At 62.0% G+C, this 115,343-nt stretch carries 85 protein-coding genes (1 of these 85 running past the window's edge); 63 read left to right on the top strand and 22 right to left on the bottom strand.

Features of this window, described 5'->3' with window-relative positions:
- The 3 genes in view from IDH44_RS14320 to IDH44_RS14310 are tightly spaced (at most 51 nt apart) and all read right to left on the bottom strand, a layout consistent with a single transcriptional unit that may run on beyond the window.
- A protein-coding gene (locus IDH44_RS14320) for a DEAD/DEAH box helicase (RefSeq protein ID WP_190918734.1) crosses the window boundary here: on the bottom strand, positions 1-2,084 show its 5' portion. The gene continues 916 nt to the left of window position 1, outside the view; 2,084 of the gene's 3,000 nt are visible here — the first part of the coding sequence; the start codon lies at positions 2,082-2,084; the stop codon falls past the left edge of the window.
- Positions 2,081-3,865, bottom strand: a complete 1,785-nt coding sequence (locus tag IDH44_RS14315; protein ID WP_190918732.1) for an SWIM zinc finger family protein — start codon at positions 3,863-3,865, stop codon at positions 2,081-2,083. The genes IDH44_RS14320 and IDH44_RS14315 overlap by 4 nt, the downstream gene beginning before the upstream one ends.
- Before the next feature lie 51 nt (positions 3,866-3,916).
- Positions 3,917-4,240, bottom strand: coding sequence for an NAD(P)H-binding protein (locus tag IDH44_RS14310; RefSeq protein WP_190918759.1), 324 nt, complete (start codon positions 4,238-4,240; stop codon positions 3,917-3,919).
- Between the two features lie 219 nt (positions 4,241-4,459).
- Here IDH44_RS14310 and IDH44_RS14305 point away from each other — a divergent pair, with 219 nt between their 5' ends.
- A complete protein-coding gene (locus IDH44_RS14305) occupies positions 4,460-5,341 on the top strand; it encodes a deoxyribonuclease IV (RefSeq protein ID WP_190918730.1) in 882 nt (293 codons plus the stop codon).
- A gap of 33 nt (positions 5,342-5,374) precedes the next feature.
- Here IDH44_RS14305 and IDH44_RS14300 read toward each other — a convergent pair whose 3' ends face one another.
- Positions 5,375-5,854: a carboxymuconolactone decarboxylase family protein gene (locus IDH44_RS14300; protein WP_190918728.1), complete on the bottom strand. Its 480-nt coding sequence runs from the start codon at positions 5,852-5,854 to the stop codon at positions 5,375-5,377.
- 180 nt (positions 5,855-6,034) lie between these two features.
- On the opposite strand from IDH44_RS14300, the gene sigJ reads away from it, so the two are divergent.
- Complete coding sequence (sigJ, locus tag IDH44_RS14295; RefSeq protein ID WP_190918726.1) at positions 6,035-6,913, top strand: RNA polymerase sigma factor SigJ; 879 nt, start codon at positions 6,035-6,037, stop codon at positions 6,911-6,913.
- A 125-nt stretch (positions 6,914-7,038) separates the two neighbouring features.
- A complete protein-coding gene (locus tag IDH44_RS14290) occupies positions 7,039-7,368 on the top strand; it encodes a hypothetical protein (RefSeq protein ID WP_317890186.1) in 330 nt (109 codons plus the stop codon).
- A 25-nt stretch (positions 7,369-7,393) separates the two neighbouring features.
- On the opposite strand, the gene IDH44_RS14285 is transcribed toward IDH44_RS14290, so the two are convergent.
- Positions 7,394-7,915 carry a hypothetical protein gene (locus IDH44_RS14285; RefSeq protein ID WP_190918724.1) on the bottom strand — a complete coding sequence of 174 codons (522 nt, stop codon included), beginning with the start codon at positions 7,913-7,915 and terminating at the stop codon, positions 7,394-7,396.
- 202 nt (positions 7,916-8,117) lie between these two features.
- On the opposite strand from IDH44_RS14285, the gene IDH44_RS14280 reads away from it, so the two are divergent.
- Genes IDH44_RS14280 through IDH44_RS14270 form a run of 3 tightly spaced genes read left to right on the top strand, consistent with a single transcriptional unit; the run spans position 8,118 to position 10,505 of the window.
- Positions 8,118-8,711, top strand: coding sequence for a YdeI/OmpD-associated family protein (locus tag IDH44_RS14280; protein WP_190918723.1), 594 nt, complete (start codon positions 8,118-8,120; stop codon positions 8,709-8,711).
- Between the two features lie 41 nt (positions 8,712-8,752).
- Complete coding sequence (locus IDH44_RS14275; protein WP_190918721.1) at positions 8,753-9,571, top strand: hypothetical protein; 819 nt, start codon at positions 8,753-8,755, stop codon at positions 9,569-9,571.
- A complete protein-coding gene (locus IDH44_RS14270; RefSeq protein ID WP_190918718.1) occupies positions 9,477-10,505 on the top strand; it encodes an S-layer homology domain-containing protein in 1,029 nt (342 codons plus the stop codon). The genes IDH44_RS14275 and IDH44_RS14270 overlap by 95 nt, the downstream gene beginning before the upstream one ends.
- A 153-nt stretch (positions 10,506-10,658) precedes the next feature.
- Here IDH44_RS14270 and IDH44_RS14265 read toward each other — a convergent pair whose 3' ends face one another.
- The 10 genes from IDH44_RS14265 to IDH44_RS14220 all read right to left on the bottom strand — a co-directional run bounded on the left by IDH44_RS14265 (position 10,659) and on the right by IDH44_RS14220 (position 24,786).
- On the bottom strand, positions 10,659-11,474 hold the full coding sequence (locus IDH44_RS14265) for an ABC transporter ATP-binding protein (protein ID WP_190918716.1): 816 nt from the start codon (positions 11,472-11,474) through the stop codon (positions 10,659-10,661).
- Entirely contained in the window at positions 11,475-12,536 is a 1,062-nt protein-coding gene (locus tag IDH44_RS14260) for a FecCD family ABC transporter permease (RefSeq protein WP_190918714.1), read from the bottom strand.
- Entirely contained in the window at positions 12,533-13,576 is a 1,044-nt protein-coding gene (locus tag IDH44_RS14255) for a FecCD family ABC transporter permease (protein WP_190918757.1), read from the bottom strand. Before IDH44_RS14255 ends, IDH44_RS14260 begins: the two co-directional genes overlap by 4 nt.
- Positions 13,569-14,708, bottom strand: coding sequence for an iron-siderophore ABC transporter substrate-binding protein (locus IDH44_RS14250; RefSeq protein WP_190918712.1), 1,140 nt, complete (start codon positions 14,706-14,708; stop codon positions 13,569-13,571). The genes IDH44_RS14255 and IDH44_RS14250 overlap by 8 nt, the downstream gene beginning before the upstream one ends.
- Positions 14,709-14,961: 253 nt before the next feature.
- A complete protein-coding gene (locus tag IDH44_RS14245; RefSeq protein ID WP_190918710.1) occupies positions 14,962-17,349 on the bottom strand; it encodes a glycoside hydrolase family 16 protein in 2,388 nt (795 codons plus the stop codon).
- Between the two features lie 158 nt (positions 17,350-17,507).
- Complete coding sequence (locus tag IDH44_RS14240) at positions 17,508-19,091, bottom strand: response regulator (RefSeq protein WP_190918708.1); 1,584 nt, start codon at positions 19,089-19,091, stop codon at positions 17,508-17,510.
- 1 nt (position 19,092) lies between these two features.
- Positions 19,093-20,928, bottom strand: coding sequence for a sensor histidine kinase (locus IDH44_RS14235; protein WP_190918706.1), 1,836 nt, complete (start codon positions 20,926-20,928; stop codon positions 19,093-19,095).
- 229 nt (positions 20,929-21,157) lie between these two features.
- Entirely contained in the window at positions 21,158-22,855 is a 1,698-nt protein-coding gene (locus IDH44_RS14230) for an extracellular solute-binding protein (RefSeq protein WP_190918704.1), read from the bottom strand.
- A 105-nt stretch (positions 22,856-22,960) separates the two neighbouring features.
- A complete protein-coding gene (locus IDH44_RS14225; RefSeq protein ID WP_190918702.1) occupies positions 22,961-23,845 on the bottom strand; it encodes a carbohydrate ABC transporter permease in 885 nt (294 codons plus the stop codon).
- Positions 23,846-23,865: 20 nt separating this feature from the next.
- The gene (locus IDH44_RS14220) at positions 23,866-24,786 is read right to left on the bottom strand and encodes an ABC transporter permease (RefSeq protein WP_190918700.1); all 921 of its coding nucleotides are present in this window, start codon (positions 24,784-24,786) and stop codon (positions 23,866-23,868) included.
- 156 nt (positions 24,787-24,942) lie between these two features.
- Here IDH44_RS14220 and IDH44_RS14215 point away from each other — a divergent pair, with 156 nt between their 5' ends.
- On the top strand, positions 24,943-25,698 hold the full coding sequence (locus IDH44_RS14215; protein WP_190918698.1) for a glycoside hydrolase family 16 protein: 756 nt from the start codon (positions 24,943-24,945) through the stop codon (positions 25,696-25,698).
- A 73-nt stretch (positions 25,699-25,771) separates the two neighbouring features.
- On the opposite strand, the gene IDH44_RS14210 is transcribed toward IDH44_RS14215, so the two are convergent.
- The 4 genes from IDH44_RS14210 to IDH44_RS14195 form a co-directional block, all read right to left on the bottom strand.
- Positions 25,772-26,674, bottom strand: a complete 903-nt coding sequence (locus IDH44_RS14210; RefSeq protein WP_190918696.1) for an Rpn family recombination-promoting nuclease/putative transposase — start codon at positions 26,672-26,674, stop codon at positions 25,772-25,774.
- 99 nt (positions 26,675-26,773) lie between these two features.
- Entirely contained in the window at positions 26,774-27,595 is an 822-nt protein-coding gene (locus IDH44_RS14205) for a DUF817 domain-containing protein (RefSeq protein ID WP_190918695.1), read from the bottom strand.
- On the bottom strand, positions 27,588-27,803 hold the full coding sequence (locus IDH44_RS14200) for a helix-turn-helix domain-containing protein (RefSeq protein ID WP_190918692.1): 216 nt from the start codon (positions 27,801-27,803) through the stop codon (positions 27,588-27,590). The genes IDH44_RS14205 and IDH44_RS14200 overlap by 8 nt, the downstream gene beginning before the upstream one ends.
- A 9-nt stretch (positions 27,804-27,812) precedes the next feature.
- Complete coding sequence (locus tag IDH44_RS14195) at positions 27,813-28,295, bottom strand: DUF2975 domain-containing protein (RefSeq protein ID WP_190918690.1); 483 nt, start codon at positions 28,293-28,295, stop codon at positions 27,813-27,815.
- A 262-nt stretch (positions 28,296-28,557) separates the two neighbouring features.
- Between IDH44_RS14195 and trpB the strand changes: the two genes are divergently transcribed.
- From trpB to IDH44_RS14050, 29 genes are all read left to right on the top strand, one after another.
- Positions 28,558-29,721, top strand: a complete 1,164-nt coding sequence (trpB, locus tag IDH44_RS14190) for a tryptophan synthase subunit beta (protein ID WP_190918688.1) — start codon at positions 28,558-28,560, stop codon at positions 29,719-29,721.
- A gap of 757 nt (positions 29,722-30,478) precedes the next feature.
- Entirely contained in the window at positions 30,479-31,327 is an 849-nt protein-coding gene (locus tag IDH44_RS14185) for a MurR/RpiR family transcriptional regulator (protein WP_190918686.1), read from the top strand.
- A 30-nt stretch (positions 31,328-31,357) separates the two neighbouring features.
- Positions 31,358-32,689 (top strand): ABC transporter substrate-binding protein, encoded by a 1,332-nt coding sequence (locus IDH44_RS14180; protein ID WP_190918685.1) that lies wholly within the window; start codon positions 31,358-31,360, stop codon positions 32,687-32,689.
- A 162-nt stretch (positions 32,690-32,851) separates the two neighbouring features.
- On the top strand, positions 32,852-33,886 hold the full coding sequence (locus IDH44_RS14175) for a serine hydrolase domain-containing protein (RefSeq protein WP_190918683.1): 1,035 nt from the start codon (positions 32,852-32,854) through the stop codon (positions 33,884-33,886).
- A 43-nt stretch (positions 33,887-33,929) separates the two neighbouring features.
- Positions 33,930-34,841, top strand: coding sequence for a carbohydrate ABC transporter permease (locus IDH44_RS14170; RefSeq protein WP_317890185.1), 912 nt, complete (start codon positions 33,930-33,932; stop codon positions 34,839-34,841).
- Positions 34,842-34,867: 26 nt separating this feature from the next.
- On the top strand, positions 34,868-35,689 hold the full coding sequence (locus IDH44_RS14165; protein ID WP_190918681.1) for a carbohydrate ABC transporter permease: 822 nt from the start codon (positions 34,868-34,870) through the stop codon (positions 35,687-35,689).
- Complete coding sequence (locus IDH44_RS14160) at positions 35,689-36,522, top strand: HAD family hydrolase (RefSeq protein ID WP_190918679.1); 834 nt, start codon at positions 35,689-35,691, stop codon at positions 36,520-36,522. The genes IDH44_RS14165 and IDH44_RS14160 overlap by 1 nt, the downstream gene beginning before the upstream one ends.
- The gene (locus tag IDH44_RS14155) at positions 36,519-37,526 is read left to right on the top strand and encodes a BadF/BadG/BcrA/BcrD ATPase family protein (RefSeq protein ID WP_190918678.1); all 1,008 of its coding nucleotides are present in this window, start codon (positions 36,519-36,521) and stop codon (positions 37,524-37,526) included. The genes IDH44_RS14160 and IDH44_RS14155 overlap by 4 nt, the downstream gene beginning before the upstream one ends.
- Before the next feature lies 1 nt (position 37,527).
- Positions 37,528-38,460, top strand: coding sequence for an N-acetylmuramic acid 6-phosphate etherase (gene murQ / locus IDH44_RS14150; RefSeq protein ID WP_190918753.1), 933 nt, complete (start codon positions 37,528-37,530; stop codon positions 38,458-38,460).
- 40 nt (positions 38,461-38,500) lie between these two features.
- Entirely contained in the window at positions 38,501-39,289 is a 789-nt protein-coding gene (locus IDH44_RS14145; RefSeq protein WP_397326777.1) for an MgtC/SapB family protein, read from the top strand.
- Between the two features lie 128 nt (positions 39,290-39,417).
- Positions 39,418-40,983, top strand: a complete 1,566-nt coding sequence (locus IDH44_RS14140) for an S-layer homology domain-containing protein (protein ID WP_190918675.1) — start codon at positions 39,418-39,420, stop codon at positions 40,981-40,983.
- Between the two features lie 284 nt (positions 40,984-41,267).
- Positions 41,268-43,532: an AraC family transcriptional regulator gene (locus IDH44_RS14135; RefSeq protein ID WP_190918673.1), complete on the top strand. Its 2,265-nt coding sequence runs from the start codon at positions 41,268-41,270 to the stop codon at positions 43,530-43,532.
- A 499-nt stretch (positions 43,533-44,031) separates the two neighbouring features.
- The gene (locus tag IDH44_RS14130) at positions 44,032-44,949 is read left to right on the top strand and encodes an ABC transporter permease (RefSeq protein ID WP_190918749.1); all 918 of its coding nucleotides are present in this window, start codon (positions 44,032-44,034) and stop codon (positions 44,947-44,949) included.
- Between the two features lie 27 nt (positions 44,950-44,976).
- A complete protein-coding gene (locus IDH44_RS14125) occupies positions 44,977-45,876 on the top strand; it encodes a carbohydrate ABC transporter permease (protein WP_190918671.1) in 900 nt (299 codons plus the stop codon).
- A 37-nt stretch (positions 45,877-45,913) separates the two neighbouring features.
- Entirely contained in the window at positions 45,914-47,575 is a 1,662-nt protein-coding gene (locus IDH44_RS14120) for a type 2 periplasmic-binding domain-containing protein (RefSeq protein ID WP_190918669.1), read from the top strand.
- A 277-nt stretch (positions 47,576-47,852) separates the two neighbouring features.
- On the top strand, positions 47,853-48,272 hold the full coding sequence (locus IDH44_RS14115; RefSeq protein ID WP_190918667.1) for an AbrB/MazE/SpoVT family DNA-binding domain-containing protein: 420 nt from the start codon (positions 47,853-47,855) through the stop codon (positions 48,270-48,272).
- Positions 48,217-48,516: a type II toxin-antitoxin system RelE/ParE family toxin gene (locus tag IDH44_RS27395; RefSeq protein WP_190918665.1), complete on the top strand. Its 300-nt coding sequence runs from the start codon at positions 48,217-48,219 to the stop codon at positions 48,514-48,516. The genes IDH44_RS14115 and IDH44_RS27395 overlap by 56 nt, the downstream gene beginning before the upstream one ends.
- 177 nt (positions 48,517-48,693) lie before the next feature.
- The gene (locus IDH44_RS14105; protein ID WP_190918663.1) at positions 48,694-52,776 is read left to right on the top strand and encodes a hypothetical protein; all 4,083 of its coding nucleotides are present in this window, start codon (positions 48,694-48,696) and stop codon (positions 52,774-52,776) included.
- Positions 52,777-52,793: 17 nt separating this feature from the next.
- Positions 52,794-53,873, top strand: coding sequence for a dienelactone hydrolase family protein (locus IDH44_RS14100; RefSeq protein ID WP_190918661.1), 1,080 nt, complete (start codon positions 52,794-52,796; stop codon positions 53,871-53,873).
- A 432-nt stretch (positions 53,874-54,305) separates the two neighbouring features.
- Entirely contained in the window at positions 54,306-55,838 is a 1,533-nt protein-coding gene (locus tag IDH44_RS14095) for an ABC transporter substrate-binding protein (RefSeq protein ID WP_190918659.1), read from the top strand.
- A 77-nt stretch (positions 55,839-55,915) separates the two neighbouring features.
- Positions 55,916-58,186: a cache domain-containing protein gene (locus IDH44_RS14090; RefSeq protein WP_190918658.1), complete on the top strand. Its 2,271-nt coding sequence runs from the start codon at positions 55,916-55,918 to the stop codon at positions 58,184-58,186.
- Positions 58,187-58,353: 167 nt separating this feature from the next.
- Positions 58,354-59,247, top strand: coding sequence for an ABC transporter permease (locus IDH44_RS14085; protein WP_223869676.1), 894 nt, complete (start codon positions 58,354-58,356; stop codon positions 59,245-59,247).
- Positions 59,248-59,263: 16 nt separating this feature from the next.
- A complete protein-coding gene (locus IDH44_RS14080; RefSeq protein WP_190918655.1) occupies positions 59,264-60,148 on the top strand; it encodes a carbohydrate ABC transporter permease in 885 nt (294 codons plus the stop codon).
- A gap of 43 nt (positions 60,149-60,191) precedes the next feature.
- Positions 60,192-61,259: a Gfo/Idh/MocA family protein gene (locus IDH44_RS14075; protein WP_190918653.1), complete on the top strand. Its 1,068-nt coding sequence runs from the start codon at positions 60,192-60,194 to the stop codon at positions 61,257-61,259.
- The gene (locus tag IDH44_RS14070; RefSeq protein WP_190918651.1) at positions 61,256-62,017 is read left to right on the top strand and encodes a ThuA domain-containing protein; all 762 of its coding nucleotides are present in this window, start codon (positions 61,256-61,258) and stop codon (positions 62,015-62,017) included. The genes IDH44_RS14075 and IDH44_RS14070 overlap by 4 nt, the downstream gene beginning before the upstream one ends.
- A gap of 321 nt (positions 62,018-62,338) precedes the next feature.
- Positions 62,339-63,238 carry an ABC transporter permease gene (locus tag IDH44_RS14065; protein WP_190918747.1) on the top strand — a complete coding sequence of 300 codons (900 nt, stop codon included), beginning with the start codon at positions 62,339-62,341 and terminating at the stop codon, positions 63,236-63,238.
- A 10-nt stretch (positions 63,239-63,248) separates the two neighbouring features.
- Positions 63,249-64,118, top strand: a complete 870-nt coding sequence (locus IDH44_RS14060; RefSeq protein WP_190918649.1) for a carbohydrate ABC transporter permease — start codon at positions 63,249-63,251, stop codon at positions 64,116-64,118.
- Positions 64,119-64,185: 67 nt separating this feature from the next.
- Positions 64,186-65,808 carry an extracellular solute-binding protein gene (locus IDH44_RS14055; RefSeq protein WP_190918647.1) on the top strand — a complete coding sequence of 541 codons (1,623 nt, stop codon included), beginning with the start codon at positions 64,186-64,188 and terminating at the stop codon, positions 65,806-65,808.
- Between the two features lie 131 nt (positions 65,809-65,939).
- Complete coding sequence (locus IDH44_RS14050) at positions 65,940-75,311, top strand: CBM96 family carbohydrate-binding protein (protein WP_190918645.1); 9,372 nt, start codon at positions 65,940-65,942, stop codon at positions 75,309-75,311.
- Positions 75,312-75,466: 155 nt separating this feature from the next.
- Here IDH44_RS14050 and IDH44_RS14045 read toward each other — a convergent pair whose 3' ends face one another.
- Positions 75,467-77,692, bottom strand: a complete 2,226-nt coding sequence (locus tag IDH44_RS14045) for a helix-turn-helix domain-containing protein (RefSeq protein WP_223869674.1) — start codon at positions 77,690-77,692, stop codon at positions 75,467-75,469.
- A gap of 227 nt (positions 77,693-77,919) precedes the next feature.
- Positions 77,920-78,810 carry a LysR family transcriptional regulator gene (locus IDH44_RS14040; protein ID WP_190918643.1) on the bottom strand — a complete coding sequence of 297 codons (891 nt, stop codon included), beginning with the start codon at positions 78,808-78,810 and terminating at the stop codon, positions 77,920-77,922.
- A gap of 130 nt (positions 78,811-78,940) precedes the next feature.
- Here IDH44_RS14040 and IDH44_RS14035 point away from each other — a divergent pair, with 130 nt between their 5' ends.
- The 27 genes from IDH44_RS14035 to IDH44_RS13905 all read left to right on the top strand — a co-directional run bounded on the left by IDH44_RS14035 (position 78,941) and on the right by IDH44_RS13905 (position 114,630).
- A complete protein-coding gene (locus tag IDH44_RS14035; protein ID WP_190918641.1) occupies positions 78,941-79,873 on the top strand; it encodes an ABC transporter permease in 933 nt (310 codons plus the stop codon).
- Between the two features lie 13 nt (positions 79,874-79,886).
- Positions 79,887-80,762, top strand: a complete 876-nt coding sequence (locus tag IDH44_RS14030) for a carbohydrate ABC transporter permease (protein WP_190918639.1) — start codon at positions 79,887-79,889, stop codon at positions 80,760-80,762.
- Positions 80,763-80,821: 59 nt separating this feature from the next.
- Complete coding sequence (locus IDH44_RS14025) at positions 80,822-82,360, top strand: extracellular solute-binding protein (protein ID WP_190918637.1); 1,539 nt, start codon at positions 80,822-80,824, stop codon at positions 82,358-82,360.
- On the top strand, positions 82,323-83,423 hold the full coding sequence (locus IDH44_RS14020; RefSeq protein WP_190918635.1) for an amidohydrolase family protein: 1,101 nt from the start codon (positions 82,323-82,325) through the stop codon (positions 83,421-83,423). Before IDH44_RS14025 ends, IDH44_RS14020 begins: the two co-directional genes overlap by 38 nt.
- 16 nt (positions 83,424-83,439) lie before the next feature.
- Entirely contained in the window at positions 83,440-83,796 is a 357-nt protein-coding gene (locus IDH44_RS14015) for a Rieske (2Fe-2S) protein (protein WP_190918633.1), read from the top strand.
- A 26-nt stretch (positions 83,797-83,822) separates the two neighbouring features.
- Positions 83,823-84,611: a fumarylacetoacetate hydrolase family protein gene (locus IDH44_RS14010; RefSeq protein ID WP_190918631.1), complete on the top strand. Its 789-nt coding sequence runs from the start codon at positions 83,823-83,825 to the stop codon at positions 84,609-84,611.
- Positions 84,608-85,660, top strand: coding sequence for an Ldh family oxidoreductase (locus IDH44_RS14005; protein ID WP_190918629.1), 1,053 nt, complete (start codon positions 84,608-84,610; stop codon positions 85,658-85,660). The genes IDH44_RS14010 and IDH44_RS14005 overlap by 4 nt, the downstream gene beginning before the upstream one ends.
- 57 nt (positions 85,661-85,717) lie before the next feature.
- A complete protein-coding gene (locus IDH44_RS14000) occupies positions 85,718-86,788 on the top strand; it encodes a Gfo/Idh/MocA family protein (RefSeq protein ID WP_223869673.1) in 1,071 nt (356 codons plus the stop codon).
- On the top strand, positions 86,785-87,537 hold the full coding sequence (locus IDH44_RS13995; RefSeq protein WP_190918625.1) for an SDR family NAD(P)-dependent oxidoreductase: 753 nt from the start codon (positions 86,785-86,787) through the stop codon (positions 87,535-87,537). The genes IDH44_RS14000 and IDH44_RS13995 overlap by 4 nt, the downstream gene beginning before the upstream one ends.
- A 42-nt stretch (positions 87,538-87,579) precedes the next feature.
- On the top strand, positions 87,580-88,563 hold the full coding sequence (locus tag IDH44_RS13990) for an NAD(P)H-quinone oxidoreductase (protein ID WP_190918623.1): 984 nt from the start codon (positions 87,580-87,582) through the stop codon (positions 88,561-88,563).
- Between the two features lie 313 nt (positions 88,564-88,876).
- On the top strand, positions 88,877-90,379 hold the full coding sequence (locus tag IDH44_RS13985) for a malate:quinone oxidoreductase (protein WP_190918621.1): 1,503 nt from the start codon (positions 88,877-88,879) through the stop codon (positions 90,377-90,379).
- A 474-nt stretch (positions 90,380-90,853) separates the two neighbouring features.
- Positions 90,854-95,470 carry a heparinase II/III family protein gene (locus tag IDH44_RS13980; RefSeq protein ID WP_190918619.1) on the top strand — a complete coding sequence of 1,539 codons (4,617 nt, stop codon included), beginning with the start codon at positions 90,854-90,856 and terminating at the stop codon, positions 95,468-95,470.
- 126 nt (positions 95,471-95,596) lie between these two features.
- A complete protein-coding gene (locus tag IDH44_RS13975; protein ID WP_190918617.1) occupies positions 95,597-96,502 on the top strand; it encodes a carbohydrate ABC transporter permease in 906 nt (301 codons plus the stop codon).
- Positions 96,503-96,541: 39 nt separating this feature from the next.
- A complete protein-coding gene (locus IDH44_RS13970) occupies positions 96,542-97,402 on the top strand; it encodes a carbohydrate ABC transporter permease (protein WP_190918615.1) in 861 nt (286 codons plus the stop codon).
- 77 nt (positions 97,403-97,479) lie between these two features.
- A complete protein-coding gene (locus IDH44_RS13965) occupies positions 97,480-98,886 on the top strand; it encodes an ABC transporter substrate-binding protein (protein WP_190918613.1) in 1,407 nt (468 codons plus the stop codon).
- Positions 98,887-99,013: 127 nt separating this feature from the next.
- Positions 99,014-100,795: a cache domain-containing sensor histidine kinase gene (locus tag IDH44_RS13960; protein ID WP_190918611.1), complete on the top strand. Its 1,782-nt coding sequence runs from the start codon at positions 99,014-99,016 to the stop codon at positions 100,793-100,795.
- Positions 100,796-100,799: 4 nt separating this feature from the next.
- The gene (locus IDH44_RS13955; RefSeq protein ID WP_190918609.1) at positions 100,800-102,461 is read left to right on the top strand and encodes a response regulator; all 1,662 of its coding nucleotides are present in this window, start codon (positions 100,800-100,802) and stop codon (positions 102,459-102,461) included.
- A gap of 89 nt (positions 102,462-102,550) precedes the next feature.
- Positions 102,551-104,203 carry a response regulator gene (locus tag IDH44_RS13950; RefSeq protein WP_190918607.1) on the top strand — a complete coding sequence of 551 codons (1,653 nt, stop codon included), beginning with the start codon at positions 102,551-102,553 and terminating at the stop codon, positions 104,201-104,203.
- Positions 104,203-105,993 carry a cache domain-containing sensor histidine kinase gene (locus IDH44_RS13945; RefSeq protein WP_190918605.1) on the top strand — a complete coding sequence of 597 codons (1,791 nt, stop codon included), beginning with the start codon at positions 104,203-104,205 and terminating at the stop codon, positions 105,991-105,993. The genes IDH44_RS13950 and IDH44_RS13945 overlap by 1 nt, the downstream gene beginning before the upstream one ends.
- 107 nt (positions 105,994-106,100) lie before the next feature.
- Positions 106,101-107,081, top strand: coding sequence for an ABC transporter permease (locus IDH44_RS13940; RefSeq protein ID WP_190918603.1), 981 nt, complete (start codon positions 106,101-106,103; stop codon positions 107,079-107,081).
- Positions 107,082-107,096: 15 nt separating this feature from the next.
- The gene (locus IDH44_RS13935; protein WP_190918601.1) at positions 107,097-107,972 is read left to right on the top strand and encodes a carbohydrate ABC transporter permease; all 876 of its coding nucleotides are present in this window, start codon (positions 107,097-107,099) and stop codon (positions 107,970-107,972) included.
- A gap of 58 nt (positions 107,973-108,030) precedes the next feature.
- Positions 108,031-109,578, top strand: coding sequence for an extracellular solute-binding protein (locus tag IDH44_RS13930; RefSeq protein WP_190918599.1), 1,548 nt, complete (start codon positions 108,031-108,033; stop codon positions 109,576-109,578).
- 171 nt (positions 109,579-109,749) lie between these two features.
- On the top strand, positions 109,750-110,601 hold the full coding sequence (locus tag IDH44_RS13925) for an ion transporter (protein WP_317890184.1): 852 nt from the start codon (positions 109,750-109,752) through the stop codon (positions 110,599-110,601).
- A gap of 147 nt (positions 110,602-110,748) precedes the next feature.
- Positions 110,749-112,233 carry a protein adenylyltransferase SelO gene (locus tag IDH44_RS13920; protein WP_190918597.1) on the top strand — a complete coding sequence of 495 codons (1,485 nt, stop codon included), beginning with the start codon at positions 110,749-110,751 and terminating at the stop codon, positions 112,231-112,233.
- Positions 112,234-112,341: 108 nt separating this feature from the next.
- Complete coding sequence (locus IDH44_RS13915) at positions 112,342-112,854, top strand: SRPBCC domain-containing protein (RefSeq protein WP_190918595.1); 513 nt, start codon at positions 112,342-112,344, stop codon at positions 112,852-112,854.
- A 156-nt stretch (positions 112,855-113,010) separates the two neighbouring features.
- Positions 113,011-114,261 (top strand): MFS transporter, encoded by a 1,251-nt coding sequence (locus tag IDH44_RS13910; RefSeq protein ID WP_190918593.1) that lies wholly within the window; start codon positions 113,011-113,013, stop codon positions 114,259-114,261.
- 60 nt (positions 114,262-114,321) lie between these two features.
- Positions 114,322-114,630: a hypothetical protein gene (locus IDH44_RS13905; protein ID WP_190918591.1), complete on the top strand. Its 309-nt coding sequence runs from the start codon at positions 114,322-114,324 to the stop codon at positions 114,628-114,630.
- Between the two features lie 343 nt (positions 114,631-114,973).
- On the opposite strand, the gene IDH44_RS13900 is transcribed toward IDH44_RS13905, so the two are convergent.
- Entirely contained in the window at positions 114,974-115,207 is a 234-nt protein-coding gene (locus IDH44_RS13900) for a hypothetical protein (protein WP_190918589.1), read from the bottom strand.
- Positions 115,208-115,343: the final 136 nt, after the last annotated feature.

Genomic DNA, 115,343 nt, shown 5'->3' with positions numbered 1-115,343 from the left:
AACGCCTTGGCGGTGCCGAGGTAGGTCGGGACGATGAAGTCGTAGATCGACCATAGCTCCGCCAGCCGGTTCTCGATCGGCGTGCCGGTGAGCGCGATGCGATGGAGCGCGGGGAAGCTTTTGACCGCCGCCGCCTGCTTCGTCTGGGCGTTCTTGATGTTCTGCGCCTCGTCCAGGCAGACCGCGCCCCACTGGAACCCGGCCAGCGTCTCCTGATCGAGCGAAGCGGTAGCGTACGACGTCAGCACGACGTCGGCGCCGAGGGCCTTCTCGCGGAACGCCGCGCCGCTCACGCGGCCGGAGCCGTAATGCATCGCCACCCGCAGCGAAGGGGCGAAGCGGGCGAGCTCCTTTTGCCAATTGCCGAGCACGGACGTCGGGCAGATGATCAGCGCCGGCAACTGCGCCGGCTCGTCCGCGCCTTCCTTGGCATGCAGCAGATACGCGATGAGCTGGACTGTCTTGCCCAGGCCCATATCGTCGGCGAGACAGGCCCCGAGCCCGAAGCGGCGGAGAAAGGCGAGCCAGGCGAAGCCGTCCCGCTGGTAGCTGCGCAGCTCGGCGCGCAGGCCCTCCGGGGGATCGAGCCGCGGCCATTCGCGCTGCTGATTGATGCGGGCGACGACCCCGCTCAGCTGCGCGCTCAGCTCGACCTCGAGCTGCACGCGGGCCGCTTCGGCAGCGGCGTCCTCTGTGCTCGCCTCCGTGATCCCGTCGGCGGCGTCCTCCGCCTCGCCGAGCGCGAGCAGGTGCAATTGCAGCACATCCTGGAAGCGCAGGCCCTCGCGCCGGTCCATGCCCTCCATCATGCGCTGAATCTGGGCGATCAGCGCCGGATCGAGCGCGATCCAGCGGTCGCGGAACTTGACGAGCCGCTCGCCGCGCGCGAGCAGCTCGGCGAATTCCTGCTCGCTCAGATCGGCGTCGCCGATGGAGATGCGCCAATTGAAGCTGAGGATCGCGTCCATGCCGAACAGCGAGCGGCCGCCGCCGCGCTTTTTGGACTCGTCCTCGCTCTGCACCGCCGCGCGCAAGCGCGGCTTTTTGCGGCTGGCGGCCTCCCACCACGCCGGCAGCAGCACCTGCCAGCCCGCCTCGAGCAGCCGGCGGCTGTCCGCGTGCAGGAACTGCCAGGCGGCTGCGTCGTCCAGCGGCGCGCCGAGCACATCCTCCCCGCGCGCCAGCCGCTCGGGCGGGAGGCAGGCGCGCAGCCGCTCCAGCCAGCCGGCCGAGCGGCTGCGGATCGCCTCGCTCCACGCTTGCGGCCACTTGCCGCGGGCCTCGCCGTCGTTGCCCAGCTTCACCCGCTTGAGCGCCGCCGGATCGGCCTTGTCCTGCAGCACGAGGCGCAGATGCCAGCGCGCCTGCGGATCGCCCTCCCACGGCTCGATCAGCTGCAGCATGGGGCGGAACGGCGCGACGTCCGCCTTCCAGCCGATGTGCACGAGCCAGGCCTCGGCATCGAGCCCCGCCGTCGCCGCTGCCGCCTGCTCGCGGGCGAACAGCGCCGGGAATTCCCGGCGCAGCTCCGCCTCGTCTTCCTCCGAGCCGTAGTAGCGGCTCGTCACCGCGGCGGAGAAGGCCGCCCGGAGCCCGGCGGCCGCCTCGTCGCGCCAGCCGCGGCGCGCCAGGTCGAGCTCGCCCCGCCGCGTCCGGCCGAGCGCGGCTGCAATCGCGGCCCCATCCCAGCGCCAGCGCAGCTCGCCGTCGCGATAGGCGGCCAGGTCGGGCGCGTATAGCCGCCCCTCCAGACATTCACCCAGCAGCGGCGCCACAGCGTCCAGCAGGGCGGCGTCGCCCTCCCACGTCCAGGCGATATGCGCCAGGCGCTGCCCGTCGGCGAAGAAGGCGATCACGTCCTCGGCGGGCAGTACGACGGCCTCCAGCTCCCCGACCTTGCGCAGCTCGAGCGAGGTGCCGTAGTAGGACGGCTCGTGCCAGGCGAACAGGCGCTGCTTCAGGAAGAGTCCGGGCGACTCCCGGAGCTGTACCGCGTCCAAAAAGAACAGCGCATCGCCGTGCGTCGTCAGCGCCATGCGCACCGCGATCGTTTCCACGTCGTAACTTGCCGATGTCGTCGTCATGGGATCAGCTTCCCTTTCCGCATTTCTTCCTGGAGCGCCCGCAGCCGGCTGTGCCGGGCGGCGAAGGCGTCCAGGTAGCCCGTCCAGCGCGGCTCGCGCTTCAGTTTCTTGTATAGTCTGGCGAGCCGCTTGAGCAGCTTGACCGCCCGCTTGTAGCCGTGGCGGTTCTTCAGCAGTACGTAGTTCTCCACACCCTGATGGTAGAAGGGCAGTAGCGCCTCCGGCTCCGCCTTCTCGATCGGCTGCAGATCACTGGCCCGGAAGTCGAGCGGATTGCTGCCAAGGCTGAGCTGGTAGTCGATCCATTGCCGATACCGGCCGTAGCGCATCAGCTTGTCCGCATACAGACTGCTCGCATACGGCAGCAGGCTCGCGATTGCCGACCACATGCGGGATTCGGCCTCCGGCCTGTGCGCGAGGACGGCGTCCCAGTAGCGGCCGTATTCGTCCAGGCTGCCATAGCGGTGGCCGATCCGCTCGGTCGCGCATTCGCTGAGCCAGGCCTCTAGCCGCTCCCAAGCGCTGGCCTCCTCCAGCATGCGCAGGAAGCGGAGCACGTGCTCGGGCTTCAGCCGGTGGCGCTCCGCCGCTTCGAGCAATCCCCAGGCCGCGCGGTCTTCCGCCAGCCAGACGTGCATCCAGGCGCGGGCGACAAGCGGGAAGAGCGGGTCCGTCTGACGTGGCCCGCTGCTGCCGTCCGCGCCGGGAGGCGCTATGGGCCGTGGATGTGCGTATGCTACCGGGTCCGCGGCGTCCGGGTCGGCAGGCGCCTGCTGCCCGGCTTGCTCTGCCAGGGGCGCCGCTGACTGCCCCTCCACGGGCGTCGCTGCGCTCGTAGCCTTCGTCGCCTCCTCCAGACGGGCCAGCTCCTCCTCGAATAGCTCGGGCCCGTCCGCCGCCGGTGCGAGGACGCGTATCCACAGCTCGACATACACGTCCAGATAGGCGGCCGGAGACGGTGCGTCGGCCATTGCCGCCTCGCGGAGGTAGGCCGCCGTCTCCAGCAGCCGCCCGCGCGGCTTGGCGGCGTCTTGCGGCGGCAGCTCGTGCTCGAGATGCCGCGCGATCGCTTCCATCGTCTCGGAGGTCGCCAGATGCGCGAAGTAGCCCGCATGGCTGCCGGGCGCTTGCTTGCCGAGCACGTACAGGCCGACGTTCAGCTCGAGCAGCCATGCCTCCGCGTCCGTCAATGCGGGCGCCATGTCGCGCACGCGCGCGCGCACCTCCTGACCGTAGTGCGCCTGGTACGGGCTGCTCGTCGCGCGGGCGGCGCAGCCGGCGATCCATGCCTGCCACTGGGCGATGCTCAGCTCGGCCAGCCGGCCGGCCTGGTCTCGCAGCTCGTCCTCGCGGCCGGAGCCCGTCGCAGCCGACGCGACGCCGAGAGGCCGATCTCCGCGGTTGTCAGCGGCAGCATCGCCGGAAGCGGCAGCAATATGCTGCGCCGAATGCGCGTTGGCCAGCATGTGGACCGATCGGCCTCGCGACTGGGCGTACGCCATCAGCGCGGCTGCCAGGTGCTTGCACGGTCGCTCGGCCGGGCATGCGCAGGCGCTCTCATCCGGCGCGTCCAGATCGATCCGCACGCGGTAGTCCGCGTCCTCCTGTGCGATGGCCTCCACGAGACCGGGCGCGGCATCGGCGTCGAGCGCGCCAATCCGCCCCTGCATATAGAGCTGATAGCCGCGCTTGAGCGTCAAGTCGTCGAACCGGGCCGCGGTATCCAGCAGGAGCGCGCGCCACTGGGCTTCGTGCAAGGGAATATTGCCGAGTATCGTCATGAGGATGGACCTTCCTTTCGCCAGCTTGGCCGCTCGTCGTTTCTTTCTCCATTATACCAAGCGGGAGGTGGCACGTACACGGTGTCCTGAACGCCCTTGCGCGCTACAAAGCGTCGGCGTCCCGCGCGCAATACGCGCTTCCTCGACCTCCATCCCCGACCACGCGGCTGCATAGGAATCCGGCTGCACGAGATCGCCTTCTACGATTTCCGCGCCCTGCAGGTCGGGCACGTCCGCCTTGGCAGCATCTCGAACCAACAGCTTCACGTGATGGCCTCGCTCCAACAGAGGCGGCGCGAATCGGCTCCCGACTTTACCTGTGGCACCTGTAACGAAAAATTTATGTGCTAGTCCTCCTTCGTTTGAATCGGTTATACTGACAGTATAATTTAGCGGGCAGGTCTGTTCCTTCCCGTGATGATCGTACGATGGAGAGTGTCAGGATAGGAGGCAGGAATGATCGGGGCGCTCGATCCGAACACGGCCTCGCCGGATACGGCCGCCCGTATACGAAGCGAGCTTTTGTAATACCATCATGCATTTCGCGCATACTGAACGTAGCATTCCACAACACGCGTCTGCGAGGGAGAGGCCATGCTAATCGGAAGTCACGTATCGATGGGCGGCCGCGACATGCTGCTGCGCGCCAGTCGGGAGGCGGCGTCGTACGGGGCCAATACCTTCTTGGTCTACACCGGCGCGCCGCAGAACAGCAAGCGCAAGCCGATCTCGGCGTACAAGATTGCCGAGGGCCATGCGCATATGCGCGAGCACGGCATCCACAGTTTTGTCGTGCACGCGCCTTTTTTGGTCAATCTGGCCAATTCGGTCAATCCGCATGTGTTTGACTACAGCGTCGCTTTTTTGCGCGACGAGCTGGATCGGACCGAGGCATTGGGCGCGGAGCAGCTCGTGATGCACCCCGGGTCTCACGTGGGAGCGGGGGTCGAGCAGGGGCTGCGCCAGATTGTGAAGGGACTCAATGAAGTATTGCGCGCCGAGGACAAGGTCCAGATTGCACTCGAGACGATGGCGGGCAAGGGCACGGAATGCGGCGTCCGATTCGAAGAGCTGGCGCGCATCATCGAGGGCGTGACGCACCATGAGCGTCTCTCCGTCTGTCTGGATACCTGCCACGTGCACGACGCCGGATACGATATCGTCGCGGATATGGACGGCGTGCTGGAGCAATTCGACCGCCTCATCGGCCTGGAGCGGCTCAAGGTGCTCCACATCAACGATTCCAAAAACGAACGCGGCTCGCGCAAGGACCGGCATGCGAACATCGGGCATGGCTACATCGGGCTGCGCGCGCTGGATGCGATCGTGCACCACCCCCGGCTGACCGCGCTCCCCAAGCTGCTCGAGACCCCGTCGATCGGGCGGATCAAATACAAAAACCCGCCGTACAAGCATGAAATTGCCTTGCTGCGGCGGGAAATTACGGAACCGATTGAATGGCCAGATGGACGATAACGCCCGAGAAACGCTACATCGGATAGGTCGCAGTCAGCGCAGCTCCGCCTTCGCCAGACCAAATGCGGCATCGGCCGAGCCCGGCGCTGTCCGGAAGGCGATGTTAAGCCGGTTCCAGGCGTTGATCGTCATGACCGAGAAGGTCAGGTCGGAGAGCTCTTGCTCGGACAGCTGCTCGCGCACGCGATGGTACACCACGTCGGGCACGCCGTGCTCGGGCAGTCGGGTCAGGATCTCCGTCCATTCCAGGGCCGCCCGCTCGCGCGGACTGTAGAGCTCCGATTCCCGCCAGATCGGCAGGTGGTAGAGCCGCAGCTCGCGCTCGCCGTTGATCTTGGCCTGCTTGATGTGCATATCCAGGCAGAATCCGCAGCCGTTGAGCTGCGAAGCCCGGATATGCACCAGGTCGAGTATCGCCTCCTCGATGCTTCCTTCCTGCTCGGCATTGCTGAGCGCCATCATGTGCTTGAACAACACCGGCGATTGCTGCATGTAGTTGATACGTTGTGCCATTCTTGATCCTCTCCTCGCATGAGATGGTGGTCGCGGGCCCGCCGCATGCGGCCCATCGCTTATACAACGACACTGGCGGGCGCGTTGTGACCATGTCACAGGATCGGGGGGCAGCTCGTTATAACAGAGGGCGACAATTGTCCGAAGCACCCACAGACCGAACCAGGGAAGGGATCCGCGATGCAGGAATTATACGACCAATACAAGGGCCTGCTGTTCAAGCTGGCCTACCAATTGACCGGCTCGGTATCCGATGCGGAGGATGTCGTGCAGGACGTCTTCGTGAAGCTGTGCGACGTGCCGCCGGAGCGGCTGGCCCAGCCGAAGGCGTACCTGTGCCGGATGGTGACCAACCGCTGCAGGGATCTGCACAAGTCAGCGCGCAAAAAGCGGGAGGTCTACTTCGGCGAATGGCTGCCCGAGCCGCTCCTGGACGCGGGCGAGGATATGGCGGAGGGGATCGCGCGCGACGATCAGCTGTCCTACGGCATACTGGTGCTGCTGGAGCGGCTGACGACGACGGAGCGCACGGTCTTCGTCCTCCGCGAGGCGCTCGGCTTCGGGTACGGCGAGATCGCCGAGCTGCTGGACAAGCGCGAGGCCAATTGCCGCAAGCTGTTCAGCCGCGCGTGCGCCAAGATGGGGCTGGATGGCGAGCCGGGCGACCGGTCCGAGCCGGCCGGCGAAGCGTGGGCGAGCGGCCTGCTCGCGGCGCTCAAGCAGGGCAATCTGGAGCGGATCATGGCGCTGCTCGATCAGGAGGTCGTGCTGATCTCCGACGGCGGCGGCAAAGCGCAGGCGGCCGTCAATCCGATTGTCGCGCGCGAGCGCGTCGCCCGGTTCTTGCTCGGCGTGTATCGCAAGACCTCCGCTGCCGCTGCTGGAACCGGCGCCGAAGACGACTGGTGGGAGATCGTCCGCCTCAACGGGCAGCCGGCTCTTCGCATGCGAGCGGGCCCTACGGTCCACACGGCTGCGCTGCTGCAGATTGAGCGCGGCTTGATCCATAGGCTCTACTTTGTCCGCAATCCCGACAAGCTGCGGCATGTCGGGCGGTGAGCCGGAGCGGTTGGCCGTATGAACGGAGCAGGTCATGGAGCAGATCGTACAGTCGATTACGCAAGGGCGGCCCCGCGAAGGGGACAAGCTGCCCAACGAGCGGGAGCTGGCCGCCAGGGAGCTATGTGACGAAGCGGGGCGAGCCGATCCCGGCCGATACGATCGTGTGGATGTTCCATCGGGAGCTGCACAATCTGCAGGAGGTCTACGCCGCGCGCAAGCTGATCGAATCGGAGGTGTACCTGTCAGCCTGCGGCAAGCTGGCGCCAGGCGACCTCGACCGGCTCGCCTCGTATCTGGACGCCGTCCGCGATCGGGCGCGGATGACGCCGGAGGCGGCGCTCCTGCAGGTGCCGGGGGCGCTGCGCTCCGGCTCCAGAGCGCGGACGGAGGAGGCCGCAGCGCGCTTTTTTGCCGCCTCGCAGTCGTTTTATGCCTCGCTGGCCAGGGACTGACGCGAATCCCGATCAACGGCCTGGCCTAATCCAGCGCCAGCAGCACGAGCAAGAGCCCCGCATACAGCAGCACCGGCGTCAGCCAGATGCACTTGATGCCGCGCCCGCGTGCCAGCCGGCGCCGGGTCCAGCGCTCCGCCAGGCCGTAGAGTACCGCCGCGAGCATGCCATACAGCGCGAACCACTGCGAGCCGAACGTCCATCCCGGCAGCGCGCCAAGCACGCCGTGCAGCGCGATATACAGCGCATCTCGACCATAGCGGTCCGCGGCGCCATCGGGCATGGCCGGGCGGCGTCGCTTCAGACGCCAGGTGGCCGCGTCGAGCGCCAGCGAGACGGGCGTGCCGTAGAGGAAGAGGATCGCTCCGGCATACATGCCATAGACGGTCGCGGCGCTGAGCAGAGTGGAGGCAGATTCGGACGCAGACGCGGCGTACAAGGATCCGCCCTCCGAGGTGGCCGTCAGTACGAGCGCGATCGTCGCGGTGGCGAAGTAGATCGCGGTTAGCTTGCGGAGCATCAGGGCGGTCCCCAGATCGCTTACCATATGCAGCACCTCCGGACGCGCGGCGATTTCGTCGCGCATTTTTGTTTGTGGTTGTAGTGTACCGCTTCTGCCGTGCGCTGTGCAGTACTCACTTTTGTAGTACCTTTCTTCGGCATACCGACCGTGCATGCATCCCTGACAGCTACTCTGTCAGGGAGATGGGGTATAATAGAGACACTAGACAAAAAAGGAGCGTGCAGCAATGACGGCAGGGCAAAAAAATCCGAAGGTGGACGGGTTTTTGCGAAAGGCGAAGGCATGGAAGGCGGAATTCGAAGCGCTCCGGGCGATTGCGCTGGATTGCGAGCTGACGGAGGACGTCAAATGGATGCATCCGTGCTATACGCATGAGGGCAAAAATATTGTGCTGATCCACGGTTTCAAGCACTACTGCGCGTTATTGTTCCCCAAGGGCGTGCTGCTGAAGGACCCGCACGGCATACTCGTGCAGCAGACGGAGAACGTGCAGGCGGCGCGCCAGATCCGGTTCGCCGGTCTGCGGGAGATCGAGGAGCAGCAGTTGATCGTTCGGGCTTATATCGACGAAGCCGTCGAAGTGGAAAAAGCCGGTTTGCAGGTCGAATTCAAGAAAGAGACGGATTTTCCTGTTCCGGAGGAGCTGGACGACAAGTTTGCCGAAATGCCGCAGCTCAAATCGGCCTTCGAGGCGTTGACGCCGGGACGGCAGCGCGCGTACCTGCTGCATTTCTCGCAGCCCAAGCAGGCCAAGACCCGGGTGTCGCGGGTGGAGAAGCATATCCCGAATATTCTGGACGGCAAAGGGTTAAACGACTAGCCCGGCTGCTCCCCGCTCAAAAAGCGAAGGCGGCCACCTATATGGTCAATGTGGAGCAGGATCCGATGAGCTTTGCCAATTATACGCGTATCAGCGGGAGCGATCGGCTAGTCGGTGCCACGTACAGGTATACCAATGTCATTACGAAGAATGGCATTCAAGTAGATGCCATTGTGACCATTGAGGAAATGAACAGCGCAACTCTGGGGGCGTTTGACCAGAGCGATCCTAATGCCACCTTGCATAAGCGGCTAAATCCGCAGCTATCCACGTCGGGGGAGGGGACCGTACGCCTGAAGTTTGCGTTTATTAATGCAGACACATGGGACGAGGGCACGCTCGCGGGAGAACCGGTGTTTTTGAAAAATTTCTATCTGACCGCGATTGATTTGGACGGCAGCGGAGGAACTTCCGAGTTTGTAGAAGCCTCAGGCTTCGCCTCCTATACCACAGATAGTGCGACCCAGTTAACCATTGTGCCGCCTGGCTCCGGGGAGACGCATGAACGGACGCGATTCAGAGGCATAAGCGGTAATCTCGATGGCAGGGATTTTGAGAATACTGCTGCGGTCATTATGTATTATGAATACAATGTCAGCAGTATGGAAGTGGTAATCGGGAATACAGGGACGCTATCCGGACGATTATTTTCCATCAATTTCGGCGCACCGGGAGGGACGTTCAGCAATCGCTCCGGGCGAGGACAGCTACATCACGGACGGCATCATTCATGTCGGCACGGCGATCGTCGAGTACGACTTCACGATGACGCCTCGCCCGGGCGGGGGTTCGCCGGGTATCTATGTCCCGATCCCGACAGAGCCGGAGCCGGAGGACGCGGAAGTCGATCTGGCGGTTGAGCTGTCGGCTACGCAGCGCGGATACATGGAGCAGTCGCAGATTACGCTGGAGCTGCCGCCTTTCGTTACGGTCGTGGAGGTCGACGGCGGCGTGCGCTTGCAGGACAGCGTCGTGTGGGAGCTGGGGGCGTTCGAGCCGGGCGCGGCGGGGACGCGTACGATCGTCCTGCAGCTCGGCGAGCTCGAGCAGGCAGAGCTGGAAGCCTTGCTGACGGCTACGATCACAGCCTCCAATCCGTTGATCGAGCTGCAGGACGATACGTCCGCCTTGCAGCTGATGTTCTACTCCAATCGCTATGGCGAGCTGGTGCATCATCGTTACATCATGGGTTACCCGGATGGCGAGTTCAAGCCGGTTCGCGCGGTCACCCGTGCGGAGATCGCGGCGATCTTTGCCCGCATTCTTGACCTGGATTACGATCCGTCCCAGCCATCGCCGTATGCGGATGTGGCGGAGGGACGCTGGTACACCCCGGGCATCGTGCTCGCCTCCGAGGCCGGTCTGTTCGACGGGTACGGGGACGGCCGCTTCCGTCCGGATCAGCCGATCACCCGCGCCGAGCTGGCGGCTGTAATCGCCCGCTATATGGGCTTGACGGACCGTGCGCCGGTCGTGACCGATTTTGCGGATCTGCAGGGCCACTGGGCAGCCAATCTGATCGAAGAGATTCATCGCACGGGCATCGCCCAGGGCTACCTGGACGGCAGCTTCAAGCCGAACGCGCAGCTGACGCGCGAAGAAGCGGTGACGATGATCAATCGTTTGCTGTACAGAGGACCGCTGACGGCCACGGACGCTTCCTTCCCGGATGTGTCCAGCGATCGCTGGTCGTTCGGCCAGGTGGAAGAAAGCACGAAGTCGCACGCAGCGATCCGCCTGCCGGACGGCAGCGAGGAGCAGGTTCGCGTGATCGAAGAAGAGCTGGACTATTAATCGCATGCGAAGATCCAGTGAAGGCACAGTTATGTAGTAAGCGAAATAAAAGAGAAGCCGTTCCCGGGAGGGAGCGGCTCTTTTTTCGTTTTTTACCATCCCGCCGGGCGCGTATCGGAAGCAGGCGGTGCTGGCGCAATGGCAGACTGGAGGTCAGCGGGCTACGCCAGCCAGCACGTGATGCCGCCCCTTGGGCACGATCATCGGCGAGCCGGACACCGGGTCGGGGATCACGCTGCAATCCAGACCGAAGATATCCCGGATGACCTCGCTGGTGATGACTTCGGCTGGCGGACCCTCGGCCCGCAGCCGGCCTTCGCGCATCGCGAAGATGTGGTCAGCGTATCGGGCCGACAGGTTGATGTCGTGCAGCACCATGACGATGGTGGTGCCATGCTTGCGGTTCAAGTCGGTGAGCAGATCGAGAATCTCGACCTGGTAGGTGATGTCCAGGAACGTCGTCGGCTCGTCCAGGAACAGAATGTCGGTCTGCTGCGCCAGCGCCATCGCGATCCAGACGCGCTGGCGCTGGCCGCCGGACAGCTCGTCGATGCTGCGATTGGCCAGCTCCGTGATGTTCATGATCGACATCGCCTCGGCGACCGCCTCATAGTCCCGCTTCGACCAGGTGCTGAGCAAGGACTGATGCGGGAAGCGGCCGCGCCCGACCAGATCCGCGACCGAGATGCCCTCCGGCACGATCGGCGATTGCGGCAGCAGACCGAGGATACGCGCCAGCTGCTTGGGCGGATACTTCTCCAGCGGCTTGCCGTCCAGCGTGATCGATCCCGACTGCGGCTTGATCAGCCGGGCCATCGTCTTCAGCAGGGTCGACTTGCCGCAGGCATTGGCGCCGATGATGACGCTGATTCGGTGGCTCGGGATTTCCAGGCTGACCCCGTGCACGACCGTTTTTTGCTCATAGCCCGCGACGAGATGTTCGGCTTTGAATGCATGCGTCGGTTTCATTTAGACATGTCCCTTTCGATTCATTCGAATAAGCAAGTAGAGCAGGTACGGCGCGCCGAGTATACCCGTGATGATCCCGACCGGGAAGCGCGTCTGGAAGGCGAATTGCCCGATCAGATCGGCAGCCAGTACCAGATTGACGCCAACCAGTCCGGCGGGCAGCGCGCTGGAGAAGCCGATGCCGACCAGTCGCTTCGCAATCGGCCCCGACAAGAAAGCGACGAAGGCGATCGGTCCGGTAGCCGCAGTCGCCATGGCGATCATGCAGACCGCACTTACGATGAGTAAGATGCGGATCTTGTCCGTGGATACGCCAAGCGACGAAGCGGCCTGCTCGCCGAGCTCCAGCATGCCCAGATGCTTGCCGAGCAGGAGCACGATCGGCCCCGCGACCGCGACCGTAACGGCCAGCGCCGGCAGATCGTCGAGCTGGGCGCCGTTGAGGCTGCCGCTGAGCCAGCGGAAGGCGGTCGGGATATCCTGCTCCTTGCCCACCAGCAGCATGTAGGAGACGGCCGCGTTCAACATCGCCTGGATGCCGATCCCGACGAGGATGAGCCGCCCAATCGAGAAAGCCTTGCCTCTGGATAACGCATAGAGCACGAGCACGGTCGCCAGCCCGGCGAACACGGAGACCATGGACACGACGGTACCGCTCGTATGCAGGATGACGATGCAAAACACGGCCGCGGCGCTTGAGCCCGCAGTAACGCCGATCACATTGGGGCTCGCGAGCGGGTTGCGCAGCATCGTCTGGAAGGTGTTGCCGCCCAGCCCGAACGCCAGCCCGGCAAGCAGACCGGCCAGCATGCGCGGCAATCGAATCGTATTCACGGCAAAGGACACGCCGGGCAATCGCTCGCCCAGCAGCGTCTGCAGCACGTCGCGCGCCGGGTAGATGGTGTTGCCGAGCATCAGCATGGCACAGCATAGGAGACAAGCCGAAACAGCCAGTAGACCGGTCACCAGCAGCCAGCGTCGGCTGCGTTGGCGTCGGCCTGCCCGAATAGCAGCGACGGCGGCGGCATCTTGGATCGTGCCTGTCGTAGGGATGCTAGTCATAGTGCGCGCACCTTCGATCGTATGGCGACCAGGATGAGAATCGGCGCGCCGACGAATGCCGTCACGACGCCGACCTCCAGCTCTCCGGGGCTGCCGACCAGTCGGCCGACCACATCGGAGAAGAGCAGCACGATGGCCCCGAATAATGCGGACATCGGGATGATATACCGCAGGTCGGGGCCGAGCAGGAGCCGTACGAGATGCGTGGCCAGCAACCCGACGAAGCCGATTGGCCCCGCGAGCGCAGTCGCGGCTCCGCAGAGCAGCACGCCCGCCAGTGCGGCGAATAGCCGCAAGGTACCGACTCGTACGCCCTGGCTCTGAGCCACTTCCTCGCCAAGGGCCAGCGCGTTCAGCGCCGGCGCGGCGACGATGCCGATCAAGGCGCCCGCGAACAGGAAGGGGAGGAACGCCGAGACGGTGTCCCAATTCCCCGAGCCGATGCTCCCGACCTGCCAAAAGCGGAACTGATCCATGACATACGAACGCGGGATCATAATCGCATTGACCAAAGAGGAAAGCGCCGCGCTCGTAGCTGCTCCAGCCAAGACGAGCTTAAGGGGCGTGGCTCCTCCACGCCCCATCGAGCCGATGCCGAACACGAAGACGGCGGTCAGCATCGCTCCGGCCAATGCCAGCCAGATGTACTGACCCATCGTGCTGATGTTTAGAAAGGCGATGCCGCAGACCACGAACAAGGCCGCACCTGTATTGACGCCCAGAATGCTCGGATCGGCAATCGGGTTGCGCGTGACGGCCTGCATCAAGGCGCCGGATATGCCCAGCGCCGCGCCGCAGCATAGTCCGAACATCGTTCGAATGATTCGCTTCTGGATAACGCTGGCTCCGTATGAGTCCGCGTCGGACGCGAACAAGCCGTTCATCAGCTCGTGCCAGCTCACCAAGCGGGAGCCCAGCACGAGCGAGGCAATGACACAGACGACCAACAGCACGAGGCTCAGCAGCAGCACTTTCGTAAAGTGCCGGGGAACATGGACGGCGCGCAGCTTTTTGGTGGAGACAACCGCCACGCTATCCATCGATTTTGCTAATCGCATCTCCGATCAGAGCCAGATAATCGTCAATCGTGTACGCGATCGATAGCGGATTTGGATTGCCGGCGGCGGCCAGCGGCGTGCCGTTGCCGATGAAGACGACCGAGCCTCTTTCGATGGCCGGAATTTTGCCCAGCACCGGATCGGCTTTCACGGCCTCGTAGGTGCTTTCGTCGCCGTAGCTGATCAGCAGATCGGCATCGTTGAGCACGTCGGCATTCTCGGTGCTCACTTGCAGGGAGAAGCTATTTGGATCTTCGATCAAATCGGTGACACTGGCCGGGTATTCCATGCCGAGCTCGACGAGGAATTCACCGCGCGGGTCTCCCGGCGTATAGACATGGAATTTGGATAGATCGTTCGCCGAGAAGTTGGCCCAGACGATTGTTTTGCCCGCCATCTCGGGGTACTCGGCAGCCTTGTCCTGAATGAGCTGCTCGGTGTCGGCAATCAACTGCTTGCCTTCTTCCTCCATGCCCATGCCCATCGCATTATAGAGCACTTGCTCGCGCCACGTAATGACCCAGGGCTTGGACTGATAGGCGACGACCGGCGCAATCTCGGAGAGGATGTCGTAGTCCTCCTGCGTGATGCCCGAGTACGCGGCAAGGATGACGTCCGGATTGCTGTCGGCAATCGCCTCGAAGTCCAGGCCGTCCGTGTCCTGATAGATGTTCGGATCGGTGACGCCCATCTCTTCGAGCTTGGCGGCGGTCCAGGGCAGCAGGCCGCTGTCGTCCTGTACGCCGTAGTTGGCCGCGGAGAACCCGACAGGGACGACGCCGAGCGCGAGCGCGACATCGTGGTTCGCCCATTGAATCGTGGCGATCCGTTCCGGCTTGCTCTCAATGACTGCTTCACCGAGCGCATGCTTGATTGTAATCGGATATTCGGAGGCTTCGTCTGCCGATGCATTCGTTTCATTGTCGGTATTTTCGCCTGCGTCAGCGTTTTCTGTATCGTCAGGCTTTTCCGTATTGCTATTGCTAGAGCCTGTGCCGCCTTTATCCGCGTTTGCAGCCGTATCGGAGTTTTGGCCTCCGCAAGCGGCGAGCGCGAGCACGAGAGTCGTTAGTAGAAGAAGCGTGGAGAACGTGCGTTTGCGAGTAACAGTCATTTTTAATACCCTTCCTTTTTCAATGGAGTGCGATCCCATGCGTACGTGCCGGAAGGCATGGGATCGTTATGTACCCGATAATGATTATCAGTGTCATGAAAATAGTAAAGGGTATGCGCTAAAATGTCAATGAAAATTATTATCAATTACGGAAAGTGGAAAGCTGCGAAAAAAGGGGAAGAGCCTGAGCCCTTCCCCTTTTTTGCATGGATATGATGGACCTGGCTCCACGCTGGCCCGGATAAGCGCTTCGCTACTCGGGCACGCCCTGCGTCACGCCGTGCACATACGTCGTCCAGGACGTGTCGAGCGCGCCCGTGCCCGGGTTGTAAGTGAAGAAGTACTCGACCGTGTCGCCCGGCTGCAGGCCATTGACCGGATAGGTGTAGTTGCCGCCGCCCGCCGCGCTCATCGCGACATTGAGCTGAGGGCCGTTGTTGATCTTGTAATGCAGATCTGCGAAGGTGGCGCCGTTGACGTAGAAGAGCAGATCGTCGCCGGTCTTCTTGATCCCCTTCGCTTCATCGCCGATCACGACGGTGCCTGGCTGCTCCGGCTCCTCGCCGGGATTCTCGCCGCCAGGATTGCCGCCTTCGCCGTCCTTGTATACCCGCACGTAATCGACCTGCATCGTCGCCGGGATATCGGACGCATCCGGCGTCCGGCCGCCGTCGAAGTGGCCGCCGACCGCGAGGTTCATGATCAGGTAGAATGGCTGGTCGAACGGCGCGTCCGGATTGTTCGGCGCGGCGACGGAGTACCATTGCTCGCGCGACACCTTGAAGAAGAATTCGCCGTTCACGTACCATTTGATGTCGTCTTCTTCCCAGATCATCGTGTAGACGTGGTAGTCGCTGGCGAATGTCTCCCCCTGCGGGAAGTAATATTCGCCGGCCAGGTACTGATTCACCGGCCACTGGCCGCCGAAGTGCACGGCCCCGCTCGTCGTGCCGGGCAGGCGCCCCTTGGCCTCCATGATGTCGAGCTCGCCGGAGGCGGCCCATGCGCCATAGACGGCGTCCTCGGGCAGCATCCACATTGCCGGCCAGAGGCCGTCGCCCGTGGGCAGCTTGGCGCGGATGTCGACGCGGCCATACTGCAGCGACAGGTTATCCTTGGTGTTAATCTTGCCGGAGGAGTAGGTGGCGTACCGGCTCGGGTCCTGCGGGAACGACTGGTAGTCGTGCAGCGCCCGGATATTCAGCTTGCCGTCCTGGACGAATACATTCTGCGCGCTGTCGGTGTAATGCTGCATCTCGGCATTGCCCCAGCCCCAGCTGTTGGGATCGTTGCCGATGTAGTAGCCGAGCTCATAGTTCCACTTGCTCGTGTCGAGGGCAGTGCCGCTGAATTCGTCCTGCCAGATCAGGTTCATGCCCGCGATCGCCGGATCGCTGGGCGTGCCGATCGCGACGTCGCCTTGATCGGAGACGTCCGGGCGCGGCGCGTTCGGATTGCCGATGAAGGTATAGGTGACGTAGTTCGAGCCGACGCTGCCGCCTGGCTGGCCGTTGGCGGGATAGCCGATCCGCAGCTGCATGTCCTCCTGGATCGGCTGGAACCAGAGGCCGTAGATGTAGTCGGCCCAGTAGCCCCACTGGTTGGCGTCGGACATGTTGTTGTAGCCGCTGCCGGAGTAGACGAAGCTGCTCTGGCCCGAGTCGCTCAGGTCGACCCATTGTCCGTCGATCAGGATCTCGTAGACGAAGCCGTCCAGCTCCGTGCCGATCGCCGGATTGCCGTCGATCCGCGGCAGCGGGATGCCGATCGCGCCGCTCGCGTCGGCCGAGTAGCTCGTGCCGTCGTACGCGGTGAGCGTGTAGCTATTGCGCACCGGCGCGTTGAAGGCGATCGTGTAGACGAGGCTGGCGCCGGAGCTGACCGACTCGAGCTTGACGTTGATCGACTCGGTCACGGTGAACCAGTAGCCGCCGCCCCCGTCGGTGAACTGGCCGAAGTTGCTGTCGTAGATCCAGCCGCTCGCGGCGTTGTTGTCGATATCGATCCAGGCGGTGTCCGCGACGGGCTTGACGTACAACCTGAGATCGCCTGCTACAGCCTCGTAGGGGATCGACGGGTCATTGTTGAAGACCGGGTAGGTGAAGCCCGCGCCGCCCGTATAGCCGGCCGTGAGCTGCGGTCCCTGGGTGGCTGTCATCGCGGTGATGGTGGTCGTGTTCACATTCGTAAAGACCAGCGTGTAGTCCAGCGTGACGCCGGCGTTGGTCTTGGAATACAGCTGGAGCTCGGTCGTCGCGGACAGGGTGAACCAGTAGCCGTGGGCGCCGCTGTCGCTCCAATGCCCCCAGTTCTGGTTGTAGACGAAGCCGCCGGCGCTGTCGATGTCGATCCAGCTGCCGCCGACCTTCACCTTGACGCCGACATCGTCGGATACGTCCTCCCAGGTCGCGCTGCCGCCGTTGAAGACCGGCATGACGAAGCCGTAGCTCGCCTCGCCGACCCCTGACTTCGCGATGACCGGGCCATCCGCGGCGGAGAAGTAGCTCATCGAGGTGACCGTCGTCGCCGCGTGCGCGGGGGACGGCGGCAGCAGCACCGCCCCGGCCAGCAGCACCAAGGCCAGGAGCCAATGGGCCGCCCGTTGTCTCCGTGGGAATTGTGTCGTCCGAATACGCTTCATAATCGTCCTCCTTCAGAGTGGAATGGAATCCCTCGGCAGCGGACTCCCCCTCCGTGGTAACCGCTTACAATTGAGGAATATCTTTATTGTAACGGACCCGATTAGGCGGCGTAAGGTGCAATTGTTTTTGTTGTACCCCAATTTTTTGGCTCCGGCTTTCAGAAGCCGGAGGGCCGGCTGCTCCCGCTGCTTTTCGGAGCGCGGGCGCCGGGCTGGCGCATCGCCTGCCGGTATTCGGTCGGCTGCATGGCCATGGCGTCGCGGAAGGCCCGCGTGAAGCTTTTGTAGCTCTCGTACCCGACCATGGCGGCGATCTCGACGATTTTGCGGTCCGTCTCGGCGAGCAATCGCCGCGCTTTGTCGAGCCGCACGTCGCGCAGGTATTCGGCGAAGCCTTTGCCGACGTTTTTTTTGAACAGATTGGAGAAGTAAGCGTAGTTCAAGGAGACGTGGTTGGACACCATGGCCAGATCGAGCGGCTTGTGGTAGTGCTCGTGGATGTAGCGGATCGCCTCCTTGAGGTCCTGGGAGTTGCGGTAGCTGCACTTGAATGCGATATAGAATTGATTGAGCCGCAGCAGTTGCGTCTGCAGTGCCTGCAGATAGTCGCGGATGCCCGGATAGTCGTACAGGCTGCGCAGGGCGTCCAGCTCGAGCGAGTCCTCGCCCATATAGGGAAGGATGACGCGCGCGTACTCCTCCAGCATCTCCACCGTGGCGCGGCACAGCTGCTCCGTGTAGCGGATATCGTAGCGCTGTAGCGTCTCCTTGCGGAAGAGCCGGGAGAGGCCCTGGACGATCGCGCCGTCAGCCGCGCTGCCGATGCTCTGGAAGAGGGCGTACAGCTCCTCGTAGGGCAGCTGCCACTGCCGCTCCAGGTGCCGGATATCGTCAGGTCCGATGCAAGGCCGCTCGGGCAGGAGGTAGCTGTGCCGGTGCAACTCGGTCGCCTCGGCATAGCTCTCCGGCAAGGCGGTGAGTCCGCCCCTGGCCACGGTCACGGCGACGGTCGCCTCGATGCCGGCCTCCCGCAGCGCGGCGGCGAGCGCCGCCGGCGGCGCGTCCGCCCGGACCGCGAGGACAAGGCCGGGCCGCTGCTGCAGGCACAGACAGCCCTCGCGACCGTACACGCGCTCGGCGAGGGCCGCGATGCTGCCCGCGCCGCCTGTGGTCGGCTGGTTGACGCGCAGCGCGGCGCGCAGCAGACAGAGCCGGTAGTCCCGCCACAGCGCGGGCTGCCGCCGCTCGGTCTGCTCGATCCAGGCGGTGTCGTAGGACGCCCCCTGCATATACATGCGCAGCTCCTTGCGCTCGGTCTCCCTGGCGCGTGCGGAGAGCTGCTCCATGCTGCGCGAGAGCGACATGCGCGTCTGCAGCTCCTGCATGACGCGCGCGAGCGCGGTCTGCAGATCGTCCCGCTTCACCGGCTTGAGCAGGTACCCCTTGGCGCCGAGGCCGATCGCTTGCTGCGCATAGCCGAACTCGCCGTAGCCGCTGATAATCAGGTATTCGAGCTGGCGCCCCTCGGCGCGCGTGCGCGCCATCAGCTCCAGTCCGTCCATTTCCGGCATCCGGATATCGGTGATGACGAGCTGGATCGGGTGCGCCTGCAGCAGCTCCAGCGCCTCCGCGCCGCTCGCGGCGCAATGGATCGCCTCGGGCTGCTGCGGGAATTGGCGCAGCATGGCCTGCAGGCCATCGCGAATCGGCTTCTGATCGTCGACGATCAGGATATGGACCATGTTACCACCCCCCCAGATTGGCTTGTTCCCACGGCAGACAGACGGTGATGCGGGTGTAGACACCGCGGACGCTCTCCACCTGCAGCCCGCAGCCGGGCCCGTAGTGCAGCTGCAGCCGCTTGTGTACATTCTCCAGTCCGAGACCGTGTCCGGCGGCGACGACCGGCGTATCGGCGCTGCTCTGCAGCACCGCCTGGAGCCGCTCCAACGTCTGCGGGTCGATGCCCGCGCCGTCGTCGCGAATCTGCACGAGCAGCCGGCTGCCGGGCTCGGCCCGCACCGTGATGGTGATAGACACGCTGCCGCCGGGCGGCGCGGCGTGCTGCACCGCATTCTCCACGATCGGCTGCAGGCACATCTTCGGGATCGCGTAGAGCAGCACGTCCGGCGGCAGCTGCGCCGTCAGACGGATCGCGCCGCCCTCCATGAAGTTGACGAACCGGATGTAGCTGCGAATATTGTCGAGCTCTTCGCCGAGCGCCACCGTGTCGCTCTTCCACTTCATGCTATAGCGCAGCAGCGCGCCGAGCGAGACGAGCGCCTCCGCGATCACAGGCTGCCGCTGCACCTCCGCCTGCATGCGGATCGACTCGAGCGCATTGTACAGGAAGTGCGAGTTGATCTGGGCGTGCAGCGAGTGCAGCTGCGCGTTTTTGGCGATCAATTGCTTATCCACGACCTGCGTCATCAGGCGCCGCAGCTCCTCGAGCATGCCGTTGTAGCTGACCGCCACCTCGTCGATCTCGTCGCCGGGCTCGCCGCCGGCCAGGCCGGTGTCGATCTTGGCGTCCAGCCGGCCCTGCCGCACCTGGCGCATGGCGACCAGCACGCTGCCAAGGCGGCGGAAGATGCGCCGGGTCGTGAACGAGACGAGCAGCAGCATGAGCAGCAGCCCGAGCACCGTCACGGCGGCGACGATGCCGTACCAGCTGCGCGGCCCCTGCAGCAGCGTCTGGCGGGAGGCGAGGTCCACCACGTACGCATCGAGCGGGGCGATATAGCGGTACAGCGCATAGTAGGTGTGGCCGCCCGTCTCCAGCGCGATCGGATGCTGCTGCAGGGCGTCCAGCCGTCCGTGCAGACCGGTCAGGATCGCGCCGAGCTGCTCGCCGGCCTGGGCGGCGAAGGCATGGCGGCCGTTGTAGATCGCCCGCGACGGATCGCGGCCGTCCAGGACGACCGCGAAAAAATCGCCCTCGGTCTCGGCGAGCAACTCGCGGAAAAACATCTGATGCGCCGAGCGGATCTCCATGATGCTCGGGCGCTTGTGCTGGCCGCCCTGCAGCCGCACCAGCCGGTAATACGAGAGCGTATCCGCGCCGTCCTGAAAAGCGAACAGGCGGAACGCCCCGCCGCCGGCCTCGCGCAGCGCGGCCCAATAATCCTGTGGCTCGAAGCGGTCGTAATGGTAGATCTCGGGCCAGATTTCGTACAGCTGCGGATTGTCCACGTAGAAGCTGAGCGCGTCAATCAGCTCGTTGCCCTGAATGATATTGTGCATTTGCTCGAATTGATTCTGCCGAAACTTCACCAGCCGCAGACCGTCGCCGCGCATATCCGAATGGATGAAATCGATAAACGCCGTCTGGGTCAAGGCCGTGGAGGAAGCGGTTTCAATCATGCCGAGCCGATTGCGCAGCTGCTCGCTCATGCGCGAGACATGGCTGCTGCCGGCGGCCATGGCGTCCTTGTACAGCTGCGCCTCCTGCTGCCGGATGAACAGCAGCGAGATCAGAATCGCCGGAATGGCGATGACCAGGCTGAACGCCAAAAAAAGCTTCTGCGAAATGCCCGCATTGCGATATAGCCGGGCAAGCCGTGTGCGTAAGCGTTTCATGCTTCCCCTCCCCCGCTTCCATACTATACCATAACTGACAAGCGTGCCGGAACAGCGCGGTCGCCGTGTGGCGCCGCGCTGCGGGCAGCGGGGAGGAGCAGGCTGTCATGGGCCCGCGGGAGCAGAGGTGCTCATGGACGCCGACGTTCATCGCTGCACAGCGGTCGGAGCATCTGCTGGCTCTCGTGGCTCGGCGCCTGTCCAAGCATCGTGCGGCTTCCCGGCGTTCCTACTCCGCCATCTTGGCCTTGCGCGCGTCGAGCTCGGCCTGGCGATGCGCCGTCACCAGCTCGAAGCCGTATTCGTCGCGCCGGGCGAGGAAGCTGTCGAACACCTTGTCGAAGGCGGCCTCGTCCTTGGCGGTGATCAGCTCGGGCAGCACTTCCTCCCAATTCTGCGAGATGCGCGACCAGGCGATCGCCGCCTCGGCATCGCCGAGCGGATCGAGGCCCTTGTAGATGCCGCTGTCGATGTCGGCCTGGGCGTTGGCGAAGTCCTCCATCTGCTTGATGACCGGCGCCTTCTCCGGCCGCCACTGGTTGACGATGACGGGGTTGCGCAGCATCCAGTACGTGTCGAGGACGCCGTATTCCTTCTCGAGCTGCTCGATGTTGCTGCCCAGCAGCTCGACCAGCTCGGGATTCAGCTGCGGCTTGCCGTCCACCGTCTCCCACGTCTGCCCTTCCTGTCCGAGGAACAGGTCGCGCTGGCCCTCCTCGCTCGCCAGATAGGAGAGGAAGCGGATGGCGCGCTCCGGATGCTCGGTCGACTTGCTGATCATCGTCACCATCCAGCCGTCCATATTGCCGGGGAACAGCTTGGCCGGATCGCCGCTGCTATTGCGCGGGCCGTCCACGGCGATGTAGTAGGACTCCGGATTGGCGCTCGCCGCCAGCATCGGGTTGACGGCGGTCATGCCGGTCCACTCGCGGATCATCATGAAGTAGCGGGCGTTGTTCGTCTTCTCCTCGACCTGCGTATCCGAGTCGACGAGGAAGTCGACGTTGATCAGCCCCCGCTCGTAGGCGGTGCGGAAGGTCTTGAGCCACGCGATATAGTCCGGATCGGTGATGCGATCGTACACCTGACCGCCTTGTTCATACGGGATGGCGAGCAGATTCTGCAGGTATTCGGTCATGCCGTACGGGACGTTGCCCTGCGCGAAAAACGGGCTGATCGGCTGCCCCTTGTATTCCGGATACTCGTCCTTGAGCGTCTGCAGCGCCCCGAGGAAGCCCTCCGGCGTCGTCAGATCGGGCCGGCCCATCTCCTCGTACAGGTCCTTGCGCACGAGGAACGTCTGGTTGGCGGCGGTCATGCCGGTCTCGTGCATCAGATTGGGGCTGTAGGAGTCGTTGGGCATACCGTAGCTGTTGCCGTCCTCCTGGCGATACCACTTCAGCGTGCCGTCGCCGGCCACCTTGAAGAAGTACGGGTCGTATTGCTCCGCCAGCTCGTTGAGCGCATACACATGATCGCCTTCCCAGAGCTTCTTGACGGCAGTCTCCCACGAACCGATCGAGATCAGGTCGGGGAGCTGGCCGGAGGTCATCATTAGCGTCACTTGCTCGTTGGCTTCGCCCGAGGGCACCTCCAGCTTGACGCTGACGCCGGTCTTGTCCGTGACGTACTGCGACACGAGGCTGTCGCCCCAGCTGTGCGCGTACCACGACGCGCCGACGAACCAGGACAGCTCCACCGGGCTCGTATCGAGCGTCCAGGCCGGCTCGTCGGGATTCGGCGCGGCCGTCTCGTTCCCCGCGGACTCGCCTGCGGCGTTGTCCGGCTGCGTGTGGTTGCCGCCTTCTTGGCTGGTCGGCGGGGGATCGTTCTCTCCATTGCCGGTGCAGGCCGCGAGGCCGAGCGACAGCAGCAGACAGAGGGCCGGCAGCAGGGCTGCCGAGGCCTTGAAGGGTTTGCGTTTCATAGTGCGATCATCCTCTCATTCTTCTCTCATATTGATTCAGCGCTTCCGTAGCGCCACCTGATCGCGTGAGCGCGTTCAGCCCGTCGCTTCATTCTTCGTTCGCGCTTATCCCTTGATCGCGCCGATCATGACGCCCTTGACCAGGTAGCGCTGGATGAAGGGGTAGAACAGCAGGATCGGCACCGTCGCCACCATCATCGAAGCGAACTTGATCGAATTGCCCGGCAGCCGGGCCCCGAACTGGGCCATCGCCTGCTGCTGCATGAACGACATCGCATTCTCGGCGATGATCTTGTAGAGCATCGTCTGCAGCGGCAATTGATCCTGCGAGCGAATGTAGATGACGCCCTGGTAATAGTCGTTCCAGTGATACACCGCCGAGAACAGCGCGATCGTCGCCAGCACGGCCATGCTATTGGGCAGCACGATCCGGAACAGCACGCCGTAATCGGACGCGCCGTCGACCTTGGCCGACTCCTCGAGGCTCTCGGGGATGGTGCGGAAGAAGCTCATGAAGATGACCATGTTGAAGAACGTGTACATCGCCGGGATGATGAACACCCAGAAGCTGTCGTACAGCCCGAGCTTCGTCATCAGGATGAACGTCGGAATCAGCCCGCCCGAGAACAGCATCGTGATGAGCGCGATCTTCATGTACACCCGGCGGCCGATCAGCTGGCGCTTGCTCATGCCGTAGGCCACGATGGCGGTGAAGAGCACATGGGCCGTCGTGCCGATGACGGTGCGCATCGTCGTGATGAAAAAGCCGTTCATCAGATGCGGATCGTTGAACGCGACGCGGTAGCTGTCCAGCGACCACGCCTTGGGCCACCAGTTGACCGTGCCCAGGATGGCGTGCTCGGAGGCGTTGAACGAATTGACGAGTACGAACCACATCGGATAGAGCGTAAAAAAGCATACGGTCAGCATCAGCACGGTGTTGCCTATCGTGAAAGCGCCGATGCGCCGCCTTCTTGCGCGCAGTGGCATTGCGTGTCCCCCTTACCCTCTCAGAAGATACTGTCGCCCGTCAATCGGCGGGACGTGTAGTTCGCCAGCAGCAGCAGGCCCAGCGCGACGATGGAGCGGGCGAACAGGACCGCCGTGGAGAAGGAATGGCGTCCCGAGACGAGCCCCATGTTGTAGATGTACAGATCGAGGCTCTCCGCCATCCGCAGATTCATGTTGTTCTGCAGCATGAAGATCTGTTCGAAATTGCTGCCGAGCATGCCGCTGACCGCGAGGATGAACAGGATCGCGATCGTCGGGCGGATGCTCTGCACCGTGATGTGCCACATGCGCTGCCAGCGCCCGGCCCCGTCCAGCTCCGCCGCCTCGTACAGCGCCGGGTCGATGCCGGCGATGGCCGCGATGTAGATGATGGCGCTCCAGCCCGTCTCCTTGAGCACATCGGTGAAGAAGACGATCCACCAGAAATAGACGGGGTCGCTGTTGTACAGAATCTCGCGCTCCTGCAGCCCGAGGCCGATCATCACCTGGTTGACCACGCCGCCCTCGCCCAGCCAATTGAGCGCGATGCCGCCGAAGATCGTCCACGCGATGAAGTGGGGCAAGTAGGAGATTGTCTGCACGCTGCGCTTGAAGCGCAGGCTGCGAATCTCGTTGAGCAGCAGCGCAAACAGAATCGGAATGACAAAGCCGAGTCCCAGCTTGATCGCGCTCATCCCCAGCGTATTGCGAATCGATCGCCAGAAGCGGTCGTCCGAGGCGAAGGCCTCGAAATGCTTGAGCCCGACAAACGGCGATTGCAGCATCGGCTTGGCAATGCTGTAATCCATGAACCCGATGATCAGCCAGAACATCGGCAGGTAACAGAAGATGAGCATCCAGAAGATGCCGGGAATGACCATGCTTTGCAGTTGCCACTGTCGCCGCATGCGGCGCAGCACGGGTTGCCTTGTGCGATCCATCTTGGTAGCCGCCCCCTCCCTTCCTGTACATCGTATGAGATGAAAGCGCTAAAAAAAAGGAGCGCGGTTTTTGGCGCTATCCCATTTTTTTGGATTCCGTCCGCGGACGGGGCAAAGTCGAGTATGCTGAGCACATCGGGAAAGGGGAGATTGGGGATGAGCAAGCCAGTGTGCAAGCCGGTGTGGCGGCAGGACTTCACCCGGGCGGACGCCGATCTGCGCGATTGGAACATCCGTCTGGGCAACGACCTGCTGGACGAGGCGGGCCGGCCGATTGTGCCCGGCTGGGGGAACAACGAGCGCCAGTATTATACGGCAGATGCGGCGAATCTGTATCTGGACGGCACCGGACTGAACCTGTGCGCGCGCCGCCAGCCTGTGGAGGAGGGCGGGCGCAGGTTCGCGTACACGTCGGCGCGGCTGGATACGAAGGATCGGATGGCTTTTCGCTACGGCAAGCTGGTCGTGCGCGCTCGGCTGCCGGAGGGCGCCGGACTGTGGCCGGCGATCTGGCTCATGCCTCAGGCGGACAAGTATGGCCCGTGGCCGGCCTCGGGCGAGATCGACCTGCTCGAGGCGCGGGGCCGGCTGCCGCGCGAGATCTCAGGCACGCTGCATTACGGGCCGGACATGGCGCGCAAGCGGATCGACGAGTTCGCGCATCGACTGGAGCAGGGGACGATTGCGCAGGATCGCGAGTACGGACTGGAATGGACGGAGGAGGCGATCCGCTGGCTGGTCGACGGCTACTGCTACGCCGAGCGCCGCCTCGAGCCAGGCATGCCGTTCGACGAGCCGTTCTACCTCGTACTCAATCTGGCGGTGGGCGGCTGGTACGACGATGTCCCGGTGGACGACGCGGCGCTGCCGGCGGTGATGACGGTGGCGGAGATTGTGCGGTTCGACCTCTGATACCTGCGGATATTACAGCAGATCTTATAAGCATAAGACCCGTATGAGCGGGTGGCTCATACGGGTCTTATGCTCAATTATTTTGATTTTTGAGCGCTTTGATTTCTTCTTCTGAGAGCCCGGACGCTTTGGCAATGATCGACGTCTCTACCCCGAGCTTCAAAAGTTCCAGCGTCATTTCAACGGCTTTCTTCTTCTCGCCTCTAGCTTCGCCTCTAGCTTCGCCCCTAGCTTCGCCTATGGCTTGGCCTCTCTTCTCGCCTTCGGCCAACGCTCCCTCAATCATGGAAGCCTCGTCGTGTAAATATTTTTGACGATCCTCGTACAATCTGCGGGCCTCGGCATCCTGACTCAAAAATTCCAGCGTAGTCATGGCTTTTTTTAGCATCGGATCATGCATCGTCAGCACCTCCCAATTGGACTTGTCGACATCTTTCAAAAAGAGCAACCAGTTGACCAACCCGCCGTTAACAACTGGCACGGCATGGTCGTCAAGCTTGGGTAATTCCAGGAAATGGAGCTCAATGTCGTCGATCAGCGGGATCCCGGTTCGATCCTCGCGCAGATGAAAAACGCTGTGGTACTGGTGATTTGGCAAAAAAGCATAGTTGAGAATGTTGATCGCGACGCATTTTTGCAGCTTATTATACGGTTGGCCTTTTTGCAATTGACCACTGTACAGTTTGCTCCAATAAAACATCGTTCGCTTCTCGGTATCATATTTGTTGAAAAGCTGCATTTCCACGTTAATCAGCTCGCCGCCGGCCGTTTTGGCGCGAATATCGAGAATCGATTGTTTATCCCGTGGCGCGTCCTTTTCCGTATATGGGTTGAGCAGAGTAATTTCAGTTAGCGGTTGACTGTTCGCTTCAATAAACGTCTGGTTGAGAAAGGCTAGCAGCACATCCCGATTTTCCTCGCTTCCAAAAATGCGCTTGAACAAAAAATCGTTGCGAGGATCAAGCAGCTCATTCATCTGCAATCAGCTCCATTCATGACCAGTATATCACATGAAATTGTTCTTAAACATGTGAATTCAGCCTGCTGAAATTGCATTCAACGTGCTCCGTCCTGCTTAAAAACGTCCCTTCTTCACCTGCTTGAGCGCGGCGACGATCAGGAAGCTGACGATGACCAGCAGCAGCCAGGAGCTGACCTTGCCGACGTGCACGAGCCGCCACGCGTCGGACTGGTCGGGATACTCCCATGCGCGGAAGTATGTGGCGACATTCTCCGCGACCCAGATGAAGAAGCCGATCAGCACGAAGGAGAGAGCCAGCGGCATCCGGTACTGCCGGGCGCCGACCTCGAAGTACACCCATGTCCTCGCGAAGACGAGCAGTACCAGCCCCGCCAGCCACCAGCGGACGTCGATCCAGTAATGATGGGTGAAGAAATTGAGATAGATCGCTGCCGCAAGCGGTACGGCCAGCCACTGCGGGGGCCAGCCGGTCAGCTCGACCCGCAGTCGCCGCCACGCCTGACACAGGTAGCTGGCCACACTCGCGTACATGAAGCCGCTATAGAGCGGCACGCCGCCGAGCTTGGTCCAGCCTTCGCCGGGATACGACCATGAGCCCATGTGCACCTTGAACAACTCCAGCGCCAGTCCGATCAAGTGAAAGACGGTGATGACCTTGAGCTCGTCGCGCGTCTCCAAGCCGGCGCGCAGCATCCAGACCTGCATCGCCAGACAGATGAGCAGCAGCCAGTCGTAGCGCGGCAGCCCGGGCAGCGGGACTGTCTGCGTCACCGCCAGCGCGGCGAAGATGACGACGGGGAAGACGCAGGCGAGCGCCTGCTGCCAGCCGAAGCGCACGAGCTGCACAAGTGCGCGTCTGAGCCGAGCCTGCAGGGGAATGGGGCCGCGGCCTGCCCACCCTTTGACGTCAAGCATCCGCATCCCTCCTGTATTCGAGCAGATCGCCGGGCTGGCAGTCCAGCGCCTCGCAGATTGCCTCCAGCGTCGACAGCCGGACGGCCTTGGCTTTGCCATTCTTGAGGATCGACAGATTCGCCATCGTAATGCCGACCCGTTCCGACAGCTCCGTCACGCTCATCTTGCGCCGCGCGAGCATCACATCAATATTCACGATAATCGCCATCATCTCACCTCACACTGTCAGATCATGCTCGGACTTGATCGCCACAGCCTCTTGCAGCAAGCGCTGCAGCACCGCCGCGAAGGTGGCGATGACCGACGAGGCGAGGACAACGATGCAGCCGAGCCGGACGACGCCGGTCGCCCCGCTCTCCACGAGCACAGCGAACAGTGTGCCGGCCGCCAGCAGCACGCTGACGGTGACGGCGCAGCGCTTGATCGCCAGCAGCGCCCGCACGGACAAGGTCGAGAATGCCTGGTCACCGTCGATGTAGGTCAGCAATCGGTACGCCTGAACCAGGGCCAGGAAGTACGGAATGGCGGCCACGTAGGCGCAGATCAGGAACGGCACCCGCAGATAAGCGGTCTGCGGATTCGTCTCGGCCGTGTCGGCGGCGACGCCGGGCAGCCAGAGCAGGCACAGCGCCAGGCCCGCCAGCCCCATGGCCAGGAGCGCGATTTTCAGGAATAGAGTCGAGCGTTGCGTGGCGTTCATGCCGGCACCTCATTTGCGATGAATTGCATTGAATTTAACATAATATTTATCGTTTTACAATAAAAAATTATTGAAAAGTATAAATTTCCTTGCGATACAACTGCTTTGGTCGCTCCTCGTTTTGCGGCCTTTCCGGCGCTTGGCTCACTCGTGGCGCTTGGCCTGTTGCTCGGCTATAATGAAAAGCAAGGCGGCATAAGTTCCTGCCCGCAAGGCCGGGGCCTGTGGCCGGTGTAGGATCAAGAACAGGAGGCGAAGAAAGATGAGTTTGGAAGCATCGCAAGAGGGCTATTTTGGAGAATTTGGAGGGAGCTTTGTTCCCCCGGAGCTGCAGGACGTATTGGGCCACTTGAGCGAACAATTCAATCGGTTCAAGGACGATCCCGAGTTTAATGCGGAGTATCGGTTCTATCTGCGGGAATATGTGGGCCGCGAGAATCCGCTCACGCATGCCGAACGGCTTACAAAAAAATGGGGCGGCGCCAAGATCTATCTGAAGCGCGAGGATCTGAATCATACGGGAGCGCACAAGATCAACAACGTAATCGGGCAAATCCTGCTGGCCAAGCTCATGGGGGCGAAGCGGGTCATTGCCGAGACCGGGGCCGGTCAGCACGGCGTGGCGACGGCAACGGCTTGCGCGATGTTCAATATGGAGTGTGTGATCTACATGGGAGCGGAAGATACGCGGCGGCAGGCGCTGAACGTATTCCGGATGGAGCTGCTCGGCGCCAAGGTCGTCCCCGTCCACAAGGGCCAGGGCCGCTTGAAGGATGCCGTCGACGAGGCGCTGGGCGATCTGGTGCAAAATTACAAAACGACGTTCTATCTGCTCGGCTCGGCGGTCGGACCGCATCCATTCCCGACGATGGTCAAGCACTTCCAGTCCATCGTAAGCGAGGAGTCCAAGCGTCAAATTCTGGAGAAGGAAGGGCGGCTGCCGGACGCTGTCCTGGCCTGTGTCGGCGGCGGTAGCAACGCGATCGGCGCATTCGCCCATTACCTGGACGAGCCGTCGGTGCGCCTGATCGGCGTGGAACCGGACCAGGCGCCGACCTTGACGCAGGGCGTGCCGAGCGTGATTCACGGCTTCAAATGCCTCGTGCTGCTCGACGAGGAAGGAAATCCGCAAAAAACGTATTCGATTGCCGCCGGGCTGGACTATCCGGGCATCGGGCCGGAGCATAGCCATCTGAAGGTCAGCGGCCGTGCGGAGTATGTGGCCGTGAGCAACGAGGAGGTGCTCGATGCCTTCCAGGAGCTGTCGAGCACCGAGGGAATCATCCCCGCGCTGGAGAGCGCTCACGCCGTCGCCTATGCCAAGAAGCTGGCGCCGACGATGACCCGGGATCAACTCATCATCGTCAATCTGTCCGGGCGCGGCGATAAGGATGTCGAGCAGGTATTCGAGATGCTGAAGAAGTAGAGCGCTGCCGGGCGGCTGCTCTAACGGACACCAGCGAACACCAGCGACGCTTAGCGGTCATTTACGCCACCTACACGGCCACTTCCCCCGCTAAGCGTTCCTCCTGTCCGTTAGAAGCTGAAGGGCGCCAAAAAACGGCGCTAAGGTGCTCCTATGTCCATTACAGCCGTCGTGTGTCTGCCTCACCTCGTTCGCCGTGCGTCATCGCCCCGTCCGGATTGCTTTGCCTCGTTCGCCGTGCGTCATCCCCCGGCTGCCTGCCCACCGCCCTAACTCCGTCCCCATGCGCCTGCCCCGGCCGCCCTAATACTGCCCGCATGCGTCTGCTCGTTCGCCCGCTTATGCCAGGATTAATTCGATCTGCCCCCGTATCGCGATGCTAATCAGGGCAAAGTGTACAGACTCGTTCCCCGTTCCCAGTAAAACGAGTATGACTGAGAAACCCCTGGAAATACTAAGTATTACTATATAATCCCGGACAAGTTTTTTTGACTTTAGCAGTCCCGAAGCAGCCCCGATTTTTCCGCTTCTTTTCAATAATGATGCAAACCTGATCAAGCAAGCCTCGCTGCGGGATTCCCGACCACGCTAACCCTGTTGAGAACGCTTTCCATATGTAGGGTATTCTGACGTAAGACAAAATAAAATTTCATTTCCCCATTTACAACATGAAATAATATTGTATAATAAGAGCATAAACGAGGAAATAAAACTTCATGAATTTCAAAATGGATTTCACGAGGAAGGATGTGCATGCATGCTTAAGGGGGGCCTGGTCAGCTTAAATTCAGCGCTGCCGACGTTAAAACCGATGGAGCGCAAGGTAGCGGAGTATATTCTCGAGCGTCCAAGCGAGGTCGTTAACCTGTCGATTCAAAAGCTTGCCGGTCTCGCAGATGTCAGCGAAGCTACCATCGTTCGGCTGTGCCGCTCCTTAAATTACAAAGGATTCCAGGAGTTGAAGCTGCGGCTGGCCGCAGATCTGTCCGGCAATGACGAGCCGCGCACCGCTTACCAAGAGATTGAAATCGACGGTCCAATCGGGGAACTGGTGGATTCGATCTCACACAACAACATGCGCTCGATTCAAGACACGATGTCGGTCTTGTCCGGCGAGAGCCTGGAGGTCGCCATTGACGCCATGTACCGGGCGCGCAAGATTGTGCTTTTCGGCGTCGGCGCTTCCGGCGTGATCGCAATGGACCTCAAGCAAAAGCTGACCCGCATCAATTATTGGTGCGAGACCGGACTCGGCGTGGACGAGCTCAAGACGCTTGCGGCCAATCTCGACGAGCGGGACGTGGCTTTCGGCATTTCGTACTCAGGGGGGACCCGGGACGTCGTCGATTCGCTTCAATTGGCAGGCGAGAACGGCGCAAAAACGATCTCGCTCACCCGCTTCGGCACCAATCCGGTAGCCGAGGCGGCGCAGACCAATCTGTTCACCAGCTCGCTGGAGAACAGCATCCGCAGCGGCGCGATGGCCTCGCGTATCGCGCAGCTCAATGTGATCGATATTTTGTACGTCGGCATTCTACGCAAGGATCACGATCGTCATATTCGTTCTCTGGAGAGCACGCGCAAGGCGATCAAACGGCAAACGTAGGATCTATTCCAAGTGGGAGGGTTACAGAAAATGAAAACAAAAAAAGCTTATGGTCTGGTAGTGGCAATGCTCGCAATCGTGTTGGTGCTCGGCGCTTGCGGCGGCAACAATAACGACGGCAATGCGAACGGCAACGCGAGCGGCAACGGCAACGCGAACGGGGGCAACGCGGAGGTGGCGGAAGGCAGCGGCGAAGACGTGACCTTGACGCTATACAGCTGGCGTCCCGAGGACGCGGAGGGCTACGCCACCATTATTTCGGAGTTCGAAGCGCAAAATCCCGGCATCAAGGTCGACTTCCAGCCGTACAAGTCGTCCGAGTACAACACGATCCTGAACAACGCTCTGCTGTCGGGCAGCGGCGTCGATCTGCTGCAGCTGCGCCCTTACGATGCGGCGACAGCGCTGGCCGATGCGGATTACCTGACGGCAGTCGGCGATCTCCCCGGGATCGATCAGCTCGACGAGCAGTATCTGAACGCGGCCAAGGGCAGCGACGGCGAGGTATACGGCGTCCCGTTCATGCTCAACAACGCGGTCATTTTCTACAATAAAACGATGTTCGAGGAAAACGGGATCGAGGTGCCGCAGACGTATGAGGCGTTCGTCGCGGTGTGCGAGCAGCTCCAGGAGCTGGGCATCGTGCCGGTTGCGCAGTCGGGCAAAGCGGGCTATCTGCTTTCCATGACGCATGCGGTGCTTGGCGAGAGCGCGTTTGGCAGCAATGAATTTGTCGATGCCGTGGTAGCCGGCGAGGCCAAATTTACGGACGAGGCATTCGTCAACTCGGTCCAACGGATGAAGGATCTGGAGCCGTTCTTCCCGAACGACTTCATCGCGATCGAGGACAAGGACGCGCAGATGATGTTCTATAATCAAGAGGCGGCCATGTACATCAACGGCAGCCATCGCCTCGAAACGTTCAAGGCCAACGATCTGCAATTCGACGTTGATTTCTTCACCGGATTCGCGCCGGAAGAAGGCGGCCAGTCGCATATCGTGACATGGGTCGACGGTTCGTTTGCGGTAGCCAAAACCTCGAAGCATCAGGAGGAAGCGCTGAAATTCCTGGAGTTCGTGGCCTCGGATTCGTTCGGCAAGCTGTTCAGCGAGACGCTGACGCGCGTCAGCCCTGTGCCCGGCGTCGAGCCGGCCGATCCGCTGCTCGCCAGAATGAAGTCGCTCAGCGTCGACAATGCCGTGCCATACCTGATCCTGGCACACTTTAACCAAGGCGCTCCTGCCTCGAAGGTCGCATTCGAAGATGCGCTGCAAGGGCTGTACCTCGACTATCTGGACGCTGCTCAAGTGGCGCAAGAGCTGCAGGATTCCGTCGACAAGTGGTTCACGCCGCAGTCATAAGCGGGACAAGGCGAAACGGGCAAGCCGTCTTTACACGGCGCAGCAAGTTTCGTTCCGCGAAATTTAGATACGTATAGGTTAATCGTATACTATCTATAATTTGGACAAATCCGGCGGGTGCGGTCCTCGCGCCCGCCGGCCTTGCCCGCGGGAGGAACACAGATGCTGAACAAAAGCGAAGCGCTGCTGCGCAGATGGGATCGCGAAGGGCTCGTTCCCGGCGGCGTGTGCTGCGTACGCGTGCAGGGCAAAACGATTTATACCGGTGCTTTTGGCGAATATTGCGACAATCACGGCATGCGGCCGATTCGGCCGGACACTCCTTTTGATTTGGCATCGCTTACCAAGGTAATCATCACGCTGCCCGTTATCTTGGGCTTGATTCAAGAAGGAACAATTGGATGGAATGAGCCGGTGTCCGCTTATTTGGACCCCTTCACGCATAAAGGAGTAAAAATTAAGCATTTATTACAGCATCTATCTGGTCTTCCGGCGGACCTTCCCATCGTACCGCGAAGCGCCGCGGGCCGCGATGTGCTGGGCGAGATCTATCGCGCCAGGCTGGAGAGCGAGCCCGGCCGCGTCGTGCGCTACAGCGATCTGGGAATGATCCTGCTGGGTGAGCTGGCGAGTCGGGTCGGTGGCCGCCCAATCGAGCGGCTGGCGCAGGAGCGGGTGCTCGCGCCGCTGGACATGCGCGGCACCGGGTACGCTGTGCAGCTGCCCGAGCTGACGGCCAGGGCGGCAGCTACCGAATATGTAGACGGCCGCTATCTCGTCGGCGAGGTGCACGATGAGAAGACGTGGCAGATGGGCGGGGCGAGCGGGAGCGCGGGACTGTTCGGCACGGCCGAGGATCTGGCCCGCTATACGGATGTGTGGCTCGACCCTGGAGCCGCTCGGCTCTTGTCGCCCGACCTTGCGGCAGCCGCGCTGGCGCATCCGCGCCAGGGCCGCGGGCTCGGCTGGGAGGTGCACCATGACGAGGCGTGGCGGCCGGTCTCCTGCGGGCTGTCCTGGCCGCCGGGCAGCTTTGGCCACACGGGATTTACCGGCACGAGCATCTGGTGCGAGCCGCAGCTGAGGCTGGCCATCGTCTGGCTGACGAACGCGGTGCATGCCGGACGCGACCGCATGCCGGTGCGCGCGCTGCGCCGCATCCTCCACGACAGCATCCGCGAGGAGCTGGGCGGATGAGCGCGAACCCGAGTCTGCAATATAGGAAGGGGCAGGACATAACGTGAGAAAACCAAAGCACATGAAGCATCTCGTGCATCTGTTTTTGCTGCCGGCGCTGGTGTTTTACGTCGGGTTTATGATGGTGCCGATCGTCTCGGCGCTGATGAACAGCTTTTTTTCCTGGAAGGGGCTGCTGCGCGACCAATTCATCGGGCTGGAGAACTTCATTCGGTTGTTCACGGAGTCGCCGCACAAGGAGACCTTCAACCGTGCGCTCGGGCACAACGTCATTTTTTTTCTCGTGCTGGTGCCGGCCAAGCTCATGGTCGCGTATCTGCTGGCACTGCTGATCAACAGCCGGATCAAGGGCAAGGAGTGGTTCAAGACCATCTTCTTCATGCCCAAGCTGCTCTCGGTCATCGTCGTCGGCTATCTGTTCAGCCTGATCCTCAATCCGTCCTACGGCGTGCTGAATACGGCGCTGCGCGCGATTGGGCTCGAGGAATGGGCCAGGCCGTGGCTCGGTCATCCCGATACGGCGCTATACACGATCATCTTGGTCGATAGCTGGTACGAATTCGGCTTCGCCGTACTCATCTTCCTGGTCGGCTTGCAATCGATCTCGCGTGAGGTGTACGAGGCGGCCAAGATCGACCGCGCGACAGGCCTGACCCTGCTGCTGCGGATTACGGTGCCGCTGTCGATGCCGTCGATTATGATCATGACGATTCTGACCTTTATCTCGTCCTTCGAATCGTTCGAATTGATCTATGCGATGCAGGGCACGTCCGGCGGGCCGTATTATTCCACCGACGTCCTGGCGCTGTACTTCTATCGACTCATGTTCAGCACGGCGGGCGGGGGAGAGGCCATCGGCCTGGGCTCTGCGCTGGCTGTCATCCTGCTGGTCATGATTGCGACGGCGACCGCCGTTTCGATGTACTTCTTCCGGCGCAAAGCCGTTGACTATTAAATTTTCGCTGGTTAGGGGGTTCGGCAATGGCGCATCGCCTGCAGCAGCTGACCAAATACGTGCTTTTGCTTTTGTTCTCGTTTATCTCGCTCTATCCGATTTTTCTGATGTTCCTGTCTTCGTTCAAGACGAGCCAGGAGATCACGCGGTCTCCGCTCGGTATGCCGCATTCGATTTCGCTCGACAATTTTATTGAAGTTTGGCACAAGGTGCAGTTTTCGGATTACTTGCTCAACAGTGTGCTCGTCAGTGTGTTCTCGCTCTTGATCATCTTGCTCGTCTCGTCGATGGCGGCATTCTATCTATCGCGTTATAACTTCCGCTGGAACGGGGCGCTGCTGTTTTTCTTCATGCTCGGCCTGATGCTGCCGATGAAGCTGGCGATATCGCCGCTCTACATGCAGCTGCTCAAGCTGGGGCTGCTGGATTCGCTGGCGGGATTGGTAGTCGTCTACGTGGCGGGGCATATCTCCTTCGCGGTGTTTCTGTTCTACGGCTTCTTCGGGACGCTGCCCAGAGATCTGGATCAGAGCGCGCGGATTGACGGGTGCAACGATTTTCAGGTTTACTACCGCATCATCTTGCCGCTCATGCGTCCGGCCATCGCGACGGTCGCGATTACCGATTTGATCAAGGTGTGGAACGACTTTTTCTATCCGCTCGTCCTGATCAAGTCCACGGGCAAGGGCACGATCATGTATGGCATGCTGCGGCTGTTCGGCGAATACGATACCGAATGGAACCTGTTGTTCAGCGGCCTGACGCTGGCTTCGCTGCCGATGATTATCGCGTTCCTGTTTGCCTCGCGGCAATTCATTGAAGGCTTGACGGCCGGGGCGGTGAAATGATGAAACGATGGATCACATTCGACCTGGACGGCACCCTGATGCAGAATCCGTTCGCAGGGTGGATCTTCCCCGAGCTGGAGCGGCTGGCGGCAGAAACGCTCGGCGAAGGCGACACGGTGCGCGGCAGCCTGATGGCCGAGCATGAGCGGATGCTCGCTGCCAAGGAGACGGTGGCGGCCTACGATTGGGATGCGATTGCCTCGCGGCTGTTCCGTTCCTGGGGCGTGCCGGGGAGCTTCAGCATTGAAGAGATGGTCGGCCGCCATGCCGGGGCGCCGAAGAGCTACCTGCTCGACGATACGGTGCTGCCGGGACTGGATCGGCTCAGGACGCTCGGCTACTGTCTGGCCGCCGTGACTAACGGGTATTACAAGTACCAATACCCGGTGATGGCGGCACTCGGCCTGACGGAGCGCTTCGACGCGGTGATTACCCCCGATCGGGCCGGCTGTGCCAAGCCGGATGCGGCGATGGGCGCCTCTCTGATCAGCGGCGGGCGCGGCGTGATCGCAGCCCACGTCGGCGACCGGCTCGACCACGATATGGTCTTCGCCCACGCGATCGGCACGCAGCCGATCCTCATCAGCCGCAGGCTCCCGGATGCGCTGCGGACGCTCACGCCGGCGGAGCGCGCGGACAGCCCGCTGCTGGAGGCGGTGCTGCGCCGTCAGGCGGAGGTCGAGCATGCCCGGCTGGCCGCTGATGCGCCGCTGCCAACGGAGTGGCTGCCGGCGGCGGTCGTCGCCGATCTGCACGAGCTGGCCGATGCGCTGCAGGCCAAGAGCGGCGCAGTCGATCCGGCCGACGCGGCCGGGAGGGAGCCGCAGCGATGACGACCGACACGACTACAGCAAGCGGCGCCTTCGTCGCCGTCGACGGCGGCGGCACGCAGACAACCCTGATCGTCGCCGATGGGGGAGGTCAGATCCTGGCCGCGGTGCGCGGGGGCTCGAGCAATATGAAGTCGCTGCCGTGGACGCGCGTCCGGGAAGAGCTGATCCGGCTGCTGGAGGAAGGGCTGCGAGGCAGCGGCGTCTCGCTGCGCGAGGTGCGCGGCATCGCTCTGGGCCTCGCCGGCGGCGACCGCAGCGAGGACAAGGCACGCGTGCGCGATCTGCTTCGCGACCGCTTGCCGGCGCAGGCCCGGGTCAGCCTCTACAACGATGCGCAGACCGCGCTCGCGGCGGGTACGCACGGACGCCGCGGCGTCGTGCTGATCGCCGGGACCGGCTCGATCGCATGCGGATACGATCCCGAGAGCGGCGAATACGTCCGGGTCGGCGGCTGGGGCTATGTAATGGGCGACGAGGGCAGCGGCTTCGACCTGGGCCGGCGCGCGCTGCAGGCGGTCATGCGCGCCCACGACGGCCGCGGGCCACAGACGCTGCTCACAGGCGAGATTCTCGGCGAGCTCGGGCTCACTGCCCCGCCCGAGCTCGTCACGGCGATCTACGAAGCGGACAATATGCGTGCGCGGACGGCTTCGCTTGCGCGCGCGCTGTTCCGGGCGGCGCGGCGCGGCGACGAGACGGCGCGCTGGATCGCCGCGGAGGCGGCCGGCGAGCTCGCCCGGCTGGTGCAGGCGGCGTGCGCCCGCTTGTCTTTCGGCGCTCGCGGCGTGCCGCTTGTCCTGAGCGGCGGCGTATTCGGCGAACCGGCGCTGATGGAGGCCTTTGCCGCGCAGGAGCCGATCCAGGCCTTGGCGCCGGAGCGGATCGCACTGGACGCCCCGCCGGTGCTGGGGAGCTATTATTACGCCCTCGCGGCGGCGGATATTCCGCTCACGCCGCACATCATCGAACGAGCAACCCGGTATTGGAGGAATGAAGGTGAATGAGATGACGAATAAGGAACCCTCGGCGGCATTGGCGACCGAGCAGATGAACCAGCGCTCGGCCCATCTGGACCAATTGAATGTGCTGGAGATCGTCTCGCTGATGAATGAAGAGGATATGACGGTGCCGCTGGCGGTGCAGCGCGAGCTGCCGGCCATCGCGGCGGCGATAGATGCGATTGTCGGCGCGCTGGAGCAAGGCGGGCGCCTGTACTATTTCGGAGCGGGCACGAGCGGCCGGCTGGGCATACTCGATGCGTCGGAGTGCCCGCCGACGTACGGCGTCAGCCCGGAGCTCGTGCAGGGCGTGATCGCCGGCGGCGCGCGCGCCATGACGCGCTCGGTCGAGGATGCCGAGGACAATCGGGAGGCGGGCCAGCTGGAAGCGCGCGAGCGGTTGCGGCCCGGCGATGCGGTCGTGGGCATCTCCGCAGCGGGCGGCGCGCCGTATGTGCTCGGCGCGATGGAGGAGGCGCGCGCGCTCGGCGCGGTGACCGCGGGACTGAGCTGCAATCACGGTACCCGGCTGAGCGCCAGCGTCGACTATCCGATCGAGGTCGAGGTCGGACCGGAGATCGTCACCGGCTCGACCCGGCTCAAGGCGGGCACCGCGACCAAGATGGTGCTGAATATGATCACGACTGCGGCGATGATTCGCCTCGGCAAGGTGCACGGCAATCTGATGGTCAACGTCCAAGCGACCAATGCCAAGCTCAAGGATCGTGTCGTGCGGATCGTCCAGCAGGCGACCGGCCTGGACAAGGCTGAGGCGGCGCGGCTCGCGGGGCAGGCCGGCGGAGATGCCCGAATCGCGATCCTGATGCAGCGCTTCGCCATCTCGGCGGGGCGGGCGAGCCAGGCGCTGACGGCCTCTGGCGATCATTTCGGTAAGGCGCTGCAAGCGCTCGAAGGCCGAGCGGAGCGGAGCGGATCTTAGCGCCTACCCAGGCTCGGCCTGATCGGAAGGAGGGATCGTCATGTTCATGGATACGGGGAGCGTATGGGAGATCTCATGGGCCGACCTGACCATCCGCATGGTGCTGGCGGCGGTGCTGGGCGGCATGATCGGCTTCGAGCGCGAGTGGAGCAACCATGCCGCGGGCTTCCGCACGCACATCCTGGTCTGCCTCGGCTCCGCGACGATCATGCTGATGTCGATCTACGGCTTCGGCCAGTTCACTTCGGAGGCGAGCGTCCGTATGGATCCGGCTCGGCTGGCGGCGCAGGTCATCAGCGGCATCGGCTTCCTCGGGGCGGGTGCGATCCTGCGCAACGGCAGCGTGATCAAGGGGCTGACGACGGCTGCTTCGATCTGGACGGTGGCGGCGATCGGGCTATGCGTCGGCGCCGGCTTTTATACCGGCGCGTTGCTATGCACCTTGATGGTGCTGATCAGCCTGTACGCGTTGAACAAGTGGGAGAAGGTGCTGCTGCGGCATCGGCGGTATCAGTCGATTGCGCTGCGGGTGGAAGATCGGCCTGACGTATGGCGTCAGATCGTCGCAGTGCTGGAGTCGCACCGCATTCATGTAACCCAGGTCACGCTCGTCCCGGATGACACGGCCGGACGCAGCCGGATTTTTGGCTTGGATGCCGGGGCCGAGGAAGGTGCCGAAGCAAGGGGAGCTACGCTGAATTTCAAGCTCAAGAGCGCGCGCCCTCACTCCTTTTTGGAGGCGGCGGAAGCGCTTGGACGCATGAAAGGCGTCTATGCGCTGAAGTCGGACAGCCTTGTCCAGGCTGCAAAAAAGGTCGAAAAAAGCTGAAAGAATGATGACGGATGGGCAAGCGCGTGCTATGATAGAAATAGATTCCAACATTTTCATAATGTGCACAAAATGTTGTGAAATGTTCGCAAATCGCGACTATATTTCTATCCAAGGGAGCCGTGTTGATGAAAAAAACTGCATCATTTGGTCTATCCGCTTTGCTGGCTATGGGACTTTTGTCCGGAATTGCAAGTGCGGACGAGCTAACCGCACAGCAAAAATTCGACGCTTTGAAGGCAAAGGGGATCTTCACTGGGTTCGTGGACGGTTCGGCCGGGCTGGACCGGAACATGACGCGCGCCCAGTTCGCTCGGATTGCCGGACTGCTGGACGGTCTGGATGTGGACACTACGCCTGCCTCCCAGACGTTCCAAGACGTCGCGCCCGGTCACTGGGCGTACGAGGAGATTGAGGCGGCTGCGAAAGCTGGTCTGTTCAACGGCGTAGGCGGCGGCAAGTTCGATCCGAACGGATCGGTCTCGAAGGAGCAGATGGCGACTGTCATGGTCCGGGTGCTGGATATCGAGACGGATGATACCGCGACGGTGGGACAGGGCGTATCGGATTGGGCACAGGGATACGTGGCCGCCGCCGTACAAGCAGGTCTGGTCGATTCGCAGTCTGACTTCACAGGACCCGCCGGGCGCGAGCAGCTCGTCGTCACCGCATACAGCACGGACGAGCTGCAGGAGACGATCCACACGGTGCGCGAAGAGAACAAGCCGGCCATCGGCAAGCTGCTGGCACTGGACGTGATGAGCGTCGAGGATAACCAATTCGGCGGCGAGCAGACGATGTCCAAGGCAGACGTGCTGAAGGCGCTCGCCTCTATGACGAATGACGAACTGGACGCGGACAAGCTCAGCTTGCCCGACAATCCGACCTTCGCCGATGTGCTGCGTGCCTACCTGCAGGCGCTTGGGTACCCGGCGTCGATGCTGGAGGATGCGGACGGTCTGGTCGACAAGGCGATCGAGGCGGGGATCGTGAGCGCGGACAGCCCGCTGCTCAAAATCCAGTCGCTGAACGTGCCGCTCAGCCGCGAATGGGGCTCCTATCTGACGGCGGGTACGCTGTTCGACGCTTCGACGGTCACGGTCGACAGCGAGGGCAACGTCGAGTTGCACGAGAATCAGCCGCTGAGCCGCACGATGAAGCTCCCGAGCGCGCCGATCGTCGTCGAGCTCGAGGACATCGAGGGCGTGCCGACCTACAGCACGCTGAACAGCGTCGATCCTTCGATCAACACACGGCTGACGCCGGTCTACACGCCTGGACCGTCGCGCGACCGGACGGCGCCGCGTATCACGGCGGCTACGATTAATGGGCACGACGTCACGGTCACTGACGGGGTATACGGCACGATCACGCTGAGCTACAGCGAAGGCTACCTGGCGAGCGGCACGATCAGCGTCAGCGAGGATGCCGAGCTGGTGATCACGTCGATCGAAGGCCTCGATCTGGGAGCCTTCTCCGGTCTGCTCACGCAGTCGCTGGATCGAGGGGCCAACTCGCTCGAGCTGATCGAGCACTTGGGCGAGATCGATGGGGGCGAGGAAGGCATCTCGGTAACGTTGGTGGACGCGTGGGATCAGAACGGGGACGGCTTGGTCATCACCGGTGAGCTGACCGACGACGCTGACAATTCCAGCGAGGTTACCTTGAAGATTGTAATTGAACAAGTCGATTAGACGGTTTGTCTCCGTGTCGGACGGATGCTGACCGCTGATCCAGTCAAGCCATGAAGGAAGGGCGCTACGTTACGTGTAGCGCCCTTTTTGTGTTGGAAAAGCGCCAACCGGCTTAAGGCTCAGCGTCCGCAATCGTGGCTCAAGGTATTCCATCCTTGGAAAAAAATTTCCGGAAACCGCTCGGATTTATTATTTTGTTGTATACTTAATAAAAAAGCGAATGATTAGCGCTTACAATGTGAATCGATGGAAGATGCGCTCCCGAGAAGAGAAGGAGGGGTCCCATGAAACGCATTCCACTGCTGTTGCAGCTGGTGCTGGTGCTTTTCGGTATTATGGCTGTGCCTACGGCTATTCTCACGTGGTACAGCGGCGAACAAATGCTCGGCAATTCCGAGCGCGCGATTGCCGATTCGGCCATGGCGGGACTGAATGCGAGTCGCAGACTGAACGAGACCGCGCTCAGTCATCTGGCGCAAAATGCGGTGCGGCTGGCGTCGACCCAAGTATTCGACCAGATTCGCAGGTACGAGACGTTCGCCGAGCTCAATGCCAAGTACAGCAACATGAGCAGCGCCCTCTCCGTGCTCGGCGAACTGCTCAACCTCAACCATCGCGTCGACGGGGTGTACGCCTCTTACTTCTATCTCGAGGGCGCGGACTATGTCATCTCTACCGACAAGGGCATCACGACGCTGGAGCGCTACGCAGATATCGGCTGGATGGACGAGGCGCTCGAAGGGCGCCGTGGCATCAGCGGCGTATGGCATGCGCGCCGCCTGGAATCAGGGATCCCTGTCGTCTCGTATCTGTTCCCGCTGAGCCGCTTGTCGACGACGACGCGCGGCGTCATCGTCGTCAATCTGCGCGAGCGTCAGGTCGGCAGCTACCTGCAGTCCTCGGAGCGAGGCGAGCAGGGCTATATGCTCATCGATGAGGACGGCAGGGTCGTCTCGCATCGGGACAAAGGCCTGCTGCTGACGGATGGTCGCGCACTGCCGCACATCCAGGACGTTCTGAGCAGCAGCAAACCGCAGGGGCACGCCTTCTACACGCAGGCGGGCAAGCGGCTGCTGTATACATGGTCGCATTCCAAGCTGTTCGACTGGTGGAGCGTGCAGGTGTATTCCGTGGACGAATTGATGACGTCAACCTACAAGCTGCAGCGCGGCATTATTCTGATCACCGCGCTCGTCATCCTCGTCGGTACGGTGCTGGCGGTGCTGCTGGCCGCCTGGCTCTCTCGGCCGATCCGCAGCCTGGTGCGTGTCATGCGGGACAAGGCGGGACTCGGCGGGGCCAATCGCAATGAGCTGGTGGCGCTGGGCAGCGCCTTTGGCCGCATGCGGGAGGAGCAGGAGGAGCTGCGGGAGCGTCTGAAGGAGCGCGAGCATGATACGCATCGCCTGGCGGTCCACAATCTGCTGCGCGGCGAGGTGACAGAGCAGGCCTTGGCGATGTTCCCACAGCGGAGCTATGCCGTTGCTGTCGCCGCCATCGACCGCTATCGGCGCTACGTGTCCAAGCATAGTCCGGAGACGCGCAGCTACCACCGCTATCTGGTCATCGATGCCTGCGAATCGCTGCTGCCGGAGTGCCTGCGCGTACGCTGCGTCTACCAGGGCGAGGGCAGCTTCGCCATCCTGCTCAATGCCGCGTCTGCCGATTGCAAAGACGAAGCGATCGGAGAAGCGATGCGGCGGGTGCGCGAGCGCGTGCTGGAGCTGCTGGGCCACTCCGTCACCATTGGGGTGAGCGCATGGACCGATGCGGCCTCCGGAGTGCCTCGGCGGCTCGACGAGGCGCTGGAAGCGGTCAAGCAGCGCATGATCCGCGGCAGCGGCTGCCTGATTCGCTGGGAGGAGCCGGCGAGCGGCGAGAAGTATGTCTACCCGGCCCATCGCGAGCGGCGCATCGTCAATTATATGGATGCGGGCGATCTGCCGCGCCTCCTCCTGGAACTCGAAGGCCTGCAGGAGGAGATTATGGCGGCGGAAGGCATTTCCTGCGACAACATTCTTTTTATCTACAATCAATTGCTCGGGGCGACGATCCGCCATCTGCGCGAGCATAATGTGAACACGACGCGGATGTATGCCGGTCGAGGCAACGTGTATTCGGCCCTGGCCGCGATGGAGACGCTGGATGAGCTGCATCGCTATACGCGCGACTTTTTCACCGAGACGGTGCGGTATCTGGCGCGCGAGCGCGGCGCCGGCGACTCCGGTTACGGGGACAAGATTCTCCGCTATTTGCAGACCCATTACGGCGAGGAGATCGTCTACGAGGAGATGGCCAGGACGATCGGCATCAGCTACTCGTATATGCGCAAAATTTTTTATGAGCTGACCGGCAAAAGCCTGATCGAGTACACGAACATGCTGCGCATCGAGCAGGCGAAGCAGCTGTTGCTCGACACCGATTGGACGATCGCACGCATCGCGGCCGAGGTCGGGTATGCCAACGTGCAGAGCTTTAACCGCTTCTTCCGCAAGTTCGAGGGCATGCCGCCCAGCGGCTATAAGGCGGTCAAGGCCTCCTCGTCCTAGAAATTTGGTGAAAAAGTAGAACCGCCGTGCCCGAAATGCGTTTCCGTATGCTCCCGTAGCGATGTTTCTTCGAAACATTGTACCTCCCCGATTTCTCGAATTCTGACCCCTCTAGATGAAGAAATCGGGGAGCAAGATGGCGGGCGCTCAAACGTTCTGCAAGAACGTACTTCGAAAGCATTTGCTTTTCTCCAACGCAATTTCGGCCACTCTGGCACTTTTTCACCCTATTTCTAATCGCATGAGGCTGCTCGTCCGGGCAGCTTCATTTTTGCTTACGGGCTTCATTTTTGATTTTACGATCAAAAATGAAGCCCGTAAGCAATAGTCAGGATTTACGAACGCAAAACGGAAGCGGTATCCTAAGGCCAGCCTCGCCAAGAAGCCACGCAGCACAGCGGCAGGCAACACAAGGACGCGCTCAGCTGAGCAAGGGGGTGATCCGATGCAACATGCGAAAAATGGAAGCGCTTTAGAAGTGGCGGCGGCGCCGCCGCTCATGCGAAAAAAGAAGAACGGGGGGATGGGATTTCTTCGCCGCGACTGGCAGCTGTATTTCTTGTTGACGATTCCGCTGGCTTTTGTGCTGCTGTTCAAGTACGGACCGATGACGGGGCTCGTGCTGGCCTTCAAGGATTACAAGATTGCCCGCGGCTTCTGGGGCAGCGAGTGGGTCGGGCTAGAGGTGTTTCACGAAATTTTTGCCAAGTACGACTTTATCCGCGCGGTGCGCAACACGCTGCTCCTGAACAGTCTGGATCTGGTCTTCAGCTTCACGATGCCGATCGTGCTCGCCTTGCTGCTCAGCGAGATCCGCAGCGTGCGCTTCAAGCGCATCAATCAGACGCTGCTGTATCTGCCGCACTTCCTGTCCTGGATCATCATCGGCGCGATCGCGTACCAATTGCTCAGCGAGGGCAACGGCGTCGTCAACAACGTGATCGTCATGATGGGCGGCGAGCGGATTCCGTTCCTGCAGCAGGATACGAACTGGCTGTTCTCTTATCTGGCGATCGGGGTGTGGCAGAGCATGGGCTGGGGTACGATTATCTATCTGGCCTCGATCAGCAGCATCAATCCGGAGCTGTACGAGGCGGCGACCGTAGACGGCGCGGGGCGCTGGCGCAAGGCCTGGAATGTGACGCTGCCCTCGATTCGGGTGACGATTGTTACGCTGCTTATTCTGAATCTGGGCAAGATCATGGAGGGCTCGTTCGAGCGCGTCTTTGCGTTGCAAAACAAGGCCACCACCGAATTCACAACGACGATCCCGGTGCTCGTCTATCGCTGGGGCATCGAAAGCGGCGACTTCAGCCGCGCCACCGCGCTCGGCCTGTTCCAGGCGCTCATCGGCCTGGCGCTCGTACTGGCCGCGGACCGGATCGCCAAGCGGCTCGGCGAGGACGGGCTTCTGTAGCCAATGGGAGAGGAGGGAGGAGAATCGATGAAAGCCGCTGCAGGAATGCTGGCCGGGGCGAGCCGCAAGCGTCCCGATATCTGGGCCGTGCTGATTGGCACCGCGCTCATTCTGACCTCGCTGGCCTGTCTGCTGCCGTTTGTGCACGTCGTGGCCAAGTCGCTCAGCGCGGATGCGTATGTCATCGCGAACAAGGTCATTTTATGGCCCCAGGGCTTCACGCTTGAGGCGTACGGCAAAATTCTGGCGGACAAGAGCATTCTGCGCTCGCTCTATGTCTCGGTCGTGGTCACCGTGCTCTTCACCGTCATCGGCATGGTCCTTACGATCTGCGCGGCCTATCCGCTCTCGCGCAAGCAGCTCAAGGGCCGCGCGCTGCTGACGTTTATCTTTTTGTTCACGATGTACTTCCACGGCGGCATCATTCCCGACTACATGCTGGTGAACAGTCTCGGCATGCTCGATACGATGTGGTCGCTCGTGCTGCCGCTGGCCTTCAGCGCCTTCAACCTGCTGATCATGAAGACGTCGCTGGCCAGCACGATCCCGGACAGTCTGGAGGAGTCGGCGCGGATCGACGGAGCGGGGCACTTCCGCATCCTGTGGAGCATCGTGCTGCCGCTCTCCAAGCCGATCATGGCCACGCTGGCGCTCTTCTACGCGGTCGGCCGCTGGAATGCGTACCAGGACGCGCTGTTCTACATCAAGCAGAATGTCGACATGCGGCCGCTCCAGCTCAAGCTGTATTACCTCGTCATCCAGGCGAGCGAGAGCTTCCAACTGGAAGCGACCCAGGTGCAGCTCACTAATCCCGAGGTGCTCAAGGCCTCGTGCGTCGTATTCGCGACGCTGCCGATCCTCTGCGTCTACCCGTTCATCCAGAAGTACTTCGTGCAAGGGGTCATGCTGGGGGCAATCAAGGAATAACGCATCATCCACATTGCCAATTATGGGGGGAACGAAAATGCGAAAAATTAGAATCGCAATGCTGACGATGGCCCTGGTCCTCGTCCTGAGTGTCCTGGCGGCCTGTACCGATGGCAACAACGGCACGGACAGTAACGGCAATAACACGCCGCCGGCAGGGGAGGGCGCGAGCGACAATGGGGGCAACGCCGATGCAGACGGCGAGTACGCCGATTATTCGGGCGGCTTCCCGGAGCGGGTGACGCTGGAGATCCCGGTCTACGAGCGCGCCTTCGAGGGCTGGAACGTGACCGACAACTACTATACGCGCTGGATGCAACAGGAGTTCGGCGATCCGAACAACATCGAGGTCAAATTCACGCCGATCACCCGCAGCAGCGAGGTCACCGACTATGAGCAACTGCTCGCCTCGCGCAGAGCGCCGGACATCATCTTCCACTACGACATGCCGCAGGCGCTCGCCTATTACGGCGAGGACGTCATGCAGGAGCTGGACTACGGCGAGATCGAGCATTACGCGCCGACCTACTGGGCTAATATGCGCGCGACGATCGAGCAGTACGGCAGCGTGAACGGCGAGCGTGTCTTCTTCTTCGCGGCGCGTCCGGCCGCGGACAACTTCACGACGCTGATCCGCAAGGACTGGGTGGAGCAGGTCGGCATGAAGGTGGAAGATCTGACCTCGCTGGAGACGTACAACGACATGCTCGCGAAGTGGAAGGAAGCCAGGCTGGGCGTAGGCGGCGCCAGCCTGCTGCAAAACAATTACACGTACAGCTACCCGTTCCGCGAGTGGCCGATCGACGAGCAGGAGCGGGCCCTCTACTCTGATCTGAGCGTCGCCGATCTGACCTGGGCGGCCAGCGAGCGCTACCTGCGCAACCTGAATACACAATACAACAACGGCTGGATCGACCGGGAATTCTACCTGCGCAACGACGACAACAAGATCAAGGCCGAATTCGTCGCGGGCAAGACGGGCACGTACGGCCTGTACCTGACAAGCAATGCCGACGTCTTCGCCGCGACGCTGGCGAACAATCCGGATGCGGAATTCGCGATCCTGCCGCCGCGCGCGCTCATCCCGGAGGGCTACGAGCCGCAGGGCCGCGCGTACTGGCCGTTCGGCCTGATCATGGGCATCAATTACGAGAGCACGCCGGAGGAGCGCGCCGCCGTCTGGATGTACCTCGAGTGGATGAGCCAGCCGGACAATCTGTTCTTCCTGCAGAACGGGGTGGAGGGGCAGAACTATACGCTCGATGCGGACGGCATCGCCGTCAAGGAGGCCGACTACGCCGGGGAATCGAAGCTGTCGAACAACAACAACAAGGACTACTGGGCGCTGGTGACGGAGATGGCCGAGTATGAGAGCGCCGAGGTGACGCGCAAGGCGTACCTGCGCAATTGGGCGCCGCCGGGCTACGAAGGGCTGGCCGAGGTCATGCTGCAGTATTATGACGAGGTGGCGGAGTATCGCACTCCGGATGCGCTGTACAGCGTCGTACTGGAGACGGTCGGCGAGTACAAGGCCGATCTGAACGCGCTGTTCCAGGAGCTGTACGTCAAGCTGGCGCTGGCTCCCGAGGGCGAATTCGACGCGCTCTACGAGGATGCCAAGCAGACCTATCTGGACGCCGGGTACCAGGAGATCCTGGACGAGAAGCAGCAGGCGATCGAGGCGGGGCAATATAGCTAACGGAACGGATTAGCGTCGCTCACAACCGTTAGCGTATGAAATCAGGGGCGCTCGATCTACGCAACGGTCAATCGCATCCTGCTACGTTTGATGATTCGTCATGAGTTACGCACAGTTCATTCACAAGTTATGCACAATTTTTGTGTATAACTTGTGAACATCGCTGTGGATAACAAAAAATTACATCCTTACTGCGTAAGGATTGACTGATGACATCGTGTTATGCTACATTATCCTTACTCAGTAATGATGGGTTAAGAAAAGGTGAGAATATAACATGATGATGAAAAAGTTAACGGGGGTTAACGAATACCGAGACATTAAAATTACCAGTAAACGACAGCTGACGATCCCGAAAAGCTATTTTGATGCCCTAAACATAGAAGAAGAGGTCCACGCCTATTTGTTGGACGATGGCATATTTCTGCAGCCCGCACGAAGCCAAGAAACCCGTGAAGAAAAAGACATCCAGGCTATTGTGAAACAAGTTCTTTCCAAAGGACTCTCCGAGGAGCAATTGGCAGAAGAATTGACGCATCGGATTAACGAGTATCGCCGTTTGTTAAAGGACCGTGTTCAAACGTTTATGGAGGACATGGCGGATTCGGGATCTGAGGAAGACGAAGGGGATCTCGATTTCAATGGATTGGACGTATTCTTCGACAAAAAAAATGCAACGCCTCCTCAAGGGTCTTAACAAAAGAGCGCCTTCGGTTTACGCTGAAATTTTGAATCGACAGCAACGGATTGTGGCGGATCCCGATCAGGGCTATTCGCTCAGCGGGGATCTTCGGGAATTCAGGTCTTATGATTTTAAGCACCAAGGTATTGCGATTCGAATTTGTTACGTTTGTAATGAGCGGGACGCGCATATTGTGTTCGTTTATTGCGGTACGCGCGAAAACTTTTATAAAGATGTGAAAAATTATTTATTTCATTGAAATCATGAAGTTCTTGTTCCGGCCGATGCCCGCGCATCGGCCGTTTTTGCAGTGTAACCTGCTGATGTTGCAGTTTCAGCAGAGGTCAGGCGCCCGCTATACTGAGGAAGCCGAAAGGTCGCCATTCAAATGAAAGCGAATACATTTCGGCGAAACTCGAACACGGGAGGTTAAATGATGAAGAAAGGTAAGATTCAAGGGATCGCCGGGTTCTTGGCGGCGTGGCTGCTGGTGTTGGCCGCATGGCCGGCCGGTCCGGTGTACGGCGACGAGCCGGAGCCGCCTCCGTCGCTGCAAGCGTCCTATTATGTAGCGACGGACGGCGACGACGACAATCCCGGCACGGGGGCGCTGCCTTTTGCGACGCTGCAGCGAGCCCAGCAGGAGGTGCGGGCCGCCAACGACGCGATGACCGGCGATATCGTCGTCTATGTGCGCGGCGGGCGGTATGTCCAGTCCGATACCTGGGTGCTGGATGACCGCGATTCGGGAACGGGCGGGCACACGGTCGTCTACGCCGCATACGGTGCCGAGCAGCCCATCATCGAGGGTAGCCGCGACATTGGCGGCTGGTCACTGTACGACGCAGGGGCGAATATCTACGCTGCGCCGGCCGAGGCGTTGCAGACGCGGCAGTTGTACGTGAACGGCAACCGGGCCGTCCGGGCGCGTATGGAGCAAGCGCCTGCGGCCGCAGTCAAGACGGAGACCGGCTACACGAGCGACGATGCATGGCTGGCGACGCTGAGCGAGCCCGGCGAGGTGGAGGCGGTGTTCCAGGCGGCCTGGACGAGCCCGCGCATCCGAGTGGATACGATCACCGCGCAATCCGGGCAAGCGGAGATTGCGTTGCAGGCGACGCACTGGCAGCGCGTCATGAACCGCTCGCATCTGAAGCTGTGGTACCTGGAGAATGCTTACGCCTTTCTCGACCAGCCAGGCGAGTGGTATCTGGACGAGCAGGACGAGACGATCTATTACAAGCCGCGTCCCGGCGAGGATATGGGCACGGCGCGCGTCACGGCGCCGGTGCTCGAGCATCTGGTGCGCATCGATGGCGGCAGCGCGGATACGCCGGTGCAGGGCCTGCGCTTCGAAGGACTGGGTTTTGCGTATGCATCGTGGCAGCAGCCGACGGACGAGCTCGGCTGGATCGACGAGCAGAACAATTACAAGGTCGGCACGCTGGAGATGCCGGAAGCGGCGATGACGGTTCGTTTCGCGCAGGGCGTGACGTTCGAACGCTGCGAATTTTCTCATTTGGGAGGCACCGGCATCAATTTGCTGCAGGGCGTGCAGGACCACTTGATCCAGGGCGGCCGGTTCTACGACATCTCGGGTTCGGCGATCAATGCCGGCGAGACCTCCAAGCAGAACGCCGAGGTGTACAATCCGTCCGATACGCGTCTGATCCTGCGCAACAACGATATCGTCAACAACTATATTCACGACATCGGCGTCGAGTACAAGAGCGCGACGGCGCTGACTGTTGCGTTTCCGATGGACATCGACATCTCCCACAATGAGATTTTCAATGTGCCGTATTCGGGCATCAGCTTTTTCGGCAGCGTGTATGCGCCGGTGACGACGACGGCGGGCGCCAAGGTACAGCACAATTTCATTCATCATCTCATGAACGACGGCATGTTCGACGGCGGGGCGATCTACGCTTTCGGCGTCACGGGCGGAACGGCCGAGCAGCCCAATCTGATCTCCGGCAACTATATCAAAAATCAGATGAATCGCTATGCCGCCATTTACATGGATCAATCGTCGAACGATTGGCTGATCGAGGATAACGTGATCGATCTGCGGGCCGCGCCGATCTGGGATGATATCTACGATACGAACTGGGCGTTTGCCAATGTGCGAGCAAGCGATCTTGAATTCACGCATAACTACAGCACGACGAGCGCCTTCTGGAATAAAAGCGGAGAGGACAGCATCGTCCAGACGAATACGCACATTCATCCGGATGCCAACTGGCCGTCTGCGGCGCAGGCAATCATCGGCAATGCGGGACTAGAGCCGGCGTATCAGGATCTGGCGGCAGGTACGATCGAACGGGTCGACGTGCCGGCCACGCTCAATCTGGAGACGGCGCAGACCGCTATGCTCGATGTGGGCGCGGCGAACGGCCGCGGCGAGCCGATCAGCCTGGCGGGGGCGCAGATTCATTATGTCAGCGCCGATCCGTCGATCGCGACGGTGGATGCGAGCGGCCTCGTCACGGCCGTCGACGCCGGGCACACGACGCTGGACCTGTATATCTACCTCCAGGGCCGCCTCGTACGACAGACGATCGCGGTCTATGTGGACGATGTGCTGGACGACATCGAGGTGTACTACGCACTGGAGAATGTCAAGCATATCGTGCCGGAGCGCCTGGTCTTCGTGCCCGGGAGCGTTCGACAGCTCGTCGCGCGGGGCATCACCCGGGACGGGCAGATTCTGGGGAGCGGCAACGTGAGCATCGCGAGCAGCGACCCCACGGTCGCATCGGTCGTATACGGACAGCTGACGACCGGCGTCGTCGGCACAGCGGATCTGACCTTCACGACTTCGCTGAACGGCGTGGTCGTCAGCCGGACGGTGGAGATCATTGTCGCGGACTACAGCGATCCGACCAGTCTGACCGTACCGGCCTATTCGCTCAACGAGGCGATCCGCGATCCGCGCGGCTGGTATTCCAGACTGCCCAGCGGGACGATTACGCCGGGATCGGGCACGCTGGACATCGACACGCCGGGCAGCGGCTATGCCTTCTACGAAGATCTGCAATTCGGCGACGAGCTGCTGTCTATGAATATGAAGATCAATGCGACCGGCGGCTGGCCGGCGATCGTGCTGCGCAACCAGCGCGTAGACAGGGACTTCACCGCGGCGGATAACAGCTTGTACATGATCTGCATCAAGGCGAACATCATTGAGCTGCATCGCTTCGCGGGCGGCGAGCGGACGGTGTTCTTCGGCGAGATCGCCGGCTTCGACAGTCTCGGCGCGGCTTCCTATCCGAATCACGCGATTCCGTTCCACGAGACCCGCCTCGTACAGGCGGGCGCAGTCACCGAGCCGGGCGGCGTGCGCATTATCCTGAACGTAGACGGGCAGAATGTCTTCACGTATCTCGATACAAGTGAGGACCGGATCACCGAGGATGGCTACTTCGGCCTGTATGCCCGCTCGGGCAGCATCACACTCGGCGAGACGGACATCGGACTGCCCGGCGAGGAGGTATGGCCGATCCCGGACGACCCGACTGCGGAGCTGTGGGGGAGCGGCCAGGCAGTCACGGGCGGTACCGTGACGATGACCGGAGCGGTCGTGCCCAACAGCGCGCTTGACGTGGTCTCGGCAGAGCTGACGTATGATCCGGCGGTACTGGAATACGCCGGTATCGCTTCGCTGGCGGACGGCGTCTCGGTCAGTGTGACGGAGGCGGTGTACGGGACGCTGGAGCTGAGCTTCAGCGGGACGGGGACGGCCCTGGAAGGGTACGACCCGCAGGCGCTGTTCGCGGCGACCTTCGAGGCGAGCAGCGCCGATCCGGACACGGCAGTCACGCTGTCCGGCGTCGTGCTGACAGATGCGGGCGACGACGAGATCCAGACGACTTCCGTCGCGCGGACGCTCGCGATCCGATCGCCTGCGCCTGGCGGCATCTACGAGCATTTCGATGCGTATGCCGCGGGCAGCCTCGCGGGCGTCTCGGGCTACACCGCGGTGCCCGCCGATCTGGGCTACTACACCGCAGCGACCTCGCCGAGCGCGACTGATCGAAGCCTGCGCCTGTACAAGACGTCGACAGACGACGCGGCCACGTCAACGCTGGCCAAGGTGTACAGTCCATCCGGCATGACCGGCCAGGTGCGCGTCAGCTACCAGCTCATGAAGGCGAGCGGGACGGACAGTCCGCAGAGCTTTGTCAATCTGCGCGACACGACCGGCAAGGTGATCGCCACGATCATTATGGACAGCTCGCTGCGTGTGCGACTGGACGAAGATTATACGCTGGTGAGCGCCGGGCATCTGCAGGAGGACCGGTGGTACGAGGTGACGCTGGAGCTTGATTTCGATGCGCATACCGCCAGTGTGCGGATCGAGGAGCTGGCGGGCGAGCAGCGCGTATGGGCGCTCGGTGCCCAGGAGATGCAGTCTGCCCTCGCGGCCAACATCTCCAGAGCGGAGTATGTGCTGTGGCGCACGCGTACCGCGTCGTACCTGTACAACAATCTGGCGATCGAGCCGATCGCGGACTGAGGAGGATGCGCGCGACTATGTCTGAAGACAACGCAGGACGAGAAGGGCAGTTGTACCGCGAACCCGAAGATGCGGGGAATCGGTATCGCGCCGCGCAATTGGACGAGATGGAGACCTGGATCGCCGCGCAGCAGCGCCAATCGGCGGACCGGCGTGCCCGCTACTTCACGCCGGATTATGCCGATTGTGCGGCGTATGCAGCCAGTACGACGTCGTACCGCCAAGACCTGGCGGACTTGCTGGGGCTGCCGTCGGCAGTGCTCGAGGCGCAATCGCTGCTGCAGCCAGCCGCCTCGGGCGAAGCCCGCTACGAGCAGGTGGCCGCGGACGAGCTGGGGACCGTCTATCGGGTGACGATCCCGGTGGCGGAGGGGCTGCACGCCTACGGACTCTTCCTGCGCCCGCCCGGCGCAGGGCCGTTCCCGCTCGTGGTGGCGCAGCATGGCGGACAAGGTACGCCGGAGCTGACGGCCGGTTTCTTTGGCTCCGCCAATTACAATGACATGACGCGCCGCATTGTGCGGCGGGGAGCGGCGGTTTTTGCGCCGCAGCTGCTGCTGTGGGAAGGGGGCCGCTTCGGACCGCGCTTCGATCGGCGGCAGATCGATACCCGGCTCAAGCAGCTCGGCATCTCCATTGCGGGATTGGAGCTGTACAAGCTGCGGCGCAGCCTCGACGTCTTGCTGCAGCGGCCCGATCTGGACGCTGCGCGGGTCGGCATGGCCGGCCTGTCCTATGGCGGGTTTTACACGCTGTTTGCAGCAGCGCTTGATCCCCGGATTGCAGTTGCGGTCAGCTCGTGCTATGTCAACGACCGCTACGCGTATCCGTGGTCGGATTGGACGTGGCCAGGCGCAGGCGTCCGCTTCCTCGATGCGGAGGTGTGCGGCCTGATCTGTCCGCGTCCGCTCTATCTGGAGGGCGGCGCCGCGGATACGGTGTTCGCGGCGAACGGCTTCCTGACGGAGAGCGCCAGGGCGCGGGCGCACTATGAGCGGTTGGGGCTCGGCGAGCGCTTCAGTGCCGTGCTCTTCGAGGGCGGACACGAGTTCAATACCGGAGCCGCGCCGCTGGATTTCTTGTTTTCCCATCTGTAAGCGCCTCGGACCGGCGCCGACTTCAGTCGGCGTCGGTTTTTGGCTTGAAAGAATAGAAAGTATATGATTATGGTTTATACTTGTCTATCTTTCTCGGAACGTAACTTGTGTCGTCGCCAAAGGATGGCGTCAGCCGTTTCGCCTTGCATCAATGATGGCAGGCCGGTGGAGGGCGTCATGGGGTGTCCGCCTTGCGCGCGAGTACTGTGGACTTGTCCGGCGTACTGCAAAATCGGATAATGGAGGCAGACCGGACGAATTTAAAGCCGTGCCGGACGATTTTGCAGTGTTTTTTGGCGCGCAGCGGCGCTATACTTCAAAATGTCGAGTCAACGGAGCGCCGCTTGCGATCGATACCCTCTATGTAAGCGTTACCGCCAAGCGATGCCGCAGACTGGAACAATCGTTTGAAGAAATGGGGTCTTGACCGGAATGAATCAACTATTGCGTACCATGCTTCTTTTGTCGCTTGTCGCAGTCCTGCTGCTGGCCGGCTGTCAGAGTGCGGAGCAAGCGGACAGCGACGGCGCCTCCACGCCGCCGGACAATGCATCGTCTTCGGCAGCCGCCGAGTCGACGGGAGCGCTCGAGCCGGTTCATTTGAAGTACTATTTTTTTGGCGCGACCAAGCCGGGCGACGAAGCGGTTTTTGCGGCAATCAATGCGATTTTGAAGAAAGAAATCAACACGACCGTTGATTTCATCAAAGTACCGAACGGCGACTATACCCAAAAAATGTCGATCATGGTCAATGCGCAGGAGGAGTTCGATCTGGCCTTCACGTCGCCGTACTACCTCAATTATTTCGAGCATGCAGCCAAGGGCTCGTTCGTCGACTTGACGGAGCTGCTGCCGGAATACGCGCCCCAGACATATGCCGAGCTGAAGCCGCAGATCTGGGACGCCGCGCGGGTGAACGGCAACATTTACGCTAGCATTAACCAGCAAATCTTTGCACGACAGTCGGGCTTCAGCATCAACAAGATGCTGGCGGATAAGTATCGGTTCGATCCGGCGAGCGTGCGTGAGCTGGCCGATCTCATCCCGTTCCTGGAGCAGGTGAAGGCGGGCGAGCCGGCGGCGGACACGGATCAACTGTACAACGCGCAGATGAAGAATCAAGTGTTTACCTACTTCTACCCCTACTACGAGTGGGAGTCGATCGGCGGTACGGACGTGCCGGGAATCGCCAGCTCGACCGAGGCGCGTCCCCGGGTATTCAACGAGTACGAGACACCGGAATTCAAATCCTTCATCCTCACACTCGCCGAGTTCCAGAAGAAGGGGCTGATCGCCAAGGATGCGCTGACTCGGCCGACCTTCGATGCGACGAAATATGCGGCCGCTCCGATTGCCACGCTCATGCCGGGGATCGAAGAAATCGTCAAAAAAACGCATGACGCCGAGCAGTACGTCATTCCGCTGGGCGAACCGATCCTGACCTCGCCCAATGCAATCGCCACCATGACGGCCGTCTCGAGCACCTCCCGTCACCCCGAGCGCGCGCTGATGGTGATCGAGCAGCTCAACACCAATAAGGAGCTGTTCAATACGCTCGTCTGGGGCATCGAGGGCGTCGATTACAAAAAAGTCGGCGACAATCGCGTTGAGTCGCTCGCCGGCGCGCCATACAGCAAGGCGTACGGCTGGATGTTCGGCAATGAATTCAACTCGTACGTGAGCGGCACGCAGCCGGATGACGTGTGGGAGCAGACCAAGGCGTTGAACGACTCGGCGACCGTATCGACGCTGTTCGGGTTCAGCTTCGATCCCGACTCGGTCAAGGCCGAGAGTGCGAATTGCGCTGCGATTGTGAACGAGTACCGGGCAGCGTTTAACACGGGCATGTACGCCGACGAGACCGAGCAAAAGTACGAGGAGTTCCTGGCCAAATTAAAAACAGCCGGCGTCGACAAGGTGCTGGCAGAGAAGCAAAAGCAACTGGATGCGTTTCTTGCGAATTAATCCAGGCACGGGCTCCCGGCCGTTCGCGGCCGGGCCTGCAGCCGGGGCGGCAGCGCATCATGAGGGGGAGTGGAAGCATGCCCGCGTTCATCGGCCGCCGAAAAAGAGGGGCCATCCTTAGCTATTTTAAACTATTCCTCTCGTTCGTCGCCATCGTTATGGCGGCGAATATTGCGTTGTCCGTGGCGATGTACAAGAGCGCCGAGCGGCATTCCGTCAGGCTGGTACAGACCTCCACCGCAGAGGCGCTCGGGCAAATCAGCTACAGCACAAACTTTATGTTCGAAGCGGCCAAGATGACGCTGATTCAATTGTACGCCAATCCATCCGTACTGAAGCTGATGAACCAGGCCGACCTGAGCGAGCTCGAGATGGCCTCGCTGCTTAATCAGGTCGGCAGCGTTCACCTTAACCTGCCGTTCTTGAATTCCATCTACATTTACAATCGTCGCGCGGGACACATGTATTTCGATGGCAAGGCGTATGCGGCGGACGACTTTCCGGATCGGGACATCGTACGTCGGCTGCGAGAGGGCGGGATTGCCAATCTGCGCCCGATCGCGCGGGCGATTCCGGCGCCGGAGGGCTATGCGAGTTCGTCCCCGAGCCTGGAGCAGACGGACGCCGTCTATTCGTTCGTCTTCTACGACAGCAGCTCCAGCCCGATCGCCAATGCGATCGTACTCAACGTATCGCAGCAATGGCTGCAGCATACGATCGAGTCGATGGACCCCCGTGTGAGCGGCAATACGCTGGTGGTTGATTCCGCCGGCCAGATCGTGGTGGGCAATGCCGAGTATGGTTATTTAAGCGGCGCGCGCGCGGACGAGCGCATTGCCCCGATCCTCGCAGCAGAGGCGCCAGCGGGTCATTTCATCCGGACGACAGAGGGGCGGAAGGAACTCGTGACGTACGTGTCCTCGCCGCTGCCGGACTGGAAATACATACGGTTTACGCCGTATGCGGCGATAGCCGGCACGTTCAAGCAACTGGTGGTGTGGACGTGGGTTATCTTTGGCATCGTCACCGTCTTGTCGGTGCTGGCGGCGCTGTACATCTCCAGATTCGTCTATGGCTTGTTCAATCGTAAAATCCGGGAGCTGGAAACCCGGCATGACCGCGAGAAGAATAGCGACTTCTCCAAAAAACAGCAGTTTTTGCGCTTGCTCGCATCGCGGGAGCTGGAGGAAGAGGTGCTGCGGCAGCGGCTGGCCAGGTACCAGATTGCGTTCCGCCTGGAGCTGGGCTTCATGACGGTAGTCTTCAAGATCGATCGCTATGCCGCCTATTGCCGGCAGTATACGCAGGCAGACCGCGAGCTGCTGGCCTACGGCATCATGAACGTGTCCAGCGAGCTGGCGGCGCCCTACGCCGTGCATGAAGCGGTCGATCTGGGCAACGGTTACCTCGCCCTGTTGTTGAATCTGGACGTGCAAGACAGCGAGGCCGTTGCCATCCGCCTGGAGCGGCTCGCGGCGGACATTCAGGACAAGGTGGCGAGCTACCTCGGCCAGTCTCTGTCGGCTGCGCTGGGCGAAGGGGTGGAGGAGCTGACGGACATCCCGAGCAGTATCGCGCGCTGCTTCGAGGCGCTGGAATATACGCTATACGAAGGGCCGCGCGCGCTGCTGCATGTCTCCCGCATCGAGGCGATCAAAAAAAAGGAATACGACCTTCCGGAAGAGGCGGTAAAAGCGTTGATTGCGGCGCTGTTTGAGGGTGACGGCGAAGCCATGCGCCGGCAGTGCGGCGTGCTGGTGGAAAGCACGCGCGGTCACGCCGCTGCCTCTGTCCAGACGATGGTGCTGCGGCTGGCGATGGCGCTGAAGGAAGGGCTGCAGCCCTACAGGGCGCTGGCGGACGAGATGAACTACGGGCCTTTTCTCGAGCTGGCGGGACGGATTGCCGAGCTTGAGACGCTGGAGGAGTTGTCGGAGCGCTTGCATATGCTGATGGCCAGGCTGCTGGATGTCGCCCGCCGTTCGCAGCAAGCGATGCAGAAATACGAGCGTTACAGCGAAATTTTGCAAGAGGTGCGGGCCTATGTCGAAGCCGACTATGCGAATCCGAATCTTAGCCCCGACCTGATTGCGCAGCGCTTCGAGCTGTCGGCGAAATATTTGCGGACGCTGTACCTGAAAGCATCGGGCGAATCGCTCGGCGAGTCCATCACGCGCTATCGGCTGGAGCGGGCCAAAGCCTTGCTTGAGGGTGACGGGTTAACGGTTCAAGAGGCGGCGGAGCGCAGCGGCTTCGTGAATGTCAATTATTTTTATACCCTGTTTAAAAAATACAACGGCATTACGCCAAACGAATTTCGAAATCGGAGCGTGATGAAATCGCGCTGAACAAGGTGCCGCATTTGGAGCGAATTCGGACGATCTTGCAGTAGGCGACGACGGGGAGCGGCGCTATACTGAGCTCGAGTCGTCACATGGCGACTCCATCAGGCAAGAAAGGAGTGCGGGCATATATGCAAACAGGGGGGCGCCGGCGAAGCAAGAAACATACCAGCTTGCGAAAAAACGGGCAGTTGATTGCCATGACGTTGCCGGCCATCTTGAAGATTTTTGTATTCGCGTATCTTCCGATGGCCGGCATTATCCTGGCGTTCAAGGATTACGTTCCGGTAAAAGGGATGTTCGGAAGTCCGTGGAACGGCTTTGAAAATTTTGCATTTTTCTTTCAATCTGCGGATGCCTGGCGCATTCTGCGCAACACAATCGGCTTGAACGCGCTTCTCATTGCAGCCGAATTGCTGGCCGGCGTACTTTTTGCGCTGCTGCTCTATGAGATTGCCAGCAAAAAGCTGCTGAAGGCGTATCAATCGGTCATGTTTTTTCCGTATTTTTTTTCCTGGGTGCTCGTCGGATTAATGATGACGACGCTGCTGGGCCCGTCTACCGGCATGCTGACCACGCTCATCCGCAAGCTGACCGGACATGAAGTGAGCTTTTACTCGGAGCCTTGGTATTGGCTCATTATTTTGCCGCTTGTCGCGGTATGGAAGGGAACCGGCTTCAGCAGCCTGATCTATTATTCCGCGCTGATGAGCATCGACAAGGAGCTGTTCGAAGCGGCCGAGATCGACGGCGCGACGCGGGTGCAATCGATCCGCCATATCTCTGTGCCGTTTTTGATCCCGATGATGGTGATGCTGACCATTCTGGCCATCGGCAATATTCTGCGTGCCGACTTCGGGTTATTTTATTTCGTGCCGCGCAATATCAGCGCGCTGTTCCCGGTGACGGACGTGCTGGATACGTATGTGTTTCGAGCGCTTACCGTCAACGGCGATTTTGCGATGAGCGCGGCGGTCGGTGTCTTCCAATCGGTGGTCGGATTTTTCATGATTCTCGGGACGAACTGGCTGGCCAAGCGGGTCAACCGGGATTATGGCCTGTTTTAAAGAGAGGGGGATGGACATGCGCGTCAGATGGTCCGTTCATCAGACGGTCGTGCACGCTTGTTTGCTGTTGTTCTGCTTCATGTGCCTGCTGCCGATGCTATTGACGATTTCGATTTCGCTGACCGATAGCGCCGTCATTCAGACGCACGGTTATCAGTTGTTCCCGGCCGAGTTTTCCTGGAAGGCGTATGCATTCATCTGGATGGACCCGAGCTCGCTGCTGGCCGGCTACCGCAATTCCATGCTGATTGTGGTCATCGGCACGGCGGGCAATATGCTCGTGACCTCGATGGTGGCCTATGCGCTGGCGCGGCGCGATTTCCGGTATCGCGGCGCCGTTTCCATTTATATTTTCGTGACGATGATTTTCAGTGGCGGCATCGTCCCGCTTTACATCCTGGTCGTGCAGTATCTGGATTGGAAAAACATGCTGATAGCGCTAATTGTACCGGCCTTTGCCGCGCCGTTCCAAATTTTTATGCTGCGGGTGTTTTTTCAGGAAATTCCGCCGGCCCTGCTGGAGTCGGCGAAGATCGACGGTTGCTCGGACTTTCGTGTGTACTGGAACATCGTGCTCCCGCTGTCGAAGCCGGCGCTGGCGACGGTGGCGCTGATGATGACGCTGCATTACTGGAACGAGACGTTCCACGCGCTATTGTTCATTGATCGGCCGACGCTCTATCCGATTCAACTCATCTTGAAAAACATTACGAGCTACATTGAAATGGTGCGGAGCGGAGGCGTCGATCCGGGCGGCCAGCCAATTGATCCGTCAACGGTGCCGACGGATTCGATCATGTACGCGATGATGGTGCTTACCTCGCTCCCGGTCATGTTTTTGTTCGCATTTCTGCAGAAATACTTTGTCAAGGGCTTGACCATCGGCGCCGTCAAGGGCTAGCGGCGCGGGCAAGCCAAATCGAGTAGAAAAGGTGGGATTACCCATGCGCAAGCTGAAAATCGGGATTGTCGGCACGGGAAAAATATTCGAAGGCGCGCATGCGCCGGGATGGCTGGCGAATCCGGATGTCGAGATTGCCGCGCTCTGCGATACGCATCTGCCTGCCGCGCAAGCGCAGGCCGAGCGACTCGGCGTACGTCGCGTTTACAGCAGCTACGAGGAGATGCTGGAGCAAGAAGAATTGGATGCGATCGACATCTGTACGCCGAATATCTACCATTCCGGCATCGCCGTCGCGGCACTGGACCGGGGCCTGCACGTTTTTAGCGAGAAGCCGGATGCGATCAGTCCGTCGGAGGCCAGGCGGATGGCCGATGCGGCGCAGCGCGCCGGCAAGGTGCTGATGGCGATGCGCAACAATCGCTTCACGCCGCAGGCCCGGTTCCTCAAGGCATACATCGATACCGGCGCAATGGGCGAGATCTATACGGCTCGGGCCGGTTGGCTGAGGCGACGCGGCATTCCGGGCCGCGGCGGCTGGTTCACGACCAAGGCGCTGTCCGGTGGCGGGCCGCTGATCGATCTGGGCGTACATATGCTCGATGTCGCCATCTGGCTGATGGGCAATCCGCGGCCGATCGCCGTCAGCGGTGCGACCTACACGAAGTTCGCCGATTCGACGATCGCGGTGTCTCCCGACGCGCGCTTCGGCACCCTCGTCGAGGGCGGCACCTTCGACGTGGAGGACCTGGCGACCGGCTTCATTCGTTTTGACAATGGCGCCTCGCTGCAGCTCGAATTCAGTTGGGCCGCCAATGTGGAGGAGGATATCAAGTTCGTCGAGCTGCGCGGTACGCAGGCCGGCTGCAGTCTGCGCAACGCCGAGCTGAAGCTGATGACGGAGCTTGCAGGCGCATTGTGCGACATCGCGCCTCGTCTGACACCGCCGCACGAGCTGCCCCATGCCCGCAATATCCATCACTTCGTCGATTGCATGCTTGGGCGGTCGCAGCCGCTGTATACCCCGGAGGAAGGGGTCGACAGGATCGCGATCCTCGGCGCACTCTATGAATCGGCCGGCAGAGGCCGGGAGGTGAGGTTGGGCGAATGAGCGAAGCGATCAAGGTGACGATCTGGAATGAATACCGTCACGAGCGGGAGCACCCGGATGTACAGGCGCTGTACCCGCTGGGGATGCATCACGCGATTGCCGAAGGGCTGACGGGCGGCCTGGCGATTCGTACGGCGACGCTGGACGAACCGGAGCATGGGCTGTCGGAGGAGGTGCTGGCGGATACGGATGTGTTGATCTGGTGGGGCCACCTCGCCCATAGGGAGGTGCGCGACGAGATTGCCGATCGCGTCGCTGCGCGGGTGCTCCGGGGGATGGGGCTGGTGGCGCTGCATTCCGCGCACTACGCCAAGGTGTTCCGCAAGCTCATGGGCACCAGCTGCTCCTTGCTGTATCGCGATGCAGGAGAGAAGGAGCGGCTCTGGGTGACGGCGCCCGGACACCCCATCGCATCGGGCATCGGCCCGTATTTTGAATTGGCCCAGGAGGAGATGTACGGCGAATTTTTTGATATTCCCGCGCCGGACGAGGTTGTCTTCACCAGTTGGTTTGCAGGCGGGAATGTGTTTCGCAGCGGGTGCTGCTTTCATCGCGGGCAGGGCAAGATTTTCTACTTCCGCCCCGGGCATGAGCGGTATCCCACCTATCGCGATTCGAATGTGCTGCGCGTCATCTCCAATGCCGTTCATTGGGCGGCTCCGGTGCGGCGCGAGCCGCCGCTGTATGGAAAGGCCGTACCGGCGCTGGAGGCGATTGGCCGCGCGGCGAACGGGGGAGGTGTGCCCGGAAGGCCCTGATTGGCATGGCGCGCAGTGGAATGTAACGTATAGCGTTCAGCAAATGCATCAAGGGCGCCAGAGGAGCGCCCTTATTTGCGTTGTACGTGCGTAGGGAGCGTCCTTGCCGAATGCCAATCCCCTTCTTTTCGACGATGTGCATTTCTTCTCCCCTTCCCTGAGCGCATCTGCACTGCATGAAACGACGACATCGGAAATAATGAGGATGGACCCCGTCTCCTCATTTGGGATATAGTGGCGAAGACACCGGGAGCCGACGCGAGCGGCGACCAGTGAAGCTTGCCGGAAGGGAATGAATGGGGGTTGAATCGTTTGGCCAGAGTGAGGGCGCGTCTGCTGCAGGATCGTTATTTATATGGCTTGTTAGTTCCGTTTGTGGTCTGGTATGTTTTGTTTCAATACAAGCCGCTGTACGGTCTGCTGATCGCGTTTCAGGATTTTAGCTTGTTCAAAGGAATCGAAGGGAGCCCCTGGGTCGGATTCGAGCATTTTGAAGCGTTTTTTACAGGGCCGTATTTTTGGCGCACGTTGAAAAATACGTTTTTGCTCAGTCTTTACCAGCTGGTGTTTGCCTTTCCGTTTCCGATCATTTTAGCGCTATTGCTTAACGAAGTGCGGCGACTTGCTTTTAAAAAGATTGTGCAAACGCTTACGTACTTGCCGCATTTTATTTCCGTCGTCATTGTCGCCGGTCTGGTCACGAATCTGCTGGCGCCGAGCAACGGCCTGGTCAACATTTTGATCGAGAAACTGGGCGGGGAGAAAATCTACTTCCTGATTCACCCGGACTATTTCCGAACGATTTTCATCGCCTCGATGGACATCTGGAAGGAAGCGGGCTTCGCGACCATCATTTATATCGCGGCCTTATCCGGCGTCAACCCGAGTCTGTACGAGGCGGCCGTCATCGACGGCGCCAACCGCTGGAAGCAGACCTGGCATGTCACGCTGCCCGCGATTTTGCCGACGGTAGCGATTATGCTGATCATGAAGGTGGGGCAACTGCTGGAGGTGGGCTACGAGGCCATTATCCTGCTGTACCAGCCCTCCACGTACGAGACGGCGGATGTCATCAGCACGTATGTCTACCGCACCGGCTTGCAGGAGGGCAACTACGACCTCGCGACGGCCGTCGGCATGTTTAACGGGGTGGTGGCGCTGATCTTAGTTATTTTCGCCAACAAGGTGAGCAAAAAATTGACCGATACCGGGCTATGGTAGGTGAACGCACTTGAAACAGACGAACGGGGAACGTATATTCGCAGTGTTCAATTACGGATTTTTGACCTTGTTTGCTTTGGCGGCCTTGTATCCGTTTGTCTACGTGCTGTCCGCGTCGATCAGCTCCGCCGAGGCGGTGAATACGGGGCAGGTGCTGCTGCTCCCGCACGACTTCACGCTCGCCGCGTATAGCGAGGTGCTGCGGGAGCCCGGCATATGGATCGCTTATGCCAACACGCTGTATTACACGATTGCGGGCGTGGCCGTCAATTTGCTCTTGACCATATGCGGCGCCTATCCGCTGTCCAAGCGGCGCTTGATGGGCGGCACGTTCATCAGTTTTTTCATTGCCTTTACGATGTGGTTCAACGCCGGCATGATTCCGATGTTTCTCAACTTTCGCGATCTCGGCCTGCTGGATTCGCGCGCCGGCATTTTATTCGGCTTTGCGATCGCGACGTTTTACGTATTTTTGATGCGCACATTTTTCCAGAGTATTCCGGATGCGCTGGAGGAATCGGCCAAGATTGACGGCGCCAACGATTTGCAGATCATTTGGCGGGTGTACTTGCCGCTGTCGAAGGCGGCGCTGACGACCATCGGCCTGTTCTATGCCGTGCTGCGCTGGAACGGTTACTTCTGGGCGATGGTATTGCTCAAGGACGAGAGCAAAATTCCGCTGCAGGTGCTGTTGAAGAAGATTGTCGTGGAAATGACCGTGAACGAAGAAGCAGTGCAACTGCAGGATGTGGCCGTCTTCTCCAAGGAGACGATCATTTACGCCACCATTGTCGTCTCCATTATTCCGATCGTGGCCGTCTATCCGTTCATTCAGAAGTATTTCGTCAAGGGGGTGATGGTCGGCTCGATCAAAGGCTAGCGGGCAGGACGACACGATTGAAAATACGACGATACGATTGGGAAAAACAAGGAGGGGTAATCAGCCGATGCAAAAGAGATGGTCAATGCTGGCAGGCGTTACACTGTTGACGGCGCTGCTGGCGGGCTGCAGCGGAGGCGAGCCTGCGAACGAGCCGCAGGGCGAGGCGCCGGCGCAGAATCACGGAGACGGGCCGGAAAAGACGGGCTCCGAGGCACAAGATGGCAGCGAGGCCGGCTCCGAGTTTTTGGCCGCAGAGGAGCCGACGGAGTTGACGTTGCATCTGCACCTGGGCAATACGATCATCTACGACGATGATTGGATGACCTTTCAGAAGGCGGCCGAGCTCACCAATATCGAGCTGAAGGGGACGGCATCCGAGACCTCGACCAACAGCGAGGAGATGTTCAATATTATGATCGCCTCGGGCGATATGCCGGACATTGTCGCATTCAACAAAAAGGACACGTACAACGAGCTCGGAATGGACGGGGCATTCGTACCGCTGAATGACCTGATCGAGGAGCATGCGCCGCACATCCAGGCGTTTCTCGAGGAGCGTCCGGATGTACGACGCTTCGCGACGGCGCCGGACGGCAATATCTACTTTCTGAATTTCGTGCCGGACGGCGAGGCCGCGAGCGGTTGGTTCATTCGTCAGGACTGGCTGGATGCGCTGCAGCTCGACGTGCCGACGACAGTCGACGAATACTACGCGGTGCTGAAGGCCTTCCGCGAGCAGGACCCTAACGGGAACGGCAAGCAGGACGAGATTCCTTACTTCAACCGCAGCACGGTCGGCGTCAACGCGTTGATGATTATGTGGCAGGCGCGGGGCAACAAATATGTGGAGGACGGCAAGGTCAAGTTCGGTCCGTACGAGCCGGCATTTGAGACAGCGCTTACCGAAATGGCCAAGTGGTATGCGGAAGGACTCATCGACCCGGAAATTTACACGCGCGGGGGCAAGGCCAGGGACATCCTGCTTGGCGACGACGTCGGCGGCTCGACGCATGACTGGTTCGGCAGTACGGCAGGCTACAACAATATCGTGAAAGAAAAATGGCCTGATTTTGCGTTCTTGCCGATTGCGCCTCCGGCGGGCACGGACGGCGTCATCCGGGAAGAGACGAAGCGGGCGGCCGTCGGCTCCAGCGGATGGGGCATCTCCTCCTCCAGCGAGCATCAAGTCGAGGCGATTAAATATTTCGACTTCTGGTTCACGGAAACCGGCCGCAGACTGATGAACTTCGGCGTCGAAGGCGTCCATTACGACATGCAGGACGGCCAGCCGATATTCAAGGACGAGATTTTGAACAACGAGTTGGGCGCGCTTGCCCGTTTGCAGCAGGACGGCGCGCAGATCGAGATCGCGTTCCATCAGAACTTTGATTACGAAAAGCAGTGGATGGATGAGATCGCGCTGAAGGGCGTGCAGGAGTACATGGACAATGGCTATGCCATTGATCCGTACCCGCAGTTGGCGTACACAAACGAGGAAAAAGAACGGATCAATACCCTTTATTCCGCTATCAAGACGTATGTGGACGAGACGATGCAAAAATGGGTGCTCGGCGTGGAGCCGGTCGGGGATAACATCGACGCCTTCCGCGCCAAGCTGAAATCGATGGGCGTCGAAGAAATGGTCGAGTTGGAACAACAGGCCTATGATCGGTATGTAAACGGCTAGCACGCAAGGCGAGCGGGGGCGGGGACGCTCCCGCCGCTGCCATGCAGCGGTTCGAGCGAACGGGCCGGCGAAAAAGGTTGTGTAAATCGCAAATTGTAAGCGAATACATGATGAAGGAAGGGGTATGGATAATGAATTGCATGCAGATTACGATGCGCCGTGCCGCATATGCGCTGGTCGGGGCACTTCTTGTCGCGTTGCTGGCGCCGCTCCAGGCGGTGCGGGCGGAGGATGCAGAGACGGAACTGCCCCAGGCTGGAGAAATCATTGCTGCGCTCAAAGCGGCGCATCCCGGAAAAGCGCACCCGCGGTTGATGGCGACGGAGGCCGATTTTGATCGGATACGCAGTCACAAGGCTTCGGACCCGGTCATCTCGCAGATGTACCAGCAGGTAAAAAGCGCCGCGCAAGCCACGCTGCAAGAGGCGCTGCCCGTGTACGAGATGCCGGACGGACTGCGCTTGCCCGCCAGCGGGCAGGTGCTGGCGGCGGTGCGGGAGTTGGCGATGATGTACAGGGTGGACGAGGACCCGGCGTACGCAGCGCGCGCATGGGATATTTTGCAGACCGCGGGCAACTTCCCGGATTGGAACCCCGGGCATTATCTGGACCTCGCGACGATGACGCAGGCTTTTGCGATCGGCTTCGACTGGTTATACGACGTCTGGACGGACGAGCAGAAGGTTTTCCTGCGGGAGGCCATCGCCTCCAAGGGGCTGGAGCCGACGCTGGCGGTCTATCGCGGCGAGGCGCCCGGCAGCTGGAAGGACTTGAGCCACAATTGGAACACGGTGGTCAACGGCGGCATTGGCATCGGCGCGCTGGCCATCGCCGACGAGACTGCGGAGCTCGAGCAATTGGCCGGCGAGGCGCTCGCGTCGGGGCTGCAGTCGATTCAACGCGTGCTTCCGAGATTCGTGCCGGATGGCGGCGGGCGGGAGGGCGTAGCCTACTGGTCGTACAACGCCAGCCATTTCGTCTACTACGCGGCCTCGCTCCGTTCGGCGTTGCATACGGACTACGGTCTCACGGACGCCCCCGGGATCTCCGGGACGGCTTATTATCCGATCTATATGGGTGGACCCGGGGGCTCCTTCAACTACTCGGACAGCGGTACGGCGCTGGTGTCGAACGCGATCTTCTTCTGGTTCGCCGAGCGATATGACGATCCGGACCTGGCGAATCATCACCTCAAGTATCTGGAGGAACATGCGGCCAGTGAGCTGGACCTGCTGTGGTACGATCCCGATCATGTTCGTGCGCCCGTCGAGCTGGGGCTCGACCGGGTATTCCGAGGCATTGATGCCGGCAGCATGCGCAGTGCCTGGGACGACCCTTACGCGGTGTTCGCCGGCTTCAAGGGCGGCAACAATCGCTTCAACCACGGCAATCTCGATCTCGGAACGTTCGTGCTGGACGCCCTCGGCGTAAGATGGGCTAACGATCTGGGGACGGATAACTACAATCTGCCTGGCTATTTCAATACAAGCGGCCCGAGGTGGGAGTATTACAGGCTGCGGACCGAAGGGCAAAATACGCTCGTATTGAATCCTTCAAACGGGCCGGGGCAGGCGCTGGACGGAGTAGCCGAGATGATCGGGTATGCCGCGGCCGACGACGAGGCCTTCATGATTGCGGACCTGAGCGCCGGCTATTCCGAGGCGGAGCAAGCCCTTCGCGGGGTGGCGCTGCTGGATCATCGCCGGCAAATTTTGATTCAGGACGAGCTCAAGCTGAAATCGCCGGGGGATGTGCACTGGTTCATGCACACGACGGCGGATATTGCAATTGAGGACGGGGGGCGAACGGCTGTCCTGCGCGACGGCGACAAAAAATTAGTGGCCCGCATCTTGACGGAAGGCGCGGGTGTCGCATTTCGCATTCGCGATTCCGCGCCAATGCCGTTGTCCCCAAATCCGCAGGGACAAGCGGAGAATACGTTCTCGAAGCTGGAGGTATACGGCAAGGTGAGCGAGGAGCTGCAGCTTGCAATCCTGATGGTGCCATTGATGGAGTGGGAGGCGCAGCCGCAGCAGTGGCCGGCGATAGAGGCGCTGGCGGAGTGGGAGGCGCCGGAAGCCGATATCGCGAAGCTCGGATCGCTGACGATTGACGGCCAGTCCGCTCCCGGCTTCCGTGCGGACAAGTTCACCTATTATATGGAGGCGGCCAGTCCGAATGCGGTGCCGGTTGTGCTGGCGGAGGCGGCAGAGAGCGGAGACGAGGTGGAGATTTCCTACCCGGAGCACGCGCCGGGCATCGTTTCGGTAACGATCACGCCCTCTGATTCGAGCCGGCGGGCTGCGGAATACCGGATTTATCTGAATCCGCCGTATGCGGAGGACGAGACGGTCATGGCGAGCGGCGATGACGGCAATGTGCCGCAAAATACGCTGGACGATAATTTGAATACCCGGTGGTCCGCTTCGGGCGCCGGTCAATGGATTCAGTACAAGCTGCCGGAGCTGCAGACGCTCGATCAGGTGGATATCGCGTTCTACAACGGGCACACGCGGGCCACGTCGATTGATATCTTGGTGTCGGAGGACGGCGCGGCATGGGAGCAGGTATACAGCGGCCAGAGCAGCGGCGTCACTAGCGATTACGAAAGCTTTGCATTTGAAGCGACTCCGGCGCGCTATGTGCGAATCGTCGGCAACGGCAATACGTCCAATTCCTGGAACAGTATCAGTGAGGTGACGATAGCGGGCTTGCCGAAGGAGCCCCCGGGCAACCAACTGGGGCTGGCCGAGCTGACGATGGATACAGGCGTGGATTATCTGGCGGTGGACGATACGCTGGAGTTGGAGCTCGAAGGCACGATGAAAAACGGCGCTCCAGTCGACTGGAGCGAGGTGGAGCTGCGCTATATCAGCTCGAAGCCGGAGGTGGCCACGGTCGACAGCGAGGGAGTCGTTCGCGGCATCAGTCACGGGAAGGCCCAACTGATAGCAGAGGCGGTACTGAACGGGAACGTCAAGACCGCCGTGACGGAGCTGGAGGTTACGGACGGCCTGACCTATGTGCGCCCCTCGGCCGATGCCTATGTGCAAGGGGGGACGAGCGCTGACACGAACTTCGGTTCCAGCCAAAGGCTGGTCGTCAAGCACGATAACAACCTGTCCTACAGCAGAGAGAGCTACTTGCAATTTCAATTGCCTGAACTGGAAGAGCCGATTGTAGCAGCTTCGTTGTATCTCAATGCTGCGGTGGAGGGAGACACGCCGGCTCAAACGAATCTGTCTGTTGTTCGGGTAGCGGAAGATTGGGATGAAGCCGCGATTACGTGGAACGTGAGGCCGGAGACAGGCAGTCTGCTGGCCGCCCGAGAGATCACGAATACGCGGCAATGGTACGAGCTGGATCTGACGGAGTATGTGCAGGAGCAGGCGCAGAGCGGGGCGAATCTCAACTTGGCGCTGAAGCAGGAGCTCGGCTCGCGCGGCACGTATATCTGGAGCCGGGAAGCGGAGGACGCTCCTTATCTTAAAATAACGACGCTTTCCATGGCGGTTCCCGTAACCGGCATTACGGTCAGTGCGGAGCTGGGCGAGACGGTCGTGGCGACGGGACAGTCCGTGCAAATGCGGGCAGAGGCAGAGCCTGCGGAGGCCTCGAACCGCAATGTGAGCTGGCGCGTCGATAACGGCAGCGGCGAGGCCGAGATCGACGCCTCAAGCGGCCTTCTGACCGGCATTCGTCCCGGATCGGTGACGGTATATGCGGAGGCGGTGGACGGTTCGGGCGTGACCGGCAGCCTGGAGATGCAGGTCGGTCCGCGTGCGTATCGGCTCGAGCCGATGGCAGACGCCTATGTGCGGGGCGGCTCTTATGCCGATCAAAATTACGGAGCCGGGACGTCGCTGCTGATGAAGCAGGAAACCTCGGAATCGTTTACGAGGGAGAGCTTCATGACCTTCGATCTCTCCTCCGTCGCAGGCCCGGTCGAGTCGGCGAGCCTACGCCTGTACGGCACGGTGGCGGACACGGCCGGGGATACCGCGATGCTGGGCGTCTACGAGGCAAGCGGCGCGTGGGAGGAGTCGGGGCTGACCTGGAATACGCGACCGACGGTCGGGAATCTGCTGCAGACGGAGCAAATGGACAGTGTCGCGGGATGGCACGAGCTCGATCTGACTGCCTATATCCGACAGCAGCAGGAGGCAGGTGCAGCGGTCAATCTGGCATTGTTGCAGCAACGCAATAATAAAGGTCTGCTGATCTCTGTCCATAGCCGACAGGGAGAAAACAAACCGTATCTGCATATTGTCGAGGCGACAGAGGAGGAAGCCCCTGCGGTCCCCGGCGATTCGGGGAATGCCGGCTTCCCGGACAACCTGCTGAGCGGCGGAGGCTTCGAGACGGTCTCGCCAAGCGGCATGCCCGAGGGATGGGGGCTCTGGACCGCGCAGGGTACGCCCCAGGCAAGCGTGGACGAGGATGTGTATGACGAAGGCGCCAGATCGCTTCGCCTCCATGCCGACGTCGAGACCCGCGCGGCAGCCGGTCAATACGTCGGCGGGATCGTGGAGAATCAGACGTACCAGCTGCGGGTGCGGGTCAAGACGGAGCAGCTTCAGTCCGCCGGGCGGGGCGCGACGGTGCGGGTCCAGTTCCTCGACGACAGCGGGACCAATACCGGCGATCATGCGATGATCGGCAGCTGGAAGGGCGATCAGGACTGGACGCTTGGCGTGGAGACGGTGACCGCGCCTCCGGGCACGACGCGCATGCACGTCCAGTTGTTCATTTGGCAGGCGACGGGCACCGTATGGTTCGACGAAGTGGTGCTGAAGGAGCAGAATACGACGATTCCGTGGACGGACCCGCTCTTCGCGGTGCCGAGCGGCCAGACCATCGTCGATCAGCTCATCTCCAGCCATCCGAACCGGCAGCACCCGCGGATTATGGCGACTGCGGACGACTTTGCGGCGATGCGCAGCCGTGCCGGCGGCGACCCACTTGTCGAGCAGTGGTATTTGCGCCTCAAGCAGCAGGTGCAAGACGAGATGCTGCAGCCGTTGCCGACCTACGATATTCCCGACGGCTATCGTCTGCTGGCGACGAGCCGACGCGTGCTGCGGGACATTCAGCGGCTTGGCATCCTGTATCAGATTGAGCGGGACGATATCTACTTGGATCGGGCCTGGGACATCCTGGAGGCGGCGGGCAATTTCCCGGACTGGAACCCGCAGCACTTTCTGGACGTCGCGGAGATGACCAATGCGTTTGCGCTCGGCTACGACTGGTTCTATGACGGCTGGAGCGCGGCGCAGCGGACGTTCCTGGTCGAGGCGATCCGCGACATGGGGCTCGTGCCGGCGGCGCAGGTGTATCGCGGCGAGGTCGACGGCGCGTTCGGGCGCAGCGGCTGGCTGATGACGAACAACAACTGGAATACCGTCGTCAACGGCGGGATGGCGATGGGGGCGCTGGCGATTGCCGACGAGAGCGCGGCGCTGGGAGAATTGGCGGCGGATGTGCTCGAGGGCGGACTGCATTCGATCCAGCGGCTGCTGCCGATGTTCGCCCCCGACGGCGCCGGCGAGGAGGGCGTCGGCTACTGGGCGTACAATGTCAATTATTTGGTGTACTACGCCGCAACGTTGGATACCGCGCTCGGCACGGATTACGGCGTGACGGCGCAGCCGGGCGTCGCCGAGACCGCGTATTTCCCGATCTTCATGGGGGGGCCGCGCGGCGCGTTCAACTATGGCGACAATGCCGTCAATCATACGCAGACGCCGAGCTTCTTCTGGCTGGCGGACCGCTTCGACGACCCGGACGTCGCCTGGTACCAGCGCCATCAGGTCGGCGCCGGCGGCGGCGCGCTCGATCTGCTGTGGTACGATCCCGCGAACGTCAGCGAGGCGGTCAACTTCCCGCTGGACAAGGACTTCGTCAAGGTCGACTCCGGCAGCATGCGCAGCGCGTGGGATGACGAATACGCCTCCTTCGTCGGCTTCAAGGGCGGCAACAACGCCTGGAATCACAATCAGCTCGACCTCGGCACATTCGTCTACGATGCGCTGGGCGTGCGCTGGGCGGCCGACCTGGGCGGCGACAATTACAATCTGCCGGGCTACTTCGGCGAGGGCAAGTCGATCTACTATCGCAGCCGCACCGAGGGGCAGAATACGCTGGTGCTGAGCCCGGGCTATGCGCCGTCGCAACGGCCGGGCGCCACGGCGGACATCGTCCGTAGGGCCTCGGCGCCGGACGAGGCCTTCATGATCGCCGATCTGTCGGACGGCTATGCCGAGCAGGCCGAGCAAGTACGGCGCGGCGTAGCGTTGCGCAATCATCGCCGCGAGCTGCTCGTGCAGGACGAGATCGCGATGAAGGCGCCCGGCGACCTCTACTGGTTCATGCATACGACCGCGGATATCGAGGTCGCGGGAGACGGACGCTCGGCCATGCTGTCCAGCGGCGATCGACGGCTGTACGCCGAGATCGTGTCGCCATCCGGCCTTCGCTTCGACGTGCGGGAGGCGGCGCCGTTGCCGACCTCGCCCGATCCGCAGGGCCAGGCGGTGAATGCGCTCAACAAGCTGACGGTGCTGGCCGAGGGGACGGAAGATCTGCAACTGGCGATCCGATTCGTGCCGCTGCTGTCTTGGGAGAATGCGCCGCAGAGCGCGCCGCCGACGGTCGACCTGGACGATTGGGAGCTCGCCGCCGCGCCGCGGCCGCTGCTGGACGGCATCACGCTGGACGGGCAGCCGCTGGACGGGTTCAGGGCGGATACCTTCACCTATCATGTGCCGCTGGAGGACGGGATGACGGCTGTGCCGGCCGTCGGCGCGATGGCTGCGGATGCTTCCTGCGATGTGACGGTTATCCCCGCTGACGGGGTGCCGGGCACGACCGCAATTCGGGTGCAGGATTGCGGCGGGACAGCGGCATATGCCGAATACCGGGTGCACTTCGTGGGCGAGCCTGTCGCTTCGTCGGTCGTGACGGCCAGCAGCGACGACGGCAACAAGCCCGAGAATACGGTAGACGGCAACCTGAGTACCCGTTGGTCGGCATCTGGAGCAGGAGAGTGGATCCAGTATGCGCTCGACCAGGAACGAACGATCGACCATGTGGACATCGCCTTCCACAGCGGGGCCTCCCGTTCGACGATCTTCGATATCGCGGTATCGGCGGACGGAGACGATTGGAGCACCGTATACAGCGGCCAGAGCAGCGGTCAGACGCTCGAGCTGGAGCGCTTCGATTTCGCGCCGACGCCGACGCGGTATGTACGCATTATCGGCTACGGCAATACGAGCAATGCCTGGAACAGCCTGACCGAGGTTGAGATCGAGGGGCTGCCCGAGCTGACGACGCCGCTGCGGCTGGATACGGTCAGCGTGACGTCCGCGGTGTACAGCCTCAAGCTCGGCGAGACGGCGCAACTGCAGTGGGAGGCGCACCGCACCGACGGCACGCTCCTCGATCCGCAGCAGGCGCAGGTGCGCTATGTCAGCGGAACCCCCGAGCTGGCGGACCTATCGCCGCAAGGCGTCGTCACGGGGCTCGAAGTCGGCATGGCACGGCTCGCGGTCGAGGTGACCTGGGACGGATACACGCGGGTCGGGATCATCGAGCTTGAGATTCAAGACGAGGCCGTGCGCGTGCAGCCGATCGCGGATGCCTACGTACGGGGCGGCAGCTACGCGGATGTCAATTACGGCAACGGCAATCTGACCGTCAAGGACGACGGCAGCCCGGGCTTTACCCGCGAGGGGCTGATGCGCTTCGCGCTGCCGGAGCTGGAGGGCGAGGTCGAGTCGGCGACGTTGTATCTGTATGCCGGGGTGCACGACACCCGCGGCAGCGAGGGTACGCTGTCCATCTACAGCACCAGCGGCGCATGGGACGAAGGGACAGTGACCTGGAATACGAAGCCGGCGCTTGTCGGCGAGCTGGATACGGCAGCGGTCGGGGAGCAACAGGCGTGGGTCGCATTTGACCTGACCGCGTATATCGCGGGTCAGCTCGCGGCAGCGGAGCCGGCGGAGCTGGCGATCATCCAGAGCATGAACGGCCAGGGGCTGGCGACGAGCGTCACGGGAAGGCAGAGCGCGCAGTTCGCGCCGTATCTGCGCATCGTGGAGTCGGCGACGGAAGCGCCCGCGCTCGCCGCGGCGCTGACGCCGGCGGAGCCGGACGGGGAGGGCGGCTGGTACGTCGCGGCCCCGGTGCTGACGCTGGCGGGAGCGGAGGGCGCGGAGGGCGTCTACCGTCTGACGGCCGCGCAAGCGGTGTACGGCACGCTGCCGTCGACGGACGGCTATGTACCCTACACCGGGCCGGTGACGCTGGCGGAGGGGATCTACGAGATCGCCTACCGCGCAGCGGGGGCTGGCGACGAGACGGCGCAGACGATGCAGGTCAAGGTGGACGCGAGCGCGCCGGTCCTGGCGCTGGAGGCGCTGGAGGCGCAGACGAGCGAAGGGACGATCGTGTATACGATCGACCAGACGGTCCGGATCGCGTGCGCGGCGAGCGACGCGTTGTCCGGCTTGACGCCGGAGAGCTGCACCGGCCTGGCGCTGGAGGCGGACGCCTACACGCTGGAGGCCGGTCCGCAGACGGTGAGCGCGGCGGCGCGCGACGTGGCGGGGCATCGGATAGAGACGGAGCTGAGCATCGCCGTCTACCCGACCTTCGCGGGGCTGGGGGCGCTGACGACGCGCTTCGCGGGGGAGACGGAGGCGAGCGGCGGCGCGGCCTGGGCGGAGCAGGCGAGCGGACTGCTGGCGGCCGGAGAGACGGCGGCAGCGGCGGGAGACGGCGCGGCGGCGCGGGCGCAGCTGCAGGCATATATGGCGGCGGTGGAGGAAGCGAGCGGGCAGGAGCTGGACGCGGCGCAGGCCGCGGCGCTCGGGATGTGGGGCGAGCGGCTGCTGGAGGCGACGCCGCTCGCGGCGGGAGCGCCGGGGACGCCTGTGCTGTGGGACGACAACGGTCACGACACGGGCCTGGCGGACGGCGACTACCGGATCACGATGAATCTGTGGTGGGGGGACAACGGGACGACGTACCGGCTGTACGAGAACGGGGAGCTGCTCGAGGAGCGGGCGCTGACCGATGCGACGCCGGCGGCGCAAACGGTGGAGACGGAGGTGAGCGGGCGCGCGAACGGGACGTACACGTACACGTGCGAGCTGGTCAACAGCCACGGCACGACGCCATGTGCGCCGCACACCGTGACGGTGACGGACGCGGCGCCGGGCAAGCCGACGCTGGCGAGCGACAACTGGGACGGGGACGGCAGCTATGCGATCACGATGAACCTGTGGTGGGGCACGAACGGGACGGCGTACCGGCTGTACGAGAATGACGAGCTGGTCGATACGCAGGCGTTGGAGGCGGGGACGCCGGCGGCGCAGACGGCGGTCACCGCGCTGAGCGGGCGGCCCCCGGGCACGTACGCATACGTGGCGGAGCTGTCCGGCCCGGGCGGGACGACGCAGAGCGACGCGCTGGTAGTGGCGGTGTCGGGCGAGTAGCGCGAGCGCCGCGTTGTGGCGGATGCTCCCGCAGCGCGCGTTCAACGTCGCCGGGTGCATCATTTTAAGGGTTGCCGCCCGTCTTTGACAGGCTGCCCATATAGGCAAAGGAAGGGCGGTGCAGGTTTTTTTCCCGCACCGCCCTTCCTGTATGATCACGCTTTGAGCTTGCTGTACTGGCCCGGCGAGACGCCTTCATATTTGCGAAACATGCGGATAAAGGTGTTGGCGTTGTTGCAGCCGACCATCAGGGCGAGCTCGCCGATTTTCATCTTCCGGCGGTCGAGGATTTCCTTGGCTTGGTCGACCCGGTATTTGTTCAAGTAATCTTTAAAATTTTCTCCGGTGTGCTGCTTGAACGCCGTGCTGATGTAGCCGGGCGAAAAGTTGAAATGCTCCGCAACGTCGGTAAGCGAAAGATCGCGCGTGTAATTCTCGCGGATATAAGCGGTCATTTGCTCGACAAGCGTACTGTCCAGCACCTCCTGCTCGGACAAGATTCGGTCAATCACCCGGTCGAACATGGCCAGCGTTTTTTGCCGGAGCTGCTCGGTGTCCTCGCATTGCTGCAGCTCGTAGCCGGGCGCGCGTCTGCCGGGGACGAGCGTCTGCAGCGGCTGATGGAGCTGCTGCCCGATGCGATGCAGCGTCGCCTGAATGGCAAAGGCAAACTGGTTGATCGTCTCCTTGCTCCACGGCTCGCCGTAGTCCGCCAGCAGACCGCTGAGAATCGTATGGGCGTGCTCACGCTTGCCGCGAATGACCGAGCTGATCAGCTCGCGCTCCAGATCGAGCGAGTAGGAGAACGGATTGTGCGCGCGCAGGTCGATATCGCCGGCGGCGATGACCGAGCGTCTGTCCGTAACCGTGCGAAAGCCGAGAACCTGCACGGCGCTGCGATAAGAATGCTCGATCTCGGCGACGGAATGCGCGGGATGACCGAGCGCCAGGACGACGCCGAACTCGGTATCGTCCTCGAGGCTGTGCAGTGCCTGCAGCATCGTTTTCTTGATGATCTCCATACGATCGCCCTGAACAATGACCGCGAGCCGCTTGTGATCCAGATCGAACAGCTCCGCCGTCATGTGCAGCTCCAGATGCTCCCGGATGATCAACAACGTTTGCGACTTGAAGGTCAGTATCGCTTCTTTTGCATATTGCTCGATCAGCGTCTCGTAATGCACGAACTCGATGATGCCGACCGTCAGCCGGGGTTTCAGCTTATCGAGCTGATGCTGGCGCAGCGCAGCGGCCAGCTTTTCCTCGGGTATGAGGCCGTATAGCAGATCGCGCAAGCATTTTTCCTTCAAGGTGAGCCGGTTGTGCTTCATCGCCGTTGTCAGTTGGACGTTGGCAAGCTGGATTTTGGCAGCGGTTTCGTTGATGAAGCGGAATTCGTCCTTGCCCTCCTGTGTCTCAAAACCGTGAAAGAGCCGGACAGCATTTCGTACGGGGCGGTACATTTTATTGGCGATCCAATAAGCGAGCGCGACCCCGAAGCAGACCAGCAGTCCGAGCAGGATGACGCGCGGCAGCGGCAGCGTCTGCTTCATGGAAGCGAGGAACGAGTACTTCGGCGCGATATAGAACATCTGCCAGTTCGGCATGACGGCAGAGCGCGCGCTGTACGACACGTACTCCTTGCCGTCCATGGAGCCTGATGAGGGCAGCGCACCCTGCGCGAGCTCGGCCAGCAGCGCCTCGGGTTGGAAGTCGGCGGAGACGCGGAGCAGGAGCGGCTTGCCGTCCAGCAGGATGCCGAATGCCTCGGGTGTGCCGGGCTGCTGCTCGGGCAGGAGGTAGTCGCCTCTCAGCGTGGTGTAGAACAACAGCACATCCTCACCGCTGCTCGCCATTTTCTGAATTAGCGTAATGTCGTTCGAACCTGCCGGATTTGCGGTCTCCAGCGTATACGGCGCATGGAGCTTGCGGATGGCTGACCACTGCGCTTCGGTCAGGGGCGCAAAGCCGCGCTCCGCCAAATAGCGAGCCTTCTGCTCGGTTCGCTCCGGCGTGATGACCAGATCGTCGCCGTGTTTCGTCAGGTCGATGGTGTACCCGAAGTTGTAGAAGGCGCTCAGGTTGCTGCGGAGCTCGTGATGGATTTTCGTCACGGTATAGTAGTTGCGCGCCGTTTCGTTGCCGTATTGTACGACATATTCGTTAAACTTCAGCTTCGTGATCAGGTTGGAGACGACTGTGAGCGTATGATCGACCTTTTCCGCGGCATTCTTCATGTAGGTCTCCTGCTGATGGCGCAGATCGAGCTGTACGATCTCGCTGTTTTTGTAGAGCAGGACCCCGGCCGCGATGACGGTATACAGCAAGATGACTGCGAAGAACGTCGCGAGCAGCCGCACATAGAACGCTTGGCGCTTCAACCCTATCCCCCCTTTTTATATGATAACGCTTTCAATTTATCCATATTTTATCATATCGCGTTTTGGCCGACTATCGGTTTTCGTTAAGTAAAGCGAGGTTTGTCGGAAATGACGATGGATAAAAAAATCGTGATTGACAATCTGCGCTGAAATTAGGCGGCTTGTATGTCCGCTCGGCCGCAACGAAGCGACACCGAGCAACGGGCCGACCGCGGCCGGCCCTGGCGTCAGTTAGGAGTCGCCTGCTGCAGCATCCGCAGCAACGCCTTGGCGGCGCCGGTCAGTTGTCCTTGCCGCCGCTTGACGAGTCCGATCTGCAGGTGATAGGGGACAGCCTCGACGTGGAGCGGCACGGCGGCGATGTCGCCGTCCTCGAGGAAGCGGCGATTCGCGACGGTGAGCGCGGAGAGGATGCTGATGGCCGAGCCCTGCGCCACCTTGCGCCGGATCGACTCCAGGTTGTTGGTCACGACGGAATAGTGCAGAGGCCGGTTCAAGTACTGGCCGAGCCAGTGCATCAGACTGCCGTTGTACATGACGATCTGCTGCTCGACCAACTCCTCGGGCGCCAGACAGGGGCGCTGCGCCAGCGGCGATTCGGCGCCTACGCATACCCATGCGGCGGTCTGCATCAGGGCGATCGTCTGCAGCTGCGGGTGCGCCTCGATCTCCTCGCTCAGGATCGCGAAGCCGAGATCGGCCCGCTCCTGCAGGAGGTCGTCTGCGATCTCCGCGGAGCTCTTCTCCGTCAATTCGAGCTGCAGCCGGGGATGCCCGGTCGTCAGGCGCTCGAGGGCATCGGACAGGATCGGCAGATACATCGGCACGCAGACAATTGCGAGTCGGGCGCGCTCGTTGCGGCTATGGCTGTCCGCCAGCCGCTCCAGCTCCTGCAGCTTGGCCGCGATCTCGCGGGCCTTGCCGATCAGCGCCCGTCCGCTGTCGGTCGGCACGACGCCGGTCGGCAAGCGATGGAACACCGTCACGCCCAGTTCCTTCTCTAGCCGCGAGATCGCCTTGCTGACGGCCGATTGCGACACATGCAGCCGCTGGGCGGCGGCGGATATAGAGCCAGTGCGCTCGACCTCAATGACATAATGCAGTTGTTCCAGCTGCATGACACCCTCCCTATGAATTTCGTTCATACCCCTATGATGCATGGATATTTTATCAAATTCCGCACCCCAAGTATAATGAAAGCAGCCCAAAAATGAAAGCGGTTTTATGAAAAGAAAGGCGGTGACAGCAATGTGGACGATTCGATTTTGGCGGGAGGCGGCGGTCTCGATCCGCAAGGACAAATGGCTGTATCTGATGTCGCTTCCAGGCATTTTGTATGTTTTGACGTTCGAGTACGGCCCGATGTACGGCATCGTCGTCGCGTTCAAGGACTACAACATTTACGACGGGGTGTTTGCCAGCTCTTGGACGGGATTGGACAATTTTCGGACCCTGTTCGAGATGTCGGGGTTTCGCAGGGCGCTAGTCAATACGCTCATTATCGGAACGTATCAGCTGATTCTGGTGTTCCCGGCGCCGATCCTGCTGTCCTTGCTGATCAACGAAGTGCGCCATGTCGTGTTCAAAAAATTCGTGCAAACGAGCGTGTACTTGCCGCATTTCGTCTCGTGGATTGTGATTGGCGGCATCATGTATGCCATCCTCTCCCCGAGCACCGGCATCGTCAAGGCGCTTGCTTCGCTGGTCGGGTATGAAGGCGCGATCACGAACCTCATGGCCAGTACGGAATACTTCCGCGGCGTCCTGGTCGCCTCAAGCATCTGGAAGGAAGCCGGCTTCGGCACGGTGCTCTACCTGGCGACCATCGCGACGATCGACCCCCATCTGTACGAGGCGGCAGAGGTGGACGGGGCCAAAAAATGGCGGCAGATCTGGCATATCACGCTGCCGGGCATCCGCACGACGATCGTCATCCTGCTGATCTTCCAGGTCGGGCGCTTCCTCAGCGTCGGGCTGGAGCAGGTCTACGCCCTGTACAATCCGGTCGTCTATGAGGTCAGCGAGATTCTGGACACCTTCCTGTACAAGCTGGCGTTCGAGAACGCCAAGTACGATCTGGCGACCGCCTCCGGGGTGTTCAAGTCCGTAGTCGGGCTGATCCTGGTCTTCACCACGAATTATATCGCCAAAAAAATCGATTCGGACAGCGGTCTGATCTGAGAGGAGGTCCACTATGCACCTATCCAAAGGCGGCTATTGGGGGCAAGCGGCGCTGTGCGTCCTGCTGTCGCTCATCACGCTCACGACGTTATACCCGTTCTGGCACGTGCTGATGTATTCGTTCAGCGATCCGAAGCAGGCGATGGGCGGGGGGCTGTTCCTTCTCCCGAAGGGCTTCTCGCTGGACTCCTACCGGCTGCTGTTCGTCAATTCCTCGATCGTGCAGGCGTACGGCAATTCGCTGTTCCGGCTACTGGTCGGCACGCTGGTGAACGTGGTGCTGACCGCGATGCTGGCGTACCCGCTGTCGATCCGCAGGTATCTGTTCCGCACGCCGATTACGCTGCTGATCTTCTTCACCATGCTGTTCAGCGGCGGGATGATTCCGACCTACCTGCTCGTCAATTCGTTCGGACTGGTCAACTCCCTGTGGGCGCTCATCATCCCGCAGGCGATCAGCGCCTGGAACTTCTTCATCATGAAAAACTACTTCCAGAGCATCCCGCCCGAGCTGGAGGAATCGGCCAATATCGACGGCGCTTCCCCGATGCGGACGCTGATCTGGATCATCATCCCGGTCTCGATGCCGGTCATCGCCGCGATCGCGCTGTTCTACGGCGTGCATCACTGGAATGCGTTTTTCGACGCGGTGCTCTACATTCACGATCAAGAGAAGCAGGTGCTGACCATCTTCCTCCGCTCGATGATGAGCTACAGCGCCGTCGAATCGACGCGGGCGATGGACAGCAGCGCCCAGATGGCGAATATCACCGAGGAATCGGTCAGGATGGGGGCGATCGTGGCGGCGGTCATCCCGATGCTGCTCATCTACCCGTTCCTGCAGAAGTATTACGTCAAGGGGGTGTTGATCGGCTCGGTGAAGGGCTGAGGGATGGGCACAAGGCGGGGCGAAGAGACGGGTATTCGACAAAAGGAGGGCATGATCCATTGAGACGGTCGACATGGAGACAGACAGGCATATGGGCGGTCGCAATCGCGCTGGCGCTGCTGATGGCATGCAGCCAGGATACGACGGGCAATGGCAACACGGGTACGGCGGACGGCGGAAATGCGAATCCGGATCGCGGCAAGCAGCCGGCGGCTGCGGAGGAGGCGCCGGTCGTGACGGCGCTGATGGGGCGCGGCACCGACTTTCCGGAGGAGAATCCGGTGCTGGATGAGATTCGCAAGCGCTCCGGCATCCATCTGGAGGTGCAGACGGTGCTGTTCTCCGAAGAGCAGACGCGGCTTAATACGCTGCTCGTATCCGGCCAGGCGCCCGACTTCTTCAATGTGAACAAGCAGAAGCTCAAGGAGCTCGCGGAGAACGACGTCATCATGCCCCTGAACGACCTGCTGGAGACGCACGGGCAAGAGGTGCTGGCGGACAAGGGCGACCATCTGGAAGGGCCGGCGTATATCGACGGCAACATCTACGGCATTCCCCGCGCGACGGGCAACAGTGCGGTGCTCGCCATCCGTCAGGATTGGCTGGATACCCTGGGGCTGGAAGTCCCGACCACGCTGGAGGGGTACGAGGAGGTGCTGCGCGCCTTCACCTACGACGACCCGGACGGCAACGGCGAGGACGACACGATCGGCCTCGGGCTCGGCATCCTGTACACCGAGGCGTGGTCCCACATCTTCGGCGCCTTCGGCGTCCCCCAGTACCGCTATGTCATGGAGGGCGAGCAGATCGTGCCGTGGATGCTGGCGCCGGGCTACCTCGATGCGGTCAAGTATCTGAACAAGCTGTATCACGAAGGGCTGATCGAGACCGAATTCGCGACCATCCCGCGTCTCCAACTGGTCGAGAAGCTCTGGAACGGCAAAGCCGGCGCCTGGCAGGCCGGCGCCGAGGGCATCTCCACGAACTGGGTGACGCGGTACGTGGAAGACCCGAAGCCGAAGTTCGTCTATACGGCCATCAAGGGGCCGGACGGCCAAGGCGGCTCCCTGAAGACGCATCCCGAGGACAGCGGGAACTATACGGTCATCAATAAGAAGGCGAAAAACCCGGAAGCGGTCATGGACGTGCTCAATTATCTCTCCAGCCGCGAGGGCGATACGCTGACCTACTACGGCATCGAGGGCGTGCACTACCGCCTCGCGGACGGACAGCTCGCGCCGATCCCGCCGTATGACGACGCAGTAGCGCTGCGCAACGAGGGCGGCTTCATGTATACGGAGCTCATCAATCGGCAGGATGCGCTGAAGCTCGAGCTGTATACCGAGGAGACGAAGCACGGCAACGAGGTGGCGCGGACGCATACGATCGACGAGGTGTACCTGTACGAGCTGCCGCAGGTGCAGATCGACAAGGGGACGATGCTCAGCGACATGGAGGCCGAATTCCGGGCCAAGGCGATGATGGGCGAGCGCGCCGGTATTGATGCGCTGTACGCCAAGTTCAAGGAAAACTTCTTAAGGGAAGGCGGGAGCAAGTGGATTGAACAGGCAACCGAAATCTACCGTAACCAGCAGTGACGACAAGAAGCCCAGGCGCAGCAGACCGGCCGTGATCGATATGGATATCCATCACGAGATTCGCGGGCTAGGCGATCTGCTGCCGTACCTGCCGGAGCAATGGAAGCGATACATCTCCGATTACGGCTGGGTACCGGAGCGGCCGATCCCATTCAACCAGATTCGCAAGGATACGAAGTACCGCATGGATGCCCGGCCCGAGGACGGCGCGACCCCCGGCTCGGACTACGAGCTGCTGAAGCGGCAGCTGCTGGATGAGCATCATGTCGAATACGGGATGCTCACCGGCTGGTTCTACGAGGCGACCGTATGCAAGGGCTGGTACGAATTCGCCGCCGCCAGAGCGTCGGCCTACAACGATTACACCGCCGAGCATTGGCTGGATCGGGACCCGAGATTACTCGGGTCCATCACGATCCCGCGCGAGCCGGCAGCGGCGGTGCGCGAGATCGATCGGATGGCGGCGCATCCGCAGATGAAGCAGGTGATGCTGCCGATCGCGGACTTCGCCTGGGGGGATCCGTATTACCATCCGATCTTCGAGGCCGCGCATCGGCACGGGCTGCCGATCGCGATGCATCTGTCGGCGATTATCACCGCGCAGGGCGGCGACTTCCTGCGCTACTACGTCGCGTGGCGGTCCGTGCATCCGCAGGCGTACATGACGCAGACGATCAGCCTCATCACCAACGGCGTGTTCGACAAGTATCCGGACCTCCAGGTATCGCTGGTGGAGGGCGGCTTCGAATGGGTGCCGTTCATGATGCACCGGATGGACTCGGCGTACAAGGCGCTGCGGCAGGAGACACCATGGGTGAAGCGGATGCCGAGCGCTTACTTTCGCGACAATATGCGGTTCACGACCCAGCCGTGGGACGATCTGTCGGGCGAGCAGTTCATGCATATCATCGGTCTGATGGAGTCGGACGAGATGCTGATGTACGCCTCGGATTATCCGCATTGGGACTTCGACCCGGCGGCGCGGACGCTGCCGCCGGGCATCCCGGAGACGCTGAGGCGCAAGATTCTGTACGACAATGCGCGGTCGTACCTGCGGCTGTGACGCGGGAAGGAAGGCTATGAAAATACGAGTATGCAGCTATGCGGAATTGGAAGCGGAGGGCAAGCGCGCGGTCGTGGCGGACCGCAAGGCGGTCGTCATCGTCCGTGCGCGGGACGGCCGGGTGTATGCGCTGCGGGACGTGTGCCCGCACAAGGGCCCATGCCTCTCGGCCGGCATGATTGACCGGGGCTGTGCCGGGGAGCGGGTCGGCGTGTACGTCTACGAGCCGGAGGTGGAGGTGCTGCGCTGCCCGTGGCACAGCTGGGAATTCGACATCCGCACCGGCCGGTCGCTGTTCGCCCCCGAGCGGGTCAAGGTCAAGACCTACCCGGTCACGGTCGAGGATGGCGACATCTATGTGGAGGTCCAGTAACGCGTGGGATTAAGGAGGGGGACAAGATGAAGTATATGCGCTACCGGCTGGATGGCCGGGTGGCCTATGGCGTCCTGGACGGCGAAGCGGTGCATCCGGTCGAGGGCTCGATCTTCGGGCCGCACGAGGTGTCGCCGCAGACGATCCCGCTGGCGGGCGTGGAGCTGCTGGCGCCGGTCGCGCCGGGCAAGATGATTGCCATCGGCCTGAATTACAAGCAGCATGCCGCCGAGGTCGGCAAGCCGCTGCCGGAGGAGCCGCTGCTCTTCCTCGTCTCGCCGACGGCGGTCATCGGACCGGGCGAGACGATCGAGCTGCAGACGCCGGCGCACCGGATCGAGCACGAGGGCGAGCTGGCTGTCGTGATCGGCAAGCGGGCGTACCGGGTGGACGAGGCGGAGGCGCTGGACTACGTCTGCGGGTACACCTGCTGCAATGACGTGTCGGATCGCGTGCTGCAACGGCGCGACGGCCAGTTCGCACGGGCCAAGTCCTACCCGACGTACAAGCCGCTCGGTCCGGTCATCGCGACCGGTCTGCAGCCGGATCGGACGAGGGTGCGCGTGCGCGTGGGCGGCGAGCTGCGGCAGGACGGGGCGACGAGCGACATGATCTGCGGCGTCGCCGGGCTGATCGCCTTCGTCTCGCGGGTGATGCCGCTGGAGCCGGGCGACGTGCTCCTGACGGGCACGCCGTCCGGCGTGGCGCCGCTCGTCGCGGGCGATACGGTCGAGGTGGAGATCGACGGCATCGGTGTGCTGGCCAATCCGGTCGCGGCCGCTGCCGCGGGCGGCGTGCCGGGCGGTGCGGCATGACGTACCGGGCGGAGACGCTGACCGCTTTTGGACAGCGCGCTCTGGCGGCCGTCGGCGTGCCGTCCGGGGAGGCGCTGACGATCGCGGAGACGATGGTGGAGGCGGACAGCCGAGGCATCCACAGTCACGGCTTGATGCGTCTGCCGATCTACGTCCGCCGCCTGCAGCGCGACCTGATCCGCCGGGTGGCGCGGATCGAGGTCAGGGAGGGCGGCGGCGACGCAGCCGTCGCCGTCATCGACGGGCACGGGTCGGCCGGCCAGCTCGTCGCGACGCGGGCGATGGCGCTGGCGATCGAGCTGGCCGAGCGTCACGGCATCGGCGCGGTGCTGGCGACGCGCAGCAATCACTTCGGCATCGCCGGGCGCTACGCGCAGATGGCCGCGCAGCGCCATATGATCGGCCTTGCGCTGAGCAATACGGCGCCGCTGATGCCGCCGGTCGGCGGCGCGGAGAAGGTGCTGGGCAACAATCCGCTCGCGATTGCGGCGCCGTCGGGCGGGCCGTATCCGCTGCTGCTCGACATGGCGATGAGCGGCGCCGCGCTCGGCAAGATTCTGTATGCCGAGGCCCAGGGCCAGCCGATCCCCGAGGGCTGGGGCGCGGACCGCGACGGCCGGCCGACGACCGATCCGGGCGAGGTCGCCCGCGGCGGCTTCATCCTGCCGGTCGGCGGGCCGAAGGGCTTCGGCCTGGCACTGATGATCGAGCTGCTGACCGGCGTGCTGGCCGGCGGCCAGTTCGCCAAACGCATCCCGTCGATGTACAATCTGGAGCAGGGGCAAGAAATCAGCCACTGGATGCTGGCTATCGACGCAGCGCGCTTCGGCGACGCGGAGCAGTTCGTGCGGCATGCGGCACAGCTGGCGGAGGATGTGAAGCACGCGCGCAAGGCGGACGGCGTGCTGGAGCTCTATCTGCCCGGCGAGCCGGAATTCCGGCTCGCCGCCGAGCGGCTGGCGCATGGCATCCCGCTGGATGCGCAGGTCGCGGCCGAGCTGGATGCGCTGGCGGCCGAGCTGGGCGTGCCGCTCCTGAGCGCCGAATAAGGCAAGGGTGCGTTCACAGTTACGATAGCGAAGGTTCAAGACAAGGGGGGGATGACATTGACCGGAGGAACACGCATCAAGATCGCGCAGATCGGCATCGGGCATAATCATGCCTCGGAGCGTATGAATACGCTGCGCAAGCTGGACGATGTATTCGAGGTGGTCGGCGTCGTGGAGGACGACCCGCGCTGGCGGGCGGAGCGCGGTCATCTGGAGGCTTACGCGGGTCTGCGCTGGCTGACGGAGGAGGAGCTGCTGCGCATACCGGGTCTGCAGGCGGTGGCCGTCGAGACCGACGGCCACGAGCTGGTGCCGACGGCGCTGCGCTGCGTGCGGGCGGGCTTGCATGTCCATCTCGACAAGCCGGGCGGTGAGTCGCTGCCGCTATTCCGGGAGCTGCTCGACGAGGCGGCCGCACGCGGGCTGACCGTGCAGCTAGGCTACATGTACCGCAGCAATCCGGCGGTCGAATTTTGCTTCAAGGCGGTGCGCGAGGGCTGGCTAGGGGAGATCTTCGAGGTCCATGCCGTCATGAGCCGCTACGATGGGGACGAATACCGCAAGTGGCTGTCCGGCTTCCGGGGCGGGGCCTTCTACATCTTCGGCTGCCATATGATCGATCTCGTCGTCCGCATGCTGGGCCGGCCGGACCGCATCCTGCCGCTCTCGCGCCGCACGCGGCCCGAGACGGACAATCTGATCGACAGCGGCTTCGCCGTATTCGAGTATCCAAAGGCGATCGCCACGATCCGGACTTCGGTGATCGAGGTGGAGGGGTATTCGCGCCGTCATCTCGTCGTATGCGGCGATCGCGGCACGATCGAGATTCGGCCGCTGGAGCCGCCGCAGCTGCGGCTGGCGCTTGACGAGCCGCGTCACGGCTACGAGGCGGGGTATCAGGACGTGGAGCTGCCGCAGACAGGCGGGCGCTACGATGCGCAGATGTACGAATTCGCGGCCATCGTGCGCGGCGAGCTCGACAATCCATACCCGCTGGAGCACGAGTGGCTCGTGCAGGAGTCGCTGCTGCGCGCCTGCGGCTATCCGGTCGACGAGCCGTCAGAGACGACCGAGACGACCGAGACGTCCGCCGTCGGTGGATCCGGGCTAGGGGAGGCGACGAGATGAAGCTGCGTGAGCATGTGGCCGTCATTACCGGCGGCGGCGGCGCGATCGGCCGCGCCGTGGCGCTGCGGCTGGCTGCCGAAGGGGCGGCGATTGCGGCATTCGACGTGCGGCTGGAGGAGGCGGAGGAGACCGCGCGAGCGGTGATAGACCGTGGGGGCCAGGCGGCTGCGTTCGCGCTCGACATCCGTGAGACGGCGCAGATCGAGCGGGCGATCGCGGCCGTCGAAGCGCGGTGGGGCCGAATCGATATCCTCGTCAATTCCGCAGGCGGCAGCGCGCGCGGGCAGAGCGCCGAGCTACTGCGCGCCGAGGAGGCGGTCATCGACCGTATCCTCGGGGTCAATCTGCACGGCGTCATCTACATGGCGCGGGCGGTGCTTGGCCCGATGACCCGCCGGCGGAGCGGACGGATCGTCAACATCGGCTCGATCGTCGGCATGCATGGCAAGGCTCGGCTGCTCGATTATGCGGCGGCCAAGGGCGGCGTCATCGCGCTGACCAAGACGCTGGCGATGGAGGTCGGCGAGCACGGCATTACCGTCAATTGCGTATCGCCCGGCATCGTGCCGCGCGACGGCGAGGGCCAGGACCCGGAGCGCGTGCGCAGGACGAACTTCCTCGGCCGGGTCGGCAAGGCGGAGGACATCGCCCATGCGGTGGCGTTCCTCGTCTCGGACGAGGCGGACTTCATCACCGGCCACAATCTCGTCGTCGACGGCGGTCGCAGCCTGGGATTGAAGGAGCATTAATGGTAAACGCTAGCTAAATCGGACCAGAAGGAGAGGCTGCATATGAGAGCGATACAGGTAGAAAAGGACACGCATCGGCTGCGTATCGGCGAGGCGCCGGACCCGGAGCCTGGACCGGGCGAACTGCTTGTCTCGATCAAGGCGACGGCGGTCAACCGCGCCGATCTGCTGCAGCGCATCGGCAAGTACCCGCCGCCGCCGGGGGCGTCCGACATCCTCGGCCTGGAGATGGCGGGCGTCGTGGAGCGCGCAGGCGAGGGAGCGGGGCCGTGGCGCCTTGGCGACCGCGTCTGCGCGCTGCTGCCGGGAGGCGGCTACGCCGAGCGCGCGGTCATCCCGGCGGGGATGGCGATCGCCATTCCCGAGCGGCTCGGCTTCGAGGAAGCGGCGGCGCTGCCGGAGGTCTTCCTGACCGCTTATCTGAATCTGTTCCGGCTCGGACGCCTGACGGCCGGCGAGCGCGTGCTGATCCACGCCGGCGCGAGCGGCGTCGGGACGGCGGCGATCCAGCTCGCGCGCGAGGCGGGCGCGGTGCCGATCGTCACGGCCGGCTCCGCGGCCAAGCTGGACGCCTGCGCCGCACTCGGTGCGGTATGCGGCATCAATTACAAGGAAGAGCGCTTCGCCGACCGCGTGCTGGCCTTCACGGACGGGCACGGCGCGGATGTCATCCTCGATCCCGTAGGCGCCGCCTACTGGGCGGACAATGATCGCTGCATCGCGACGGACGGCAGGTGGGTGATCATCGGCGGACTGGGGGGCTACCGGGTCGAGCAGCTCGATATCCGGGCGTTCATGGGCCGGCGCATCCAGCTGAACTTCTCTACGCTGCGCGCCTTGCCGCAGGCGGACAAGATCCGCTTGACGGAGCAGTTCGCCGGCTTCGCAGCCGCCCGGCTGGGAGACGGCCGGCTGCGGCCGGTCATCGATCGGGTCTTTGACTGGACCGAGGCGGAGCAGGCACATGCGGCGATGAAGGCGAATGCCAACATCGGCAAGCTGGTGCTGCGCGTGCAGCCGGACTGAGCCGGACTAAGCCGGGCGTGCCCGATCGGACAGGTCCGGCTGTGTCGACCCGCGTTCCGCATGGAGATGCCACAGATGCCACAGATGCCACAGATGCCACAGATGCCACAGATGCCACAGATGCCACAGATGCCACTTATTTACCCGCCCTTTTCATTCCGAACTACTTATCTTATAATAATAAGTATAGGGAATCTACAAATTTCGCGTCGCGTGTTGACCGGTGAGGTGGCGCCGTCTTGCTTTGACCTGTCCAGGGGTGCAGCGGGAGGGCGTATCGGCTTGTCAACCGGACGTGTAAGGACGGGTTGAAATGAGCAGCAAGCAAACAGATGTGATTCTGATTGGTGCGGGTATTATGAGTGCAACCTTGGGCGCGCTGTTGAAGGAGCTGGCGCCGGACTGGAAGATGACGGTCTTCGAGCGGCTGGGTACGCCCGGCGAAGAGAGCTCCAACGAGTGGAACAATGCCGGTACGGGACACGCCTCGCTGTGCGAGCTGAATTATACGACCGAAAAGCCTGACGGCTCGGTCGATATTAGCAAGGCCATCAAGGTCAACGAAGACTACCAGGTGTCCAAGCAATTTTGGGCCCATCTGGTCAACAGCAAGCTGATTCGCAATCCGCAGGACTTTGTCATGGCGCTGCCGCATATGAGCATGGTCACGGGACAAAAAAACGTCGATTTTTTGAGACGGCGCCAAGAGGCGATGGCGGCAAACCCGCTGTTCCAGGGCATGGAATTCGCCGACGACCCGGCGACGCTCAAGAAATGGATGCCGTTGATCATGAAGGATCGCACGTCAAGCGAGCCGATTGCGGCGACGCGGATCGCGGCTGGCACCGATGTGAACTTTGGCGCTTTGACGCGCATGCTCTTCACCCATCTGAAGAAGCAGAACGTCGAGCTGAACTTCAAGCATCAGGTGGACGACGTCAAGCGCACCGCGGACGGCCGCTGGGAGGTCAAGGTCCGCGATCTGAACAGCGGCCAGACCGAGCGCCACACGGCCAAGTTCGTCTTCATCGGCGGCGGCGGCGGCAGTCTGCATTTGCTGCAGAAGTCGGGCATTCCCGAGAGCAAGGGGATCGGGGGCTTCCCGGTCAGCGGTATCTTTATGGTGTGCCAAAAGCCCGAAATTGTTGCGCAGCATCACGCAAAAGTATACGGCAAGGCGCCGAGCGGCGCGCCGCCGATGTCGGTCCCGCATCTGGACAAACGCTTTATCGGGGAGAAGGAAATGCTGTTTTTCGGCCCGTTCGCGGGCTTCTCGCCGAAGTTCCTGAAGCAGGGCTCGATGTTCGATCTGATCACGTCTGTCAAGCCGGGCAATAACCTGACGACGATGATCGCCTCGGGGCTGAACAATCTGGGTCTCACCAAGTACCTGATCCAGCAGGTCATGCTGTCCAAGGAGCAGCGCATGGAGGCGCTGCGCGAATTCGTGCCGGACGCGAAGAACGAGGACTGGGAGCTGGTCGTCGCCGGCCAGCGCGTGCAGGTGATCAAGGATACGCCTTCGGGCAAAGGCACGCTGCAATTCGGCACCGAGGTGATCAGCGCGGCGGACGGCTCGATCGCGGCGCTGCTCGGCGCCTCGCCGGGCGCCTCGACGGCGGTGTCGGTCATGCTGGAGATCCTGCGCAGATGCTTCCCGGAGCAGCTCCCGTCCTGGGAGCCGAAGCTCCAGGAGATGATTCCGTCCTACGGGCTCAAGCTGGTCGAGCATCCCGAGCTGATCCGGCAAATTCACGCCACCACCGACCGCGCGCTCGGTCTGGCCGCCGCCGGTAAGTTGCATTCGGTGATGTAGAAAGCGATACGCGCATACGGAAAAAACCTTCGTCCCGATTTTGGGGCGAAGGTTTTTTCGAATAGATAGGACTTCTTGGAATGAAACGGACAGGCGATTCGTCCAAGCTGGGCCGTGGAAGACGACGGCTTGCCCGTTTCGCCTTGTGTGCCAGCCGCGAGGTTACGGCGTTCTAACGGACACCTGAGACGCTTAGCGCACCCATCAGGAGGAATTACACGACGTAGGAGCTTCTAAGCGTCGCTGATGTCCATTAGAGCTGGCGGCACGGCCAATTGAGCTTCTAAGGACCTCCTGTGTCCGTTAGGGCTACTTTTTTGGCGGTTTATCCGAATGCAAGCCACCATTGTCCGAATGAAGCCGCATTTACAGCGCCGGAAGCGGTCGATATCATAAGCACGAAAGGAGGACAGATTGACAGAATATGAAAGCGTTATCCTGAAAATTCGCAATTTGAAAAGGATGGTGGAACAGATGATGGAAGAACAGATCGTGGATTGGAAGGTCGGTTGGCGATATACGGTCACGGTCGCGCTGTGTGCCGCGCTGCTGCTCACCGGGGCGGGCGATTGGCTGGGGGCGGGAGCGCAGAGCCCGGTCGCGCATGCGCTGGATGCGGACGGGCATTTGACGGACGCCGAGCTATTCGGCGCCTGGGAGGAGACGAGCGCGACATGGACGACGGTCGGCAAGCTGAATTACGGCTACAGCCCCGAGCTGGCCCCCGTAGAGGCGGCTGTGAAGCTGGGCGATTATGCGCTCGCCAAGCAGCGGCTGTTGGCTTATTACGAGACGCGTGAAGGGTTCACGGCGTTCCCGCTGATCGCACACGGGACGTTCCAAGCCGAGCTGATCGCGGACAATATCCTCTGGCGCGCCGGAGGCACGGCCACGCCCGAGGCGGTCTTCGCCATCGGCGAGACGGCGGCGACCCACGCGATTGACGTCACGGCGCACGTGCAGTCTGCGGCGCAGGGCAGTCAGAGCGAGGTCAGCTACCTGCTCATGGGCCGGTACAAGGACGACGACGCGATGGCCGAATTCGCCAGCTCCGAAGCATCGGCGCACGCCCCCGAGCTGGTGCTGACCGCAGGGGGGCAAGCGGTGACGGTCGGCGCCTCGCAGGACACCTACGTGCATGCCGGCGCTGCCGGACAGACGCATGGCGCGGACACATCCTTGTACGTTCAGGATAGCGGCATTGCGGCAAATGCCGCGCTCGATACGCAGTCGCGCCGCGCCTATCTGACCTTCCCGCTGCCGAGCGCATTGCCCGGGCCGATCACAGCGGCGGAGCTGCGTCTGCACGGCCAGGCGTCGGCGGGCAGCGGCGGGATGGAGATCCTGCTGGTGAAGAACGGCTACGGTTACGATGAGTCGACGCTTACGTGGAACAATGCCAGCGCCGATATTTTCTCGTACAACGGCTTGCCCGGCGGACCGGACTGGACGAACCCGCAAGGTGCGCAAAACGAATACATGTGGACGACGACGCGCTTCCAGTTCTTCGGCGAGCTGGTCGGCGCGTACGCGGCGACGGGCGACGAGCATTATGCCGAGCAGACGGTGCGACTCATGACCGACTTCATGGATGAGCCGAGCGCGTATCTGGCGCCGCACACGAGTCAGCACAAGCGCAGCATCGACGTCTCGTTCCGGCCGTACCTCGTGCCGCGCATGCTGGAGCATCTGTACGGTTCGCCGCATCTGACGGCGGAGGCGATGACCATCGTGGTCAAAAACATGTGGCAGACGCTCGATTGGCTGAACAATGCGCCGGAGGCGCAGGGCGGGAACAACTGGTCGTTGATCGAGGCCAAGGGCATCTACGCCGGCGCGTTGTATTTCCCCGAATTCTCCGATGCCGCAGGCTGGGCGGATACGCAGCAGACGCGCATCGACAAGCAGATGGCGCGGCTCGTCTTCCTGGACGGCGGCTATTCGGAGGCCACTTACAATTATTCGCTGGTGGCGCTGCAGGTATTCTGGGACTTCCGCCGACTGGCCGATCTGTACGGGGACGAGATGACGCCGACCTTCAACAACACGATCCACAAGCTGGCGCGCTATATGATGGACTTCACGCTACCCAATGGGTACAGTCCGGTATACGGCGACGGCGGCTATGCCCGCTCGCTCGATACCTATCTGCAGATCGCCGACGCCTTCGGCGATGAGGAGCTGGAATACGTCGCCAGCCTGGGCGTCTCCGGCACCGCGCCGGAGCATACCAGCAGCTACTATCCGGACACGAAGCAGGTCACGATGCGCACCGGCTGGGAGGAGGAGGACCGCTACCTGCTGTTCACAAACAGCGCGGGTCCGCACGGCCATATGGATCAGAATGCATTGATTGCCTACGCAGACGGCAAGGTGCTGCTCACCGATACCGGAGTCAACGATTATCTGTCCGCCAATCCGATCTCCAGCTGGCAATTCGACAACGTCGAATCGCACAACACGATTCGCATCGACGGGCTGCCGATGCACAAGTATCACAATCTGTCCGCGCAGAATACGGATACGATGGCCTACCGCTCGCAGGGCGCGGCCTTCGATTATAGCGAGGGGACGACGTACGCGACGGCCGGCTTCGCCCATACGCGCTCGGTCCTGTTCGTCAAGCCGAATTATTGGATCGTCTCCGATCTGGTGGAGAGCACGATGCCGTCTGCGGCTGCGCATACGTACGAGCAGAATTGGCACCTGTTGCCCGGCGCCGTGCCGACCATGGCCAGCGGGACGCTGAAGACGGCCACGCATGTCCCCGGCGAGCCGAATCTGCAGATCGTGCCGGCGCATCCGGGGAGCTACGACGAGGCTGAGCTGAAGGACGGCTGGTACGGCACGACCGCCTCGGCCAATGCGCGCTTCGCGCAATATACGAAGCAGTCCGCCGGACCGGTCACCTTCGATACGGTGCTCTATCCGACCTCGGCGGGCGAGAGCCGCGACATCGCGACGGCGAGTCTCGCTGTCGCGCCGGCCTCGCCGCTGGTCTCTGCGCTGGAGATCGACCTGGACGACGGGGGCCGGACGGCGCAGTACTACCGTTCGCACGAGCCGACTGCTGCCGGCGAGCGGACCTTCGGCGCGTATGCCTTCGACGGCCGACTCGCCTACGTGGAGCGCGCGGCGACGGGCGAGCCGGTCGCGCTCTCGCTCGTCGGCGGCACGGCGCTCCGGCAGGACGGCGCGGCCATCGTGGCGTCGCCGCACCGGATCGCCGATCTCGGCGTGCGCTGGGCCGGCGCGACAGTGGAGCTATATGGCGCGGAGCTGGCCGCCGACACGGACCCGAGCCGGGCGATCGCGATCTATGCGCCGGGCACTACCGGCGTAGAGCTCAACGGCGAGCCCGTCAGCTTCACTGCTGTCGGAGACTACATCTACGCCGCGCGTGCCGCAGTGGTCGAATACGACTACGCGCGTGAATTCAGTGCGACCTCCAGTGTGTACGGCTGGCAGTACACGTCGGCCGACGAGCCGCCGCAGCCGCTGGAGTGGCAGGAGGCGGGCAGCGGCGGTTTCCAATTTGGCACAGACGAATTCGACACCCTTGACATGAAGGGGCACTGGCAGCATATCCTGCATCAAGATCGTCCGTACTGGTCGGTGACCGAGGCGCCGGGGAAGCTGCGCATCACGGCGCAGCCGGGCGATCTGTGGGCGGGCAACAACAATCAGAAGAATCTGATGCTGCAGACGCCGTTCTTTCCCGACTACCGGATCGAGACGAAGCTTAGCTTCGACGCGACGCACAACTACCAGGCAGCCGGATTGCTGCTGTATACCGATGATGACAATTACATCAAGCTCGAGCGCGCATACCATTCCGGGCTGGGCGGCCCGGTCATCCGGCTCGTGCGTGAATTCCAGACCGCGCCGGATGCGTTCTACCGCTCGAACGATCCGCATACGGACGATCCGTATGCCGGCGACGATCTGTATCTGCGTCTGACGAAGCGGGGACTCGATCTGCGCGCCGAGTATAGCGGCGACGGCGTGACGTGGACGCGGCTCGGCGACGATCTGCGCATCCCGGCGGACACGATGAAGATCGGGCTGCACGCGATGAATACCGAATACGGCAACGGGGTCGTGCGTCAGGCCGAATTCGATTATTTCCGCGTGACGCAGCTGTTGCCGGATCGCTGGGTGCGCGCCGGCAATGCCGCCTCGAGCCCGATCGCGACATCGGACTATATCATCCCGGGCACGAGCCACGACGCCGTACAGCGCTGGGTGGCACCGGCGGACGGCACGGTGCAGATCGCGGCGACCGTCGCCAGCCACAATGCCTACACCGGCGGCGACGGCTTCCAGGTGAAGGTCACGAAGAATGGCGCCAATATTTGGCCGCAGAGCGGCTATCGAGAGGTCGACCGATCCGATATGACGGGCTACGCGATTGGCGAGCTCGTGCCGGTCGAGCAGGGCGATGTGCTCGCCTTCGTGACCAATCGGGTCGCGAATGCGCAATACGATACGGCCAGGTGGACGCTGCGCCTCACGATGCTGCCGGGCGTCACGGCCGATGTGAGCCGCTACGACGGGAGCGACGCGGGCTGGACGCCGCGCACGGGGAGCCGCTGGACGGCGGGGCCGGACGGCATGTACGCATTGACTGCGAGCGGCTATGCTCCGCAGAGCGGCGATCGGCCGGGCGAGTATGCGCTGCGCGATGGCGCGGACGCGCACCGCTTCCGGTTGAGCATGCAGGTGCGGCTGGACGACGAGCTGGCGTCGCACCCGCAGGCTAATGCGGTCGTGCTGTTCAATTATCAAGACAGCGGGCACTACTACTACGTCCGCCTCGACAATGACAGCCGGCAGGTGCGCTTGTACATGGTGGACGGAGGCGTCGCCACGGTGCTCGCCGATTCCGACGGCACGGACTGGGTGACCGACAACGACGCGCATACGCTCGCGATCGCGCGCGACGACGCGACGGGATCGATCATCGTCGCCTATGACGGCCGCACGATGCTGCGGGCATCCGACGACACGTTCAGCGGCGGGGCGTTCGGCATCGGCTCGATGGATGGCGCGGTGTCGTTTGACGATGTCGGCATTGCTGCTTGGGAATAGATAAGGCTGCAATCTGAATATACGCCACCCGAATCCGAATCGCGTCTCATTCCAATCGGAAGCGTTCTCATTTACGATGAAGACATCGATAGGCAGAGGGCTTCCGAAGGAGTGGGGGAAACAAAGATGAAAGTAAAGCTGAGGCGGGCCAGGGTGGCGGAGCTCGCATCCATCTATGCAATGATCGCGGCGCCGTACGCGCTGTTCGTCGCGTTCGTGCTCTATCCGCTGCTATGGATCTTGCGCTATTCCTTTTTCGACTACGACGGGATGCGGGCGACGTTCGTCGGCTTCGACAATTTCGCGGTGCTGCTGCGCGACGAGGTATGGTGGAAGGCAGTCTCCAATACGCTGATTCTGACCTTCGGCGGCATGGCGATCGGCATTCCGCTGTCGCTGCTGTTCGCGGTGCTGCTCAATCGCAGCCTGCGCGGACGCGTCTTCTTCCGGGCGGCGCTGTACTTCCCGGTGCTGATCAGCGCGGCGGTCGTCGGCGTCGTCTTTCGCATCATGCTCTCACCGGAGAATGGCATTCTCAATGAGCTGCTGCTCGCCTCCGGGCTCGCCGACGAGCCGATCTATGTGCTCGAATCGGCCGGAGCGGCGCTGACGACGCTCATCCTCATCGGCGTGTGGCAGGGCATGGGCTACAACATGACGCTCATGCTCGCCGGACTCCAGCGCATTCCGCACGAGCTGTACGAAGCGGCGACGATCGACGGCGCGGGCGAGCGGCAAAAGCTGTGGTCGATCACGATTCCGCAGCTCGGACCGATGCTGCAGATCATCATCATGCTCGGCGTGCTTAACGGCTTGAAGGAATTCGACCTCGTCAATGTGCTGACGCGCGGCCAGCCGAACCACGGCTCGGAGACGATGGTCACGTACATTTTCAATTATTTCTTCGAAATGGAGGGCTACCGCGCGCAGCAGGGGTATGCCGCCTCGGCGAGCGTCGTGGCCTTCCTCATCATCAGCCTCGTCGCGCTGCTGTACTTCAAGCTCAGCAAAAAACTGAGTGAGAACGAATAGCCTCACACGAACCATGAGGACGAATAGGAGGGGTTGTCCATGCTTGCTCATGCCCGCCTGAATCGGGCGATCATCCATGTGTTGCTGTATGTGCTGCTGTCGGCGACGACGCTCGTTGCGCTTTTTCCGGTCATCTACATCTTCCTTGCTTCGTTCAAGTCGAACCAGGAGCTGCTGGCCGGCGGCGTCGGTCTGCTGCCGCGGCAATTCACGCTGGCCAACTACGTCAATGCCTGGAAGGCGGCCAATTTCTCCCGGTACACGTTCAACAGCTTGTTCTTCACAGGCACCGTTACCGCCGTCACCGTATTGTTCTCGACGATGATGGGCTACTGCTTCCAGCGCAAGTCGTTCCCTGGCAAGCGGTTCATGCTCGGGACCTTCTACTTCTCCATGTTCGTCGCCGGGGCGGTGACGATCTATCCGGTCTTCATGCTGGTCGTCCAGGCCGAGCTGCACCGCACGCTGCTCGGCCTGATCCTGGCGACGCTAGGCGGCAGTTCCATCCTGACGACGCTGCTCGTCATCGGCTACCTCAAGGGTATCCCGAAGGAGCTCGACGAATCGGCCATCATCGACGGCTGCGGGGTCTTCGGCGTCTACGCCCGTATCCTGCTGCCGGTCATTACACCGGTGGTCGGCGTCGTCACGCTGATCACCTTCCAGGGCACGTGGAACAGCTACATGCTGCCGCTCGCCCTGACGCTGACCAGTCCGGACAATCGTCCGCTGTCGGTAGGCGTGACCTCGCTGGCATACGTATCGGGGCCGCAGGGCGGCATGCAATGGGACCTGCTGATCGCGGGCTCCTGCATGTCCATTATCCCGATCGCCGTGGTCTACCTGTGGGCCAACCGCTTTTTCATCAGCGGCATCACCGCGGGCGCGCTCAAGGGCTGATATGGGGCCGGACGGTCTGCACGCAGACCCTGGCTGTATATATACATTCCAAGTATCAACCGAGGAGGTAGCAAGACATGAGACAGATGCAAAAAAGGGGAGCCGGCGCGCTGGCAGCCGTGCTGCTGGCGACGGCGCTGGCTGGCTGCGCCGGCGGCAACAAGGCGACGACAGGCGGCGACAATGAGGAGCTGCAGCCGCCGCAGGCGCAAGCGGAACAGAAGACCAAGGTCACGCTATGGACGCATCAGAGCAATCTTAAGGATAAAATGACCGAGCTGATTACCGCGTACAACGATACCAACGAAGACGGTGTGGAGATCGAGCTCAACGTCGTCGCCGACAAGTACAACGACGTGCTCAGCCTGGCCTTCTCCACCAAGGAAGGGCCGGACATCTTCTCCATCACCGGGCCGTCCTCGACGCAGAAGGCGGCCGAGAACGGCTGGGTGCAGCCGCTGAACGATTATATGACGGACGACTTCAAGGCCCGCTTCCGCGACGGGGTATGGGTGGAGAACAATAACGTCATCGGCGATCAGATCTACACGCTGCCGGATCAGGCCTCGACGATGCGGCTGATGTACAACAAGGCGCTCTTTGAACAGGCCGGGCTCGATCCGGAGCAGCCGCCGCAGACGTTCGAGGAGCTGCGCGAGTTCGCGCAGCGAATCACGGAGGCGAGCGGCGGCGCGGCGGCCGGACTGGGTCTGCCGATGGGCGATGGTTACTACACCGATGTGATCCTGATGAATGGCATGGGCTACAATGCCATCGGCGTGAATCGCGGTTTCGACCATCGCCAGGGGCGCTTCGACTTCGAGCCGTACCGGCCGCTGCTGGAGCTGACGCGGCAGATCGAGCAGGACGGCAGCATGCTGAAGGGGGCGCTCTTGGTGAGCAGCGACCAGGGGCGGGCCAAGTTCGCGGAAGGCGAGATCGGCATCATCGGCGGGGCTTCCTGGGACCCGGGTATCTTTGCCTCCATGGACATCGGCTTCGACGTCGGCGTGGCGGCCTTCCCTACGATCGACGGCGAGCCGCGCGGCAAGTCGACGATCCAGATGGGCTCGGGCTACGCGATGTCGGCGTTCGCCGAGGACAAGGACAAGGCGTGGAAGGCGATGGAATATCTCTATTCGCCCGCATTCATGGGTGAGATCATGAAGACGGTCGGCGGCATTTCGCTGCTGAACGAGGTCGCCGAAGACCCCGCCTATCAGTCGGATGTGCCCCTTCTGGAGCATTATCAGATTGTGGAGGCAGACGGCGTATGGCCGCCGTTCCCGCCGGGGCTCAAGCTCCAGGGAGACACGATGCAGAGCGTATTCATGCAGGTGATCAACGGGCAGAAGGAGATTGACGCCGCGCTGTCGGACCTGACGAAGCGGTACAACGAGGCCTTCGAGCGGGGCATTAGCGAGGGCGCCTTCCGGCGCGAGGACTTTACCATCGCCGACTTCGATCCGTTGCAACTGCAATAGCGGGTTCCGATTACGCCGCCCCGTACCCGGTTCGTCGGCCTTGCGCCTCGGCACCGGGCGCGGGTGCGTTGCCCGCTGGCGGCGATGGGATTATAATGAGGTCAATCAGGCAAGGATGAGGTGAATTATGCCGCTTTACGCTCGGTTGTTGCTTTCGTTTTTGGTTGCGATTCTTGTGCCGGCGGCCCTCGTCGGCTTGTTTTCGTATCGGAAGGTCAGCGAGGCCATCGAAGAAGAGGTCAGCGGCTCCGTCAGGCAAACGATTGCCCAGGCGAACCGCAACTTGAGCTTGCGCTTCGCCCAAGGGGAGGAGCTGTCGACGATCGTGTACGTCAATTCGGACGTGCAGCGCATCTTGAGCCGCCAGACACCCGCGACATGGGCGCAGCTGCAGGATGACGTGCGCGAGCTGCGCGCTATCCTGAGCAATCTGACCGGATACCGGCAGTCGTATCGAATTCGGCTCTACTACCGCGATGTCGGCCAGTTCCCGGACAGCATGGACGTGGCGGAGCTGCAGGCGCTCTCGCTTCTGGATGAAGCGCCAGGGTATCGCGAGGCGATGCAGCGCGACGCCGGCATGCAGTGGAGCGCGGCTTCGATGCCGCCGGATGCCGGCGGCGAGCCGGAGGTGACGCTGTTTCGGCGGTTGCGCAGCATGGCCGACGAGCGCGAGCTGGGCGCGATTGCGGTGAGCTTGCCCGAACGCAGCATCTGGGAGGTCGTCGGCGATGTTCGGATCGGCAAGACCGGCTTTGTCTTCTTGATGGACGAGCGCGGGCGCATTGTTTCGCATCATAACAAGACCCTGCTTGGCCGCGACTACTCGGCCAAGCCCTACGCAGCCCGTATCATGGAGGGCGAAGGGGGCGATTTTCGCACGACGGTCGGCGGCCGGTCGCATCTGTTCGTGTACGAGACCATTGCGGGCACGCCTTGGAAGCTCGTAGGCTTCGTACCGACGGGGGAGCTGCGCGAGCGGATCGCCGGCATCAAGGTTGCGGCCATCATCAGCGCGCTGGTCGGCTTCGGGCTGGCGATTCTTTATTCTATCTACATTTCCGGCAGATTGGCCAGACGAATCGGCACGCTGACCAAGGCGATGCGACGTCTGGAGAGCGGGAATCTGGGCACCCAGCTGCGACTGGGAAGCGGGAGGACGGATGAGATCACGCAGCTGTACGGCCATTTCAACCGCATGTCGGCTGAGCTTCAGGCGCAGGTCGTGACGATCCACACGACCAACGAAAAAATGCGCGCCGCCGAATTGAAAGCGCTTCAACATCAAATCAATCCGCACTTCCTGTACAATACCCTGGACGCGATCAATTGGATGGCCGCCACGCGCTACAACGCGCGGGATATCAGCACGATGGTGACGGCGCTGGCTCAGCTGTTCCGGCTCAGTCTGAACAAGGCCAACGAGCTGACGACCGTGGCGCACGAGCTGGAGCATGTGCGCTGCTACGTCACGATTCAACAGGTCCGCTTCGACAGCGCATTCAAGCAGGAGGTCACGGTAGAGTCCGGTCTGGAGCGGGCACCGATGATCAAGCTGATCCTGCAGCCGCTCGTGGAAAATGCGATTCAGCACGGCTTCGCCGACCTGGACGAGCCCGGCCGCATCGCGATCGGCGTCCGTCGGCATGGCCATGAGCTGCGCATCGATGTCACGGACAACGGGACGGGCTGCGACGCCGCTCGGCTCAATGCGATGCTGGACGGGGCGGAGCCGTTCGCAGCGCAGGAGCGAGGCGGATACGGGCTGCACAATGTCAACGAGCGCATCAAGCTGTACGCCGGCAGCGCGTATGGTCTGCGCTTCTATAGCGGCGAGGGCGGCGGGACCTCGGGTACGCGCGTGCAGGTAAGGCTGCCGCTGTGGAACGAACGAGACGAGAGGAGTTAGCGACATGATCAAACTGCTGATTGCGGACGACGAGAAGATGATTCGGGAGGGCATCGCCGGCATCGTCGATTGGCGCGCGCACGGCATTGAGCTGGCCGGCGTGGCGGCGGACGGCCACCAGGCCCGGACACTGTTCGCCGCGTGCCGCCCGGATATCGTCGTCACGGATATTCGCATGCCCGGCTGCTCCGGTCTGGAGCTGGCACGCGGCATTCGCGCATCCGGCAGCACGGCGAAGGTCGTTATTCTGAGCGGGTACGAGGATTTCGACTATGCGCAGGAGGCGCTTCGGCTCGGCGCCGCCGACTATCTGCTCAAGCCGGTCATGCCGGACGAGCTGGTCGCCAAGGTGCTGGAGGCGCGCGATGCCTGCCGGGCGGAGCAGCGGCACGCCGAGGAGGCGGCGCGCTTGCGCGCGCAGCTGGGCGAGAGCATGCCGCTGCTGCGCGAGCGCTTCCTGCAGCAGGCGGCGGCCGGGCTCGCGCCGACAGGAGAGGAGCTGGCAGCGCGGCTCCGGTACCTGGGTCTCCCGCTGGCGGCCGATCAGCCCTGTCGCGCGTTGCTCGTCCAGCTCGAGCCGCCGGATCCGGCGTCCGAAGCCGAGCCGGAAGAGGAGCTGCAGCTGCGGCTGCTGCAAGCGGGACAGGTGCTGCAGCAGCGCGTCGACGGTCGCGGCGGTATTTTCCCCGGTCCGGATGTGTCCAGTATCGGCGTCGTGCTCGGACGCGAAGCGGCGGATGGGGGAGGAAGCGTCAGCCTTCGTGACGGAGAACACGATACCGGCATGGAGCGGGTCAAGCGGCTCGCGCATGAGTGGCAGGCGGCGCTGCAGCAGGCGTGCGGCCTCGGCTCTACCATCGGCATCGGGCTGGAATGCGGCAGTGTCGCGGAATTGCGCGATTCGTACATAAGCGCCGGAGAGGCGTGCAAATACAAGGCGTTCCTGGGCGGCGGGCATGTCCTGGCCTACAGCGAGCTCCAGGCTGGCCGACCGGCGCTGTCCGCGTATCCGGAGGAAGCGGAGCGCGAGCTGGTGCTCGCAGTCAAGCAAGGGGAGTCCGAGCGTCTGACGGAGCTGCTCGCGCGCTTCTATCGGCCCTCCGCTGCGCTGCTGGAGCCGGAGTATGCAGTGATGCAGGCGATGCGCCTGCTCAGCGCGATTGGCATGGAGCTGCTGACCCTGTCGGTGCGGGCTGCCGAGGTGCTGGGGCCGGATTATCAGGTCTGGGACCGTCTTCATCGCAGCGGCGGGGTGCTGCCCGATTTGCTGGCGGAGCTGGAAGCGCTGCTGGATCGCCTGGCGGCGGCAGTACGGGCGCGTCATACGAGGCGAGACAGTGATAATCGCACAGTGGCGCAGATGATCGCGTATTTGCAAGCCCATTACAACGAGCCGTTCCGTCTGGACAAGCTGTCCGAGCAGGTGTATCTGTCACCGAACTATGTCTGCAGCCTGTTCAAGGAGGAGACGGGGCGAAATATCAGCGAATATCTCATCGAGCTGCGGATCGAGCGGGCCAAGGCGCTGCTTGCCGATCCCGAGCTCAAGGTGTACGAGATCGCCCGCCGGGTCGGCTACACCGACAGCCGGTATTTCAACAAGCTGTTCAAGCGGCACACCGGCATGAACCTCTCGGATTACCGCAGAACCCCCCCATTTGCATAATCCTCGACCATTTCCCCATCCTTCTGTGCTAGTCCGGATTCGGTATAATGGAAGCAAGAATAGCCGGAAGCGAAGGGGGAGCCAGCCGCATGGAGAAGCTGATCATTGTCGACGACGAGCGCTCGACGCGCCGCGGACTCAGGGTGTGCATGGATTGGGCCAAGTACGGCATCGAGGTGGCGGGAGAAGCGGAGAACGGACGCAAGGGACTCGAGCTCGCGGAGGCGCTGCAGCCCGACATCGTGCTGACCGATGTGCGGATGCCGGTGATGGACGGGATCGAGATGACCGGGCGGCTGCGGGCCCTCCTGCCCGAGGTCAAGGTTGTATTTGTCAGCGGCTACGACGAGGTCGATTACTTGAAGACCGCGATGAAGATGGATGCGGTCGATTATATATTGAAGCCGGTGCATCTGCCGGAGCTCACCGAGGTTGTCGAGAAGATCGTGACGCTGACCCACCGCGAGCGCGGACGCCGCGACCTGCTGCAGCGCATGAGCGCCAGGCTGCACGAAAGCATGCCGCTCCTGCGCGAAAGATTTTTCGTTCAGCTCATTCGCGGCGGCGAGAGCGGAGGCGAGCATGACGGCGCCGCGCTGGGCAGGCGCGCCGCTTTTTTAGAGCTGGGTCTCGCGTGCGAGGCGTCGTACGCCGTGCTGCTGGTCAGCATCGACAATTCGCAGGCCGTCTTCGAGGCGATGCCCGAGCGCGAGGCGGAGCTGGTGTCGTTTGCCGTCTGCAACATTTGCCAGGAGGTGCTGGAGGCGGAGCAGGCGGGCTTTGTCTTCGAGCACCGGCGCGGCGAGTACGTGCTGGCCGTCCAGCTCGGCGAGCGGGGCGGCATCGAGTCGCTCGTGCCGCTTGCCGAGCGGCTCAAGGCGGACCTGAGCGGGTCCCTGGGGCGGCTCGCCGGCGGCATCAGCCTGACGATCGGCATCGGCGGCGTCGCGAGCGGGCTCGGTCAGCTGCATGCCTCGTACGCCATGGCCTACGAAGCGATCGCGCACAAGCTGTACCTGGGCCGCAATCGGGTCATCGCCTTTGATGCGCTCGGCTCGGAGCGGGCCGTCGATTTTGGCGGATGGCACGCGCGGATCGCCGAGCTGGCCGCGCTGCTCAAGTCGGCCGACCGCTCCGCCTTGCAGGCGCAGCTCTCGGAGACGTTCGCCGCGCTGGCGGCGGAGCGGACGATCGGCTACAAGGACAGCCAGCGCATCTGCCTGCAGCTGCTGCTCAAGATTTCCGAGTTCGTCGCGGAGTTCGGCTTCGGTACCGAGGCGCTGAGCCGCCGCGAGGCGGAGGCCTGGGCGCGCGTGGCACAGCTGGAGACGCTGGAGGACATGCAGTGCGAGCTGCTCGGACTGCTGGAGGCGGTGTGCGACGCGGTCGAGCGGCGCAAGCGGACGCGCTCGCACGAGGCGGTGCGCAGCATCGTGCAGATCGTCGAGTCGGAATACGGCGGCAATCTGACAATCGCCGACATCGCCGCCAAGGTGTACTTGTCGCAGACGTATATCTGCCTGCTGTTCAAGCAAGAGACGGGCGAGACGATCAATGAATACATCACGCGCGTGCGGATGCACAAGGCGCAGGAGCTGCTCCGCGACACCGATCTGAAGCTGGCAGAGGTCTGCTTCGCGATCGGGTACGCGGAGCCGAGTTATTTTTCCAAGCAGTTCCGCAAGTGGGCGGGCATGAATCCGCGCGAGTACCGCGATACGTACCGCGAGGACCGGGGCTGATGGGGCACAAGCTGCGGCTGCTGTGGGCGGCGTACCGCAAGATCGTCTATGTCTATCTGCTGCTCGTCTTGCTCCCCGCCTGCGCGCTGCTGTACGTCTATTTCCACAAGGCGTCGGCCGAGCTCGAGCGCCAGGTCGCCGAATCGATGCTGCGCGCCGTGGAGCAGGTGCGGATCAATGTCGATTATCGGCTCTCCATAGTGCTCGAGGTGTCGGATTCGCTCATCCTCAACGAGCTGCTGTACGACAATCTGGCCGAGCCGGCCTCCGGGTACCGCTTCGACCAGGTGATGGAGCAGCGCAATCTCGCCAGCCTGATCAAGAGCCTCAAGGGGCACGACATCCTGGGGATCAAGCTGTACGTCCCCGACGACAAGCTGTACGCCCGCGAGCACGTCCACTTCTTCGGCCTCAGCGAGGCGCGGGCCCAGCCGTGGTATGGGGATGTGATGGCGCGCAGCGGCGCGGCCTACTGGGTGTCGACCCGCCCGCAATTGTACGGCGCCGCCGGCGAGGTGCAGGCGCTGTCGCTGGCCCGCCTGATCCGCGACCCGCAGCGCTTTGAGCGTGTCATCGGGATCATGGAGATCCTCGTGCCGGAGACGAATTATGCGCCGATTTTATCGGGGGCGGAGTTCGCCGACGACGCGGAGGCGATGTATATTTTGGACCGCGCAGGGCGCATCGTCTCGCACAGCGGCGCGAGCCGGATCGGCGAGCGGCTGTTGCCGCAGCCGCAGTTCGCGGAGATGACGTCCGGGAGGTCCGGCATCCTGCGGTTCGCGCATCGCGGCGAGCCGTATCTGGCGATCTACGACACGCTGCAGCAGAATGGCTGGAAGACCGTCTCGTTCGTGCCTGCGCGCGCGATCAGCCGTCCGGACTGGGCCACCAGCTTCGCCTCGCCGCTGGTGCTGATCCTGTCCTTTTTGCTGCTGTTCATTCTGGCGGCATTCCTCGTGTTCGCCTACGTCACAGATGGCATGGTGGCGCGGCTGCGCCAGATTACGAGCCGGCTGCGGCTGCGCGGCGCCGAGACGGTCGGGGAGCGCATCGCGAACCGGCGCGGCGTGATCCTGCGCCTGGAGCAGAGCGTGGCGCATATGCTGACGACGCACGAGCAGCTGGTCGCGGACCATTACGAGACGCGCATGAAGGAGCGCGAGGCCCAGCTGCGGGCGCTGCAGGCGCAGATCAATCCGCATTTTCTCTACAATGCGCTCGATACGATCAATTGGATGGCGCTCACCCGCGGCGCTTCGGACATCAGCCGGATGCTGAATACGCTCGCCCAGTATTTCCGCCTGACGCTGAGCAAGGGCCGCGATCTCGTGACGGTGGAGGACGAGCTCAATCTGGCGCGGGCTTATCTGGACATTCAGCAGCATCGCTTCGACAATTTCACCTTCGAGCTGGAGCTCGACCCGGCCGTACGGGAGTGCCGGATTCCGAAGCTGACGGTGCAGCCGCTGGTCGAGAACGCCGTCCTGCACGGCATTCAGCGCAAGGAAGGGCACACCGGTCGGCTGCTTGTGCACGCGTATGCGAGCGGCGCGGGTTACGCGATCCGCGTCCGCGACGACGGCGCCGGCATGCCGGCGGAGCAGGCGGAGCGCCTGACCTCCGGCCTGCAGGGCGCGCCGGGACCGGCCCCCGCCGGGTACGGCCTGTACAACGTCATGGAGCGGCTGCGCATCTATACGCATGGCCGCTGCCGCATGCAGCTGGACTCGGCCCCCGACGTCGGGACGACGGTGACGATCTTCGTCGATCGCTTGCCGGAGCGCTGAGAGCGGTTTCCTTACATATCGACCAGAACGGTTAAAGGCTGTACGTATCGCGGCGCGCCGGGCAGGCGGTATACTGGGGGCAATTCCACGAAAGAGGGGGTGAGCGCATGGCGTACCAAGGCCCTGGCCCGGGGCCGGGCGACGGCTCGGGCTTGACGCGCACGCCGCGCGCGGGCAAGGAGCGGCCGGCTCGGCTGCCGCAGATCAAGCGTAATTACGATTTGTATTTGCTACTGGTGCCGGGCCTGGTGTTTTTGCTGCTGTTCAAGTACGCGCCGATCTACGGGCTTGTGATTGCTTTTCAGGACTTTAATATTTTCGCAGGCATCGGCGGCAGCGAGTGGGTCGGATTGGCGCAGTTCGAGCGCCTGTTCCAGTCGCCGGACTTCGCCCGGGTGCTGACCAACACGATTGTCATCAGTCTCTACAAGGTGGTCATCCTGTTCCCGATCCCGATTGCGATCGCGCTGCTGCTCAATGAGGTGCGGCTGATGTGGTTCAAGCGCTCGATCCAGACGATCATCTATCTGCCGCACTTCCTGTCCTGGGTCGTCATCGCCGGCCTGTTCGTCAATGTGCTGTCGCCGTCTGGAGGCATCGTCAATCAGGTCATCGTGGCGCTGGGCGGCGAGCCGATCCACTTCCTGATGGACAACAGCGTGTTCCGCTGGGTCGTGATCGCCACCGACGGCTGGAAGGAGGCAGGCTGGAATGCGATCATCTTCATCGCCGCGATTGCCGGTCTCGATCCGGAGCTGTACGAGGCGGCGCGGCTCGACGGCGCGAGCCGGCTGCAGCAGATGCTGCTGATTACGCTGCCGGGCATCGCCTCGACGATCATCCTGATGCTGATCCTGCGCGTGGGCAATGTGCTGGAGGCGGGGACGCAGCAGATCCTGCTGCTGTACAACCCCACTGTCTACGAGACCGGCGACGTCATCGGCACCTTCATCTACCGGATGGGGCTGTCGTCGATGGAATACAGCTTCTCGACCGCTGTCGGCCTGTTCGAATCGCTGGTCGGCTTCGCGCTCGTCATCGGCGGCAACGCCGCGGCCAAGCGCGCCACCGGCAAAAGCATCTGGTAAAGGGGGACGTAAAAAATGCGTCATATTCGCGCGGGGGACCGGGTACTGGACATTGTCGTCTACGCCTGGCTGGCGCTGTGCGCGCTGGCGTGCCTGCTCCCCTTCCTCAATGTCCTGTCGAAGTCGCTCAGCGCCAACTGGGCGATCGTCTCCGGACAGGTCGGGCTGTGGCCGGTCGGCTTCACGTTCGAGAATCTGTACTTCGTCATGACCGACAGCACGTTCCTGCGGGCGCTCGGGGTCTCGGCCTTCGTCACGGTCGTCGGCACGCTCGGCGCGATCCTGTTCACCGCGGTCGCGGCGTATCCGTTGTCCAAGAAGCATCTGCCGGGCATCAAGCCGATCCTGTTCGCGTACGTCTTCACGATGCTGTTCAACGGCGGGCTGATCCCGAACTATCTGCTGATCAAGTCGCTCGGACTGATGAACAACCTCGGCGCACTCATCCTGCCGGGCCTGATCAACGTGTTCAACATGCTGCTGATGAAGAATTATTACGAGAACCTGCCGGAGAGTCTGGAGGAATCGGCCAAGCTGGAGGGCGCCAGCAACCTGCGCATCGTACTGCGCATCATCATTCCGCTGTCGGCGCCGGTATTCGCGACGATCAGCCTGTTCTACGCAGTGGCCTTCTGGAGCGACTGGTTCCATCCGCTCCTCTACATCACCGATCCTTCGCTGAAGCCGCTGCAGCTCTACCTGCGCGATATCGTGCTGGAGGCTTCCGATGAGAGTCGGCTCACCCAGAGCATCGACAACCTGCTCAATGTCTCGCCGGAGGGCATCCGCAACGCGACGATTATTGTCTCTACGCTGCCGATCCTGCTCGTCTACCCGATGCTGCAGAAGTATTTTATCAAAGGCATCCTGATCGGCTCGGTCAAAGGGTGACGGCGGGCGAAACGCATCATGCAGTCATGGAAAGCAAAAATCACGAGGAGGGGTTCGCTTGGATCTGAGACATAAAAGAGGATGGATGGCCGCGGCGCTTGTATTGGTGGTGGTGGTGCTGCTGGCCGGCTGCAGCGGGCAGGAACCGGCCGGCGGCGGGAACAAGGACGCCGCTGCCGGCGGCGGAGGCGGGGAGCAGAAGGAAGCATCTGCGAACAAGCCGGAGCTGAAATTCCTGAAAGTGTATACGAATATTGATTACAATCATTATCCCGTCGCCGACTATATCGAGGAGGCGTCCGGCTATGCGATTCAGTATGACGCCCTGCCGCAGGAGCATGCGAGCGAGAAGCTGAATCTGATCATGGCCTCGGGCTCGAACTACGACCTCGTCGACGCCACCAATGCGCAGGACTTCTTCACCTTCGCCGAGAATGGCGCGCTCACCGATCTGACGCCGCTGATCGACGAATTCGGCCCGCATATCCGGGAGGCGATATCGGATGAGAGCTTCGCTTCGGCCAGCGTCGACGGCAAGATCTATGGCATCCCGACGCTGAACATCAGCTACGTGCGCACCGGACTGCTCATCCGCACCGACTGGCTGGAGCAGGTGGGGCTGCCGATGCCGCAGACGCTTGACGAGTTCACCGCGGTGCTGCGGGCCTTCCGCGAGCAGGACCCGGGCGGCAACGGTGCGCAGAACATCCCGTTCACGATGTCGGGCACGCCGTTGATCGACAACGTCGCCGGTGCGTTCGGCTTGTTCGTCGACGGCGGGGCGCAGTGGAGCGAGGTGGACGGCGAGCTCGTGCATGCAGCCAATCATCCGGCGCTGCCGGACTATCTCCAATACGTGCGCATGCTCTATGAGGAAGGGCTGCTCGATGCCGAATTCGCGACCAACAAGGGCTCGACCGCTGCCGAGAAATTCACGAGCGGGCGCGCCGGCGTACTGGTAGCCGGATGGTCGTCGATCCCCGGCTACGACGAGGCGCTGCAGAAGGTGCAGCCGGACGCGACCTATCAATTCCTGCTGCCGATGGAGGGCGCGGACGGGCAGAAGGGCTTCCTCAAGCACGGCGGGATCAACAAGATCACGTTCGTCCCCAAAAGCGCCGCCCACCCGGAGGATGCAGTCAAGGCGGTGAATGCGCTGCTGGAGCCGGAGACGTTCAAGGAGATGTTCATCGGCACGGAGGGCGAGACCTACACGGTCGAGGATGGCGCGTATCTCCCGATCGAGCCGGCGTTCTTCGATCAGCGCGGCTCGTCCAACGCCTTCGTGATCGGCATGGACGAGGACGTCTTCGAGACCTACTGGCAGGCGCGCCTCCGCAAAAATCAGGCGATGTACGACAATTATCGCATCGTCAACGAGGTGCCGGAGGAGCAGCGGGTGTTCAATCCGCTCGCCTTCGCGCCGTATCTGCCGCAGCTTGCGGCCAGCAACAACCAGTTGAACAGCGTCGTCAGAGACGCGCTCATCCAGATGGTCGTCGACGGCGTGACGGACAAGGGCATCGCCGATATGCAGAGCGCCTGGAAGGCGGCCGGCGGCGAAGCGGTGGCCGCCGAAATCAACGAGTGGTACACGAGCCGATGATGGCTAGGAAAGCGGGAAAGAAATAACAGTTTGCTGCAAATGTATTCGGCCGTGCAAGGAAGACTTCCTTGCACGGCGGTGTGTTCCGTTCCGGGAAGCGGGCCATTTACGTTTGCCCTATGTTTCATTGTATAATGAGGGTGAACATAGCTCGTGAGGCGGAAGGGGATAGTGGCACTGGCAATGGCGAACAATCGTAACGACGCAACTGCAGGCAGTCGGGCCGACGGTCCGTTCAGGGGGAGAATTCGGGCACTGGTGGAGCATCCCCTGTTTCAACCGATGGTGATCGGACTGATCATGTTTAATGGTCTTGTGATTATTATGGAGACGTACGATGCGGGCAATCGGCTGCTCTTCGCGCTGGACCGCATCATCATTTGGCTGTTCGTGCTGGAGGTGCTGCTCAAAATCGCCGGTCTGGGACCGCGCCGATATTTTGGGAGCGGCTGGAATGTATTCGACTTTACGATCGTGGCGGCGAGTCTGGCGTTCTACTCGACCTCGCTCGTCAGCGTGCTGCGGCTCGTCCGGGTGCTGCGGCTCATCCGCATGATACCGGCGATACCGGCACTGCGCAAAATCATCGACTCCTTGATGAAGTCGGTGCCCGCGCTGACGGGGATTCTCGGTCTTACCTTTTTGATCTTCTCCATCTATGCCATCATTGGCACGACCTTCTTCCGCGAGGCGCTGCCGTATGAATATTTTGGCAGCTTTCATCATGCGCTTTTTACGCTGGTGCAGGTCGTGACCTTCGAATCCTGGGCCAGTCAGGTGGCGCGTCCGGTGATCGAGCAGCTGCCGTGGGCCTGGGTCTACTTCGTGTCCTTCATTATTGTCGGCGCGCTGGTTATCCTCAATCTGGTCGTGGCCGTCATCTTGAGCTACCTCAATCAAGAGGAGGATACCCACCAGCAGAGCCAGCTCGACCGGCTGGTCCAGGAGAACGAGGAGCTGCGGCACGACATTCGCGACATCAAAACCTTACTGACGGAGCAGCGGAATAAACCGGAGGCGTAGCCCTCCCGTACGCCGCTGCATGTACACCCCTTTCCCATCGAAAGGGGTGTTTTGCATGGGGTTGCCGTACCCGGAGCAAGCGCATGTGACGTAGGCCGGCAATCGGGGTATACTGTCCGTACAAGGATCAGGAAGGGGATGGATAGCATGACGAACAGCGACATCACACCGCCCATGGGCTGGAACCTCGACAACAGCTACGCTCGTCTGCCTCATCATTTTTATAGCAAGCTGGCGCCTGTGCCGGTGGCCGAGCCGAGGCTGGCCGTCCTGAATGAGGGGCTGGCCGGCGCGCTCGGTCTCGACGCCGAGGCGCTGCGCAGCGCGGCGGGCGTCGAGACGCTGGCCGGGAATCGGCTGCCCGAGGGGGCGGACCCGCTCGCTCAGGCCTATACGGGCCATCAATTCGGCCACTTCACGATGCTGGGCGACGGCCGCGCCCTGCTGCTGGGGGAGCAGCGCACACCGGACGGCCGCCGCGTCGACATCCAGCTCAAGGGCTCCGGCCGCACTCCCTATTCGCGCTCGGGCGACGGCCGCGCCGCACTGGGCCCGATGCTGAGGGAGTATATCATCAGCGAGGCGATGCATGGGCTGGGCATCCCGACGACGCGCAGCCTGGCGGTCGTATCGACCGGCGAGCAGATCGTCCGCGAGTCGCTGCTGCCCGGCGCGGTGCTTGTGCGGGTGGCGGCGAGCCACCTGCGCGTCGGCACGTTCCAATATGCCGCGGCCCTGGATGACAAGGAGCAGCTGAGAGCGCTCGCGGATTATGCGCTGCAGCGGCATGCTCCCGAGGCGGCTCAGGATGAGGATGGGCGATACGTCGGGCTGCTGCGGGCCGTCATTGCCCGCCAGGCCGAGCTGATCGCGAGATGGCAGCTCGCCGGCTTCATTCATGGGGTCATGAATACCGACAATATGGCGGTCAGCGGCGAGACGATCGATTATGGACCGTGCGCATTCATGGATGCTTACGATCCGGAGACGGTGTTCAGCTCGATCGATCGTCAGGGCCGGTATGCTTACGGCAACCAGCCGCGGATCGCGGCCTGGAACCTGGCGCGCTTCGCCGAGTCGCTGCTGCCGCTGCTGGCCGAGGACGAAGCGCGCGCCCTGGAGCTGGGGGAAGAGGCGATCGGGGCGTTCGCCGGACTGTATCACGGGTACTGGCTAGACGGCATGCGCGCCAAGCTGGGGTTGTTCGGCCGCGACGACCACGAAGAGGACGAGACGCTGGTCCAAGAGCTGCTCGCGATGCTGCAGGAGCAAGGGGCAGACTATACCAATGCCTTCCGGGCACTCACCCTGGAGCGGCCCGAGGATAGCGGGCTGACCGCAGCGGATGCGTGGACAGCCTGGCAGACGCGCTGGCAGGCTCGGCTGGACAGTCAGTCCGAGTCGCGCGAACAATCGCTTCAGCTCATGCGGCGCAGCAATCCGGCGGTCATCCCGCGCAACCATCGGGTCGAGGAGGCGCTCGCGGCGGCGGAGCAGGATGGGGATTACGGCGTCATGCACGCGCTGCTTGCCGCGCTTGCCGATCCCTATGCCTACACGGCCGAACAAGTAGCCTATTGCGCAGCGGCGCCCGCGTCCGCCGGGCCGTACCGGACGTATTGCGGGACGTGATCGATACGAGTAGCGGCGTCATCGCGATATCAACTCACAAAATATTCTGTTGAACGAATATTCCTTGTATGGTATATTAAATGCAACATAAACAAGGAGGAATCGACCATGGCGAATGAAATGATGACGAAGGTGGAAGGCAATGAAATCATTTTGGAGCGCGTATTCGACGCGCCGCAGGAATTGGTCTTTCAAGCGTTCACGGAAGCGGAGCATCTGAAGCACTGGTGGGGGCCGCGCGGCTGGACATTGACGGCGTGCCACGTCGACTTTCGCCCGGGCGGCGTGTGGCATTATTGCATGAAGTGCATGGACGAGAACCAAGGGGACTTCTACGGCATGGAATCGTGGGGCAAGGGGGTCTATCAAGAGATCGACGCGCCTGCCGCCTTCAGCTACATCGACTACTTCTCCGATGCCGACGGCAACGAGTCGCAGGAGCTGCCGGCCACGCATGTGGCGATGTCATTCGTCGATGAAGCGGGCAAAACGAAGCTAATCAGCATCTCGCGTTACGAGAGCGAAGAAGCGCTCAAGACCGTGCTGGAGATGGGCATGGAGCAGGGTATCAAGGAGACGTGGGACCGACTGGGCGAGCACCTCGACAGCGTCCGCCAGTAAGGACTACGGTTATGGTTATTGTGGAGCTCGCTATGGACAGCTTGGCTGCCCGCAGCGAGCTCCAAGTCATTTGTAGCGGCGTTGGACACTGCGCATACGGTGTGGCATGATGGAAAGCATAGTTACTCAATTGCACATACAAGGAGTAGTATCATCATGTCCAATTCAGCACGGCGCGAGCGGCAGCCGCTCGAGAACGGCCATAAGCTGTGGTTTGGCGGGCTGCTCGTGATCTTTGCGCTGCCCGGGTTCGCCTTCGCCTCCTGGGTGTCGCGCACCACCACAATACGGGACCAGCTTGACGCGTCCACCTCCCAGATGGGATTCCTTTTGCTTGGCCTTGCCACCGGCTCCATTGTCGGGTTGACGGGCTCGGGGCGGCTCATCTCCAGGCTCGGCGCGCGCCGCTCAATCGCGGCCAGCACAATGCTGCTGGCGCTTGGTTTTATTGCCGCAGGGGCAGGGACAGCCGTAGCTCTGGCGCCGGTGATTTTTGCCGGGCTGCTCATTTTCGGGATCGGGTACGGCGTGCTGGATGTGGCGATGAACGTCGAGGGCGGCTCGCTCGAGCAGGCCCTAGGCCGCAACGTCATGCCGCTCTTGCATGCGCTCTTTAGCCTGGGCATGCTGCTCGGCGCGCTGGCGGGCACGGCGGCCATTGCGGCACAGCTGCCGGTGTCGATCCATCTGGCAGCGGTCGGTCTTGCGCTTGGCGGAGGCGTATACGCCTTGTCCCGCTGTCTGCCTCCGGCTACGGGACGGGAAGCGGCGGAGGAGCGGGAGGCGGATGTGCCAGGAGCGTCAAGGGCGTCAGGGGCGCGGCTCTCGGCGAAGATCTGGCGAGAGCCGCGCGTGTGGATGATCGGCCTGATTGTGCTGGGCGCCGCCTTCTCCGAGGGGGCGGCGAGCGATTGGATTCCGCTGGCGATGGTCGACGGGTACGGCGTGGAGGCGGCCACGGGCTCGCTGGTGTACGGCTTCTTTGTCGGCGCGATGCTCGTGGCCCGGCTGGCCGGGGGCTATATGCTCGACCGCTTCGGGCGCGTGGCCGTGCTGCGCGGCTGCGCCGCGCTCAGCGTAGCCGGCCTGCTGGTGTTCATCTTCGGCAGCGGGACGGCGGCTGCGGCTACGGGTGCTGTGCTGTGGGGCTTGGGCGCTTCGGTCGGCTTTCCGGTCGGCTTATCGGCCGCGGGCGATGAACCGCGAGGGGCGGCTGCCCGCGTGAGCGCGGTCGCGATGATCGGCTACTTTGCTTTTTTGGTCGGCCCGCCTTCGCTCGGCCTGCTGGGCGAGCAGATCGGTCTGCGCCGGGCGATGCTCGTCGTCCTGGCGATGGTGCTGCTCGCGGGCCTGCTGTCGCACGCGGCCCGCAAGCCGCGTCGGAGCGGCGCGCCGGAGGGCAGGTAGCGATCCTTCCCGCCGCGCGAACTGGCGAGACGGCGCTTTTGCAAGAATTGGAAATGAAGTATGCATCTGACCAAGGACGACTTCCGCCGTTTGATTGAAGAGGAACTGAATGATTCGGAAGACGAAGAAGCGCCATTTGAAAGCATCGCCATGCTCGACGACCGGACCATTGAGGCGGTGCTGGATACCTCCGGGGAAGGCGGCGAGATTGGAGCGGCCTTCATGACGCTGTTCATGGACGCCATTTTGCGCAACTTTTATATGGCGTCCGATTTCTACGAGGATGGACAGCAGCCGCTGATCCGATTCCTGGATACAGAGGGCAAGGTGCTCGCCGAGAATGAGGATTTTGTGCAGTCTGGATCCTAGGGCTTGTATGCCGCCTTCCTCGCTCGTCCTGCCAGGTTGACGCGGAGAGATCTGGGTGCCGCAGGCGCCCCCACGCACGATCTTCCGCAGCTCCCCGACCGTCGAGCAGTCACGCGGCTGTACAGGCAGCTGAATTGGAGGTAATGGTTCGGGATTGTTGCCGAAGTAGAGAGCAAGGACCTTGGGGCCTGAAATAACCCTTTTCAATCTGAGACGTTTCGCCTGTAATTAGCGATTTCTTACAAATTAAACCATTCCAAGAATAGGAGAAACAGACAGGATGAAACGAATCACATGGAAAGGGCCGCATTTACCGAAAAGGCTTCTTCTTGGCTAAGTTTATCTACTTTCTAGACAGAAGTCCACTAACTATACCCGTAATAAAAAGAACCGCTCCAAGAATAGCTGTGGTCCAATATATCATTTCAAAAGAAGCAGGCATATTAAAAAAAATGTAGTCAAAGTTAACAGGCCTCTGGTAAGCAGTGAAATTCACGTATAAAACAATGCTCTCCAAACTAAACACTGCGATCAAAATGGAACCCGAGAGGATGAGCCAAGGTGCAAGCTTTTTCATGTCTAAACCTCTTTTTCTCAAAATTAGATATTGAATAATACCAGCTCACATTCCGCACCCTTAGAATAGGCCGGCGAGCGGAATTTTGCAGTGAAAAATAAGCTCAACGAGCCCTAGCGATGATTTTTGAAGAAAA

It is taken from the genome of Paenibacillus sabuli, assembly GCF_014705605.1.
GTDB lineage: Bacteria > Bacillota > Bacilli > Paenibacillales > Paenibacillaceae > Paenibacillus_D > Paenibacillus_D sabuli.
This window is presented reverse-complemented; position numbering and strand designations above follow the sequence as displayed.

What these genes read in the sequence shown, in the direction of transcription:
- IDH44_RS14315 (WP_190918732.1), bottom strand. Translation starts at nt 3,865, where the DNA reads ATGACGATACTCGGCAATATTCCCTTGCACGAAGCCCAGTGGCGCGCG.
- IDH44_RS14305 (WP_190918730.1), top strand. Translation starts at nt 4,460, where the DNA reads ATGCTAATCGGAAGTCACGTATCGATGGGCGGCCGCGACATGCTGCTG.
- IDH44_RS14300 (WP_190918728.1), bottom strand. Translation starts at nt 5,854, where the DNA reads ATGGCACAACGTATCAACTACATGCAGCAATCGCCGGTGTTGTTCAAG.
- sigJ (WP_190918726.1), top strand. Translation starts at nt 6,035, where the DNA reads ATGCAGGAATTATACGACCAATACAAGGGCCTGCTGTTCAAGCTGGCC.
- IDH44_RS14285 (WP_190918724.1), bottom strand. Translation starts at nt 7,915, where the DNA reads ATGGTAAGCGATCTGGGGACCGCCCTGATGCTCCGCAAGCTAACCGCG.
- IDH44_RS14280 (WP_190918723.1), top strand. Translation starts at nt 8,118, where the DNA reads ATGACGGCAGGGCAAAAAAATCCGAAGGTGGACGGGTTTTTGCGAAAG.
- IDH44_RS14275 (WP_190918721.1), top strand. Translation starts at nt 8,753, where the DNA reads ATGGTCAATGTGGAGCAGGATCCGATGAGCTTTGCCAATTATACGCGT.
- IDH44_RS14270 (WP_190918718.1), top strand. Translation starts at nt 9,477, where the DNA reads ATGACGCCTCGCCCGGGCGGGGGTTCGCCGGGTATCTATGTCCCGATC.
- IDH44_RS14265 (WP_190918716.1), bottom strand. Translation starts at nt 11,474, where the DNA reads ATGAAACCGACGCATGCATTCAAAGCCGAACATCTCGTCGCGGGCTAT.
- IDH44_RS14260 (WP_190918714.1), bottom strand. Translation starts at nt 12,536, where the DNA reads ATGACTAGCATCCCTACGACAGGCACGATCCAAGATGCCGCCGCCGTC.
- IDH44_RS14255 (WP_190918757.1), bottom strand. Translation starts at nt 13,576, where the DNA reads ATGGATAGCGTGGCGGTTGTCTCCACCAAAAAGCTGCGCGCCGTCCAT.
- IDH44_RS14250 (WP_190918712.1), bottom strand. Translation starts at nt 14,708, where the DNA reads ATGACTGTTACTCGCAAACGCACGTTCTCCACGCTTCTTCTACTAACG.
- IDH44_RS14245 (WP_190918710.1), bottom strand. Translation starts at nt 17,349, where the DNA reads ATGAAGCGTATTCGGACGACACAATTCCCACGGAGACAACGGGCGGCC.
- IDH44_RS14240 (WP_190918708.1), bottom strand. Translation starts at nt 19,091, where the DNA reads ATGGTCCATATCCTGATCGTCGACGATCAGAAGCCGATTCGCGATGGC.
- IDH44_RS14235 (WP_190918706.1), bottom strand. Translation starts at nt 20,928, where the DNA reads ATGAAACGCTTACGCACACGGCTTGCCCGGCTATATCGCAATGCGGGC.
- IDH44_RS14230 (WP_190918704.1), bottom strand. Translation starts at nt 22,855, where the DNA reads ATGAAACGCAAACCCTTCAAGGCCTCGGCAGCCCTGCTGCCGGCCCTC.
- IDH44_RS14225 (WP_190918702.1), bottom strand. Translation starts at nt 23,845, where the DNA reads ATGCCACTGCGCGCAAGAAGGCGGCGCATCGGCGCTTTCACGATAGGC.
- IDH44_RS14220 (WP_190918700.1), bottom strand. Translation starts at nt 24,786, where the DNA reads ATGGATCGCACAAGGCAACCCGTGCTGCGCCGCATGCGGCGACAGTGG.
- IDH44_RS14215 (WP_190918698.1), top strand. Translation starts at nt 24,943, where the DNA reads ATGAGCAAGCCAGTGTGCAAGCCGGTGTGGCGGCAGGACTTCACCCGG.
- IDH44_RS14210 (WP_190918696.1), bottom strand. Translation starts at nt 26,674, where the DNA reads ATGAATGAGCTGCTTGATCCTCGCAACGATTTTTTGTTCAAGCGCATT.
- IDH44_RS14205 (WP_190918695.1), bottom strand. Translation starts at nt 27,595, where the DNA reads ATGCTTGACGTCAAAGGGTGGGCAGGCCGCGGCCCCATTCCCCTGCAG.
- IDH44_RS14200 (WP_190918692.1), bottom strand. Translation starts at nt 27,803, where the DNA reads ATGGCGATTATCGTGAATATTGATGTGATGCTCGCGCGGCGCAAGATG.
- IDH44_RS14195 (WP_190918690.1), bottom strand. Translation starts at nt 28,295, where the DNA reads ATGAACGCCACGCAACGCTCGACTCTATTCCTGAAAATCGCGCTCCTG.
- trpB (WP_190918688.1), top strand. Translation starts at nt 28,558, where the DNA reads ATGAGTTTGGAAGCATCGCAAGAGGGCTATTTTGGAGAATTTGGAGGG.
- IDH44_RS14185 (WP_190918686.1), top strand. Translation starts at nt 30,479, where the DNA reads ATGCTTAAGGGGGGCCTGGTCAGCTTAAATTCAGCGCTGCCGACGTTA.
- IDH44_RS14180 (WP_190918685.1), top strand. Translation starts at nt 31,358, where the DNA reads ATGAAAACAAAAAAAGCTTATGGTCTGGTAGTGGCAATGCTCGCAATC.
- IDH44_RS14175 (WP_190918683.1), top strand. Translation starts at nt 32,852, where the DNA reads ATGCTGAACAAAAGCGAAGCGCTGCTGCGCAGATGGGATCGCGAAGGG.
- IDH44_RS14165 (WP_190918681.1), top strand. Translation starts at nt 34,868, where the DNA reads ATGGCGCATCGCCTGCAGCAGCTGACCAAATACGTGCTTTTGCTTTTG.
- IDH44_RS14160 (WP_190918679.1), top strand. Translation starts at nt 35,689, where the DNA reads ATGAAACGATGGATCACATTCGACCTGGACGGCACCCTGATGCAGAAT.
- IDH44_RS14155 (WP_190918678.1), top strand. Translation starts at nt 36,519, where the DNA reads ATGACGACCGACACGACTACAGCAAGCGGCGCCTTCGTCGCCGTCGAC.
- murQ (WP_190918753.1), top strand. Translation starts at nt 37,528, where the DNA reads ATGACGAATAAGGAACCCTCGGCGGCATTGGCGACCGAGCAGATGAAC.
- IDH44_RS14145 (WP_397326777.1), top strand. Translation starts at nt 38,501, where the DNA reads ATGTTCATGGATACGGGGAGCGTATGGGAGATCTCATGGGCCGACCTG.
- IDH44_RS14140 (WP_190918675.1), top strand. Translation starts at nt 39,418, where the DNA reads ATGAAAAAAACTGCATCATTTGGTCTATCCGCTTTGCTGGCTATGGGA.
- IDH44_RS14135 (WP_190918673.1), top strand. Translation starts at nt 41,268, where the DNA reads ATGAAACGCATTCCACTGCTGTTGCAGCTGGTGCTGGTGCTTTTCGGT.
- IDH44_RS14130 (WP_190918749.1), top strand. Translation starts at nt 44,032, where the DNA reads ATGCGAAAAAAGAAGAACGGGGGGATGGGATTTCTTCGCCGCGACTGG.
- IDH44_RS14125 (WP_190918671.1), top strand. Translation starts at nt 44,977, where the DNA reads ATGAAAGCCGCTGCAGGAATGCTGGCCGGGGCGAGCCGCAAGCGTCCC.
- IDH44_RS14120 (WP_190918669.1), top strand. Translation starts at nt 45,914, where the DNA reads ATGCGAAAAATTAGAATCGCAATGCTGACGATGGCCCTGGTCCTCGTC.
- IDH44_RS14115 (WP_190918667.1), top strand. Translation starts at nt 47,853, where the DNA reads ATGATGATGAAAAAGTTAACGGGGGTTAACGAATACCGAGACATTAAA.
- IDH44_RS27395 (WP_190918665.1), top strand. Translation starts at nt 48,217, where the DNA reads ATGGATTGGACGTATTCTTCGACAAAAAAAATGCAACGCCTCCTCAAG.
- IDH44_RS14105 (WP_190918663.1), top strand. Translation starts at nt 48,694, where the DNA reads ATGAAGAAAGGTAAGATTCAAGGGATCGCCGGGTTCTTGGCGGCGTGG.
- IDH44_RS14100 (WP_190918661.1), top strand. Translation starts at nt 52,794, where the DNA reads ATGTCTGAAGACAACGCAGGACGAGAAGGGCAGTTGTACCGCGAACCC.
- IDH44_RS14095 (WP_190918659.1), top strand. Translation starts at nt 54,306, where the DNA reads ATGAATCAACTATTGCGTACCATGCTTCTTTTGTCGCTTGTCGCAGTC.
- IDH44_RS14090 (WP_190918658.1), top strand. Translation starts at nt 55,916, where the DNA reads ATGCCCGCGTTCATCGGCCGCCGAAAAAGAGGGGCCATCCTTAGCTAT.
- IDH44_RS14080 (WP_190918655.1), top strand. Translation starts at nt 59,264, where the DNA reads ATGCGCGTCAGATGGTCCGTTCATCAGACGGTCGTGCACGCTTGTTTG.
- IDH44_RS14075 (WP_190918653.1), top strand. Translation starts at nt 60,192, where the DNA reads ATGCGCAAGCTGAAAATCGGGATTGTCGGCACGGGAAAAATATTCGAA.
- IDH44_RS14070 (WP_190918651.1), top strand. Translation starts at nt 61,256, where the DNA reads ATGAGCGAAGCGATCAAGGTGACGATCTGGAATGAATACCGTCACGAG.
- IDH44_RS14055 (WP_190918647.1), top strand. Translation starts at nt 64,186, where the DNA reads ATGCAAAAGAGATGGTCAATGCTGGCAGGCGTTACACTGTTGACGGCG.
- IDH44_RS14050 (WP_190918645.1), top strand. Translation starts at nt 65,940, where the DNA reads ATGAATTGCATGCAGATTACGATGCGCCGTGCCGCATATGCGCTGGTC.
- IDH44_RS14040 (WP_190918643.1), bottom strand. Translation starts at nt 78,810, where the DNA reads ATGCAGCTGGAACAACTGCATTATGTCATTGAGGTCGAGCGCACTGGC.
- IDH44_RS14035 (WP_190918641.1), top strand. Translation starts at nt 78,941, where the DNA reads ATGTGGACGATTCGATTTTGGCGGGAGGCGGCGGTCTCGATCCGCAAG.
- IDH44_RS14030 (WP_190918639.1), top strand. Translation starts at nt 79,887, where the DNA reads ATGCACCTATCCAAAGGCGGCTATTGGGGGCAAGCGGCGCTGTGCGTC.
- IDH44_RS14015 (WP_190918633.1), top strand. Translation starts at nt 83,440, where the DNA reads ATGAAAATACGAGTATGCAGCTATGCGGAATTGGAAGCGGAGGGCAAG.
- IDH44_RS14010 (WP_190918631.1), top strand. Translation starts at nt 83,823, where the DNA reads ATGAAGTATATGCGCTACCGGCTGGATGGCCGGGTGGCCTATGGCGTC.
- IDH44_RS14005 (WP_190918629.1), top strand. Translation starts at nt 84,608, where the DNA reads ATGACGTACCGGGCGGAGACGCTGACCGCTTTTGGACAGCGCGCTCTG.
- IDH44_RS13995 (WP_190918625.1), top strand. Translation starts at nt 86,785, where the DNA reads ATGAAGCTGCGTGAGCATGTGGCCGTCATTACCGGCGGCGGCGGCGCG.
- IDH44_RS13990 (WP_190918623.1), top strand. Translation starts at nt 87,580, where the DNA reads ATGAGAGCGATACAGGTAGAAAAGGACACGCATCGGCTGCGTATCGGC.
- IDH44_RS13985 (WP_190918621.1), top strand. Translation starts at nt 88,877, where the DNA reads ATGAGCAGCAAGCAAACAGATGTGATTCTGATTGGTGCGGGTATTATG.
- IDH44_RS13980 (WP_190918619.1), top strand. Translation starts at nt 90,854, where the DNA reads ATGATGGAAGAACAGATCGTGGATTGGAAGGTCGGTTGGCGATATACG.
- IDH44_RS13975 (WP_190918617.1), top strand. Translation starts at nt 95,597, where the DNA reads ATGAAAGTAAAGCTGAGGCGGGCCAGGGTGGCGGAGCTCGCATCCATC.
- IDH44_RS13970 (WP_190918615.1), top strand. Translation starts at nt 96,542, where the DNA reads ATGCTTGCTCATGCCCGCCTGAATCGGGCGATCATCCATGTGTTGCTG.
- IDH44_RS13965 (WP_190918613.1), top strand. Translation starts at nt 97,480, where the DNA reads ATGAGACAGATGCAAAAAAGGGGAGCCGGCGCGCTGGCAGCCGTGCTG.
- IDH44_RS13960 (WP_190918611.1), top strand. Translation starts at nt 99,014, where the DNA reads ATGCCGCTTTACGCTCGGTTGTTGCTTTCGTTTTTGGTTGCGATTCTT.
- IDH44_RS13955 (WP_190918609.1), top strand. Translation starts at nt 100,800, where the DNA reads ATGATCAAACTGCTGATTGCGGACGACGAGAAGATGATTCGGGAGGGC.
- IDH44_RS13950 (WP_190918607.1), top strand. Translation starts at nt 102,551, where the DNA reads ATGGAGAAGCTGATCATTGTCGACGACGAGCGCTCGACGCGCCGCGGA.
- IDH44_RS13945 (WP_190918605.1), top strand. Translation starts at nt 104,203, where the DNA reads ATGGGGCACAAGCTGCGGCTGCTGTGGGCGGCGTACCGCAAGATCGTC.
- IDH44_RS13940 (WP_190918603.1), top strand. Translation starts at nt 106,101, where the DNA reads ATGGCGTACCAAGGCCCTGGCCCGGGGCCGGGCGACGGCTCGGGCTTG.
- IDH44_RS13935 (WP_190918601.1), top strand. Translation starts at nt 107,097, where the DNA reads ATGCGTCATATTCGCGCGGGGGACCGGGTACTGGACATTGTCGTCTAC.
- IDH44_RS13920 (WP_190918597.1), top strand. Translation starts at nt 110,749, where the DNA reads ATGACGAACAGCGACATCACACCGCCCATGGGCTGGAACCTCGACAAC.
- IDH44_RS13915 (WP_190918595.1), top strand. Translation starts at nt 112,342, where the DNA reads ATGGCGAATGAAATGATGACGAAGGTGGAAGGCAATGAAATCATTTTG.
- IDH44_RS13910 (WP_190918593.1), top strand. Translation starts at nt 113,011, where the DNA reads ATGTCCAATTCAGCACGGCGCGAGCGGCAGCCGCTCGAGAACGGCCAT.
- IDH44_RS13905 (WP_190918591.1), top strand. Translation starts at nt 114,322, where the DNA reads ATGCATCTGACCAAGGACGACTTCCGCCGTTTGATTGAAGAGGAACTG.
- IDH44_RS13900 (WP_190918589.1), bottom strand. Translation starts at nt 115,207, where the DNA reads ATGAAAAAGCTTGCACCTTGGCTCATCCTCTCGGGTTCCATTTTGATC.